The 98,763-nt window shown below is 70.9% G+C and carries 72 protein-coding genes; 46 read left to right on the top strand and 26 right to left on the bottom strand.

Annotated elements, in window-relative coordinates:
• Nucleotides 1-90: 90 nt before the first annotated feature.
• From JGU66_04430 to JGU66_04415, 4 genes are all read right to left on the bottom strand, one after another.
• The gene (locus tag JGU66_04430) at nt 91-531 is read right to left on the bottom strand and encodes a biopolymer transporter ExbD (protein MBJ6759998.1); all 441 of its coding nucleotides are present in this window, start codon (nt 529-531) and stop codon (nt 91-93) included.
• A 3-nt stretch (nt 532-534) separates the two neighbouring features.
• Nucleotides 535-1,248: a MotA/TolQ/ExbB proton channel family protein gene (locus JGU66_04425; GenBank protein ID MBJ6759997.1), complete on the bottom strand. Its 714-nt coding sequence runs from the start codon at nt 1,246-1,248 to the stop codon at nt 535-537.
• Nucleotides 1,249-1,429: 181 nt separating this feature from the next.
• Nucleotides 1,430-2,254 (bottom strand): helix-turn-helix transcriptional regulator, encoded by an 825-nt coding sequence (locus tag JGU66_04420; GenBank protein ID MBJ6759996.1) that lies wholly within the window; start codon nt 2,252-2,254, stop codon nt 1,430-1,432.
• Nucleotides 2,255-2,263: 9 nt separating this feature from the next.
• Nucleotides 2,264-3,238 carry an aldo/keto reductase family protein gene (locus JGU66_04415; protein ID MBJ6759995.1) on the bottom strand — a complete coding sequence of 325 codons (975 nt, stop codon included), beginning with the start codon at nt 3,236-3,238 and terminating at the stop codon, nt 2,264-2,266.
• A 148-nt stretch (nt 3,239-3,386) separates the two neighbouring features.
• Between JGU66_04415 and JGU66_04410 the strand changes: the two genes are divergently transcribed.
• The 9 genes from JGU66_04410 to JGU66_04370 are packed head-to-tail and all read left to right on the top strand — an operon-like array spanning nt 3,387 to nt 17,375.
• Entirely contained in the window at nt 3,387-5,012 is a 1,626-nt protein-coding gene (locus JGU66_04410) for a hypothetical protein (GenBank protein MBJ6759994.1), read from the top strand.
• An 18-nt stretch (nt 5,013-5,030) separates the two neighbouring features.
• Complete coding sequence (locus tag JGU66_04405; GenBank protein MBJ6759993.1) at nt 5,031-6,029, top strand: AAA family ATPase; 999 nt, start codon at nt 5,031-5,033, stop codon at nt 6,027-6,029.
• On the top strand, nt 6,022-7,803 hold the full coding sequence (locus JGU66_04400; protein ID MBJ6759992.1) for a hypothetical protein: 1,782 nt from the start codon (nt 6,022-6,024) through the stop codon (nt 7,801-7,803). The genes JGU66_04405 and JGU66_04400 overlap by 8 nt, the downstream gene beginning before the upstream one ends.
• The gene (locus JGU66_04395) at nt 7,800-8,783 is read left to right on the top strand and encodes an ABC transporter ATP-binding protein (protein MBJ6759991.1); all 984 of its coding nucleotides are present in this window, start codon (nt 7,800-7,802) and stop codon (nt 8,781-8,783) included. The genes JGU66_04400 and JGU66_04395 overlap by 4 nt, the downstream gene beginning before the upstream one ends.
• 26 nt (nt 8,784-8,809) lie before the next feature.
• Complete coding sequence (locus JGU66_04390; GenBank protein MBJ6759990.1) at nt 8,810-10,288, top strand: ABC transporter permease; 1,479 nt, start codon at nt 8,810-8,812, stop codon at nt 10,286-10,288.
• An 8-nt stretch (nt 10,289-10,296) separates the two neighbouring features.
• Entirely contained in the window at nt 10,297-11,145 is an 849-nt protein-coding gene (locus tag JGU66_04385; protein ID MBJ6759989.1) for a DUF58 domain-containing protein, read from the top strand.
• On the top strand, nt 11,142-12,872 hold the full coding sequence (locus tag JGU66_04380) for a VWA domain-containing protein (GenBank protein MBJ6759988.1): 1,731 nt from the start codon (nt 11,142-11,144) through the stop codon (nt 12,870-12,872). The genes JGU66_04385 and JGU66_04380 overlap by 4 nt, the downstream gene beginning before the upstream one ends.
• Nucleotides 12,873-12,885: 13 nt before the next feature.
• The gene (locus JGU66_04375) at nt 12,886-15,642 is read left to right on the top strand and encodes a VWA domain-containing protein (protein ID MBJ6759987.1); all 2,757 of its coding nucleotides are present in this window, start codon (nt 12,886-12,888) and stop codon (nt 15,640-15,642) included.
• Nucleotides 15,643-15,662: 20 nt separating this feature from the next.
• Nucleotides 15,663-17,375: a hypothetical protein gene (locus JGU66_04370; GenBank protein ID MBJ6759986.1), complete on the top strand. Its 1,713-nt coding sequence runs from the start codon at nt 15,663-15,665 to the stop codon at nt 17,373-17,375.
• 8 nt (nt 17,376-17,383) lie between these two features.
• Here JGU66_04370 and JGU66_04365 read toward each other — a convergent pair whose 3' ends face one another.
• From JGU66_04365 to JGU66_04355, 3 genes are all read right to left on the bottom strand, one after another.
• On the bottom strand, nt 17,384-18,694 hold the full coding sequence (locus tag JGU66_04365) for a hypothetical protein (GenBank protein MBJ6759985.1): 1,311 nt from the start codon (nt 18,692-18,694) through the stop codon (nt 17,384-17,386).
• A gap of 183 nt (nt 18,695-18,877) precedes the next feature.
• Nucleotides 18,878-23,482 carry a translocation/assembly module TamB gene (locus JGU66_04360; protein MBJ6759984.1) on the bottom strand — a complete coding sequence of 1,535 codons (4,605 nt, stop codon included), beginning with the start codon at nt 23,480-23,482 and terminating at the stop codon, nt 18,878-18,880.
• Nucleotides 23,479-25,695, bottom strand: coding sequence for a BamA/TamA family outer membrane protein (locus tag JGU66_04355; GenBank protein MBJ6759983.1), 2,217 nt, complete (start codon nt 25,693-25,695; stop codon nt 23,479-23,481). Before JGU66_04355 ends, JGU66_04360 begins: the two co-directional genes overlap by 4 nt.
• A 96-nt stretch (nt 25,696-25,791) precedes the next feature.
• Here JGU66_04355 and JGU66_04350 point away from each other — a divergent pair, with 96 nt between their 5' ends.
• Nucleotides 25,792-26,094: a hypothetical protein gene (locus JGU66_04350; protein MBJ6759982.1), complete on the top strand. Its 303-nt coding sequence runs from the start codon at nt 25,792-25,794 to the stop codon at nt 26,092-26,094.
• A gap of 37 nt (nt 26,095-26,131) precedes the next feature.
• Here the strand turns inward: JGU66_04350 and JGU66_04345 are convergent, their stop codons facing one another.
• Nucleotides 26,132-27,682 (bottom strand): 4-alpha-glucanotransferase, encoded by a 1,551-nt coding sequence (locus tag JGU66_04345; GenBank protein ID MBJ6759981.1) that lies wholly within the window; start codon nt 27,680-27,682, stop codon nt 26,132-26,134.
• Between the two features lie 87 nt (nt 27,683-27,769).
• Between JGU66_04345 and JGU66_04340 the strand changes: the two genes are divergently transcribed.
• The 4 genes from JGU66_04340 to JGU66_04325 all read left to right on the top strand — a co-directional run bounded on the left by JGU66_04340 (nt 27,770) and on the right by JGU66_04325 (nt 30,365).
• A complete protein-coding gene (locus tag JGU66_04340; protein ID MBJ6759980.1) occupies nt 27,770-28,342 on the top strand; it encodes a DNA-3-methyladenine glycosylase in 573 nt (190 codons plus the stop codon).
• A 47-nt stretch (nt 28,343-28,389) separates the two neighbouring features.
• A complete protein-coding gene (locus tag JGU66_04335) occupies nt 28,390-28,992 on the top strand; it encodes a sigma-70 family RNA polymerase sigma factor (GenBank protein MBJ6759979.1) in 603 nt (200 codons plus the stop codon).
• An 81-nt stretch (nt 28,993-29,073) separates the two neighbouring features.
• The gene (locus JGU66_04330; protein MBJ6759978.1) at nt 29,074-29,313 is read left to right on the top strand and encodes a zf-HC2 domain-containing protein; all 240 of its coding nucleotides are present in this window, start codon (nt 29,074-29,076) and stop codon (nt 29,311-29,313) included.
• Complete coding sequence (locus tag JGU66_04325) at nt 29,310-30,365, top strand: radical SAM protein (protein ID MBJ6759977.1); 1,056 nt, start codon at nt 29,310-29,312, stop codon at nt 30,363-30,365. The genes JGU66_04330 and JGU66_04325 overlap by 4 nt, the downstream gene beginning before the upstream one ends.
• 9 nt (nt 30,366-30,374) lie before the next feature.
• On the opposite strand, the gene JGU66_04320 is transcribed toward JGU66_04325, so the two are convergent.
• The gene (locus JGU66_04320) at nt 30,375-31,544 is read right to left on the bottom strand and encodes a lanthionine synthetase C family protein (protein MBJ6759976.1); all 1,170 of its coding nucleotides are present in this window, start codon (nt 31,542-31,544) and stop codon (nt 30,375-30,377) included.
• A 30-nt stretch (nt 31,545-31,574) separates the two neighbouring features.
• Entirely contained in the window at nt 31,575-33,089 is a 1,515-nt protein-coding gene (locus tag JGU66_04315; GenBank protein ID MBJ6759975.1) for a hypothetical protein, read from the bottom strand.
• A 557-nt stretch (nt 33,090-33,646) separates the two neighbouring features.
• Here JGU66_04315 and JGU66_04310 point away from each other — a divergent pair.
• Nucleotides 33,647-34,267: a DedA family protein gene (locus JGU66_04310; protein ID MBJ6759974.1), complete on the top strand. Its 621-nt coding sequence runs from the start codon at nt 33,647-33,649 to the stop codon at nt 34,265-34,267.
• Between the two features lie 93 nt (nt 34,268-34,360).
• The gene (locus tag JGU66_04305) at nt 34,361-36,505 is read left to right on the top strand and encodes a hypothetical protein (protein MBJ6759973.1); all 2,145 of its coding nucleotides are present in this window, start codon (nt 34,361-34,363) and stop codon (nt 36,503-36,505) included.
• A 9-nt stretch (nt 36,506-36,514) separates the two neighbouring features.
• On the opposite strand, the gene JGU66_04300 is transcribed toward JGU66_04305, so the two are convergent.
• Nucleotides 36,515-39,661 carry an ABC transporter substrate-binding protein gene (locus JGU66_04300; protein MBJ6759972.1) on the bottom strand — a complete coding sequence of 1,049 codons (3,147 nt, stop codon included), beginning with the start codon at nt 39,659-39,661 and terminating at the stop codon, nt 36,515-36,517.
• A 63-nt stretch (nt 39,662-39,724) separates the two neighbouring features.
• Here JGU66_04300 and JGU66_04295 point away from each other — a divergent pair, with 63 nt between their 5' ends.
• Nucleotides 39,725-40,744 (top strand): lasso peptide biosynthesis protein, encoded by a 1,020-nt coding sequence (locus JGU66_04295; protein MBJ6759971.1) that lies wholly within the window; start codon nt 39,725-39,727, stop codon nt 40,742-40,744.
• Here the strand turns inward: JGU66_04295 and JGU66_04290 are convergent.
• A complete protein-coding gene (locus JGU66_04290) occupies nt 40,728-41,753 on the bottom strand; it encodes an arginine N-succinyltransferase (GenBank protein MBJ6759970.1) in 1,026 nt (341 codons plus the stop codon). The two genes, JGU66_04295 and JGU66_04290, sit on opposite strands and share 17 nt — an antisense overlap.
• Before the next feature lie 342 nt (nt 41,754-42,095).
• Between JGU66_04290 and JGU66_04285 the strand changes: the two genes are divergently transcribed.
• The 3 genes from JGU66_04285 (at nt 42,096) to JGU66_04275 (ending at nt 44,913) form a co-directional block, all read left to right on the top strand.
• On the top strand, nt 42,096-43,118 hold the full coding sequence (locus JGU66_04285) for a heparin lyase I family protein (GenBank protein ID MBJ6759969.1): 1,023 nt from the start codon (nt 42,096-42,098) through the stop codon (nt 43,116-43,118).
• A gap of 143 nt (nt 43,119-43,261) precedes the next feature.
• Nucleotides 43,262-44,545 (top strand): TIGR04013 family B12-binding domain/radical SAM domain-containing protein, encoded by a 1,284-nt coding sequence (locus tag JGU66_04280; protein MBJ6759968.1) that lies wholly within the window; start codon nt 43,262-43,264, stop codon nt 44,543-44,545.
• A 23-nt stretch (nt 44,546-44,568) separates the two neighbouring features.
• On the top strand, nt 44,569-44,913 hold the full coding sequence (locus tag JGU66_04275) for a hypothetical protein (GenBank protein ID MBJ6759967.1): 345 nt from the start codon (nt 44,569-44,571) through the stop codon (nt 44,911-44,913).
• A 93-nt stretch (nt 44,914-45,006) separates the two neighbouring features.
• On the opposite strand, the gene JGU66_04270 is transcribed toward JGU66_04275, so the two are convergent.
• The 3 genes from JGU66_04270 to aceB all read right to left on the bottom strand — a co-directional run bounded on the left by JGU66_04270 (nt 45,007) and on the right by aceB (nt 48,520).
• Nucleotides 45,007-45,393 (bottom strand): hypothetical protein, encoded by a 387-nt coding sequence (locus JGU66_04270; protein ID MBJ6759966.1) that lies wholly within the window; start codon nt 45,391-45,393, stop codon nt 45,007-45,009.
• 171 nt (nt 45,394-45,564) lie between these two features.
• Nucleotides 45,565-46,851 (bottom strand): isocitrate lyase, encoded by a 1,287-nt coding sequence (aceA, locus tag JGU66_04265; GenBank protein ID MBJ6759965.1) that lies wholly within the window; start codon nt 46,849-46,851, stop codon nt 45,565-45,567.
• Nucleotides 46,852-46,894: 43 nt separating this feature from the next.
• Nucleotides 46,895-48,520, bottom strand: coding sequence for a malate synthase A (aceB, locus tag JGU66_04260; protein MBJ6759964.1), 1,626 nt, complete (start codon nt 48,518-48,520; stop codon nt 46,895-46,897).
• Between the two features lie 231 nt (nt 48,521-48,751).
• On the opposite strand from aceB, the gene JGU66_04255 reads away from it, so the two are divergent.
• On the top strand, nt 48,752-49,108 hold the full coding sequence (locus tag JGU66_04255; protein ID MBJ6759963.1) for a PspC domain-containing protein: 357 nt from the start codon (nt 48,752-48,754) through the stop codon (nt 49,106-49,108).
• On the opposite strand, the gene JGU66_04250 is transcribed toward JGU66_04255, so the two are convergent.
• Both JGU66_04250 and JGU66_04245 read right to left on the bottom strand, forming a co-directional pair.
• A complete protein-coding gene (locus tag JGU66_04250) occupies nt 49,109-51,001 on the bottom strand; it encodes a methyl-accepting chemotaxis protein (GenBank protein ID MBJ6759962.1) in 1,893 nt (630 codons plus the stop codon).
• A gap of 12 nt (nt 51,002-51,013) precedes the next feature.
• Nucleotides 51,014-51,556 carry a PDC sensor domain-containing protein gene (locus tag JGU66_04245; GenBank protein MBJ6759961.1) on the bottom strand — a complete coding sequence of 181 codons (543 nt, stop codon included), beginning with the start codon at nt 51,554-51,556 and terminating at the stop codon, nt 51,014-51,016.
• A 307-nt stretch (nt 51,557-51,863) separates the two neighbouring features.
• Between JGU66_04245 and fumC the strand changes: the two genes are divergently transcribed.
• The 6 genes from fumC to JGU66_04215 all read left to right on the top strand — a co-directional run bounded on the left by fumC (nt 51,864) and on the right by JGU66_04215 (nt 57,109).
• Complete coding sequence (fumC, locus tag JGU66_04240) at nt 51,864-53,261, top strand: class II fumarate hydratase (protein ID MBJ6759960.1); 1,398 nt, start codon at nt 51,864-51,866, stop codon at nt 53,259-53,261.
• Between the two features lie 56 nt (nt 53,262-53,317).
• Nucleotides 53,318-53,689 (top strand): hypothetical protein, encoded by a 372-nt coding sequence (locus tag JGU66_04235; GenBank protein ID MBJ6759959.1) that lies wholly within the window; start codon nt 53,318-53,320, stop codon nt 53,687-53,689.
• A gap of 54 nt (nt 53,690-53,743) precedes the next feature.
• Entirely contained in the window at nt 53,744-54,937 is a 1,194-nt protein-coding gene (locus tag JGU66_04230) for an SMP-30/gluconolactonase/LRE family protein (protein ID MBJ6759958.1), read from the top strand.
• Between the two features lie 83 nt (nt 54,938-55,020).
• The gene (gene clpP / locus JGU66_04225) at nt 55,021-55,620 is read left to right on the top strand and encodes an ATP-dependent Clp endopeptidase proteolytic subunit ClpP (protein ID MBJ6759957.1); all 600 of its coding nucleotides are present in this window, start codon (nt 55,021-55,023) and stop codon (nt 55,618-55,620) included.
• 221 nt (nt 55,621-55,841) lie between these two features.
• Nucleotides 55,842-56,237 carry a hypothetical protein gene (locus JGU66_04220; protein ID MBJ6759956.1) on the top strand — a complete coding sequence of 132 codons (396 nt, stop codon included), beginning with the start codon at nt 55,842-55,844 and terminating at the stop codon, nt 56,235-56,237.
• Between the two features lie 245 nt (nt 56,238-56,482).
• Nucleotides 56,483-57,109: a hypothetical protein gene (locus JGU66_04215; GenBank protein MBJ6759955.1), complete on the top strand. Its 627-nt coding sequence runs from the start codon at nt 56,483-56,485 to the stop codon at nt 57,107-57,109.
• A gap of 3 nt (nt 57,110-57,112) precedes the next feature.
• On the opposite strand, the gene JGU66_04210 is transcribed toward JGU66_04215, so the two are convergent.
• From JGU66_04210 to JGU66_04200, 3 genes are all read right to left on the bottom strand, one after another.
• On the bottom strand, nt 57,113-57,628 hold the full coding sequence (locus JGU66_04210; GenBank protein MBJ6759954.1) for an ester cyclase: 516 nt from the start codon (nt 57,626-57,628) through the stop codon (nt 57,113-57,115).
• A gap of 63 nt (nt 57,629-57,691) precedes the next feature.
• Complete coding sequence (locus JGU66_04205) at nt 57,692-60,025, bottom strand: acyl-CoA dehydrogenase family protein (GenBank protein MBJ6759953.1); 2,334 nt, start codon at nt 60,023-60,025, stop codon at nt 57,692-57,694.
• Between the two features lie 97 nt (nt 60,026-60,122).
• Nucleotides 60,123-60,818 carry an endonuclease III gene (locus JGU66_04200; GenBank protein MBJ6759952.1) on the bottom strand — a complete coding sequence of 232 codons (696 nt, stop codon included), beginning with the start codon at nt 60,816-60,818 and terminating at the stop codon, nt 60,123-60,125.
• A 307-nt stretch (nt 60,819-61,125) separates the two neighbouring features.
• Between JGU66_04200 and JGU66_04195 the strand changes: the two genes are divergently transcribed.
• From JGU66_04195 to JGU66_04185, 3 genes are all read left to right on the top strand, one after another.
• Nucleotides 61,126-66,903 (top strand): hypothetical protein, encoded by a 5,778-nt coding sequence (locus JGU66_04195; protein ID MBJ6759951.1) that lies wholly within the window; start codon nt 61,126-61,128, stop codon nt 66,901-66,903.
• Between the two features lie 57 nt (nt 66,904-66,960).
• Complete coding sequence (locus tag JGU66_04190) at nt 66,961-67,860, top strand: CHAP domain-containing protein (GenBank protein ID MBJ6759950.1); 900 nt, start codon at nt 66,961-66,963, stop codon at nt 67,858-67,860.
• A 72-nt stretch (nt 67,861-67,932) separates the two neighbouring features.
• Nucleotides 67,933-68,361, top strand: a complete 429-nt coding sequence (locus JGU66_04185; protein MBJ6759949.1) for a hypothetical protein — start codon at nt 67,933-67,935, stop codon at nt 68,359-68,361.
• A gap of 9 nt (nt 68,362-68,370) precedes the next feature.
• On the opposite strand, the gene bla is transcribed toward JGU66_04185, so the two are convergent.
• Together bla and JGU66_04175 are read right to left on the bottom strand one after the other, a co-directional pair.
• A complete protein-coding gene (gene bla / locus JGU66_04180) occupies nt 68,371-69,147 on the bottom strand; it encodes a subclass B1 metallo-beta-lactamase (protein MBJ6759948.1) in 777 nt (258 codons plus the stop codon).
• Nucleotides 69,148-69,255: 108 nt separating this feature from the next.
• Nucleotides 69,256-71,787, bottom strand: coding sequence for a protein kinase (locus JGU66_04175; protein MBJ6759947.1), 2,532 nt, complete (start codon nt 71,785-71,787; stop codon nt 69,256-69,258).
• A gap of 153 nt (nt 71,788-71,940) precedes the next feature.
• On the opposite strand from JGU66_04175, the gene JGU66_04170 reads away from it, so the two are divergent.
• The 5 genes from JGU66_04170 to ddpX are packed head-to-tail and all read left to right on the top strand — an operon-like array spanning nt 71,941 to nt 84,769.
• The gene (locus tag JGU66_04170; GenBank protein ID MBJ6759946.1) at nt 71,941-81,486 is read left to right on the top strand and encodes a flagellar hook-length control protein FliK; all 9,546 of its coding nucleotides are present in this window, start codon (nt 71,941-71,943) and stop codon (nt 81,484-81,486) included.
• 13 nt (nt 81,487-81,499) lie between these two features.
• Nucleotides 81,500-82,108: a hypothetical protein gene (locus tag JGU66_04165; GenBank protein ID MBJ6759945.1), complete on the top strand. Its 609-nt coding sequence runs from the start codon at nt 81,500-81,502 to the stop codon at nt 82,106-82,108.
• 3 nt (nt 82,109-82,111) lie between these two features.
• Nucleotides 82,112-83,356 (top strand): acyltransferase, encoded by a 1,245-nt coding sequence (locus tag JGU66_04160; GenBank protein ID MBJ6759944.1) that lies wholly within the window; start codon nt 82,112-82,114, stop codon nt 83,354-83,356.
• A 46-nt stretch (nt 83,357-83,402) separates the two neighbouring features.
• On the top strand, nt 83,403-84,095 hold the full coding sequence (gene queC, locus JGU66_04155; protein ID MBJ6759943.1) for a 7-cyano-7-deazaguanine synthase QueC: 693 nt from the start codon (nt 83,403-83,405) through the stop codon (nt 84,093-84,095).
• A gap of 2 nt (nt 84,096-84,097) precedes the next feature.
• Nucleotides 84,098-84,769, top strand: coding sequence for a D-alanyl-D-alanine dipeptidase (gene ddpX / locus JGU66_04150; protein ID MBJ6759942.1), 672 nt, complete (start codon nt 84,098-84,100; stop codon nt 84,767-84,769).
• On the opposite strand, the gene JGU66_04145 is transcribed toward ddpX, so the two are convergent.
• A complete protein-coding gene (locus JGU66_04145) occupies nt 84,759-85,541 on the bottom strand; it encodes an alpha/beta hydrolase (protein ID MBJ6759941.1) in 783 nt (260 codons plus the stop codon). The two genes, ddpX and JGU66_04145, sit on opposite strands and share 11 nt — an antisense overlap.
• A 686-nt stretch (nt 85,542-86,227) precedes the next feature.
• Nucleotides 86,228-86,800, bottom strand: a complete 573-nt coding sequence (locus JGU66_04140; GenBank protein MBJ6759940.1) for a class I SAM-dependent methyltransferase — start codon at nt 86,798-86,800, stop codon at nt 86,228-86,230.
• A gap of 60 nt (nt 86,801-86,860) precedes the next feature.
• Here JGU66_04140 and JGU66_04135 point away from each other — a divergent pair, with 60 nt between their 5' ends.
• The 5 genes from JGU66_04135 (at nt 86,861) to JGU66_04115 (ending at nt 93,595) form a co-directional block, all read left to right on the top strand.
• Nucleotides 86,861-87,319 carry a MarR family transcriptional regulator gene (locus JGU66_04135; protein ID MBJ6759939.1) on the top strand — a complete coding sequence of 153 codons (459 nt, stop codon included), beginning with the start codon at nt 86,861-86,863 and terminating at the stop codon, nt 87,317-87,319.
• A gap of 197 nt (nt 87,320-87,516) precedes the next feature.
• On the top strand, nt 87,517-89,721 hold the full coding sequence (locus JGU66_04130; GenBank protein ID MBJ6759938.1) for a von Willebrand factor type A domain-containing protein: 2,205 nt from the start codon (nt 87,517-87,519) through the stop codon (nt 89,719-89,721).
• A 12-nt stretch (nt 89,722-89,733) separates the two neighbouring features.
• Nucleotides 89,734-91,557, top strand: coding sequence for a HAMP domain-containing histidine kinase (locus JGU66_04125; protein ID MBJ6759937.1), 1,824 nt, complete (start codon nt 89,734-89,736; stop codon nt 91,555-91,557).
• Nucleotide 91,558: 1 nt separating this feature from the next.
• Nucleotides 91,559-92,275: a response regulator transcription factor gene (locus tag JGU66_04120; GenBank protein MBJ6759936.1), complete on the top strand. Its 717-nt coding sequence runs from the start codon at nt 91,559-91,561 to the stop codon at nt 92,273-92,275.
• Nucleotides 92,276-92,326: 51 nt separating this feature from the next.
• Nucleotides 92,327-93,595, top strand: a complete 1,269-nt coding sequence (locus JGU66_04115; protein MBJ6759935.1) for a serine/threonine protein kinase — start codon at nt 92,327-92,329, stop codon at nt 93,593-93,595.
• Nucleotides 93,596-93,647: 52 nt separating this feature from the next.
• On the opposite strand, the gene JGU66_04110 is transcribed toward JGU66_04115, so the two are convergent.
• Entirely contained in the window at nt 93,648-93,905 is a 258-nt protein-coding gene (locus JGU66_04110) for a hypothetical protein (protein MBJ6759934.1), read from the bottom strand.
• A gap of 138 nt (nt 93,906-94,043) precedes the next feature.
• Nucleotides 94,044-94,484, bottom strand: a complete 441-nt coding sequence (locus JGU66_04105) for a CBS domain-containing protein (protein MBJ6759933.1) — start codon at nt 94,482-94,484, stop codon at nt 94,044-94,046.
• A gap of 170 nt (nt 94,485-94,654) precedes the next feature.
• Between JGU66_04105 and JGU66_04100 the strand changes: the two genes are divergently transcribed.
• From JGU66_04100 to JGU66_04075, 6 genes are all read left to right on the top strand, one after another.
• Nucleotides 94,655-95,008, top strand: a complete 354-nt coding sequence (locus tag JGU66_04100) for a cupin domain-containing protein (GenBank protein ID MBJ6759932.1) — start codon at nt 94,655-94,657, stop codon at nt 95,006-95,008.
• A 139-nt stretch (nt 95,009-95,147) separates the two neighbouring features.
• A complete protein-coding gene (locus JGU66_04095) occupies nt 95,148-95,777 on the top strand; it encodes a methylthioribulose 1-phosphate dehydratase (protein MBJ6759931.1) in 630 nt (209 codons plus the stop codon).
• On the top strand, nt 95,774-96,316 hold the full coding sequence (locus JGU66_04090; GenBank protein ID MBJ6759930.1) for an acireductone dioxygenase: 543 nt from the start codon (nt 95,774-95,776) through the stop codon (nt 96,314-96,316). The genes JGU66_04095 and JGU66_04090 overlap by 4 nt, the downstream gene beginning before the upstream one ends.
• The gene (gene mtnC, locus JGU66_04085) at nt 96,313-97,011 is read left to right on the top strand and encodes an acireductone synthase (protein ID MBJ6759929.1); all 699 of its coding nucleotides are present in this window, start codon (nt 96,313-96,315) and stop codon (nt 97,009-97,011) included. The genes JGU66_04090 and mtnC overlap by 4 nt, the downstream gene beginning before the upstream one ends.
• Nucleotides 97,012-97,045: 34 nt before the next feature.
• Complete coding sequence (locus JGU66_04080; GenBank protein ID MBJ6759928.1) at nt 97,046-97,930, top strand: S-methyl-5'-thioadenosine phosphorylase; 885 nt, start codon at nt 97,046-97,048, stop codon at nt 97,928-97,930.
• 68 nt (nt 97,931-97,998) lie between these two features.
• Nucleotides 97,999-98,520, top strand: a complete 522-nt coding sequence (locus JGU66_04075; GenBank protein ID MBJ6759927.1) for a DUF1993 domain-containing protein — start codon at nt 97,999-98,001, stop codon at nt 98,518-98,520.
• Nucleotides 98,521-98,763: the final 243 nt, after the last annotated feature.

Below are 98,763 nucleotides of genomic sequence, written 5' to 3'. Positions count from 1 at the left end.
GAGATGAGCAGGAACGCGACGACCCCGCGCGTGGCGCGGTCGCGGGGCTGCAGGGGAGCGTCGAGGACCGCCTGACTCATGACGTGCGCCTCAGGGCGTGGCGGGCGCGGCCGCGGGGACGGGGGCCACGTCCTTCTCGATGTTGAGGGCGAACTTGGCGATGCCCTGGCCCTTCACCACGTCGATGAGCCGCATCACCCGGCCGTACGGGATGGACTGATCCGCGCTGATGATGGCGCGCGTCTCCTTGTCCTTCGCCACCGCCTCGGCCACCTTGCGAGACAGGTCCGCCTCGTTCACCTCGGCGCCGTCGAAGAAGAACTTCCCGTCCTTGTCGAGCACCACGTTGACCAGGCCCTGCACCGTCTCGCCGCCGTTGGCCGCGCGGGGCAGGTCCACCTCCACCGTCTCGCGGACGATGAAGTTGGCGGTCACCATGAAGATGATGAGCAGCACCAGCACCACGTCCACCAGCGGGGTGACGTTGATGCCCGTGATTTCCTCGTCGTTGTCAGACGCTCCGCCGGCCATGGGCTACCGACCTTCCGCGGCGCGAGCGGGGGCGGAGGCGGACTTGCCTCCCTCGGCGCGCAGGGCCCCGACGAGCGCGTGGCCCAGGGCGTTGGTGCGGCTGGTGAGCGTCTTGAGCTGACGGTTGAAGACGTTGAAGGCGACCACCGCGGGGATGGCCACCGCGAGGCCCACGGCCGTGGCGACGAGCGCCTCGGAGATGCCGGCCATCACGGTCTGCTGGATGGCGGCGCCCTTCACGTTGATGGCGCCCAGGTCGTGGAAGGCCTTGATGATGCCGAGCACCGTGCCGAACAGACCGATGAACGGCGCGTTGTTGCCCAGCGTGCCCAGGAGCGACAGGAAGCGCTCGTACTGGGGCCGCTCGCGCGCCACGGTGGACGCGATGACCTGCTCCACGGTGTCCGCGCCCCGGTCCGAGGAGGCGAGGCCCTCGCGGATGACGGCGGCCTCCATGCCACTCTTGCCCGCGATGGCGGTGCGCACGGCCTCGAACTCGCCGCGCGCCAGCCGCAGGGCCAGCTCCTCCGAGTTGGGCAGCCGGTGCCGCGCGAAGAAGACGGCGCGCTCCAGCATCACCGCGATGGACATCACCGACAGGACGACGAGCAGCCAGAGGACCCACTCTGCGCTGGTGAGGGTGACGCCGAGCAGCTTGCTGCTGAGCCAGCCGACCTGGGGTTGGCCCGCCTGGGCCAGGATGAAGAGGGACGTCATGGAGGCCTGTGTGAGGGTGGGGTTGCCCAACGCGCGCGCGAATCTCTTGTTCCTGAGAGACCAAAAGTCAAATGGAACGGCGCTGGGGGAGCGGGTCCTTCCGCGGCGCGGGGCGGACGGGGAGGCGGATGTCGGATGGACCACGTCCGGACGTGCCTGGAGTCCAGGGTAGGGCGGAACGTCAGGGGTCGGGCAGGGCCTGCACCTGGACGCGGGGGCTGCGCTCGCGGAGCACCGAGGGTGGGGTGCCATACATGCGCTGGAAGGTACGCGTCAGGTGGGCCGCGTCCGAGAACCCCGCCGCGTGCGCCGCGACGCTGGGAGGCTGGCCCGCGGCGATGGCGCCCGCCGCGCGCTGGAGCCGAAGCCACAGCAGATAGGGGCGCGGAGGGACGCCCACGGACTCGGTGAAGGCGTGCATCAGCCGCCCTGGGGACAGGCCCGCGATGCGGGCGAGTGCCTCCAGGGAGGTGTCCTCGGGCGCGGGCTCTCGGCGCAGGTAGCGCAGCAGGCGGCGCACGCGCGGATGCATGCGCCGGGGCGAGGCGTGGGGTTGCGTCGCGAGCGCGTCCACCGTCGCCCGCATCCAGCGGGACACGGCATCGGGAGCGAGCGGTCCCGGCGCGGCCAGCTCGCCGAGCAGGGCATCGCGCTGGGCGGCATCGAAGGTGCGCACGGGGTGGCCCGCGAGCACGCCGAGGAGTCGCTCGCCATCCTGGCTCTCGGGCTCCACGAAGAAGAGGAGCATTTCGGTGCCGCGCGCGTCGAGCGCGTGTGTCACGTCTGGACCCACGAGCACCGCCGCCGCGCGCTCCGGCGTCGCTGCGCCCTCTCGTTGGATCGCGAGCGTGCCCTCGCGGCACACCGCCAGGTGCAGGGCATGGTGCGCGTGCGCGTGCGACTGCTCACCCGGCCCCCACATCGTGAGCGCGGCGGGCCAGAGCACCAGGGGCAGGTTCGCGAGTCCGGCGCGGGACTCGGGGGGCGACGCGTGGGGAAGCAGCATGGCGCGCGGCTACTGCGGGGGGGCGGTGCGCACGATGGCGGGGCCGAGCACCGTGTCGATGCGCTGGCGCACCTCCGCGTCCAGCTTCACGCCGCTGGCCTTCACGTTGTCGTGCACCTGCTCGGGGCGCGACGCGCCGATGATGGCCGAACTCACGCTCGGGTTCTGGAGCACCCACGCGACCGCGAGCTGCGCCATGGTGAGGCCCGCATCCTTCGCGATGGGCTGGAGCTGCTGCACGCGGGTGAGCACGTCGTCGGTGAGGAAGTGCCCGATGAAGCCCGCGCCCTTCGAGTCGCGCGCGCGGCTGCCCGCGGGAGGCGGCTGGCCCGGGCGGTACTTGCCCGTGAGCACGCCCTGCGCGAGCGGGGACCAGACAATCTGCCCCATCCCCTCCGCGTCCGAGACGGGGATGACCTGCGACTCAATCACCCGCCAGAGCATGGAGTACTGCGGCTGATTGGAGATGAAGGGGATGCGCAGCTCGCGGGCCAGCTTCGCGCCGGCGTGGATCTGCTCCGCGGTCCACTCCGAGACGCCGATGTAGAGCGCCTTGCCCTGGCGCACGATGTCCGCGAAGGCGAGCATCGTCTCCTCCAGCGGCGTGGTCGGGTCATAGCGGTGGGCCTGATAGAGGTCCACGTAGTCCGTCTGGAGCCGGCGCAGCGAGCCATCGATGGACTCGAGGACGTGCTTGCGGGACAGGCCCCGGTCATTCTTCCCCGGGCCCGTGGGCCAGAAGACCTTGGTGAACAGCTCGTAGCCGGCGCGGCGCTCGCCCTTGAGCGCGCGGCCGAGCACCGACTCCGCCTTCGTGTCCGCGTACACGTCCGCCGTGTCGAACGTGGTGATGCCCACGTCGAGGGCCGCGCGCACGCACGCGAGGGCGGCGTCCTCCTCGACCTGGTTCCCATGGGTCAACCAGTTGCCGAAGGAGATCTCGCTGACGACGAGCCCACTGCGTCCAAGGTGGCGGAAGTTCATGGGGGCACGTTAGCGACGGGCACGAGAAGACGCACGGGTCTGTCGGACCTCTCGGCATCGCGAGCGACCGCTCCAGGGCCACCTTCGACCGCTCCCCCTCCCATCGCTTGTCGCGCCCGGGCGAGTGTCCGACACTGCCGGCCCACGCATGGCAGCCAGCGAAGAACGTCGACTTCAGGCCTTGGTGCTCGCGCCCGTGCGGCGCGTGCGGCGGCGACTCAACGCGGAAGTCTGGCTGGAGCGGGGCGTGGCTCCCGCGTGGGCCGTGGCCACCGCGTGCGTGCTCGTCCGGATGGGGTTTCCCCGCGCGCCCGGGTGGGCGGTGCTTCCGCTGGCGGCGGTGGGGCTGTGGGCCTGGGTCGTGCGGGCCCGCTCTCAAAGCGTCTCGCTGGAGCACGCGGCGGTGCTCGCGGACCGCTCGGCGGGGGCCTCGGGGTTGTTGCTCACGCGACTGGAGCGCTCCGTGGGGGAGTGGGAGCTGGCGGCCAACCAGCTGGCCCGCGCGGTGAAACTCCCGCCGATTCGCTGGCGGCGGCCCGTGGCCGCGCTGCTCGGGGCGGTGCTGTTCGCCGGGGTGGGGCACCTGCTGCCTCGGCCCGTGGCGAAGGAGACGCGCATCAACGCCGCCGCCGCGACCCAGGTGGCCGCCGTGCAGGCTCAGGCCGAGGCGCTGGCCCGCGAGGAGCCGCTGGGCGCGAACGTGGAAGAGGAGCTGCGTCGGCTCTCGGAGGAGGTTTCGGAGGGGCGCTTCGACGCCGCCGATTGGGAGGCCACCGATGCGCTGTCGCAGCGACTGGCCGAGCGCGCCGCCGAGGCCGCCGCCCAGCTCGCCCGCGCCGCGGAGGCGGCTCGTGAGCTGGAGGATGCGCTGGGGCCGGCGGGAAACGCCGAGGCCGTGACCCGAGAGCGGGAGGCCTTGGAGCAGGCCCTGATGGAGCTCGACCGGAACGCGCAGGGGCAGGGCGACTCGAAGAACGGCGCGCAGTCGGGAACGGAGCAAGCCGCGGAGGCGTCGAACGCGGGGGCTCAGGGCTCGGAGCAGGGCGCGTCGGGAACGCAGCAGGGCGCCGAGGCGTCGAACTCGGGAGCGCGGGGCTCGGAGCAGGGCGCGAACTCGGGGGCTCAGGGGGCGGAGCAACAGGAGGGGCGACCCTCGGAATCTGGGGAGGCGGGGTCGCACTCGGCGCAGGCGCGTGCGAAGGCCGCGGGGAACCCCACGCAGATTTCGGACCTGCGTCGTGCGTTGGCTCAGCGTCAGGCTTCGCTGGAGCGCCAGTTCGGAAACTCGCCGTCGGAGCGCCCGGAAGGCGCTTCGTCCGAGGCCCAGCGCGAGGCTCGCGCGGCGTCGGGACAAGGGTCGCGGTCGCAGTCGTCGTCCTCGGCGAATGGCTCGCCTCAACAGGGGGCGGGTCACTCTCAGAACGGGCAGGGACGGCCCATCACCGACGGCGACCATCTGAGTCGTCATGTGCGGTCGGGGAACGGGGGCGCCTCGTCGGAGGATGGGACCGGCGAGACACCCTTGGCCTTCGGCGGTTCGGCGGAGATGGACCCGAGGCGCCTGGCTTTCGAGCCCCTGCCTGCGGGTCACGGCGGCGAGGCCGGTGAGGTATGGGGGCTGCGCTCAGGAGATGCGCGTCCTCGTGAGGGCGCGGCGGCAGCAGGGGGCTCGCGGGGGACGGGCGCGCGGGGCGAGGCGACGGCCGGACCCGGCGCGACGCCGCTCCTGCCGCGCAACCGCGAGCTGGTGAAGCGGTACTTTGGTGGCGAGTAGTCCAAAAGGGGAGATGACGTGGCAGCCGAGCTACTCAGTCCAGGCGAAGTCCAAGAGGCGGTGGGGGCCGTGGCTCGCCTTCAGGAGGGCCTCAATCAGGTGATGCTCGACCAGCCGGCGGTCGTCGAGCAGGTGGTGGTGGCGGTGCTCGCGCGCGGCCACGTGCTGCTGGAGGGTCTGCCGGGCCTGGGCAAGACGGAGCTGTGCAAGGCGTTGGCGCGGCTGCTCGCGCTGCCCTTCCGCCGCATCCAGTTCACCCCGGACCTCTTGCCCGGCGACATCACCGGCACGTACGTGCTGGAGGGCGAGTCACGCCGCGAGCTGGTCTTCCGCGAAGGCCCGCTGTTCGCCAGCCTCGTGTTGGCGGATGAGATCAACCGCTCCAGTCCCAAGACGCAGTCCGCGCTGCTGGAGGCGATGCAGGAGCGTCGCGTGACGGTGCTCGGCCAGACGCGCCCGCTGCCCGAGCCCTTCTTCGTGCTCGCCACGCAGAACCCTATCGAGTTGGAGGGCACCTATCCCCTGCCAGAGGCCCAGCTCGACCGCTTCCTGTTCCGCATCCAGGTTCCCTCCGTGGGCGCGAAGACGCTGCGCGCGCTGCTCACCACGCGCGTGCGCGGCGCGCCGCCCGAGCTGTCTCCCGTGCTGGATGGACCGGGCCTGGAGCGGCTGTTCGCGGCGGTGGACCGCGTGCATCTGCCGGGGCCGGTGGCGGACTTCATCGGGCGATTGGTGGAGGCGAGCGACCCTCGGCAGCCGAGCGCTCCCGAGCCGGTGCGGCGCTTCGTGCGCTATGGCGCGAGCCCGCGCGCCGCGCTGGCCATGGCCGCGGCGGGACGCGCGCTCGCGCTGCTCAATGGGCGGCCCAACGTGGGCTTCGATGACGTGGTGGCCGCGGCCCCCGCCGTGCTCAACCACCGGCTGGTGCTCGCGTATGAGGCCTCGCTGGAGAAGGTGTCCTCACAGGACGTGGTGAGCGCGCTGCTCCAGGCGATCCCCGAGGTCCCGCGTGACTAGCGTGCTGACGGCGCTGGCGCTGGCGACGCTCCTGACGGCGAACGCAGCCCCGGCGGTCGACGACGTGGCCGCCCCGGCGGTCGAGGCGGTCGACGCGGCTGCTGAGGCGGCCGACGTGGCCGACGTGGCCGCTGACGACGAGGCAACGGGGCCCGGCGGCTATCGCGACGTGTCCGAGTCCATGCTCGTGCTCATGGACGAGGCGGTCCATGCGAGCGTGCAGAGCGGCGCGCTGATGGCGCGGTTCGGGTGCACGCCGTTGCAGGTCTCGCTGGAGAACCACTCGTCGGTGGCGCGCTCGCTTCAGCTCTCCTTCGAGTCGAGCGAGGCCGGGGGCCGTGTCGCCACGATGGCGTTGAGTCTGGCGCCTCGACAGCGACTGGTGACCCACCTGCTCATCCCCGCGGGGATCCAGTCGGGCTCGGTGCTGCTGGAGGGGGAGGGCCTCAACATCGGGCGGCAAGGCATCTACCTGGACAATTCCGGCTCGACGCTGGGCGTCCTCGTGTTGGGCTCGCAGAAGGAGTTCGAGCTCACCACCGCGCTGGCCCGCTCGGGGTCGAGCCAGTCTCCGTTGATGGAGGTCCGGTTCATGGACCCCACGATCGCGCCCCATCCGCTCGCCGCCTATCTGGGGTACGGCACCGTGATGGTCGCCGCGCCGCCCGACAAGGTGAGTGGCGAGGTGTGGACCGCGCTGGAGACCTACGCCGCCGCGGGCGGCAACCTGGTCATCGCTCAGGCTCCGCGAGACGTGGCGACGCGATTCCCCATGGACCGGCTGTCCAACGCGGAGCCGCTCTATGCCTTCGGGCAGGTCCACGTCTGCAACACCACGGCGAAGGACTGCGCCCATGCTCTCCAGATGGGCTCGCATGAGCTGGACGGACCGGTGATGCCCGTGGGGCTCGCGCAGCGCTGGGAGCGCGACCGGCAGATGCTCAGCAACGGTGAGCGCCCCTTGCTGTCGAGCGCGCGGGCTCCGGTGGGGCACTTCCTGTTCTTGATGGTCCTCTTCACCGCGGTGGTCGGGCCGGGCTCGCTGCTGCTGGCCCGGCGCAAGGGGCCGGTCGCGGTGTTGATCGCCGTGCCCTCGGTGGCGCTCGTCACGTGTGTGGCCCTGGTCATCTGGTCCGTGCTGGTGGAGGGCTTCTCCGTGCACGCGGCGCGCTACAGCCTCACCTGGTTGGACCGGGAGCGCTCGCGCGCCATCACCGTGGGCCTGGGCGCCTGGTACGCGAACCTGCCCCTGGATTCGTTCGAGCTGCCCGCCACGAGCGTGCTGATCGCACCGGATGATGGCGAGCGCTCGGGGTTGGAGCTGGATTGGTCGCACGGCCTCGCGGTTCGCTCGGGCTTCCTTCCCTCGCGCACCTATCGCGAGTGGGGCGAGGTGGCGGTCGTGCCCTCGCGGGCGCGGCTGCGAGTCCGTCGTGAAGGCTCGGACCTCATCGTCCAGAACGCGCTGGGTGGACCCTTGATGGGTGGGGCGGTGCGGATGGCGGGCGCGCTCTGGACGTTGCCGACGCTCGCGGAGGGCGCGGAGGGCAAGGCCACGCCTCGGGACGAGCGGGCGCAGATGGACTGGGGCTTCCCCGAGGCCGCCGGAAACCGCTTCCCGCGGAGCCTGTTGCTGTTCAGTGATCCACCCGTTGACGGGGAGTTCGTGGCGCGGCTGAGCGGCTTGGGGCCCGCGCCCACCGCGACGCTGAACGTGGCGTTGGAGTCCTCGGGCCATGTCGTCCGGGGCAAGGTGGACGAGGGGCGGCCATGAGCTTGCTGGAAGTCAGAAACCTGTGCCGCGACTACGGGACGCTGCGCGCGGTGGACGACGTGTCCTTCCGCCTGGAGGCGGGCAGCATCCTCGGGTTCATCGGACCGAACGGCGCGGGAAAGAGCACGACCCTGCGCATCCTGGCGACGCTGGACGTGCCGTCCTCGGGCGAGGTGCTGCTGGATGGCACGTCGCTGGTGGATGCGCCGGACAAGGCCCGGCCGCTCATCGGCTACATGCCGGACCGGTACGGCACCTATGACGACGTCACCGTGGCCGAGTTCCTCGACTTCTTCGCACGGGCCTACGGCCTGAAGGGCGCGCAGCGCACGGCGCGAGTGTCCTCGGTGATGGAGTTCACCGGGCTCACGCCGCTGGCGGGCAAGCTGACCACGGCCCTGTCCAAGGGCATGCGTCAGCGCGTGGCGTTGGGGCGCACGCTGCTCCACGACCCGAGGCTCTTGCTCCTCGACGAGCCCGCGGATGGGTTGGATCCGCGCGCCCGCATCGAGCTGCGCGAGCTGCTGCGCGCGCTGGCGGACCAAGGCAAGGCGGTCATCATCTCCAGCCACATCCTCACGGAGCTGGCGGAGATCTGCGACACCTGCGCCATCATCGAGCAAGGGCGCCTGCTGACCACGGGCAAGGTGCAGGACCTGCTGCACCCGGCGACGGAGGCGGCGGCCTCGGTGGAGTTGTCGCTGCGGCTGGCGGTGGAGCGAGACGCGGATGCGGAGTGGGCGCGAGCCGAGCGGTTGCTCCTGGAGCAGCCGCGCGTGACGAAGGTGGTCCGCGACGGTCAGGCGCTGCGCGTCCGCGTGGAGCTGGCGGCACAATCGAGTCCCGCTGAACTCGACGCGGCCTGCGCGGTGCTGCTCTCCGCGCTGATCTCCGCGGGGCTGCCGGTGTGCGCGTTCAGCCCGCGCGAGCGCAACCTGGAAGATGCCTTCATGACAGTGACGAAGGGGAGGGTCGCGTGAGCGCGCCCGTGATTCCCGCCGCGGAGCTGACACCCTCGGCGCCGGCAACCGCGTCCGTGCCGAGCGAGCCCTGGTGGGTGCGTTGGGGCGATCGCCTCAACCCCCTGGTGGTGAAGGAGGTTCGCCAGGGCCTGCGCACGCGGGTCTTCTGGGTGTGCTTCGCCCTGATGTTGCTGGCGTGCTTGTGCCTGTCGCTGGCGGCGTACCTGCAGCTGCGCGACTCCGCGGTGTCTCAGCAGGGACGCACGTTCTTCTACGCGTTCTTCTTCTGCCTCGCGGTGGCGCACTTCTTCATCATCCCGTACAGCGCCTACCGCTCGTTGGCGCGGGAGCGTGAGGACGAGACGTGGGTGCTCCTGGTGCTGACGGGGCTGGGCCCGCGCCGGATTCTCCGGGGCAAGGTGGCCTCGTATCTGGTGCAGGCGGGGCTGTACGCCTCGGCGGCGGGGCCGTTCCTGCTCTTCAGCTACTACCTCAACGGCATCGACCTCCTCACCATCCTGTTCGTGCTCGGGCTGGCCGCAACGTGGCTCGTGTTCCTCACGGTGGTGTCCGTCTGCGCCGCGACGTTGGCGGACAGCCGAGTGGGGCGCGCCTTCATGCACTTCGCGCTGCTGGGGGGGCTGGGCGCTTCGCTCGTGACGGCGCTGACGTCCGCCTACGGGATGATCGAGCACACCGGCCGATGGATGGGCGACACGGAGTTCCTCGTCGTCGTGGGCATCTGTCTGTGGGTGATGATGTCGTACGGCTGGCTGTTGTTCGAGGCGTCCGCGGCGAGGCTGTCGTTGCCCACGGAGAACTACACGCTCGGGCCGCGCCGGGCGGTGGTGCTTCAGAGCGCCTTGTCCCTGCTGTGCGTCACCTGTGGGTGGCTCTGGAAGGACCAGTCATTCCATGCCGCCGCCTTCGCGGGGGTGATGGGGATGGTCCACCTCGCGGGCATGGGGGTCATCCTCTCCTCCGACGCGGAGGGGCAGGCTCGCGCGCTCCGCGCGGCGACGCGCCCATGGTCTCTCTTCCGACCCGGCGCGGTGCGAGGGTTCCGTCTCTCGCTCGCGCTGCAGGTGGGCTGGACCGCGGTCTGCTTCGTGCTGACGCAATCCTCCTCGGGCTCGGAGTCGCGCATCGTGGAGTTCAGCCGCGCGCTGGGGGCCATGCTGTCGTACAGCGTGCTCTATCTCTCCGTGGCCCTCTTGCTCAGTCGCTGGGTGTCGCCGGAGCGCTTCAGCAGGTCGGCCGCGGTGCGACTGGTCTTCTTCTGCGTGGTGGCGCTGGGGGGCGCGGTGCCGCCCGTCGTGGCCTCGCTGATGGACCTGTCCTCGGACGACCCGATGTTCAACCTGCTCAACCCCTTCATCGGAGCGAAGAACTTCTCGGAGTACTCGAACATCGATGTGCTGCCCAACTCCATGCTCGCGTGCGTGGGGCTCTTGGCGGTGCTGGCCGCATTCTGCGCGGACCGGATGCTGGTGGATCGTGAGCGGCGGGTCCACGCGTCGTGAGCATTCGGATGGACGAAGCCGAGGTGGCGACGCTCGGCCCGGGGTTGACCCTGGCGCTGCCTCGGGGACCTCACCGGGGTCGCGTGGGTGAGGTGCGGGCCGCGTCGGCGGGCAGCTCGCTGGAGCTGCATGACTTCCGTGCGTACCAGCCCGGAGATGACCTGCGTCAGGTGGACTGGAACGCGGTGGCGCGCACCGGAGATTTGATTCTGCGCGTGCGCCAGGACGAGGTGTCGCCGCGTCTGGAAGTGGTGGTGGACGGCTCGCGCAGCATGGCGCTGTCCGCGTCCAAGGAGGCGCGAGCGCGCGAGGTGGCGCTGCTGACCACGGACGTGGGCGCTCGGCAGGGTCTCTCTCCCACGCTGTGGGTGGCGGGCGCCCGGGCGGAGCGAGTGCAGGGCGGGGCCTGTCGCAGCGCGCTGCGGACCTCGGAGTTCGATGCGCGAGATGACCTGTCCGCCGCGCTGGCGCGACTGCCGCCGCTTCGGCCGTGTGGCGTGCGCGTGGTGGTGAGCGACTTCCTCGTCGAGGTGGACCTGGGCGCGCTGTGCTCGCGATTCGCGCGGGGCGCATCGGCGCTGTTCCTGGTTCAGGTGTTGGACGCGGAGGATCTGGATCCTTCGGGTGGTGAGGGCGCGCGGCTGGTGGACGCGGAGAGCGGTGCGGCGCTGGAGGAGCTGCTGACCGAGTCGGTGCTCGCGGCCTATGCCCGTCGCTTCGCTGCGCATCAGCGAGCCCTGCGGGCCGCGGCTCAACGCGCGCGCGCGACGCTGCTGACCGTGAGCGCGGCGGATCCGTTGGGTGCATCGGTGGCGGGACCGTTGCGCGCGCTGTTCGTGCCCGGAGGTGGCGCGTGAACTTCGGCGCGCCGTGGGGCTTGTTGGCGCTCGGGGCGCTCGCGCCGCTGGTGGCGGCGTACTTCCTGCGTCGTCGGCAGAAGCCCGTGGTGGTGAGCGCGCTCTTCTTGTGGCGCACGCCGCGTCCGCGCGCGGAGGCGGGTCCGAGGTGGGAGCGCTTCACGCGCGAACTCTCGCTGCTGCTGGAGGTGCTGGCGGTGGTGGCCGCGGCGCTGTTCCTGTCGGACGTGCAGCTGGGCGAGTCCGCGCGGAAGCGGCACGTCGTGCTCGTGGTGGATGGCAGCCTGTCCATGTCGGCGAGGGGTGCGCAGGGCGACTCGGTGATGGAGCGCGTGCGCCGGGAAGCGGCGAAGCGCGTGGAGTCCGAGTCGGCCACCCACGTGACGGTGCTCGCCAGTGGCGCATCGCCGCGCGTGCTCGCTGGTCCGGAGGTGGAGCCGTCCCGTGCGTTGTCCGCACTGGAGTCCTTCCAGCCGCAGAGCGCGGACCACGATGTTCTGCCCACGCTGCGGTGGGCGCAGGAGCTGGCCGGGCCGGGTGCGCCCGTGCATTTCCTCACGGATGCGGCGCCGGTGGAGGGCTTCGGGGTTCCGGCGACGGTGCGGTGGACGGCGCTGGGTGGGCCTCGGGACAACGTGGCGCTCGTCTCGGCGCAGCGGCGGGATGAGGGGAACACGGCGACGGTGACGCTGCGGGTGGCGCGGTTTGGCGCGGGGCCTTCGACGGTGGACCTGCGGCTGCGCGCGGCGCCTGGGCCTGGGGCTCGCGAGGGCACGGAGCGCGTGGAGCACGTGGCGCTGCCCGAAGAGGGTGCGACCACCGTGCGCCTCACCTTCCAGGGCGCGGGGGACGTGGAGGTGACGCTGCCCGACGACGCGCTGCCCGAGGACGGACACGTCCTCTTGCCGCCCGCCCCCATGGCGCCGCTGGTCGTGGGGCTCGTGCCAGGGCTGGGGCCCGCCGAGCGCGCGGCGTTGGATCGCTTCCTGGCGGTGTCTCCCGACGTGGCGCGCGGGAGCTCGGGCCTTGGGATTGCCGACGTGGACGTGGGGCCGCACGGCACGAACGCGAAGGTGACGGTGGGCGCGAGTGGCCCGCTGCGAACGTTCGTCGGTCCCTTCTTCTCCCAGAAGGGGGATGCGCTGCTCGACGACGTGCAGCTCGCGGGCGTGCGCTGGACGGCGGGAGAGAATCCGCCGGGCCGACCGCTCATCGCCGCGGGTGACGCGGTGCTGGTGTCCGAGGAGGAGGGCCGGCTGCACCTCAACCTGGACGTGTCGCGCTCCAACGTGCAGCGCACCACCGCGTGGCCCGTGCTGTGGAGCAACGTGCTGCGCGAAGCAAGGCGAAGGCGCGAAGGCTTCCCGCGTCACCAACTCGCCTTGGGTGAGCCGCTGCCGGTGGTGACGAACCCAGGCCAGCGCTACGCACTGCGCGGACCGTTGGGCACGAAGCCTGTGTTCGGCGCCGGGCCGCTGACCCTGCCTGCTCCCGCCGCGCCGGGCCGCTACGTGCTGGAGCGCGACGGCGACGCGGTGGACGCGACCGAGGTCCTGGCGCTGGATGCCCGTGAGTCCGACTTGCGCGGTCGCGGCAGCGTGGACCTCGCCGCGAAAGAGACGCGCGGTTCCTCGGACACGGGGGCGACTTCGGGGCGCGCGCGCTGGCCGCTGTGGTTGCTGTTGGCGGCGCTGCTGGCGGACTTCTACGTCACGAGGCGCACGTGAGGCGGGCGGGCCGATGACCTTCACTCTTCCCCAAGCGTGGATCCTGCTGCTGCCGCTCGGACTCTTCCTGTGGCGCTACGGTCGCCGTCCGGGAGCGCCCCAATGGCTGCGGGCCGTGTTGCTGGTGCTCGCGGTGGGCGCCCTGTCTGGGCCCGAGCTGCGCTTCGCGGACGCGGGCAGCGACGTGGTGGTCGTGGTGGACCGCTCGCGCTCCATGCCGTCCGACGTGGACCGGACCGCGCAGGAACTCGTGTCGCTGGTCGAGTCCCAGCGCCGTCCGGGGGACCGCCTGGGCGTGGTCACCTTCGGTCGCGAGGCGCACGTGGAGAAGGCGCTCACGGACCCTGGGCACCTCGGCGGATTCTTGCGGCCCGTGGACGCGGAGGCCTCGGACCTGTCCGCCGCGCTCGATGCCGCGGGCGGGTTGATTCCGGAGGAGCGGGCGGGGCGCGTGCTCGTCATCTCGGATGGGCGGGCCACCGGCGCGGATGCGCGAGGCGCGGCACGGCGGCTCGCCGCGCGTGGCATCGCGGTGGACTACCGTCAGGTCTCTCGGCCCGAGGCGCCGTTGGATGTCGCGGTCGTCTCGCTGGATGTTCCGCCCTCGGTCTCCGTGCGCGAGCCGTTCCAGTTCTCCGCCGTCGTGCACGCCACCGCCGCGGTCACCGCCACCGTGCGGTTGGAGCGCGATGGTCGGCCGTTGGTGAAGGGACCATTCTCCCTCGTGCCAGGGGCGAACGTGTTGTCCTTGCGCGACCTCGTCGAGGAGCCAGGGCTCGCGCGCTATCGGCTCGTGGTGGAGGCCCCTGGCGACACGGTGGTGGAGAACGATCGGGGCCTCGGTGTGGTTCGCGTGGAGGGACCTCCGCGCGTGTTGCTGCTCACGCACCAGCCCGGCGGCACGCTGGCGCGCGCGCTCACCGCGTCAGGGATGAACGTGAGCGTGCGGACGCCGTTCGTCGTGTCGCTCGATGACCTGGATGGCGTGGGCTCGGTGGTGCTGGAGAACGTGGACGCGAACGCGCTGGGGGAGCGCGGGCTGAACGCGCTCGCGACGTTCGTGGATCAGCTCGGGGGCGGGCTGGTGATGACGGGCGGGCGTGAGAGCTTCGGCGAGGGCGGCTACCGGAAGTCACCCGTCGAGCCCCTATTGCCCGTGTCGCTGGAGCTGCGCGAGGAGCAGCGCCGGGCCGCCGTGGCGCTGAGCGTACTCATGGATTGCAGTTGCTCCATGGGCGCCACCGTCCCGGATGGGCGCACGAAGATGGAGGTGGCCGCGGAGGGCGTGGTCGGCGCGCTGACGTTGCTCAACAAGCAGGACGAGGCCTCCGTGCTGATGGTCGACACGGAGCCCCACGTCATCTTTCCGATGAAGCGCGTGGAAGAGGGGCTGCCCGTGGGCAAGGTCGCGCGCGGCTTCAGCGGGGGCGGCGGCATCTACGTGGGCGAGGCCCTGCGCGCGGGCAAGGAGCAGATATTGAGCAGCGACAAGGCGACGCGGCACGTGCTGCTCTTCGCGGACGCCTCGGACTCGACCAACCCCGAGGACTACCAGCGCGTCCTCTCGGACCTGCGCTCGCGCAACGTCACCGTGTCCGTCATCGGGCTGGGGACGGCGAAGGACTCGGACGCGGCGCTGCTGCGCGAAGTGGCTCAGCGCGGAGGTGGACGCATCTACTTCGCCGAGGACGCGCTCAGCCTTCCGCGCATCTTCAGTCAGGAGACCATCGCGGTCGCGCGCGCCACCTTCATGGACGAGCCCACGTCGATGGAGGCGGCTCCGGACCTGTCCTTGCTGGGCCCGCTGCCCACGCAAGGGCTGCCGCAGTTGGGGGGCTACAACCTCACGTACTTGAAGCCGCGCGCGAACGTGGCGCTGCGCACGCTCGATGACAGCAGCGCGCCCGTGCTGGCGCTCTGGTCGCGAGGCGCGGGTCGCGTGGTGGCGTTCACCGCGGAGGTGGATGGTCCGTACACCGGCGAGCTGCGCGAGTGGAGTTCCCTGCGCCCCACGCTGGAGGCGATGGTGCGCTGGACGCTGGGCGGTGGTGCTCCCGCGAGCCAGTCCGTGGTGCGCTCCGAGCGGCGCGGCAACCTGCTGCGCGTCACGCTGGACTTGCCCGAGGGAGAGCCGATGCCCGGAGCGAGCCCCACCATGATGCTGGTGTCGGGGGATGGGCGGAGCGCGCCCGTCGAGCAGACCCTGCACTGGGAGGACGAGGACCGCCTCGTCGTCGAAGTCCCGCTGAGCGGCAGTGGCACCTGGTTCCCGTTGGTGAAGCTGGGCGCGCGGGTGCTCCGCGCGCCGCCCGTGGTGCTGCCCTACGCGCCGGAGTTCGAGCCCGGCGGCGTGAAGGAGGGACGCGAGCTGCTGGTCGCGCTGGCGGCCGTGGGCAGTGGCGTGGAGCGTCTGTCCATGACGGGGCTCTTCCAGGATGCCCCCGCGTCGGCGGGGCTCGTCTCGCTGGCGCCGTGGCTGGTGGGGTTGGCGATTGCGGTGCTGCTGGCGGAGGTGACCGTGCGTCGTTTCCTCTCCGGACCACGGCTGCGCAAGGCCGTCCGCGCCACGCCGCCGCGCACCCCGGCCTCGTCTCCAGCGGCAGTGTGGCAAGTGGCCGCGCCGGAGCGCGCGAAGACCCCGGCCGTGCCGAGCGAAGCGCCTACGTCGTCCGAGAAGCCCGCCGCGAGCGAGGCGAAGGCCGCACCGGCCGGCGTGGACTCCGCGCTGGAAGCGGCACGGGCGCGTGCCCGCCGACGCCTGGGACAGTGAGGCCCAAGGAGATTCAAGGTATGACGCCGCCGATGACGGAGTCCCGCTGGACGCGAGTGGCGTGGGGTTGGTTGGGCGGAGCGTTGGTCCTGCTCGCGTTCGAGGCCGCGCGGCTCGCGCTGCACAAGTCCTTCAGCATCGACGAGTTCCAGTACGCGCACTCGGCATGGCTGATGGCGCATGGGCAGGTGCCGTACCGCGACTTCTTCGAGGTGCACCTCCCGCTCGTCTACCAACTCCTCGCGCCGCTGTTCTGGGTGTGGGGGGATGCACCGAGCACGATGCTCGTCCTGCGCGCGGCCATGCTCGTGCCACTGGCGGGCGCGGCGCTGGCCGTCTGGGGCATCAACCGGCGTGAGGGCTCGGTCGCGGCGCTGCTCGCGCCCGTGCTGTTGCTGTCGCTGCCGTCCTACGTCCGGTTCGCCACCGAGGTGCGGCCGGATGCGCTCTCCACCGCGCTGTTTCTCGGCGCGCTGGCGGCGCTGTCGTCGCGCACGCTCGGCAAGGGCGCCTGTTTCTCGTCCGGGGCGCTGCTGGTCGCGGCGGCGTGGGCCTCGCAGAAGGTGCTGTTCCACGGTGGCCTCGTGGGCCTTGTTTCATGGGGGGATGCCGCGTGGCGACGGGGACGTCCTCCGGCGCGGTTGGGCTCGCCTCGGGCCTTCCTCGCGGGCGCGGGGAGTGTGCTGGCGCTGGTCGCCGTGTATCTCACGCTGACGGCGTCCTGGGGCGCGACGTGGCGGTGGTGCTTCGCGTGGGCCGCCGAGCATCAACGCCACTACCCGGGCTTCTCGTGGCGCGACTTCTTCGTGCCGGCCGTGCGCGAGCAGCCGGTGTTCTTCATCTTGGCGGCGCTGGGGTTCGCGCGTGTCGTCTGGACGCTCGTGCGTGAGGGGCCGGCGCGCTGGAGTCATCCGGACGCGGTGCTGGTGCTCGCCGTGCCCGCGACGTTTGGCGCGTACGCGCTCCAGCGCGCGCCGTTCCCGTACAGCCTGTTGCCCTTCCTCGGGGTGTTGGCGCCGTTGGCCGCGCGTGGCGCGATGCTGGCGCTGATGTGGCCGCGCACGCTCGGGCCTCGCATCGAGGCGGCGGTGGGGTTGGGCGCGCTGCTCGCGCTCCAGGCGACGGGCTTGGAGCACTTGCTGGACGGTGGGGACAACGCCCGGCAGCGCGAGGTGCTCGCGCGCATCGGGACGCTCACGAATCCCGAGGACGTCGTCTACGACAACGCGGGCGGCGCGGTGAGTCGTCCGCACGCGCACTTCTATTTCTACACGGACGCGTACCTGCGCGGCTCCATCGCGGAGCAGCTCGCGCGCGAGGTGCCCGAGGCCCTGGTGTCTCGCGGCTGCGTGCTGCGCGTGGACGACCTGCGCACCCCGGGCCTGCCGCCCACGCTGCGTGCCTTCCTGGACGCGCACTACCAGCCGCTCGATGGCGACCTGTACCTCTGGGGCCAGCGCTACGACGCGTCGGGCGCCGAACCCCTGGAGGACCGCTTCCTCGCCGTGCGTGAGGACCGGTACTTCGTGGAGCCGGCCCAGGTGCTCGCACACGGCACGCTCGTCATCGACGGCGCGCGCGTGACGACCCCGGAGTTCTCGCTGTCCCGGGGCGAGCACACGGTGCGCTACGAGGGGCCCGCCGGACGCTTCCACCTGCTCTGGCTGCCTCGCGACGGCCAGCGCTGGCATCCGCGTCCCGGCGTGCCCGCGACCTTCTCACGCCTCTTCTGAGTCGTTCCTCACGGGCACGGGCGCTGTCCGCCCGCGACCTTGTAGGCGTTCATCTTCTTCGCGAGGTTGCCGTTGTCCGTCTCGGGCGTCGTCTGGCCCAGGGCGCCCGCGCCGAACGCGAAGCCGACCCCGTGCGCGGCGGCCACCTCGTCCGCGTGCGCGAAGAAGTAGTCCACGCGGTTGTCCTTCCAGTGGTTGTCCGTGTTGTTGAGGGACATGTTTCCCAACGGGAGCTGCCACCAGAAGTTCGGCTTGTTGAGGCGCTCGGACACGGCCTTGGCCCACGTGAAGGCCTGACGGAAGTGGGGGAGCTTGGTGTTGTTGGTGTCCCACCACGTGGCCTTGCCTTGCTGCTTCTCGTACCAGCCTGCGTCGCGGTCGGACGCCTCCACGGTGACGAAGTCCATCTCCGTGGCGCCGAGCTGCGAGAGGAAGTCCGCCACCTTGTTCGCCTCGCCCGCCACGTTGAAGGACGCGTTGGTGTTGATGGACACGTCCACCTTGGTGGCCCACGCGCTGGCGTGCAGACCCACCTTCGCGTTCGGCGCGTACTTGCGCGCCATGGCGATCATGCACTTGCTCAGGCCCGCGGCGTTGTTCTCGTGCGAGGCGCAGTCGGTGGGGTTGGCGGCGGCCACCGCCGCGGGCATGGCGCGCGGCGTCCCGTCCGGAGAGAAGAACTGGAGATAGGCCCAGAGGTCCGGCTCGATTTGCAGCAGCACCTGCTCACTGCCCACCTGCTTCAACAGGAAGCGCCAGTCGGCCAGGTAGCGGCGCAGGAAGTTCACGTCGTTGAGCGCGGCGAGCTGGGCCTGGCCCTCGGTGTAGCCGCTGGCCTGGAACTCCTCGTAGTAGGTGATGAAGGGAATCTGGTGGTTGCCGCGCGCGGTCTTGATGAAGTCGCGCACGTAGGCGCCTGGAGGGTCCTGGTCCCACTGCCAGCAGCCCCACCAACCGCACGCCCCGCCCGCGCACGAGGTGCCCGCCGCGGTGCAGCCGGACGCGCACGACGTGCAGGCGTCCTTCGAGTCGAAGATGCCCGCCGCGACGTACAGGTAGCGCAGGTCGAAGGGCGCCGCCTTCGCGGTGGCGTCCTCCATCTGCGCGCCCACAATCAACCGGTCCTTGCCGAGCTGCGAGAGGAAGCGCGACTCCATGCAGCCCGAGGGCTGCGTGCCACCGTCCGTCGGGTTCTCCGTGCCACCGTCGGTATTGGGATTGGGCTCCGTCGGTCCCGGGTCGGAGCAGCCGGCCAGCACCACCAGCCCGAGCACGAGACACAGCCACGGCTTCTGTCGAGAGATTGAGGAGGTCCGCATGGTTGCCGTGCACGCTACCCCGGCTTTGTGACGCCGACGCGGCAATGGCACCCAAGGGCAGCGAGTGTTCGCCGCGCTCCGTCTCATGAGCAGACATTTCGTCTGTGGAGCCCCGGTCAGTTTCCACTCTCTCGAAAGATGGGATGTCTGCCTTTGGGGCGGGTGTGGGCTGACCTGGGTGCTTCAGTATTCGTTGGTCCAGATGAGGTCCAGGCCGCCGTGGCGCGCATCGCCATACTGGCCTTCCACGCTCCACCGAGGGCCGAACTGGTATTCGAAGCGCACGGCGTTGGCGTTCTCGCCTTGTTGCAGGTTGGCGCCGACGCGGCCGGTGTAGCCCACGTAGATTTTGTCCGTGACGTAGGTGCCCACCTCCAGCTTCGTGCCCGCGAGCCCCGCGCCACCGGCCTCGATGGAGAGCACGTCCAAGGGCAGCTTGGAGGCCAGCGTCTTGCGCGCCTGGTTGGCGATGTACGAGCCCACCACCGAGGCGGCCTGCGCGCCCGCCGTCATGGACGCGCCGGAGTTGCGCTCCAGCGTGCGGCGACCCGTGGCGAGCAGCGTGTAGATTTCGGACTCGGGCAGGGGCGGCTCGCTGCTCGTCTTCAGGGTGATGTCCTTGCCCTGGCCGCGGATGGTGACGAACACCGTGACCTGCGCCGAGTCGTTGCGGTGCTCGGCCGTGACGTTGATGTACGGCGCGAGGGCCGGGCCGGTGAAGCGCACCTGGCTGTCCTTCTGCACGTCGAAGCGGCGGCCCAGCACGTCCACGCGGCCGAAGAGCACGGTGACCTCGCCGAACATGCGGGCCTCGTCCGTGTACTCCAGCCGGAAGTCATCCGAGAGGCCGAGCTGGAGGTTCAAGTCGGAGCCCTTCACCCAGATGTTCCGGGGCGCGTGCACGTTGACCCAGTACGCGCGGCGCGCCGGTTCGGGCTCGGGAGTCGGGGTCGCGCCCTCGGGCGTCGCGGTGCCGGGGGCTGGCGACTGCGTGGCGGTCTTGCGCTTGCGCCGCTCCACCGGGACGCCGTTGCGCACCATCACCACGTCGGTGGGACGGTCGAGCGACTGGAGGTCCTTGCGCTTGATTTCGGGCAACTCGACGTGGGCCTCGGGGATGGACAGGTCGGTGAGGTGCACGAGCTGATCCGACAGGCTCCCGCGCATCGTCATGTTCATGCTCAAGAGCGCGAGCAGCTGGTCGTCCACCACGATGGGGAAGTTCTTCGTGGTGCCCTTGCCTTCGAGCGCGTACTCGTCGCCCTGGGCGCGCTGGGCCTGCGCGGTGAGCTCCAGCGAGCCGTTGCCCGCCTGCGCCGAGAGCCGCTTGAGCTGGATGTTCTCGCGCGTCGCATCCAGGTCGAGCTGGATGCCGCGGTACTCGCCGAACCCTTGAAGCCCCAGCTTGCCGTCCGTCCACTGCAGCGTGCCCTGGAACGTGGGCGCGCCCACGGTGCCGCCCAGCCGAGCCTGGGCCTGGAGGATGCCGCCCAACGTGCGCACGGCCTGCGAGGCGCCGGAGAGGAACGACGGGTCGAAGTCGTTCGCGCGCAGGTTCACCTCCAGCGGCGCGCTGGCGATGGGCAGCGATGGGGCCTGGAGCGCCGGGAGTGACAGGTCCAACGTCAGGCCGCCGTTCACCTGGAGCGTGCCGCCACTGGCGCCGGAGAACATCGCGTCCACCGTGGAGCGCTGCGACGCATAGGTGTAGTGCGCGCGCGCCTGCCCGAGCGCGAGCGAGCCCACGCCCAGCTTCTGCACGGTGGTGGTGAGGTCCACCTGCGGCGCCTCCAGCGTGCCGTGGGCGAGCATCTCCAGGGCGAGCAGGCCTTGCAGCCCGCGCGCTTCGCCGCCCGGGTGCGGATGCAGCTCGTGCAGAGGCACGGGGCCCGCGTGGCCCTTCAGCTCGAAGGGCACGTGGGCGAACACGTCGCGGTCCTGCAGCGCGGCGAGGGGCGCCTTGAGCACGAGCGTCAGCTCCGCGAGCGCCTCCTGCTGCCGTTGCGCGTTCAGCGTCAGCTTCACGTCCTCGGTGCTGGCGACGATGGCGAGCTGTCCGTCCATGGGCGGCGCGCCGTTGAGCGTGGCGTTCTTGGCCAGCACGTCCACCCGGCCCACGGGCGTCACCAGGGAACCCGAGGCCGCCACCTGCACGGACACCGTGCCCCCGGGCGCCTCCACACCCGGCATGCCCTGGAGCAGCGCCAGCGACAGGTCCGCCAGCCGTGCCTCCACTTGCACGGGGGTGTCCAAGGCCTGCGCCACGGTGGGCGGACGCGAGAGCATGCCGTTCAGCGTGAAGGGCGTGCGCAGCACCGCGTAGGTCTGCGAGCCCAGGCCCTGCACGTCCACGCGCGCGTCCAGCGTCTGGTCTTCTGGATCCGAGCCCGCGCGCAGCTCGAAGGAGAGCGGATGCGCGAAGAGTTCCTCGGGGCGGCCGGTGTAGCGCAGCTCGCGCCCGCGCAAGGTGAGCGCCACGCGCGGATCCTTCGCGGTGCCGGTGACCTCCAGCAGGCCCGCGAGGTGTCCGGTGGGGCTCGGGGCTGGTGGCGCGTCGGACTCGGACTCCGGCGCGGGGGGGCGGACGAGCGCCATGGCGCCCGCGATGTCGACATCCTCCAGGTTGACTCGCAGGGACACGGGCTCGCGCCGACGCCGCAGGAGGCCCTGGATGGGGACGTCGAAGTCCGCGGTGGCGTGCGCCGCAGGGAGCCCCGCGCTCAGCGTGCCGGTGGCGCGGTCTCCGGACGAGCGAGCCTTCAGCCCGAGCGCGAGGTGCTCGTATCCCTTCGCGCGACCGTCCTTCCACGCGAGGTCCGCATCCGCGTCGGGGCGAGACAGCGCGCCGCGCGTGGCCACGTGGCCCGTGACGGTGCCGCCCAGGCCCAGCGACTCTGGCACGAAGAGGCGCGGCAGCTTCGCGAGGTCCACCGCGCCCAGCTCCACGCGCGCGTCCAAGCGCGAGCCCACCTTCGACATGCCCACCGAGAGCGACTGCGACTCGGAGGCCAGCGCGAGCGGCGGCTCCACGGCCACGCGACCACCGCCGAAGCGCACGTGCGTGGGGTGCCGCAGCGTCCAGGTGGCCTCGGGCCAGGACAGCGACAGCGTGCGCACGTCCAGCCCGTCGCCGCTTGGGTCCACCTGTCCGCGCAGCCCGAGCGCGAACTGCGCGTCGCCGGCGAGGTTGATGTGCGCCTCCAGGTCCTGGTTCTGCGTGGCGATGACGGCGGAGAGGTCGCGGAAGGCGCGGCCCCCGGTGCGCAGCTCGGCCACGGCCAGATTGGCGTCGGTGGTGAGGGGGCGCGTCACGTCGGGGATGTCCACGTGCAGGCGCAGGCCCTTCATGGCGAAGTCGCCGTAGGTGAGCGCGGCGAAGTCTCCGTCCGCTTTCAAGTGAGGCGTGCGAGGCGGGCCATCCAGCTTCAGGTCCAGCGCGCCGCCGCCCGCGAGGGGTGGCACCACGCCGCCCGGCACCAGCCGATTCAGTGCGCGCGAGAGCTGCTCCAGGTTCGTCGCCTGCAGCGTGCCCGTGGCGCGCAGGGCCTTGGTCGTGCCCTCGCCCGTGGCCACGAGTGACGCTCCAGGCACGAGCACCCGCAGCTTCGCGAGCTGATAGCGTCCTTCCTTCGCGCTCGCGCGCACCTCCACGGGGCCCACCGACTGGCCGCGGTACTCGGATGGGGACACGGTGAGGACCGCGTCGCCGTCCAGGGTCTCCAGGCTCGTGCCGCCGCCCTTCGCGACGAGGTCCGCGGACAGGTCCGTGGCGATGCCTTCGTCCATCAGCTCCGCGAGATTCACCGCGCGCGCCTTCACGGTGAGCCCGCTCGAGCGCAGGCGCTCCAGGTCGAAGTCACCGTCCACGTCCAGCGTGGCCTTCGCCGCGCCCGCGGCGAGCTTCGCCTTCACCGTGTCGCCGTCCAGGCCCGCCGTCCCGCGCACCGTCACCGGCACCCTCAGCGGCCAGGAGGAGAGCAGCCCCTGCGCCAGGGCTGGCGCCACCGTGAGCCGCCGCAGGTCCAGCGCGAGCGTCTTGGGCCCCGACTGTTTCGCGGCCGCGTCCAGCTCCAGTCCCGCCACGGTGAGCTGGAGATCCACCTCGCGCGCGTCCTCCTGTCCCGAGCCCTTCACCGTCAGCTTCACCGGGCCCGCGGTGGGACGACTGAGCGCGCCCGCCGCGTCCAACATCACGGTGAACGCCTGGTTCGCCAGCGCGTAGGTGCCCGAGCCCGTCGCGGAGAACTCCTCCAAGCGCGCCTGCCGCTGGCCACCGTCCGGCAGCTCCTGCTGGAAGTCGACGTACGCGTGGGTGAGCTGGAGCGCGCTCAGCGACAGCCGCAGGCGGTTGGGTGTGGGGGAGGGCGGCTCCTCGGGCTTGGGGTGTCGCGGCGCCACCGCGCGCGAGAGGTTCAGCCCCCGCTCGTCCTGCGCGAGATAGAGGCGAGGCGTGTCGAGCTTCACGGAGGTGAGGTCGACGGAGTGCTTCAGCAGCCTGGAGAGCCGCACGTGGGCCTCCACGCGGGCGACCTCCGCGACCAGCTCGCCCTCGGGCGTGTACAGCTTCACGTCCGTGAGGGCCACGTGGCCCAGACCCACGTCCAGACTGCCCACTTCCAGGCGCCCCGCGAGCTGCTCACCCGCAATCCCGAGTCCCTGGCGCAGGAGCCACGCCTCTCCCGGACGGCTGGTCGCGAAGAGCAGGGCGCCCGCGACGAGCAGCACGAGCAGGGCCACCAGGCCGCCCAGTCCCCATGCCAGTCGTCGTCGCCAGCGCGCGCGCTTCAAAACGCCTCTCCAATGGAAATCTGCAGGGCGCACATCCCCTCGGGCGAGCCCGCGAAGGTGCCTTCTGGAGACGTGGGGCCGGACAGGGGCGCCTTCACGACCTTCCGTCCGATGCCGAAGCAACCTCCGGCGGTGGGATAGGTGTAGCCGTCGGTCGCGACGGGCAATCCCCGCCCGATGTTCAACCGTCGCGCGATGTCCAGGCGGATGGGGCCGACCACGGTGAGGTAGCGCATGCCCAAGCCCACCGCGTGGTAGTGGTCGGGGCCGAACAGCTTGGGCGAGTCCTTGCTCAAGAAGCCGTTCACGCCCACCAAGCCCGAGTCATAGAAGCTGGCGAGCACGAAGCTCTCGGAGATCTGATAGCGCAGCTCCAGCGAGCTTTCGAACAGGCTGTTGCCGCCCACGGGGACGGTCTGCAACTCGCCGTTGTCCGGAGAGCCCACGGCCACCATGGGGGACAGCCGGTTGCCGTTGAAGCCGCGCATGAAGTTGGCGCCGCCGGAGAAGAAGCGCGTGACGATGGAGCTTTGACTGCCACCCAGCGTGTTGAGCGTGCCCATGCGCAGCTTGGCCGCCATCGTGACGCGGCGGCGCTCACCGAAGGACTCGTAGAAGCGCAGGTCCGGCAAGAGGCGCACGTAGTTGAAGTCCCCGAAGAGCGGCCCGCCGCCGCGCTGCACGCTCAGGCCCAGGTAGTAGCCGTCGCGCGGCTCCACGGGGTCGTCTCGCCGGTCCCAGGCGAACGCCACCTCCAGGAAGCTCAGCGCTTGGGTGCACTTGCTGGAGGCGCTCGCAGCGCAGCCGAGGACGATGGGCGGCACGGTCGCGTCCGCCGCGACGCTGCCGTTGAGCCGGTACACCTGGAGGTTGTACGAGGGGAAGACGCTGAAGCTGGGGTGCGGCTGCCAGATGACGCCCGCCTGGAGGCGCCCGCCCAGGTAGTCATACGCCTGCTCCACGCCCTTCTCGCCCGTGAGCGAGGACTGCAAGCGCAGGTCGCGCAGGAGGAAGCGCGGCTGCTCGAACTCGGCGGTGAGGTTGAAGATGGTGCCGCTCTTGGCGCTGGAGTTGTCCGAGCTCTTGAGCGCGGCGATGACGTTGGGGATGAACGCGTAGCCCGCGCGTCCCCGCAGCGTCAGTCGGCGCAGGCCGCCGTGGAAGTTGCGGTGCGTCCACTCGCCCAGCAGGCGCACCTCCTGTCGCGCGGCATCCACGCCGATACCACCGCCCAGCCGGATGGACCGGAAGGGCGCCTCGCGCACGTCCACCACGATGGGCACCGTGGCGTTCGTCCGGTCCGGCGCGCCGCGGTTCACCTTGGCCGCGCCGAACACGCCCATGCGGAACACGCGGGCCTGCGCCTCGGCCAGCGCGGACTCGCTGTAGTACGCGCCCTTGTGCACCGCGCCCTGGGCCTGCTCGATGATGCGCTTGGGCGGCACCTGCGGGTTGGCGTCCGTGGCGACGAAGATGTTGCCGAAGCGATAGCGCAGGCCCGGCTTCGCCTGGAGGTGGATGGTGGCTTCTTGCGTCGCCACGTCCACCTGCACCTCGCCCGTCACCTCCGCCTCCGCGTAGCCCAGCTCGCGCAGGCGCTGCTTGAGGTCCTCCTTCGTCGTGGCCCAGGCCTCCTCGCGGAAGATGTCGCCCTCGCGCACGGGCAGGTTCGCCAGCAGCCGCTCGCGCTGCAGCGGGGTGGGCGCGGACTCTCCTTGGGACAGGGACTCCAGCCCTTCGATGCGGATCGCGGCGATGCGGGTGGGCTTCCCCTCCTGGACGCTCACCTCCAGCCGGACCGTGTCCTTGCCAACCTCCTGCACTTCGTTGGCGACGACCTCGGCCTGGTAGAAGCCCTCGGCCGCGTAGTACCGCTCGATGCGGCGCAGGTCCGCCTGCCACGCGTTGGGGTCGAAGTAGTGCGGCTTGCCGAACGGCCAGAAGGCGTACCAGGGCGTGGCCGAGGTGAGGATGCGGTCCTTGAGGGCCCCCTCGGAGACCTGCTTCGTGCCCTCGATGTCCAGGGCCTCCACCTTGGGGCCCGGCGGGGGCTCGGACACGGTGGCGCAGGCCGTCACCAGCGCCAGGAGGGCGGTGGCGAACAGAAGGCGAAGGGAGCGGAGCGGGACGACGGCGGCCACGGGGCCGTTTCTAGCCGGAAGTCCGCGCGCTGAGCTGTTTCCCTTCGTTTCGGCCACGAGACTCTGTCGCATTGCGCCCCTGAAAACTCCTTGCTCAGTGTCGGGTGTCTCTCGCTCGGGCGCCAGAGGACGTGCAACCCGGCTCGGGGTGCGCCAGATTGGGGCTCTATGTCATGGCGAATCACGCTGCTGCTGTCGGCCTCCCTGGCGCTGCTCGGCACCGCCTGCGGGGTCAGCGAGGACGAGGTGGTGATCCTCAAGGAGGGCGAGAGCCTGCGCGATGCGCCCTACTGCGGCTCCCTCGGCTGCGAGGACCCCTACAAGTTCTGCGCGGAGCTGTTCTTCGACTTCGGCCGCTCGCCCCCCATCTGCGTGGGGGATGACATCTGCGCGCGACTCCAGTGCGCCAACGACGGCCGGCGCTGCGCCGTGTTCGACGGCTTCCCGGGCCAGGTGAAGTGCATCAAGTGAGCACTTCCCCGGTGAGCACTTCCCCGGGGCGTGTGGCTCAGCGCCGAGCGGACGCGGTGAGCCACGCCAGCCGCTCGGCGGCCTCTTTCGTCTGAGGGTTCGTCAAGAGCTCGGATGCATCCTGGGCCATGCGGTACGCCCAGTTGGCGTCGCTCATCGAGCCCGGCAGGTTGATGCGATCGCGCGTGCCCAGCACGTCCTGCCACGGCAGCACGCACAGGTCGCTCCCCGCGTTGAGCGTGGCGGCCAGCGTGGCGCGGTGGATGTCCGGGGTGAACTCGCGCGTCAGCGGGACGCCGTGGAACTCCGGCCACGCGCGCGCGGCGGCGTGACGCTCGTCGTCGCGGGCGCCTTCCCACCACTCGGCCACGGTGTCGGTGTCATGGGTGCCGGTGGTGACCAGCGACACGGCGGGGAACTGGTGCGGGTCGCGGTACGTGTGGTCGTCGCGCTCCCAGCGCATCACCCGGTAGCCGGGCAGCTGGAGGTTCGCGAGGATGTGGCGCACGAAGGGCGGGATGACGCCCAGGTCCTCGGCGACGATGCCGGCGCCCTCGGACAGGAGCCGGAAGTTCCGCTCGCCCAGGCGCCGCTGGCTGTCCTCGTCCGGGGGCGTGAAGCGGCCCGTGGGCGTGTGCCCGTCGCGGATCCACTGCCGGAAGTAGCCCACCGCGTGGTCCACCCGGCGCAGGTCGTAGTAGCTGGCGGCCTTGGCGGCGCGCTGCTTGAGCCAGCGGTAGTCCTCGCGCTCCATGGCCGCGAAGTCGAAGTAGGGCAGACCCCAGTCCTGGCCCGTGGCGGAGAAGTCATCCGGCGGCACGCCCAGCCGCGCGTCGCGGCGGAGGATGGCCGGGTGGGCCCAGCAGTCCGAGCTGTCCTGCCCGATGATGAAGGGCTCGTCGCCGCACAAGAGCACGTCATGCGCGCGCGCCTGGGTCCGCATCGCGTTCCACTGCGCCTCGGCCAGCCACTGGAGCCACGCGTGGTAGCGCACGCGGCGCTCCAGCTCCTGGGCCTTGCCGCGCAGGGCCTCCGGGTGGCGCGCGCGCAGCCCCTCGGGCCACTCCCACCACGCGCGGCGGGACTCCTGCTCGCTGATGGCGGTGAAGAGGGCGTAGTCCTCCAGCCACTCGCCCTGCGCCTCGCGCCACTGCTGGAACTGGCGGGCGCGCTCGGTGCGAGGGGCCCACGCCTGGGCCTCGAAGTGCTCGAACGCGCGCGCGAAGGCGGCGTCCTTCAGCGGGAACACCAGGTCGTAGCGGATGCGCGGCGCGGCGCGGGCCTCCCGCAGCTGATGGCGCTCGGCCTCGGAGAGCGCGCCCTCGCCGCCAGTGGCCTGGTACTCGGGCACCTGGGACAGGTCGATGAAGAGCGGGTTGAGTCCGAACGCCGAGCGCGTGGCATAGGGGCTGGAGTCGCCCGGGGCCGTGGGCAACAGCGGCAGCACCATCAGCAGCCGCTGCCTCGCGGCGCGCATCCACCCGAAGAGTCCGGGGAGGGCGCCGAAGTCGCCGATGCCGAAGTCCGTCTGGGAGCGCAGCGAGAAAAGAGGAAGGAGAAGACCGGAGAGCCGGCCAGGCGTGGACATGCCGCGCAATCTGCCCCAGCCCCGCGCCGGTGTGAACTGCCTCGCCGCGGTTGACGTTCCCTGGTGGGCGGGAGACAGAAGGTGTCCATGGACCCGCTCGATGAGGCCTTCTATGCCCGCCCCGCGCTGGTGGTCGCGCGCGAGCTGCTGGGCGCGCTTCTCGTCGTGGAGGAGGGCGGCTGGCGGCGGGTGGGGCGCATCGTGGAGACGGAGGCCTACGTGGGGCCGCACGACCTGGCGAGCCACTCGTCCAAGGGCCTCACCCCGCGCACCGAGGTGATGTTCGGCCCCGCGGGCCGCGCGTACGTCTACCTCATCTACGGCATGCACCACTGCTTCAACGTCACCACGGACACGCCGGGCCACGGGGCCGCGGTGCTGGTGCGCGCGGTGGAGCCGGTGGAGGGCCTGCCCCCGGAGGCTCGCACGGATGGCCCGGGGCGGCTGTGCAAGGCGCTGGGGCTGACCATGGCGCACAACCGCACGCCGCTGTTCTCCCCGGCGCTCCACTTGCTGCCCGGCGCGCCGGTGCCCGAGTCCCAGGTGTCCCGGGGGCCGCGCATCGGCGTGGACTACGCGGGGGCCTGGGCCGCCGAGCCCTTCCGGCTCTGGGTTCGCGACAGCCGACATGTCAGCCGGGCTCCGGCCAAGCGGGCATGAGGTCGGCCTTGACGCGGAGCGCGGCGACTGGTTGGGTGCGCCCTCCCATGTCCGACCAGGTCGACACAGGAGACGACCGCCGACTGCTGGCGCGGGCGCAGGACGGCGAAATCGCCGCCTTCGAGGCGCTGGTGGAGGCCCACCAGGACAAGGTGTACGGCCTGGCGCTGCGGATGACCCGCTCCGAGGCGGACGCCGCCGAAATCACGCAGGACACCTTCCTGTCCGCCTATCAACACCTGAAGGACTTCCGGGGAGAGGCCGCCTTCGGCTCGTGGGTGCATCGCATCGCGGCCAACCACGCGCTCATGCGCCTGCGCCACCGGCGGGTGGCCCAGGCCGTCGAGTCCGAGCTTCAGGGCCCCGAGTTCACCGAGCGGGGCACCCTGGCGGACTACCCCCTCTCCGACTGGGGCCAGAACGCCGAGGAAAAGGCCCTGGACGCCGAGCTGGGCGTGGCCATCCAGCAGGCGACCGACCGGCTGCCCGAGGGCTACAGGGAGGTCTTCCTCTTGAAAGACGTGGACGGCCTCAGTTACGAACAGATTTCAGAGGCAACGGGGGATTCCATCCCTGCTATCAAGAGTCGTCTGCACCGGGCCCGGCTTGCGCTTCGCGAGGCCATCGAGCAGTTCTACCAGCCGGGATGATCGCGGGATTTGAAACCCGCCGGGGGGCTCGGCATCTTCGTAGAAAGAGGATGATGCGCGCCGCAGCCAGCCGAGGTTCGGATGTATACGTGTAAAGATTCCATCAACCTCCTGCTGGAGTACCTCGACGGCGAGATGACGCCGGAGGAAGCGCGCCATTTGAAGGAGCACTTCGCGGGCTGCAGGCCGTGCGAGGAGTTCCTGAGCACCTACCGGGCCACGTCCGGGATGTGCAAACGGGCGTTGGCTCAGCGGATTCCCCAGGAAGTCTCGGCCAAGCTGACCGAGTTCCTGCGGTCGAAGATCAAGCCCGCGTCTTGAACCTGAAGCAATTGTCCCTGCCGGAGCTGCACGAGGCGCTGGCTCCGCTCGCCCCCACGCCGGTGGCCGTCCGCAAGGTGTTCGCGGCGGTGTTCGCCCATGGCCTGCCCTCGGTGGAGGCCATCTGCCGGGCGCCCCAGGTGCCGCGCCGCGTCGCGGACCACCTGCGCGCGCACGCCGAGATGCCGAGCCTCCGGGTGGTGGAGCGGCGCAAGGCGGACGACGGCTTCGTGAAGTACCTCTTCGAGTCGCCGCTGGGCGGACAGATTGAAGCGGTGCGCATCCCCATCTTCGACGAGAAGTACGTCGTCTGCGTCTCCAGCCAGGTGGGCTGTGCGCTGGCGTGCGACTTCTGCATGACGGGGAAGCTGGGCTTCAAGCGCAACCTCCAGACCTGGGAGATTCTGGACCAGGTGCTCCAGGTGCGCGCCGAGGCGGACCGGCCCGTGCGCGGCGTCGTGTTCATGGGGATGGGCGAGCCGCTGCTCAACTACAAGGAGACGCTCCGGGCGGCGCAGATCCTGTCCAACCCGGCGGGCTTCTCCATCTCCGGGCAGTCCATCACCTTCTCCACCGCGGGGCATGTGCCGGCCATCCGGCGCTACACGCGCGAGGGGCACCCGTACCGGCTGGCCTTCTCGGTGACGAGCGCCATCGCGGAGAAGCGCGCGCAGGTGCTGCCCATCGAGAAGACGCACCCGTTGCCGGAGCTCATCGAGGCCATCCGCGAGTACAGCGAGGCGCGGCGCGAGCGGGCGATGATTGCCTACGTGGCCATCCAGGGCTTCAACCTGGGGCGCGAGGACGCCGAGGCGCTGAAGGTGGCCTTCGAGGGCATCCCCATCAAGGTGGACCTCATCGACGTGACGGACCCCACGGGGAAGTACCTGCCGCCCACGGCCGAGGAGCTGAGCGCGTTTCGCGACCACCTCCAGATTCTCAAGGCGCCCATCGCGCGGCGGTACTCGGGCGGCAAGGAGATTGGCGCGGCCTGCGGCACGCTGGCGGCCAGCCAGTACGGCGGCACGGTGCTCGCTCCGCCCGGTGAGTGACACGCCGCCTCAGTGCGGCGGTGTGAGCCCGGGCAGGTCGTGGAAGCGCCGGGGTGAGTTCTTCAGAAGGCGGTGGAGGAACATCCCGATTCCCGCGCCGCCCATGCCGTAGTCGTGGCTGACGCGCAGCAGGTAGCGCCCCGGGAAGGCGAGTCCCGTGGGGCGCTCGATGCGGAACAGCAGCGTCTGCCGGGCCTTCTGTCGGGCCAGCTCCAGGTACTGCGGCTCGCCCGTCACCTGGTACATGTCCAGGAGCGTCTCGCCCATGGCGGTCAGCCCCTCGAAGAGGTGGGGCGCCGCGGAGAAGAACACGCCGCAGCCGCGCGCCGCCCGGCGGGCCACCTGGAGGTAGCGCTCGTCCTGGAGGACGGCGAAGAAGCGGATGAGGGTGGACGCCACGCCCGCGCCGCCGCGCAGCCAGTAGGGGCGGTGGCCGGTGGCGCCCGCGGTGACACCCCACACGAGCGCGGCCCCTCGCTCTTGCGCGTGGGCGATCTCGAAGTCCAGCGCGCCGCGGGCCGCGGCGAGGTAGCGCGCCTCGCCGGTGGCGCGCCCGAGGTAGAGCAGGAACAGCGCCGCGCCGCTGCCGCCGAGCGCGAAGCCGAGCCGCGCCACGGACTCCCCTTCGTTGCGCCACCAGAGGCCGTGCTCGTGGGACTGGGCGTTGGCGAGCAGGTGGTCCGCGGCGCGGCCCGCGAGCGCGAGGTACCGGTCATCCCGGGTTCGCTGGTGGAAGGCGAGCGCCGTCAGCCCCCAGCCCGCGACGCCATCGAAGATGTCCACGGCGCGAAAGGCGAGCGGTGAGGTGGAGACCTTCTCGAAGAGCGCCTGGGCGTGCTCGAGCAAGCCCAGCTCCGCGAAGGTCCAGGCCACTCCCGCGATGCCGGAGTAGAGGCCCGGAGGATACGCGGAGGGCTCCACGGGCTGCGCGAGGAGCCACTCCCTCGCGACCTGGGGAAGCTCTCCCAGCACGTCGTGGAGGAAGAGCGCGGGCCCGCAGGCGCCATAGGCCAGGTTCAGCGCGTTCGTCTGGAACGCCATGGCGTCCGGAGGGAAGAGGCGGTCCGCGCGGCTCGGGTCCATGGTGCCGACCATGTGCCGGGCCAGCTCGCGGAGCGTTTCCTGGAACGAGTCCGCCTCTGGCAGGGCCGGGGCGGAGGCGAAAGGAGCGTGCGACATGGGAAGGTCCTGGTTCGTTCGCGAGGGGACTCAGCCGAGAGGACGAGGACTGGCCGCTCCGGCTCCGAGGGGATCCCACGCTCGGGCCTGGGCGCGTGCCGTGTCCGGGTGGCCCTCCAGCAGGGACTGGATGATGTCCTTGATGGGCGAGGGCAGGCCGCCTTCGATGAAGTGGTCCAACACGCGGAAGACGGGCTGGGCCTTGTCCAACTCGAAGAGGTTCTGGATGGGGCAGACCAGGTTGTAGAGGAGCATTCCGCACGCGTAGAAGTCGTCGGACGACTCCAGCGCATGGGCCTGTCGCCGCGAGGGATTGCGGAACCCGGGGTTGAACCACTGCGCGGAGAAGGGGGACGTGCCGCCCTGGGCGAGCGCGGCCTCGAAGTCGATGAGGCCCAGCGCGCCCGTGTCCCGGTCGAGCAGGACGTTGCCCGGGGAGATGTCGCCCACGAGGATGCCGCGCGCGTGGATGGCGTCCACCGCGTCGAGGAGTTGGAGCGCGAGGGTGCGCCACGTGACGCAGAAGCGGAGGACGCGCTCGGGGTCGTCCATGTCCGTCATGACGATGAAGTCATCGTTGGCGCGCAGCGTGGCGAGCGGCGTTCCGCCCACGTGCGAGATGACCAGGAACGTGTGCTCCCACTCCTGGAACATGTCGAGGGCGCGAGGGACGAAAGGCAGTCCGTCCAGGCGCTGGAGGATGTCGTGCTCGTGGCGGAGCGCGACGGTGGCGTCCACGGACAGCTCGGCGCCCATCCACGCTTCGGTGTAGGGCCGGGCCTCCTTGATGACCACGGTGGCCCCGGTGGTCCGGTCCACTGCCTTGTACACCCCTCCGGTGTTGGTGAAGGCGAGCGCCTCTCGGACCTCGTAGCGCCCGTGGAGCAGGCCGGAGTCGTCATCCCCTTCCGGCTCGGGGTCCGGCAGCGGATCCTTCACCCAGTCTGGGAGCTGGAAGTAAGGCAGACGGTCGTCCTGGACATAGGTGCCGTCCGGCTTGCGAACCATGAGGTTGCGCATGCCATCCACGCGCAGGTCATACATGCGCTGAAAACCGCCGTAGCGGTAGAAGACCACCTTGCTGTCCCGATAGCGCTTGTCCGACAGGATGTAAGGGCCCGTGAGGTCTCGGGTCGCCTGATAGAGCTGCTCGATGAGCGCGAGGAAGGTGGGCTCATCCTTCGGGTACAGGGTGATGAACTTGCCGGAGCCGTTGCGCGAGTAGCGCTTGGAATTGAGGAAGCGCAGCAGCATGGGCGCGGCGATGATCTTGAACATCACCTCGGCGCGCGCGCACAGGGGCGCCACCCGTTGGAGCAGCGTCGCCGCTTCCGCCACGGGCGCGGACAGGTGAATCTTGAAGCCTTGTGGCTTCAGGATGGTTCGCTCGGAGCCCGCCTGGAGGAAGATGTCGAAGCGGTTGACGCTCCAGTCCGGCGGGAGCAGGGACTTCAGCAACTCCGCGTAGCCCGAGGTGGCCGGAAAGCGGCTCAGCGTCTCGAAGTATTCGGGGTCGCACAGCGTATAGAACGAGAACTCCTCCATGAGGCGCTCCGGCTCCGGGTGGGGGCTTGTCTGAGAAACCACGGCCACCCGTTCAGGCGGAAAGCTTGAACAGACCGGAAGGGGTGGCCGTGCACTTCACATCACGCGTGTGTCCATGGGGTCGCCAGGGGCACACGGGCAATGACTAGCTGCCGCAGCCGACGCTGCAGCCGCTGTTGCCACCACTCACCACGATACACATCACGCTGCTGCCGCTCGCGGCAACTGCGGTGGTCTCCTCGGTCGGAAGCTTCTGAAGGTCGAGAATCTTCTTCATGGCTGACTCCTCGGTTGTAGGTGAAGTACGGCGGGTGAAGCGTTGAAAAGTCTATGTTGTTGAGTTTCTAAGAATCAACAGATGGCAGTGAATTATTGAAATACGTGAATGGGTAGCGATTGACACGGTCTGGGTCTCGTTTGTCTGTCTTTGTGCGTCATGCGCTGCCCGAGGGCGGGCGGGTGTTGTGAAGCCAACAGTTTCCGCGGTGCGCGAAAGCCTTTTGTGGCGGGCCCGGGCGACTTATGTCTGGTCCGAGCGGAAGGAAGGACGCGCCATGGTGGTGGCATTCATCGACAAGCTCATCGGGACGCTGGGGCCGTTCGGGCTGCTCGTGCTCGGGATGGCGGCGACGCTGGAGTACGTGGTGCCGCCCTTTCCGGGGGACACCATCACCTTGTTGGGCGGGGTGTACGCGGTGCGCGGTGCTCAGCCGTGGCCGCTGGTGTTCCTGGTGGTGACGGTGGGCAGCGTGGTGGGCGCGGCCATCGACTATTCCGTGGGCCGGTGGCTGGCCCGCCGGTTCGATGCCCATCCCGAGTGGAGCTTCTTCGGCCTCACCCACGCCCGACTGGTGCAGGTGCAGGCGCGGATGCGGACCACCGGGCCGTGGCTGCTCATCATCAATCGCTTCCTGCCCGGTATCCGCGGCGTCATCTTCATCGCCGCGGGCGCCGCGGAGATGCCGCGCTTCAACGCGCTCCTGCTCGGCGCGGTGTCCGCGATGGCGCACACCGCGCTGGTGCTGGGGTTGGGCATGGCGGTGGGAGGCAACCTGGAGCGGCTGACCTTCCTCATGAGCCGCTACCAGTACGCCGTCATGGGGCTGGTGGTCGTCGCGGTGGTGGCGCTGACGGTGCGCGCGCTGGCCCGGCGCCGCGCGGCGCCCACGGGGCCGTGACGAGGCGCCCGTGGGACGCAGGGGCGCGTCGGCTCGCGGACGCCCAGGTGGGCGATGATTGCGCGTCTCCAGGTTGCGCGCTTGAGTCCCGCCATGGTTCGTGCCCGCTCCTGGTGGCTGCTCCTCGTGGCGCTCGTGTTCGCTGGCGGATGTCACTGCGGTGACGGAGGCGTGAGCGGCTCGCGCGGCGGCTTCCGCGTGCGCGACGAGGGCGAGGTGGACTTCGGCCGCGTGCTGGAGGGCACCCAGGAGCGCCGCTCCGTGACGCTGGTGGCCACCGGGCGCGCCAGCGCGTCCGTGACGGCCTCGGTGGAGGGCGGGCCCTTTTCAGTGGTGACCGCGAGCGTGATGGTGCCGGGGGCCGGGGAGACGGCGGTGGACGTGGTGTTCACCGCGGGCGGCAGCGCCGAGACGGGCACGCTGGTGCTCACCTCGGGTTCCACGTCGGTGTCCGTGCGCTTGAAGGGCCTGGGCGTGCATCCGCTGACGTGTCTGCCTTCGGCCGAGTGCCGTGAGTCCCGCTTCGACCTGGCGACGGGCACCTGCATCGAGACGTCGCAGGAGGACGGCGCGTCGTGCAATCCCTCCAGTCGCTGTCAGGAGCACGGGCGCTGCCTGGCGGGCGTCTGCGTGGGCACGCCGCGCTCGTGCAACGACGACAACCCCTGCACCGTGGACTCGTGCTCGCCCACGCGCGGGTGCGTGAACACGGACGTGGTGTGCCCCGCGTCGAGCAACCCCTGCAAGGTGGGCGTGTGCAATCGCAACCGAGGCTGCGTCGAGTCGGATGCCGAGGACTTCCAGCCCTGCGGCTCGGTGGACTGCAAGCACGCCAACGTGTGCTTCTCCGGCGCGTGCAAGAGCGTCCCCACGCCGGAGGGCTTTCTTTGCGCGCCCGCCACCGCCTGTCAGGGCGAGGGGCACTGCGCCAGCGGCGAGTGTGCCCGTCCCGACGCGGGTGACCTGACGCCCACGTTCAGTCAGGTGCTGGGCGGTGCCCCCGTGGCGGAGGGCGGCGGCCCGGTGCTGCTGTCCCAGGGAGGCGCGCTGCTGGCCTCGGTCTGCGATGCGGACGCGGGCTGCCGCCTGGTCTCGTACACGTCTCAGGGACTCCTGCGCTTCGAGTCGCCCTATCCCGATGGCGGCCCGCGCACGCTCGTGGCCAGCTCGGATGGCGGAGTGCTGCTGCGCGCGCCGGAGGCGCTGGAGTCCTATGCGCTCTCGGCGGGTGGGGCGCGGCAGTGGGCCGCGTCGCTGGGCGCGATGTCGCCGGAGGACGCGGGCCTGGAGGGGTGGCGCGCGGAGACGGGCGCGGGCCAGGTGGCGCTCACTTCCGAGGGGGACATCCTCGCGTACGTCACGTGGACGGCTCCCGAGGCGGACGGGGGTGTCTCCACCTCGCCCCGCGCCGCGCGACTGGTGAAGCTGAGCGCGGATGGCGGAACGGTGCTGCGCGCGGGGCCGCTGGAGCCGGGGCTCGGCGCGGGGCGGCTCGCGGTGGACGCCACCGGTCGTGCCTATCTCTTCACGCCCGAGGGCCGGCTGGTGCTGGCCGAAGCGGAGGACTCGGATGCGGGGGCCGCGGCGCTGCGGCTCGTCACGCTGGGCGACGGGGTGCCCGACGCGGGCCTGTCCTTGTCGGTGGCGGCGGGGCGGTTGTGGCTGGGCGCGAGCGCCTTCACCGACACGGATGGTGGCGTGCGAGGACGCGCGGACTGGACGGAGCCGAGCCAGCAGCTCTCGCCGTGGAGCGAGCCCGCGCTGATGTCCCCGACGTCCACGGGCTATGCCTTCGCGCTGGCGTGTGGGCGCCCGCCCGGCGTGCCCTGTCCTCCCGAGGAGGTGCGCGTCGTCCTCCGCGCGTTCGACTCGGATGACGGGCGCCGCTTGTGGGACGTGGACGTGCGCCCCTTCGACACCTCGCCCGGCGCGCTCCTGGAGGCGGCGCTCCTCGATGGCGGTCGGGTGGGCGTGCTCGCGGACTCGGAGGTGTCGGGAGGCCGCCGCACGTGGCTGGAGATGTTCGCCGCGGGCAAGCGCGTGTCGATGTGTCCGCTGCCGGGCCTGCCGCACGTGGCGGGCGCGGTGTTCGCGGGCGGCGCGCTGAGCGTGGTGCTGGAGCGCGATGGGGTCTGGCGCCTGGAGTCCTATGCGCTCGACCACGGGGCCGTCGCGGAGACGCGCGGCTGGCCGCAGCGCCACGGCGGTGCGTCTGGGGCACGCCGCGCGGGGCCGTAGCGGTTCGCCTCAGAAGCCCGCGTTGGGGTCCACCCACAGGTCCTCGAAGCGGACCTGGGGCGGCGTCTGGTGCAGGCGCAGTCCCTGGATGGCGGGCGAGGCGGCCGCGTGGATGCGGTCGTGGAACAGCGGGATGAGCGGGCAGTCGTCGTGGAAGATGCGCTCGGCGCGGCGGTAGAGCTGGTCGCGCAGCTCCGGGTCGATGGAGACGCGCGCCTCGGCGGTGATGCGGTCCAGCTCCGGGTTGCGGTAGCCCACCGGGTAGACCGTCTGCGCGCCCGAGTTGAGCAGGAAGTGGAGGAAGGAGTCCGGGTCCGCGAAGTCCGCCAGCCACAGCGTGCGGAAGGCCGGAATCTTCCCCTCGCGCAGCCGCGCCGTGTACTCGAGCGACGGCATCTCCAGGTGCCGCAGCTCCAGCAGGCCCGCCTGCACCAGCGGGCGGAACAGCACGGCGTCCTCGGCGGACGTGTCGCGGCCCGCGGGATGGTGGATGGTGAGCTGGAGTCGGCGCACCCCGGCGTCGCGCAAGAGCTGCTCCGCGAGCGTCACGTCGGGCCCAGGCGCGGGGCCCAGGTCGCCCGTGTCGAGCAGCTCCGGCGGGGTGAGCGTGCGGGCCACGCGCGCGCCCGGGTGGAACTGCTCGACCATGCCGGGGACGTCCATGCCGGCCCGGAGCGCGCGGCGCACGCGCACGTCGTCGTAGGGCGGCTCGCGCAGGTTGAGGCCCACGAACGCGGTGGACGGCGTGGTGCTGGCCACGACCTGGAAGGCCTCCAGCCGAGGCTCCTCGGTGTGCTCGGTGGGCAGGAAGGACACCAGGTCCACGTCGCCGGTCAGCAGCCGCGTGATGCCCGCCTGACGCGAGTCCACGAGCTGGAACTCCAGCCGGTCCAGCATGGGCGAGCCGCCGCGCCAGTAGGTGGGGTTGCGCTCCAGCACCACGCGGTCGGGCTCGAGCGCGATGAGGCGGAAGGGCCCGGTGCCCACCAGCCGTCCCGTGGTGTCCACGCGGGCCACGCTGGTGGCGGTCAGCGCCATGAGCTGGAGGAAGAAGGCCTTGGGCTCGCGCAGGCGAATCTCCAGCGTGCCCTCGTCCAGCACCTCGATGCCTGTCACCTCGCGCGCCAGCCCCTGGCCGTACTCGAGCGCGCCCTCCACGTCCTCCAGGAGGCTGCGGTCCGGCGAGCGCACCGCGGGGTCCATCAAGCGCTCCAGGTGTCGCTTCACGTCCTGGGCGGTGAGCAGCGTGCCGTCATGGAAGGTGACGCCGCGGCGCAGATAGAAGCGGTAGCGGCGCGCGGAGGGGTCCGCGTCCCAGCGCTCGGCGAGGTCCGGCACGAGCAGGCCGTCCTCCAGCCGCAAGAGCCCGGAGAACACGCAGGCGGTGAGCTCCGCCATCTGGTTCTCCACCGTGAACAGCGGATCCACCGCCTGCCGGTTGCGCAGCGAGGCCGTCTGGTGCAGCGCCACGCGCAGCCTGCCGCCCACGCGCGGGCTGGGGAGCTGGAAGCGGAACACCTCGGCCTCCAGGCTGCGCGCCTCGTGGCCCAGCTGCTCCACCGTGCGGTCCAACCCATCGCCGATGCGGATGACCCGGCGCGCGTCCTCACGCACCTGGGCGACCTCCTCGCGGATGGCGGCGTCACCTCGGGTGAGGACCGCGTGCGCCATGCGCAGCTCGTCGATGGCCGCGCTCAGCCGCATGACGGCCTCGGACAGCTCGCGGCCAGTGTGGGCCTGGGCCTCGGCCTTCTGCGCGGCGCCCTGGCCCACGCGCGCCATCTCTTGCGTCTGGCGCACCAGCTCGCGGGCATGGCCGGACTGCTCGATGGCCATGCGCGTGACGTCCTCCACGCGCGTCGCCACGCGGCGGCTCGCCTCCACCACGGTGGAGCCCTGCGCCTCCAATCGCTGCGTCTCGGCCACCGTGGCCTCGACGGCGGCGAAGGTGCGCTGGGTGATGGTGCGAATCTCGGCCAGCGCCTCGGAGGCCCGGTCTCCCAGCTGCACGCCCGCGGTGGCCTGCTCGCGGCCCTCCTGCACCAGCGTCACGGCGGTCTGCACCGCGTCGCGGATGCCCGTCACCATGGCGCCAATCTCGCGCGTGGAGCGCGTGGTGCGCTCGGCGAGGCTGCGAATCTCGTTGGCCACCACGCCAAAGGGGCGGCCGTGCTCGCCGGCCTGCGCGGCGATGATGGCGGCGTTGAGGGCCAGCAGGTTCGTCTGGTCGGCGATCTCCTGGATGACGTCCACGATGCGGCCGATGGCGGTGGAGCGCGCGCCGAGCGTGCCCATCAGCTCGGCCGCCTTGCGCACCGTCTCTTCCACCCGGTACATGCCCTGGACGCTGTCGCCCACCAGCAGCTCACCGTGCTCGGCGGTGGCCGTCACCGCGTGGGCCAGCTGGTTCGTCTCGTTGGCGCGGCGGCGCACGGCGTCGATGCCGCCCTCCACCATGGCCACGAAGTCCTCGGCCTCGCTGGCGAAGCGGCCCAGCTCGTCGCCGGACGCGGCGATGTGCGCCAGCCGCTCGCTCATCGCCTCCATGAGCGAGCTGGTGCTCTGGCCGAAGTCGTTGACGGTGGCCATGCCCGCCACCACCTGGTGCAGCCGCTCGGTCATCTCCAGCAGCGCGCCCGTCGTCTCATGGGCGAAGGTCTCCAGGTGCTGCACGCGCTTGACCGCGGTCTGGAGGCTGTCCCCGCTGCTGCCCACCGCGGTGAGCGTGCGCTCCACCGCGCTGCCTTGCCGCCGCGCCGCCTCGAGCAGCTGCGTGGCCTGCTCGCCCACGCCGTTGCAGGTGCGGTGCAGGTTCGCCGTCACGCGCTGCACCTGGGACAGCGCGCGCCGCAGCGACAGCACCAGCCGGCGCACGTCCTCCTGTCCCTCGAACTCCTGCCGGATGGGCGTGGCGAGGTCTCCCTCCGCCAGCCGGCCCATCACCGCGCGCCGGGCATGGCGCCGCAAGGCCGCCCACCGGAACCACGCCAGGTAGCCGCCCACCAACCAGAGCGCGGGCACGCCCAGCAGCAGCACGGCCCACCCTTCCACGCCGTGCGGCTCTCCCGTCACGGCCCGCAGGAGCAGGCCCAGCACGAGGGCGGACGGGAGGCCCGCCGCGACCCCGAACGCGAAGAGGTACCGTTTGGCTCCCATGGGCCCCTCCACGCTATCCCGCCTTCTGGCTCCGGTCCTCAAATCGACACACACTCTCCGCCCGTGAACGCCCTCCTGGTCGCTCTGCTCCTCGCTCTCCCAGATAAGCCTGTAAACACGGAGCCTCCTGCGCGCTCGGACCGCTATGTCTTCGCGTGGCGCGGGGTTCCGGTGGGCACGGTGAGCCTGCGCTGGGAGGCGGGGCGCTTCACGTACGAGAGCCGTCACCTGCACACGCGTGAGGGGCAGGTGGGCGAGCGGGTTCGCGAGGTGCCGCTGCGGGTGGATGCCGCGGGGCGCGTGGAGGGGACGGACGCGGTGCCGCAAGCGCTGTGGCTGTGGCACGGGCCGCCGCCGGTGGGGTGCGTGACGGGGCGCGAGGAGCTGTCGGGCCAGGAGGGGCCGCACTGCGTGACGGTGGTGCGCGGGGCGCAGGTGGAGGGCACGCTGCTGGGGGCGGCGTTCCGCGCGCGTTACGGCGAGGACGGGGGACTGGTGGCGCTGGAGGTGGGGGACTCGCGCTTCACCCGGGCGGCGCCGGGAGAGCGGCTGCGCGCGCCGCCGGAGCTGTTCTCCGCCGGACTCCAGGTGGAGGGGCAGGGGAGCGGGCCGCTGCGGTTGGAGCCCGCGCTGGAGGTGCCGGAGCGGCTGCCGGACATGACGGCGTGGACCGCCGGGCCCGCGCGGGCGCTGGCGGCGCGGGTGCACGCCGCGTTTCCGAGCAAGGGGCCGTCCGCGGCGGACTGGCGCGTGGGCGCGGACGCGGAGGCGGGCGGGTGCCTGGCGCACGCGCTGCGCTTCGCGACGCTGGCGGCGCGGCAGGGGAAGCGGGTGGGCGTGGTGCACGGCCTGCTGGTGGTGGATGGCGGCCCGGCGCGCCCGCACGCGTGGGTGCGGGTGGCGCTCGCGGGAGGCGGTACGCTGGACCTGGACCCCACCTCGCTGGACGCCGTGTCGCCGGCCACGCACGTGGCGGTGGCGTTGGTGTCCGCGGAGGGGCCCGGCCTGGAGGCGGGGGAGCGCTGGCTGGCGCTCCTGCGCGGGGCGCACCGGGTGGTGCGGGGCGCTACTCGAAGGGAATGATGGACAGCCGGGCGCCGGGCTCCACGTCGAGCACTTCCTTGGCGCGAGCGGGGAGGTAGACGACCTGGTTGTCCAGGCGCGCCTGGCAGCGCACGGCGCGGAAGCGGTTGCGGCCCGAGTCGTTCTCGATGGCGACGAGCACGTCATCGCCCTCCATCTCGAAGTCCTCCTCCGCGAGCTTCACGGTGCGGTAGCGGCGCACGAGCGAGACGTCGCCGGTGTTCGCCTCGAAGTGGGGGCCGCCGTCGAACGGGTCGATGCGCTCCACGTAGCGGAAGCCGATGCGCTCCAGCATGCGCTGCACGCCGCGCGTGGCCGGGCCCACCTCGCCCAGCACCTTCTGCACGCGGTCCGGGAACAGCGACGCGTAGATGTCCGAGGAGGGGAACAGCTCCTTGATGAACTCCTTGTTCTGCCGGCTCAGGCGGTCCGCCTCCAGGTACGTCAGGCCGGTGAACTTCTTGCCGCACGCCTCCCACAGGAGGCTGCGCCCGTCCGGCAACAGCGGCGGCAAGAGCTCCGCGAGCACGCGCGGGCGGAACAGCCGCCGGTGCATGGCGATGAAGAGGAAGCGCACGAAGGACAGCTGCTTGCCGGGCTTGTCCGGCGTGGCGCGATAGGGCGGGTCCACCACCAGGCCGCCAATCTCCGTGGGGCCCTCGTAGTTGTAGGCGATGGACAGCACCTTGTGCCGCAGGTGGCGCTCGAGCGACGCCGAGTAGTGCTCGCGCTCGCTCACCTCGTAATAGATGTGCGGGGCCTCGTACGTGCCGTGCTGCGCGATGATCATCGACGTGCCGATGATGAGGTTGTTCCGCACGTCCTCGAGCACGAAGAGGTACTCGCGTCCGAAGGGGTCCTTCACCTTGCCCGCGAAGCTCTTCACCGACTTGTCGATGATGGCTTCGAGCGTCTCTTCATTGTTCGGCAGGTTCACGGTGTTGAGCACCGCGGCCAGCCGCTTCAGGCCAGCAAGGTCGGTCTTCTGGACGTCACGCAGGACGAGCATGGGGCACCCGGGACGGCCCCGGAGTGGGGCCGCCGGTAGGGGTGTGGACCATACACCACGCCTGCGGGCCGCCAGCCACCTGGATGCATGTCCGCCATGACGCACCGCGTTGGTGGTGGCCTGGACGCCCGGACGGAGGGTGTGGGCTCGCCGCGCGCCGCCCTGTGAAACATGCTGAAGACAGACATCCGCCCGGCTGAGTGGATGCCCTGTTGTCAGACAACCGGGATGACTTCTCAAGAGGAATGAAGGCTGGAATGCATTGCGATAGGGTTTGTCAATCGTTGGCTGTCAAACCTTCGCAAGGATGTGTCATTGAGAGTTCTGCCCCTTTGGCTTGCGATGTCGGTGGTACCGGCTCTGGCGTCCGCGGAGATCGTCTGGAAAGGCGACTTCGAGACGGGGGACCGGTCGCAGTACAGCAGCACCCAGATGGTCAGCGCGGATCGCCTCCAGGTGGTGACGTCACCGGTGGCCGAGGGCAAATACGCGCTCAAGGCCACGGTGAAGCAAGGGGACGACCCCATCGGGTCCAGCGGGAATCGCAATGAGCTGGTCTACATGGGGGACGAGGCGGTGGGCTCGGAGTACTACTACCGCTGGAAGGTGATGTTCGCTCCGGACTTCCCGAGCGAGGAAACCTGGCAGCTCTTCACGCAGTGGCACCATGACGGCTGCTGTGGCTCGCCGCCGGTGGAGTTCTTCGTCTATGGCGAGGAGATTCGTCTGTCATTGAATGACAGCGAGACGCCGTGGACCACCAAGCTGACCCGTGGCGTGTGGCACGAGTTCATCTTCCACGTGAAGTGGTCGTCGGACCCGAAGGTGGGCTTCGTGGAGCTGTGGCACAACGGCCAGCTCGTCCTGCCCAAGCGCAACGTCGGGACGATGTACTCGGGCATGAAGAACTACCTGAAGCTGGGCCTGTATCGGAACGAGACCGTGTCCCAGACAGGCGTCGTCTACCATGACGGGTTCATCCAGGCGACGCGCGCCGAGGATGTCTTCCCCTCGACGCCGACGCCCACGCCGGATGCGGGCACGCCCACGCCGGTGGACGCGGGCACGCCCCCCACCGTGACGCCGGATGCGGGGACGACTCCGCCCACCGTGACGCCGGATGCGGGCACGCCCCCCACGACGGATGCGGGGACGACTCCGCCCACCGTGACGCCGGATGCGGGCACGCCGCCCACCGCGACGCCGGATGCGGGGACGACTCCGCCCACGGTCACGCCGGATGCGGGCGTGACGACCCCGCAGCCCGTGGCTGCGCCGGATGGCTGCTCCTCCACGGGAGGTTCGCTCGCGGCACTGTCCCTCTTGGGCTTGCTGGGGCTGGCGCGCGCGCGCCGTCGCGCCTGAGGTCCCCGGGCCCCCGGTGTTCCCAGCCATGGGGCATCGGGGGCCGCTTCGTTGGGGAACCCGCCCTCTCTGCGGACGAGGGGGCGATGCCCGCGAGGAAGCGGCGGAGCGCGTGAGGGGCTGTGGCATCATCGCGGCCCCGCATGTCCTCGCGCCCTCAGGTCTCGCTCGTCCTCAGCTATCAGTACCCCGGCAAGTACGCGTTCACCGTGCTGGCTGGGGCCGTGGAGGCGGACCCGGCGCTCGCGGACGTGTCGCTGCACTTCCCGCGCGACCGCGAGTCCCTGCTGACCACCGTGCGCGAGCGGGTGGACGCGGGCGACGTGGTGGTGGTCGCCTGGTCGTTCTACTCGGCCAGCTTCGGCCCCGCCGCCGAGGAGCTGGCCTGGGTTCGCGCACGGCTGGAGGGTCGTCAGGCGCTGTGCATCGCGGGCGGGGTGCACGCCACGGCCGAGCCGCTCCAGACGCTCCAGGCCGGCTTCGACCTCATCGCCGTGGGCGAGGGTGAGCACACGCTGCGCGCCCTGCTCCTGCGCGTGCTCCGCGGCGAGGACCCGCGCGGGACGCATGGCGTGGCGTATCTGGACGCGGGCAAGCTGGTGCAGCGAGGCCATGGCGAGGGCGTGCGGCTGGATGACTTCCCGCCCTTCGCCGCGCGGCACGCGAAGTTCGGCGCGGTGGAAATCACCCGAGGCTGCATCTACGCCTGCCGCTTCTGTCAGACGCCCTTCATGAGCAAGGCGCGCTTCCGTCATCGCTCGGTGGCCAACGTGGCGCGGTGGGCGGGAGAGCTCCGACGCGCGGGTCGGCGGGACATCCGCTTCATCACGCCCACGTCCATGTCCTACGGCACGGCGGACGAGACGATGAACCTGGCCGCGGTGGAGGAGCTGCTCGTCGCGGTGCGCGAGGCCATGGGGCCGGACGGGCGCATCTTCTACGGCACCTTTCCCTCGGAGGTCCGCCCGGAGCATGTGACGCCCGAGGCCCTGGCGCTGCTCAAGCGCCACGTGCACAACGACAACCTCATCATCGGAGGCCAGTCCGGCTCCGAGCGCATGCTCCAGGCCACGCGTCGGGGACACGACGTGGAGACGGTGGTGCGGGCGGCACGCCTCGCGGTGGAGGGTGGCTTCGTGCCCAACGTGGACTTCATCCTCGGGCTGCCGGGCGAGGAGCCGGAGGACGTGGACGCCACGCTGGACTTGATGCAGCGGCTGGCGGAGCTGGGCGCGCGGGTGCATGGGCACACGTTCATGCCCTTGCCCGGGACGCCTTATCGAGACGCGCCCCCGGGACGGGTGGATGCGCGAGCCCAGCAGCGACTGGATTGGCTCGCGTCACAGGGGCGCTTGTACGGACACTGGAAGCAGCAGGGCGCGCTCGCCGAGCAGATTGCCGCCCGAAGACAGCCACGCGCGCGGTAGCGGGCGCCGTTAGGATGGATGCGATGGCAGACCAGACGCCGCCCTATTGGGTCCTCATCTCCGTGCTGTTCAGCTCCCAGCCGCTGACGCCGGCGCTGGCGATGACGCTGCACGAGGCCGCCTATGAGCTGCATCAGCGCGGCGAGGGCTCGCGCGAGGTGTCCGGCGACCTGCTCAGCGGGCGGGTGCGCAACCTGCGCAAGGACGTGTCGCTCGGAGGCGTGGCGGGACCGGCCTTCGAGGCGGAGATCGAGACGGAGCGAGGCTCGGGCATGGTGCGCTTCGTCCTCACGCAGCAGGGGTTGGAGCTGATGCGCCAGTCCGAGCCCCAGCCGCGCGTCCCCGCCCGCCCCAAGTACCTCAACTGAAGCTTCTGAAATGAAGCCTCGGAAATGAAACGGGGCGGGCCCACCCGCGAAAGTGGAGCCGCCCCTCGAGACTCGCGTCGTGCGCCGCGTGCGCTACTCGCGCTCGAGGTCGATCTTCATGTCGTTGCCCATGCCGAGGATGGCCTGGGACATGGACACGGAGGACATGATGGCCAGGTCGTTGAGCGCCTTGGTGTCATCCGCGGAGGGCGCCGCGCCCGCCTTGCCACCCTGGCCGCCCTTCACCGCGTTCATCATGTAGGAGCCGAGCAGCGCGCCGTGCGGGGACGCGCCCACCTGGGATAGCGCCGACGCCACCACGGAGCTGCCGGACAGCGGGTCCCCCGGGCGCGGAGCCTGGGCGCTGGAGCCCTGCACGAGCGCGCCGAAGCGGGCACCGGACGTTCCGCCCACCGAGCTGCCCGTGTTGGTGGTGGGGGCCTGCACCCGAGGACCACCGAGGGACGTGATGCTGTTCATGGCTGCTCCCGTCACGACCCCGTGGGCACACCACGCGCTTTTGGGGCGTCTGATCCCCATTATCGCCCGGCCGGGCCCGAAGTTGCGCGCCCCGACTGAAAAGCCGAAGGCCGCGAACCCACTGGGGATTTCCCCACACGGGCCGCGGCCTCGGGCGTCAAACGGGCCGGCCTAGAACTGATGGGCCTCGGTGGATTCGTGCAGGGCCAGGGTGCTGGCGCTGCCGCCGGAGATGATCTCCGCCACCTGGTCGAAGTAGCCGGTGCCCACCTCGCGCTGGTGACGCGTGGCGGTGTAGCCGTCCTTCTCCGCGCCGAACTCGGCCTGCTGCAGCTCGCTGTAGGCCGCCATGCCGCGGTCCTTGTACTGGCGCGCCAGCTGGTACATCGAGTGGTTTAGCGAGTGGAAGCCGGCCAGGGTGACGAACTGGAACTTGTAGCCCATGGCGCCCAGCTCGCGCTGGAACTTGGCGATGGTCGCGTCGTCCAGGTTCTTCTTCCAGTTGAAGGACGGCGAGCAGTTGTACGCCAGGAGCTTGCCCGGGTGCTTCGCGTGAATGCCCTCGGCGAACTCGCGCGCCTGCTGGAGGTCCGGGGTGCTCGTCTCGCACCAGATGAGGTCCGCGAAGGGCGCGTACGCCAGGCCGCGCGCGATGGCGCACGCCAGGCCACCCTTGAGCCGGTGGAAGCCCTCGTGCGTGCGGCCCGCCTTGTGGTCGATGAACGCGTGGTCGTACTCGTCCGCGTCGCTCATCAGCAGCTTGGCGCTGTCCGCGTCCGTGCGCGCCACCAAGAGCGTGGGCACGCCCATGACGTCCGCCGCCAGCCGCGCCGCCGTCAGCGTGCGGACGAAGTGGCTGGTGGGCACCAGCACCTTGCCGCCCATGTGGCCACACTTCTTCTCGCTGGCGAGCTGATCCTCGAAGTGCACGCCCGCGGCGCCCGCCTCAATCATCGACTTCATCAGCTCGTAGGCGTTGAGCGGACCGCCGAAGCCGGCCTCCGCGTCCGCCAGGATGGGCGCGAACCAGTAGCGGTCGCTCTTCCCCTCGGCGTGGTCGATCTGATCCGCGCGGCGCAGCGAGTTGTTGATCTTCTTCACCACGGACGGGACGCTGTCCACCGGGTACAGGCTCTGGTCCGGGTACATCTGCCCGGCCGAGTTCGCGTCCGCCGCCACCTGCCAGCCGGACAGGTAGATGGCCTTCAGGCCCGCGCGCACCATCTGCACGGCCTGGTTGCCCGTGAGCGCGCCGAGCGCGTTGATGTACGGGTCCGTGTGGAGCAGCTCCCACAGGCGCTTGGAGCCCATCTCGGCCAGCGTGTACTGGATGCGGATGGAGCCGCGCAGCTTCTCCACGTCCTTGTGGGAGTAGTTGCGCTGGATGCCCTCGAACCGCCGGGCATGGAGCTTCGCGTGGGGGGAGGCTTCGGAAGGGGTCTGCGTCGCGTCGTACATGCCGGGACTCCTCGCTGCAGGTCAGTCAGGTTGGGGTGGAACTTCAGGAAGCGGTGTCGAGGGCCTCGTAGGCCGGGAGGGTGAGGAAGTCCTCGAAGGTGTCGGCGGTGGACAGCTGCTCGAAGAGGCCGCGCGCGCGCTCCAGGTGCGCGGCGCCGTAGCGCTCCTTCGCGCCTTCCTTCTCGATGCGGGCCATCTCCTGCGCGAGCAGCTCGCGGAACAGCGCGGGCGTCACCTTGCGGCCGTCCTCGAGCGTGGCGCCGTGGTGGATCCACTGCCACACCTGCGCGCGGGAAATCTCCGCGGTGGCCGCGTCCTCCATGAGGTTGTAGAGCGGCACGCAGCCCAGTCCGCCGAGCCACGCGGCCATGTACTGGATGCCCACGCGGATGTTGTGGCGCAGCCCTTCCTCGGTGCGCGTGCCGGAGGGGACCTTGAGCAGCTCGGCCTCGGTGATGCGCACGTCGGCGCGCGCATTGTCGAGCTGGTGGGGGCCCTTCATGTTCGCGTCGAAGATGTCGCGCGCCAGGGGCACGAGGCCGGGGTGCGCCACCCAGGTGCCGTCGTGGCCGTTCTTCACCTCGCGCAGCTTGTCGACGCGGACCTTCTCCATCACCGCGTCGTTGGCGGCGGCGTCACCCTTGATGGGGATGAAGGCGGCCATGCCGCCCATGGCGTGCACGCGGCGGCGGTGGCACGTCTGGATGAGCAGCTGCGAGTAGGCGTTGAGGAACGCCTTGTCCATGGTGACCTGCCCGCGGTCCGGCAGCACCACGGACGCGTCCGACTGGAGCGTCTTGATGAAGCTGAAGATGTAGTCCCACCGACCGCAGTTGAGCCCCGCCGAGTGCTCGCGCAGCTCGTGCAGGATTTCGTGCATCTCGAACGCGGCGGGCAGCGTCTCGATGAGCACCGTGGCCTTGATGGTGCCGCGCGGGATGCCCAGCGCGCCCTGCGCCTCCAGGAACACGTCGTTCCAGAGGCGCGCCTCCAGGTGGCTCTGCATCTTCGGCAGGTAGAAGTACGGGCCCGTGCCGCGCTCCAACTGCGCGCGCGCGTTGTGGAAGAAGAAGAGCCCGAAGTCGAAGAGCGAGCCGGACACCGGCTGGCCATCCACCGTCAGGTGCCGCTCCAGCAGGTGCCAGCCGCGGGGCCGCACGAAGAGCACCGCCGTCTTCGGCTGGAGCGCGTAGTGCTTGCCGCCCTCGGCCGTGAAGTCGATGGTGCGGCGCACGGCGTCGCGCAGGTTGAGCTGCCCGCGCACCACGTTGTCCCAGGTGGGGCTGTTGGCGTCCTCGAAGTCCGCCATGAACACGTTCGCGCCCGAGTTCAGCGCGTTGATGATCATCTTCCGGTCCACCGGGCCGGTGATTTCCACCCGCCGGTCCTGGAGGTCCGCCGGCAGCGGGGCCACCGTCCAGTCGCCCTCCCGGATGGCCTGCGTCTCCGGCAGGAAGTGCGGGCGCTCACCCCGGCGCCAGGCCGCCGCCTTCTCCTGGCGCCGCGCCATCAGCGCCTCGCGCCGCGCCCCGAAGGCCCGGACGAGCCGCGCCACGAAGGCCACCGCCTCGGGCGTCAGGACCTCCGCGTAATCCGGCTGCCACGGGCCCTGGAGGCTCACGCCCGGACCGAAGGTCGGGCTCTTCTGCGTCGGGACGGTCGCGCTCATCCGTGCTCCTGACATGCCGCGTTGTAAATGCGCTCTGCCGGGTCCGAAAATGCTTCGCCAGAGTGCGAATTGGAAGCCTTGGTGAATTAGAAGCCGCTTGGCTGTAAGGTTGTCAACACCTAGTGGATTAAATCTGTAAATCAACAGACTTGCGCAATGGGGTCGCGGCGGGCCCGTAAGCCAGGATGAGGCTCGGCTCCACGCGGAAGCCGGCCCTCGGAGGGTCACGCCATGGAGGGAACGAAGCGCTGCACGGCTTGCTCGAAGGAACTCGGCGCGCGGGTCGTGCGCTGCCCGGAGTGCCACGAGCGCCTGATTCCGATGCACCGAGGCGAAGGCCGCACGTTGCTGGGCGCCTGCGCGGCGCTCGCGCGGGAGCTGAACGTGGACCCCGCGCTCGTGCGGGTGGCCTTCATGGTGACGCTGGCCGTCTCGGGCGGGACGGCCCTGCTCGTGTACCTGCTCTTGTGCGGCTTCACGCCGGCGGCGCAGGGCGGCACGGCCCCGCTGCAGCGGTTGGTGGACTGGCTGGCCCGCGTGGGCAACGCCCCGGTGGACGAGGCGCCGCGCTACGAGCGGCGCGTCTAGCTACACGCGCCAGGCGCGGGCCACGGCCTCCATGCGGCCGGCCACGTCACGCAGCTGCTGAGTCATCTGCTGCGTGACGCGGAGGCCCTGCATCGTCTCTTCCATCACCCGGGACAGGTCCGTCACCGAGGTGAAAATCTGGGCGATGCCGGCGTTCTGCTGGGTCACCGCGGCGGCAATCTGGTGCGCCGCGGAGGCGTTGTCCTGGATGATGCCCGCCAGCTCGCGCAGGCTGTCTCCGCTGGCGCGCACCTGGGCCAGGCCCGTCTCGGTGCGGCGCTGCCCCTCCTCGGACAGCGCCACCGTGGCGTGGATGCCGCCGCGGATGTCGTCGAGGATTTCCCGCACCCGGCCGGTCGCCTGGATGGACTGGTCCGCGAGGCTGCGAATCTCGCGCGCCACCACGTTGAAGCCCTTGCCGTGCTCGCCCGAGCGCACCGCCTCGATGGCCGCGTTGAGCGCGAGCATGTTGGACTGGTCCGCCAGGTCCTTCACCGTCTGGGTGATGCCGCCAATCTGCTGCGTGCGGTCGTTGAGCTGGGCGATGCTGGAGGCCATGCGCGTCACCTGCTCGCGCAGCTGCTCGAAGCCCTGGAGGCTCTCGCCGACGGTGCTCTCGCCGGACTGGCCCACCTCGCGGGCGCGCGTGGCCACGCCGAGCACCGCCTGTGAGCGCTCGGCGGCCATCATCGACGTCTGCTTGATTTCCTGCGCCGTCACCTGGGTCTCCTGGATGGCGGCGGACTGCTGCGCCAGGGTGCGCTCCTGCTGGGCCGCGGCGGAGGTGAGCGCCTCCACGGTTTCTCCGAGCACGCGCGTGCCCTGCTGGAGGCTCGTGGTGGACTCGCGCAGGTGCGCGAGCAAGCGGGAGAAGGCGGTGGCCAGCTCGCCCACCTCGTCCTGTCGGCTGTGGAACTCGACCTTCTGCGTGAGGTCTCCCTCGCGCACGATGCGGCCCACCACGTCGCTCAGCGTGGCGATGGGGCGGGTGATGCCGCGCGCGAGCCACGAGGACGCGAGCGCGCCCAGCGTCAGGCAGATGACGACCATGAGGGAGGCCACCTGGATGGAGTTCGCCACCACCGCGTAGGCCTCGGCGGAGTCCACGGTGGCCACGAAGCGCCAGCCGTCTCCCACGTCGTGCAGGTGGGAGTCGTTGGCGGCCTCCTCGCGGATGGGGGAGGTGGGGCGCGCGGTGGCGGCGTCACGCGAGTCGTAGAGCGACGTACCGTCCGCGGCGAGCACCTCCAGGGCGAAGCTCTCCTGGCCGCGCGCGTGGGCGCGCTGGATGACGGTGGACACCACGTCGCCCACCTGGGCCCAGTCATACGCGGCCAGCAACAGGCCGATGCGCTCGCCGGTGATGGGGCTGACCACGGGTACGGCCAGGGACAGCACGCGCTTGCCGAAGAAGGGGTCCACCTGGGTGAGGGTGTGCGCGTCGAAGTGGCCCTCGCGCGTCGCCTGGAACCAGGGGGCGGCGAGCACCTCGCGCTGGTGTCCGGCGAAGGCGTCACGCAGCGCGGGCGTGCTGAAGGACACCGCTCTGCCGTCCGGAGTGAAGAGCGCCAGGCCGGCGAAGGACGGGTGCCGGCGGTGGAGCGAGGCGAGCACCGCGTCGCTCTTCGCGTAGGTGTCGAAGAGGAGCGAGCCTCGCATCACGGAGTCCTCGGCCCAGCTCTGGACGCTCGCTTCGCGCTCGGCGAGCGTCCCCTCCACCACGTCGCGCAGGCCCTCGGCCTCCACCTGGAGCGTGGCGTGGATCTGCTTCTGGAGGTCGCGCCGGGAGAAGGACACGCCCAGCGTGACGAGGGGGACGATGGCCACGAGCAGCAGCAGCGAGACGGACAGCGTGAGGCGGCCGCGCAGTTTCATTCCAGCCAGCAGGCGCATGGGAGGGGGGCTTCAGAGGTCGAGGAGGGAGATGCCGAACGTGACCGCGCCAATGACCTGCGCACCGTCGCGGATGGGGAGCGAGACCTGGACGACGAAGGCCTGGGTGGACTCGTCGAAGACGACCTCCGAGCGATGCTCTCCGCCTCGGCCGCCCGCGTACGCCCGTTGCCACGCGGGCTCGTCGCCTTGCCAGTAATCCGATGTGCGGCCCGTGGCGCCCACCAGCGCGCCCTGATCATCCATGGCGAAGGACTCCGCCACCTTCAAGCCCCAGGGCTGACGCAGCCGCCGCAGCGCGCGCGAGCAGGTGTTGTCCAGCAGCGCCTGTTGGAAGGGCGTCAGCGCGGTGGCGGCGGTCCACTCGCCATCCCGTTGGAGCACCGTGGCCCTCGGCACGTGTCGCGCGTTCTGCGCCCGCACGGCCTTCACCACCTCCGGATCCGCGGCCAGCTTCCGCAGCTCCGGCACCAGCGCATCCACCTTCTTCACCTGCGCGACGCCCTCCGGAGGCATCTGCGCCAGGACCGCCACCGCCAGACTCAGCCACACCATCGACATGCACGCGCACCCCGACGCGCCTCGGTGGCGGGACTCGGCCTGCCGGGCGTCCCACGGAGTGTGACACATGAAACATTTCCCCTTCCAACCCGATGCGCCTGCCTGCTCTCCGCCGCGCGTCGCCCGAGGGAAACGCAGGGGCCCGGGTGCCTCCGGACTCGCATGGGGATGTGTCATGTTTCACGGGAATTAAATGTTTCGCACGGTCGTGCTGCCGGGGCGCAGGGGGCGTGTTAACTCGGGCGGACAGGCCGAGGCTCGCCCGCTGGGAGGAGGGGTGGGCTCGGGAAGAAGGGATGCCATGAGCACGAAGAACGTTCGCATCGAGAAAGACACCTTTGGTCCCATCGAGGTCCCCGCGGACCGGCTCTGGGGCGCGCAGACGCAGCGCAGCCGCCAGAACTTCGCCATCTCCACGGAGCGCATGCCCCTGGCGCTCATCCAGGCGCTGGTGTTGGTGAAGAAGGCGGCGGCGCTCGTCAATCAGGAGAACGGCTCGCTCGGGGGCGACAAGGCGGAGGCCATCGTGCGCGCGGCGGACGAGGTGCTCGCGGGCGGGCACGACGAGGAGTTCCCGCTGCTCGTGTGGCAGACGGGCAGCGGCACCCAGACGAACATGAACTGCAACGAGGTGCTGGCCAACCGCGCCTCGGAGTTGATGGGCGGCGAGCGCGGCGAGAGCCGACGCGTGCACCCCAACGACGACGTGAACAAGGGGCAGAGCTCCAACGACGTCTTCCCCACCGCGATGAGCGTGGCCGCGGTGGAGGCGCTGACGCGGCAGGTGCTGCCCGAGCTGGAGTCGCTGCGCGACGTGCTCGCCGAGAAGGCCGAGGCGTTCAAGGACATCGTCAAGATTGGCCGCACGCACCTCCAGGACGCCACGCCGCTCACGCTGGGCCAGGAGTTCAGCGGCTACGTGGCGCAGCTGGAGCACGCGCGCGCGCACGTGGAGGCGTCGCTGCCGCACCTGTCCGAGCTGGCGCTGGGCGGCACCGCGGTGGGCACGGGCCTCAACGCCCCGCCGGGCTACGCGGAGCGCGTGGCGCGAGAGATTGGTCGGCTGACCGGACACGTGTTCCGCACCGCGCCCAACAAGTTCGAGGCGCTGGCCGCCAACGACGCGCTGGTGCACGCGCACGGCACGCTCAAGGGGCTCGCGGCGGTGCTGTTCAAGCTGGCCAACGACGTACGGTGGCTGGCGTCCGGGCCGCGCTCGGGCATTGGGGAGCTGACCATCCCGGAGAACGAGCCGGGCAGCTCCATCATGCCGGGCAAGGTGAACCCCACGCAGAGCGAGGCGCTCACCATGTTGTGCGCGCAGGTGATGGGCAACGACGTGGCCATCTCGCTGGGCGGGGCCTCGGGCAACTTCGAGCTCAACGTCTACAAGCCGCTGCTCATCCACAACTTCCTGCAGAGCTGCCGGCTGCTCGCGGATGGCATGCGCAGCTTCCGGCTCCACTGCGCCGTGGGCATCGAGCCGAACCTGCCGCGCCTGAAGGAGAACCTGGAGCGCAGCCTCATGCTGGTGACGGCCCTCAATCCGCACATCGGCTACGACAACGCCGCGCGCATCGCGAAGAAGGCGCACAAGGACGGCACCACGCTCAAGGAGGCCGCGGTCGCGCTGGGGCTCGTCACGCCCGAGCAGTTCGACCAGTGGGTGCGCCCCGAGCAGATGACCGGGCCTCGGTAGCGCCCCGCGCGTGAGGTAGGCTGCGGCCCCTCGAGTCGAGCCCCGGGGGGCCCCGCGTGAGCGCGAAGCAGGCGAAGCCGGTTCCGCAGGAGTCGTCGTCGACGGGTGCGTCGAAGTCCTTTGGCGCGCTCATCTCCCAGTTCGCGGACGACCCGCGCGTGCAGGCGCCTCAGCCCTCGCGGCGCGCGTTCGGGTCCACGGCCCTCAAGGTGGAGGGCCGCATCTTCGCCATGCTCGTGAAGGAGCGGCTGGTGGTGAAGCTGCCGAAGGCGCGCGTCGAGGCGATGCTCGGGGCTGGCAAGGGCGAGGCGTTCACCGCGGGCGGTGGGCGCGTGATGAAGGAGTGGGTGGTCGTGGTGAGTCCGGCGCGGAGCTGGCCCGCGCTCGCTCGCGAGGCCTTGGACTTCGTGGCCGGTGAGGAGGCTTGAGATGACGCGGACCTTGTGGGTCGGTCGGCTGTTCGCGCTGGCGTTGCTCGCGGGATGCCGGACGGTGGCGTCGGGCGATCCGATTCTCCAGGCGCTTCATCGACAGGCGGCGGCCACGCCGGACGATGTCGCGGTGCTCTACTCGCTCGCCGCGGTGGAGGCGGGAATGGCGCGCTGGCGCAGTCGCGGCGGACGCTGGAGCGGCTCGATGCGCTGGGCTGGGGCCATGCGCTGGAGCCGCTCGACTTCGGCCCGTGGAGCGCGAGCGCGGAGTTCCAAGCGGTCGCGAAGCGCATCGCCGCTCGCGAGGTCGTCGTGGCCCGCAGCCAGCCCCTGTTCACCCTCGCCGAGCGCGACTTCCTCCCCGAGGGCATCGCCTGGGACGCGCGCACGGGGACGTTCTTCGTGGGCAGCCTCCGTCATCGCAAGGTGGTGGCGTTCGGGGCGGACGGCGTCGCGCGGGACTTCATCTCCGAGGCGCGTGACGGACTCTGGAGCGTGCTCGGCATCAAGGTGGACACCGCGCGCCGCCACCTGTGGCTGGCCAGCCGGGCCGGCACGATGGGCAAGGACATCCCCGAGGCGCAGCGCGGCCACACGGGCATCTTCCAGTACGACCTGGACTCGGGCGCGCTCCTTCGCAAGGTGACGTGGACAGGGAAGCTCGGTGAGCACCTCTTCAACGACCTGGCGCTGCATCCCAACGGCGACGTGTACGTCTCCGACACCGACGCGGGGCAGGTCCACGTGCTGCGCGCGGGCAGTGACGCCCTCGTGCCGCTGGTTCCGCCGGGGACGGTGGTGGGGGCCAACGGCCTCGCGCTCTCCGAGGATGGCGCGAGGCTGTACGTGGCGGACTACCGGGGCCTGTGGTGGGTGGACCTCGCGAGCGGTCGAGCGAGTCCGGTGCAGTCGCCTCCGGGCACCACGCTGGGCGGCATCGACGGGCTCATTCCCCAAGGGGAGGGCGGGGCGCTCGTGGCGATCCAGAACGGCCTGGGGCGAGGGCGCGTCCTCCGCCTGATGCTGGGCTCGGACCCGGCGCGGGTGGAGCGCGTGGAGGTGCTGGAGACGGGCAATGCCCTCTTCGAGACACCCACCACGGGCGTGGTGGCCCAGGGGCGGTTCGTCTACATCGCCAACAGCCATGTCCGGGAGTGGGTGGCGGAGGGCCATCCGCCCCGCGAGCCACTCTCCGCGTCCCAGGTGCTGAGCCTGCCCCTGGGCGGCGTGGACGCGGCGCGGTAGGGCCGGCGCAACCGTGGGGCAGCGCACGCTCCGTGCCAAAGAGACGGGCACGACGCCGCGAGGACGATTAGGGTAGGGACGCCATGAACGTCCCCTTCGTCATTGAAACCACGCACCGCGGCGAGCGGGCGTACGACCTCTACAGCCGGCTCCTCAAGGACCGCATCATCCTCCTGGGCACGCCCATCAACGACGACGTCGCGAACGTCATCGTCGCCCAGCTCCTCTTCCTGGAGTCCGAGGACCCCGACAAGGGCATCAACCTCTACATCAACTCGCCGGGCGGCTCGGTCACCGCGGCGCTCGCGATGTACGACACGATGCAGTACGTCAAGTGTCCGGTGTCGACCATCTGCATCGGACAGGCCGCCTCCGCGGGCGCGCTGTTGTTGCTGGCGGGCTCGAAGGGCAAGCGCGCCGCGCTCCCCAACAGCCGCATCATGATTCATCAGCCGCTGGGCGGCGCGCAGGGCCAGGCCTCCGACATCGCCATCCAGGCGAAGGAGATCCTCCGGCTGCGCAGCTACATCAACGGCCTCATCGTGAAGCACACCGGCCACAGCCTGGAGCGCATCGAGAAGGACACCGAGCGCGACTACTACATGAGCGCCGAGGAGGCCCGGCAGTACGGCCTCATCGACGAGGTGGTGGAGAAGCAGGGCGTTCCGCTGCCCACCCGCTAGGTACCCGCCGGGGCGACTTGCCTCGCGAACGGGAATGCAGAGACAGGGCCACTGCTCCGGGACGGGCGGTGGCCCTTCTGTTTCGTGCGAAGCCCGGGGCATTCCGCACGCCCAACGGTGGCGCGGTCCCGTGCTGGTGCAGTGGGCAGGCGCAGTGGCCTCGGGCGAGGCGGGCCGCTCGGGCTCCTGCGAGGGGCGCGGCGCGTGGCCAACGTGCGGATATGGCGCCTCGCACCCTGGCATTCCTTCTCGCCGCGTCCTCGCTGCTGGGCTCCGCGTGCATCGGTCCCACTGGACGTCCTCCCGAGCCACCCAACTCCGCGCGAGTCCAGGAGGAGCTGGGCGAGCGGGACGTCATCCAAGCGGGGCAGGCCTATGCCCAGCAGAACAGCCTGGTGCTGTCGCAGCCGGGCGAGGCCGTGCAGATTCGGCCCAACTACTGGCGTGTCCGCTTCGGCCTGCCGGAGAAGGGCTCCGGCAAGGTGCTGGAGCTGGAGTTCGACTCGTTGGCCCGGCACGTGACGCGCGTGCAGGAGATCGACGTCGTCTCCGGCGAGGCCATTCCGGTCAACCCCTCCAGCGCGGCCGGGGGCCCCACGACCCAGCCTCCGCCTTGAGCGGGGCGCCTCGGCCTGCGTGGCGAGCTGGCGGCGAGCCAGCGCACGAGGGCTGCGTCACGAGGTGGGCGGACCGGGGCGTTGCTCGGCGGGGCCTTCCACTCCGCGCCTCCAACCGTTGAAAGGCGTCCGCGCGCATCAGACTGGCGTAGCGGGGACGCGGTGGGAGGTCCAGGATGCTGCCGTGGACGCGCGCTCGGCGCCGTCTTCCGCTAGCGTTCCTGGGTTGGCAGGAGGTCTTCGCGATGGAGTCGCACGAGACGCGGTTGGAGCGGCTGGAGCAGCGCTACCGGCGGTTGCAGGGAGTCACGCTCACGGCGCTCGTGCTGGCGGGGCTGGGGATGGGCGCGACGGTGCTGCGCGAGGAGTCGATGCCGAGCGGTGAGCTGGTCGCGTCGCGCTTCGTGCTCACCGATGCCCAGGGCCGCGCGCGCGCCACGTGGGGCGTGGAGGAGAACGGCGCCACCCAGCTCGTCTTGCGGGACAACGCGGGGCGGCCTCGCGCGCTCCTGGGCGTGGATGGGGATGGCTCGCCGCGGCTGCGCTTCTCCGCGCAGGGCGGCGAGATGCTGGCGGAGCTGACCGTGTACTCCGACGAGGCGCCGCGGCTGACGCTGGCCAAGCCCGGCGGCGTGGAGTTGTTCGCGGTGGGCCTCCAGGTGGATGGCTCGTCGCGGCTGGAGCTGTCGGATCCCGATGGTCGGCCGCGCGTCATCCTCGGCGCGGATGAGCAGGGCTCTCCGGGGCTGCTGCTGGTGGACCGCAAGGGCCAGGCCCGGGTGAACCTGCGCGTGTCTCCCTCCGACAACGCGAGCCTCATCCTCGAGGGCAATGACGGCGAGGTGTTCCGCGCGCCAGTGCCCGTGCAGTGAGCCTCACGGCGTGGGCGGGACCACCGAGTAACCGCGTTGCAACAAGGGCGCGAGCCGGTCGCTGACGTCCCACGCCTCCACCACCTGTCCGTCGCGCATGCGCCAGAGGGACTGCCCTTGCAGCGTCACGCGCCGGAGCTGGCCGTGGGGGTCTCGCGGGCCCTTCGCGTCCGTCCCCGTGGCGCGCCAGTGCAAGGAGACCAGGTCTCCATCCGCCATCACGTGCAGCAGGTCGAAGCGCAGGTCCGGGAACGCGGCGAAGCTGGCCTCGGCCTGCTGGCGCAGCAGCGCGGGCCCCTGTTTGTTCGGGGGTGAATCCAGGGTGCGGTCCATGAAGTCGGCCGCGATGTACTCGGGGATTCGGTCCAGGCGCTTCTGGTTGTAGACCTCCTCGGTGAACTGCCGCGCGCGCAGCTTGTTCTGCTCGCCGGGCGAGGCGGTCCGCTCGGCGGGCGCGGTGGTGGCGCACCCAGCGAGGCAGGCCGCGAGCAGGAGGGACAGCGTCAGGCGTTTCGTCATGGCGCCCGGAGTCTGCGTCCGGGCACCTGGCGCGGCAGGGGTCGCTCGGGCGAATCGTTCAGCTCATGGCGCAAGGCGCCCCAGACCAATGGGCGCGGCCAGACAGGTGTCCGGAATCCCGAAGCTGTCCACCAGCGCGACCGCATCCGGGCGCAGCTCCGCGCACAGGCGAACGACCTCCTTGCGGATGGCGCGCGCCTTGGTGCCCTCCAGGTGGCCGTGCTCCAGGAACCAGCCACTGGCAGCTTCCAGACAGGACAAGCCGTGGAGGTCGCACAGGCGCTCCAGCACGTGCCGGAGCGCGACCTGCTTCACGGCGGACACGGCGATGCGGAAGCGCTCCAGCACCACGCGCTCGACATGCGCGTGGGCCAGCGCGAGCAGGTGCGCCTGACATTGGTTGAACGCCTCGAAGGCCTCCACTCCCGAGGCGAGCCGCTTGCGCAGGCGCCGCGCCACCGAGGTGAGCAGCTCTTCCTCGCGGAAGCGCAGGGCGCGGAGCTGGAAGTCGTCATCGCGCAGGTGCCCGCTGTCGGTGCGCCGCGTGGTGAACGGATTGCGGTCCGTCACCGCTCCCGCGGCCCGGTCCAGGATGAGCTTGAGCAAGGTGTGGACGCGGTCGTCCTCGAAGCGCTGGCGGTAGCCCGTCATGAGGCTCTTGGCCACCAACTGCATGAGCACGGTGTTGTCGCCCTCGAAGGTGGTGAAGACATCCGTGTCCGCCTTCAGCGTGGGCAGGCGGTTCTGCTCCAGGTAGCCCTGGCCACCGCACGCCTCTCGCGCCACCTGGAGCGCGTGCGTGGTGTGCCAGGACGCGTGGGCCTTGAGGCCGGCCGCGAGCGCCTCGACCTCCTGCGCATCCTCCTCTGTGCGGTGGACGTAGCGGTCCACCAGGTACTTCAGCGCGAAGTCGAGCGCGTAGGTCTTCGCGAGCAGGGGCACGAGGCGCAGTTGGTGGGCCTGGTGGTCCAGGAGGCGAATCTCGTGCGCTCCAGCGGGGCCGAACTGACGGCGCAGGTCTCCGTAGCGCACCGCGATGGTCAGCCCGCTCTTGGCCGCGCTGAGCGCCGCGCAGGCCACGCTCACGCGCCCCGCCACGAGCGTGCCCAGCATGGTGAAGAAGCGCTTGGAGTCTCCGGGAATGGCGCTGGTGTACTCGCCCGACTCGCTCACCCGGCCGAAGCGGTCCAACAGGTTCGCGCGCGGGATGCGGACGCCGTCGAACCACAGCCGCCCGTTGTCCACGCCGTTGAGGCCCATCTTCTCGCCGCAGTCCTCGATGTGGACGCCGGGCAGCACCTGGCCCTGCTCATCTCGGAGCGGCACGAGGAGCGCGTGGACGCCCATGCGCTCACCGCCGACCTCCAGTTGCGCGAACACGGTGGCCATCCGCGCGTGGCATGCGGCGTTGCCGATCCACTCCTTGCGCGCGGCCTCGGAGGGCGTGTCCACCACGAACTCCTGGGTCGCGGCGTCGTAGCGCGCCACTGTCTCCACGTCGCGCACGTTGGAGCCGTGGCCCAGCTCGCTCATGGCGAAGCAGCCGGGCAGCTCCAGCGAGGCCACGCGCGCCAGATAGTCCCGGTGATGCGGGCGCGTGCCGAGGAAGAGGATGCTCGAGCCGAACAGGCCGAAGTGCACGCCTGCCTTCACGACGAGGCTCAGGTCGAAGAAGGCCAGCGTCTCAAAGGCGGCGATGAAGCCTCCCAGGTCCGCGCCGGCCTCGCGTCCCTCGGGATACGCGATGCGGCCGAGTCCCTGGTCCGCCAGTCGCTTCAGCCACGCGAAGACCTGCTCGCGATAGGTCGTCGTGCTGCGCGTGTCCGTGTAGCGGAAGGCCGGGTCCTTCAGCCACTCGCGCACTTGGGCTCGGATGTGGGGGTACGTGGCGTCCAGCAGCGCGTTCATCGCGACGGGCTCGAAGGACGCGCTGACGGAGCTGGGCGGGAGCGTCGTGTCGGGCACCAGCGCGCGCACCGCTTCCCGGCCGGAGACTCCGAGCGACTCCTCCAGCCCGAGGAGGGCGTGGGTCAGCTCGGGCATGGGCGCGGGGAGGGCCTCGTCTCCCGAGATGACCTGCGCGAGCTGTGCGCCCAGCTCCGCGAGGTTCTGCTGCTGGCTGTGGGTGAGGCGCTCGGCGGTGCGGCGGATGTGCTCACGGAGCAGGGCCAGCTCGCGCGCGGAAGGGGGCATGAGCGGATCCACCCACTTCGCGAGGACCGCGGTGGAGCGCAGGTCCAACCAGCGCTGGGCGCGGGCCGCGGCGCCGAGCGTGCGCAACTCGTCGGCGGTCAGCTCGCCATCCGTCCACGCCATGTACAGCATGGGGACCAGCGGCATGAGGCGGGGGAGGGACAGCAGCTCCTGCGCGGACGGGCGGGCGGCGTCATCCTTCATGGCGTCTCTCCAGGTGGCGAGGTCCGCGCAGTCTGGCCAGCGCGGCGGGCCACCGCAATGGCGGAAGCCGGGGGGGCTGTCCACGGTGATGACGTACTCACCGCGCCGAGGTGACGCCGACCTGCTGGCAATACTCGCGCACGGGACACGTGGAGCAGCGGGGGCGCGAGCCCGTGCAGACATGCTTGCCGAAGGGCACGAGCAGCCGGTTCAGCTCGACCCAGTATGCGCGAGGCAAGCGGGACTCGAGGGCCCTGAGCGTGGCCTCGGGCGTTCGCGTCTCCACGTAGCCCCAGCGATTCGTCACGCGATGCACATGGACATCCACGCTGATGGCTTCGTGGCCGCACGCGATTCCCAGCGCGAGGTGCGCGCACTTGGGGCCGACGCCCTGGAAGGACTGGAGCACGTCCGCGTCGCAGGGGAGCACGCCGCCGAACTCATCGCGCGTGCGCACGGCGAGCGCGTGGAGTTGTCGGGCCTTGGCTTCATGAAACGTGACGGGTTGGATGAGGGCGTCGAGGTCCGGGGTGGAGAGGCGCGCGAGTGCCTCCGGCGTCGAGGCTCGGGAGAGCAGCGCGAGGGAGGCGGGCAGGCTCACTTCGTCCGGCGTCCGGATGGAGAGGATGCAGCCCACGAGCTGTTCGAAGAGGGTGGCGTGGCCTCGCTCGGCCAGCGCGAACATGGCTGCGTCCGCGAAGGCGCGGACCTGTTCGCGGATGCGGGCGAGCACGGTGTCGATGTCGAACGGGCGCTTCGAGGTGTGCGCGCGTGGCTCGGGGGTGGTGGGCATGTCCGGCTCCGTGGGCTCGGGCTGCCTCGAAGGTGGCGATGCGGGTGGGGTGATGCCCGCGCTGATGCTGGCTTGATGGGCGGGCGATGTGGCGAGGGCTGGGCGGGTTGTGCAGGTCCTTGCACAGGTGCCACCGGTGCGATGCGGTCGGGTTGTGCAGGCGAGGCGGGGCGCAAGTTTCAATCCCTTGTGGTTTCAAGGCATTCTTCCTGGCACGTCCGTTGTAGGAGGGGGGCCCATGTACTGTTCCGCATGTCGCCAGGAGCGGCTCGGGAGTGCGAAGTCGTGCGTGATGTGTGGCTCACGCATGGGCTCGCGAACCCGGCCGGTGCTGGAGGCCGAACTGGCCCACGTCCACTTCCTGCTCGACGAACTCCAGCGCTGGGAGCCCTCCGAGGTCCCCGCTCACGTCCGTCGCTTCCTGTCGGAGCGCTACGAGCGGCAAGCGCGCATCCTGCTGTCCGTGATCAGTGAGCTGCCTCCGGAGCCGGTGGCCGCGGGCGCGACGGGGCACGAGGCCGGCTCGCTGAGCGTGGCCGCGCGAGTGGCGGCGCACGAGGTTCGCGCGGGCTTGGCCGACTCCGTGACCGCGGCCGATGCGGCGGTGGTTGCGCGAGCGGACGCGGACATGTCGGGCGCAGCGGGGGCTGCGCAGACGGGCACGGTTGAAGGACGTGTTGCTGAGTCTTCGGGTGAGTCCGCGCGGGCAGGGTGGGACGCGGCGGAAGGTCGTGTTTCTGAGTCTTCGGATGTGTCCGCGCCGGGAACGTTGAGCGCGGCGGATGGGGTTGTTGCTGGCGCTTCGGATGTGGCCGCGCGGAGTGCGGCGGATGAGGTGGACACCGCGTCGCCGGGTGAGTCGGTCGGGGCCGTGAGTGATACGGCGTCGATGCGCGATGTCGCGCAGCAGGGTGACGCTGCTTCGGCAGGGAGGGCGTCCGCGGCCACGACGGGAGCGAACGCCACCGCGCGGGGACTCGGGCAATCCGCTGGAGCGGAAGGCTCGGCTTCGCCGAACGCGCCAGCGTCGAAGTCGGCCTCGGTCGGTGCGGGACAGCAGGTGCCGCGTCCTGGGACTCCTCCGGGGAAGGGCTTGCCGCCTCGGGGCAAGCCGCCGGCTCGGGGAGCAGGGCGCCCGTCCTCGCTGCCCATGCGGCCTGGAGACCCGTTCAGCGAGCCTCCGCAGCCCAAGGGAAAGACGGTCCGCATCGTCGAGGAGGCCTCCTCGTGGAATCGGATGTGGCGGCCGTTCCTCTACGAGAGCATCGCGTGGTTCCTCGGCGCGTTCCTCATCCTCTCGGGCACGCTCTATCTCGTCTTCGAGTCGTGGGCGGGGATGACGTCCGTCACCCGCTCGCTCGTCGTGTTCTTGATGACGGCGGGGTACTCGGCGGGCTTCTCCATCTGGGGCAACTTCCTGTCTCGCCGCGAGGCGCTGCGTCAGCCGGGAAAAATCCTGGGGTTGATCGGCTCGGCGGTGGCTCCGCTGGTGGGGATTGCCCTGGGGCCCATGGGGTTCGGGGATTCGCTCCAGCTCGATGGCGTATCGCCTGTCCTCCTCGTCCCGTTGCTGTTCGGCTGGGCGGGTGTTGCCGCGGTGTTCGCGCGCAAGCCCCTCGAGGCCTTCGACGCGCCATCTCGCCTCCATGTGCAGGTGGCCCTGGTCGCCACCACGCTGATGATGGGCCTGGCGCCGCTGGTGGCTCGGCTGGGTTCGTTCGCTGTCTGGCTCAATGTCCTGCCCTGCGCCCTCTTCTTCCTCCTGTCGCGCAAGGCGCCTCCGACTCCGCGCGAGAGCGGCGCGCTCGCCTTCGTCATCGCGGCTCCGCTGTTCCTCACGGTGGTCTTCGCCGTGCGCCTGCACGTGGCGCTCGCGTCGGCGGAGGTTGCTCCCTCGGTGGGCACCTACGCGCCGTTCGCTGCGTTCGTGCTTGCGACCTGCTTGCGCTTCCGCGATGAAGACGAAGCGAGCGTGGCGGATCCGCTGTCCCTGATCGTGGTGGCCCTTCAGGTGGCGTGTCTCGCGGCGGGTGCCGCGGGGGCCGCGCCGGCCTTGTTCCTCACCGCCGGGGTTGTCACGTGGACGCTGTGGACCCTGGCTCGTGGTCCCATCGAGCGGTTGCCGTGGCTCTATCCCGCGTATGGCGCGGCGTACCTCGCGTATGCCTCGACCGTTGAGTTGGTCCCGGGGCCCGCGCGCTCGCTGCTGGCGGCCATCAAGCAGCGCATGGGCTACGCGCCCGAGAACGTGTTGCCGTTCCAGTACGGCGCCCTCTCCGCGGTGCCCTTCATCCTCGCGGGCCTCGTGCTGGCGGCCCGGGCTCGGTGGCGAGGCGAGCGCACGAAGGAGGCGCGAGACCTGGGGCTCTCGGAGGTGTTGCTGCGCGCCACCGCGGTGGCCATCCCGAGCTTCGTCCTCTACGGACATCTGGGCACGGATGCGCGCCCCGCGTTCTGGGCGGCGCTGAGCCTGTCCCTGGTGGGCCTGGGCGCGGGCCTCTTGCTGGAGCGCTTCTACCTGGTGGTGGTGGGCGCGGCGGTGTTCTTCCTCCTGCCCTTCTCCGCGGTGGGGGCCTACGGGACGGGAGTCGCGTCGGTGGTGTGCGGCGCGGTTGCGCTGGCGCTCGCGGGCGTGAGCACGCTGTGCACGAAGCGCACGCGCACCTTCCTCGCGTCGACCGTGGGGGTGGTGTCGACCATCGTCTTCTTGCTGGGCGGGTTCGCGGGCTCGGGCGTCGCCGAGGTCGTGGGCATGGGCCTGGGTGGCACGGCCGCGCTCGTGGCGGCGTGGACGGTCCGCAGCGAGCCGGCCTTCGCGTTCGCGGCGTTCCTGCTGGCCGCCACGTTGCCGAAGCTGGCCTTCATGCACGGCCATCGCACGGTGGCTCCGGTGATGGCGGCCGTGGCGCTGGGGCTCGCGGTGCTGGGCGAGCGCGGTGGCCTCCTCAAGCGGCTCGGTGTTCCGGCGGTCGTGTATGCCGTCGTGGCGTTCATCTGGGGCATGACCGCGCAGGTGACGCTCCTGGGCGCGGTGGTGCTCGTGTGCGCCGCGGCCGTGGCGGTGGCGTCGCGCAGCTTCCCGGCGATTCGGCCGCTCGCGGTGGTGATGGCCGCGTTCGCGCTGTTGCCTGACATGCCCTCGCTGTATCGCCCATGGCATGGCTGGATGACGCCGTGGATGTCTCAGGCGCTGTTCGCCGTGTGGGCCCTGGGCAGCTCGGTCCTCTCCGCACGCCGGGGCCGCAGTCCGAGCACCATCGCCGCGGGGCTCGTGGCCTTGGTGTTCCCGCTCTGCGCTGTCGCGGTGGGTGCCACGGCTCGGATGGAGTGGCACCTGCTGGCCGCCGCGTTCGTGGCGCTGCTCACGTCGCGCAGCCTGCATCCGTCGCTCAGCCTCGGCATGGCCACCGTGTACGCGGTGGCGGGCCTGACGGCTTCGGGCCCCGTGGCGCTGCTGGGGTTGGCCACGGTGCTGGCGGTGCTCGCGGTGCTGGAGGAGGTGCCCGCCGTGCTGCGCGTCGCCGCGGGTGGTCAGCGCTTCGCGTGGGTGGGGACGCTGGGCTCGGTGGGCGTGCTCGCGCTCGCCACGGTGCGCTGGAGCGACTCCCGGCTGACCCTGTTGATGGTGGGGACCAGCCTGTTGCCTCTCCTGTGGACCCGCGCGACGCGGCAGCCGTTCTTCGCGAGCCTGATGGTGGTGTTCTCGCTCGCGGGCATCATGGTGGTGGGGCACCCGCTCGAGTGGGCCTCGGGCTTGTCGTTGTTCGTGCTCCTGCTCGTGCGCGCCGTGGAGCATGTGCCCGCGGCGTCTCGCGCCCTGCTGCGGTCCACCGATGAGGCGCCGCGGCGCGCGTTGTCCTTGTGGATGCAGGTGCAGCTCGGCCTGCTGGGCGCGGTGCTGTGGATGGTGCCCTGGTCGTCTCCCCTGGCGCTCATCCTGGTCGCGGTGTCGCTCGCGCTGCTGCCCGGACCGCTCCCGTCGCTGCGGGTGTCCGGTGCGGCGCTGCTCGTGCTCACCGTTCCTTCGGCGCGGCCGTTCGCCACGGTCCTGCTCCTGGGGCTGGCGTTGGCGGAGCACCATGTGTCCGCCGCGCTGCATCGCTTCTTCCGCGCGCCTCGGGATGGCGCCTTGCGGCCCGCGGCCGTGGGCATGGCGTTCGTGCTGACCGTGCTGCCGGCGGCCGAGTCGAGCACGCCTTGGGCCATCGCGTCGGTCGCGGGCGTGCTGCTCGCGGCGGCCTTCCTGCTCTCGCAGCGGTGGTTGTTGGCGGCGGCGGTGGTGGTGCTCGCCTGCGCGCCGCTGGGAGAGACGGCTGACTTCGCGCGCGGGGTGTGGCGTCCCGAGGCGGGCCCGTGGGTGTTGGGTGTGGCGCTGTTCGCCGCGTTGCTCGCCGCCGTGTGCCAGTCCGAGTCCGTGCAGGGCGCGCTCTCGCGGTGGTCCGAGCGGCTGACGCCGGGCTTGGAAGACACCTGGAGTGAGCCGCTGTGGGTGGGTGGAGCGCTCGTGCTGGCCGGGGTGGTGGTCACGCGGCTCCTGGCCGAGGGGCCGGGCGCGCTGACGCCGATGATGGCGGGGATGGCGGCGCTCACGGCGCTCGTCCTGATGGTGACGCGCACGCGGTGGATGGCGGGCGTGGCGCAGGGGTTGTTGGCCGCGTCGATTGTCGCGGCGGTGCCGCTGCTCTGGGCTCCCGCCGTGCTCGGGGGCGCGGGGTTGGTGTTGTGCATCGCGGGGCTGTTGCTGGACGCGCGCGACATGGAGGTGGGCGAGGTGCTCCACCACGGCGGGTGGGTGCTGGCGCTGCTGGCCTTCGGTGGGCTGAGGGACCCTCGCCACTCGAGCCTCCCGCTGTGCCTGGCGTTCGGTCTGGGCTGTGCGTGGACGGTGGTGGTGCGGCGCCGGGAGCGGGAGTGGGTGGGGTGGCTGGCCTCGCTCGTGGCCGCGCATGGCGCGTGGGTGCACCTGGGCGCGGTGTACTCCACGGGCCGAGGCCCGGAGTTCATCCTCCCGTACTTCGGCGCGTCGAGCGCGGTGCTGGCCACGGTGGCGTTGCTCGTGGCGAGCGAGCGTGAGCGCGGTCGGATGGGCCAGCTGTTCACGCTGGTGTCGCTCACCGAGCTGGGGCTGGGGCTGATGTGGATGGAGGTCGCGGGCGGCGCGGTGCGCGAGGCGCTGGTGGCCTCGGGCTCGCTCGCGGTGCTGCTGTTCGCGCTGGTGCACCGGGCCGTGACGAAGCGTGACGAGGTCTTCGCGTGGCTGGCGCAAGCCGCCCTCACGGTGGGCTACCTGTGCGTGCGGCGCATGGGGCAGGGCGCGGTGCCGGGCATGGAGGACAGCCTCGCGGCGCTGGTGGGAGGCGCGCTCTTCAACGGGCTGCACGCCTTCGCGATGCGCGAGGGCGCGGACCTCCCGGCCTTCCGGCGGCCCGCGTTGGTGGGCGCGTACCTCTTCCCCGTCCTGGGGTTGCTCGCGGTGCCGTGGGCGTCGTCGCCGCTGGTGGCCGCGGCGCTGCTCGTGGGGCATGCCGCCCACTTCGCGGCGCTGGCCACGCATCCGGAGCGTCGAGGACTCGCGTCGCTGGCGTCCGTGGTGGCCTTCAACGCGGCGCTGGTGTTGGTGTGGTTCGGGACTGGCGTGGGCCAGCTCCAGTACTACGCCATCCCCGCGGGCCTCTCGCTGCTCGCGCTCCTGCGCGTGTTCCGCGATGAAGTGGAGGAGGACACCTACGCTCGCCTGCGCGCGGTGGCGGCGTCCGTCATCTACATGGCCGGCGCTTGGGAGCCGCTCCAGTTCAGCAATGGGAGCGCGATGATTCTGTGCGTCTTCCTGTGTCTGGTGGGCGTGGGCGCGGGCATCGCGCTGCGGATCCGCTCCTACGTGTACCTGGGCACCGGCTTCCTGGTGACGTGCGTGGCCGCGAACCTGGTGCGCTTCGGCATGCGCGACCACCGCGTGGGCGCGGCGTTCCTGTCCTTGCTCGGTTTGCTGGTGGTGGGCTTCATGGTGCTGCTCAGCGCGCACCGCGCGGCTTTGCTCCAGCGGTACGAGCGGGTGAAGGACTTGCTGTCCACCTGGGAAGGTTGAGCAAAGTTGGACGTGCAACGGTCCTAGGAGGTGAGGTTGAATGCGCCCGCCTCACCCCTGGGAGGAAGTCTGTTGAGCCGTCCGAGCCTGCTGGTCCTCATCCCGCTCTGTGCCCTCGTCGGCTGCGCCACCGTGCGGCCGGTTCCTTCGCCCGAGGTCGCGCTCCAGGTCCCACCGCCCGTGCAGGCTCCCTCTCCCGCGGAGACGCCTGTGTCGACCGTGGGCGAGCTGGGCGCCAAGGTGGAAGAGGCACCGCCTGCTGAGCCCGCTCGCCCGGTGGCGACGCACGCGGAGGCCGTGGCGTCCGACACGCAGGCGCTGCTCCAGCCCGTGGCCGGCGTCATCTCCGCCGCGCTGGAGGCCGCCACGCTGTTGACGGGGCCCGCGAGCGGCACCGGCCGGTTCTGGGATGAGCTGCTGACGCACACGGCGCCCGGGCTGCAAATCGTGAAGCGCGCGACGCAGCTCGTGGGCGTGCGCAACCTGGGCCGCGTCAGCCGCGGAGTGCCCAATGACTGCTCGGGCTTCGTGCGACTGGCGTATCTCCAGGTGGGCATCGACCTGGTGGCGCACGGCTTCCTCGCGGGCGAGAACGCGGTCTCCGGCATCTTCCGCCGCGCGTTGGAAGTGGGCTCGGTCCACCGCCAGAACCCGAACCCCGGCGACCTCGTCTTCTTCCGCGAGACGTATGACCGCAACCGCGATGGCAAGCGCAACGACGGGATGACGCACATCGCTGTCGTCGAGGGCGTGGATGCCGACGGCACCGTCACCTTCATCCACCGCGGCAGCAAGGGCGTGGCGCGCGGTCGGATGAATCTGTCCTTCCCCACCACGCATCGGCTCGCGTCCAACGGCACGGTGCTCAACGACTTCATCCGTCCCGCCGCCAAGGGCAGTCGCGCCTACCTCGCGGGCGAGCTGTTCGCGGCCTTCGCGTCGCCGGGCGGCCTGTAACCTTCCAGCCTGTCTGTGTCTGCACTCGTGGTGCGTTTGAAGAGGCAGGGCCTGACACCGTAATGAGGTGTCATGCGAATCCCCCTGCTTCTCGGTGTGCTGCTGGTGGGTGGCTCCGGCTGCATCGTGGCCCGGCCCGGTGGTCCCGTGGTCGTCCATCGTCCGGGCCCCTCGCGGCCACCGCCTCCGCCGCCCTCCCGTCCCTCGGCGATGTCGTACGACGAAGCCGTCAACCTGGGGTGGGGGCAGTGCCGCTCGCGCGGCTATGACTGCCAGCTCCAGGAAGCGCACCTGACGGGCAACAACGTGTGGAAGGTGAAGTTCCGCGCCTTCGCGCAGGGCGGCAAGGGCCACCTGCACCTGGACTACGACGCGTACTCTCGCAACCTGCTCCGGGTGGACGACAAGGTGAAGGGGCGCGGCGACTGGGACGACGACGACGATGACGACCACGGACGTGGCCGCGGCAAGAAGCGCGGCCACGCGAAGTGGGACGACTGAGTCGCGCGCTCAGGGCATCGCGGTGCGCAGCAGCGTATCGGTGTGCGTGAGCAGCTCGGGTCCGCCGGGCTGCCCATGGCCTGGCACCACGGTGCGCATCGCGGGGAAGCGCTCGCGCAGCGCGGTGAGGCTCGCGGGCCACGCGGCCAGGTTCGCGTCCTTCGTGTTGCCCAGGTCCTGGGCACTCGCGTCCTTCACCGCGCAGCCCCCGAACAGGATGCCGCTGGCCGGATGCCACACGACGAGGTTGTCGGCCGTGTGCGCGGCGCCCGGGTGGAACAGCTCCACGGGCGCCAGGCTCAGCGCATGAGCGAACGTGGTGGTGGGGATCGGCTGCTCATGTGAAGCGGCGAGCCGCGCCGTCTCCTCCAAGCCGTAGACGGGAATCCCCCGCGCCGTGAGCGCGGGGATGCCCGAGGTTCGATCCAGGTGGAAGTGTGTCACCACGGCCGCGCGCACGGGGCGGTGCAGCGTGTCCCGAGCCCACGTGAGCAGGTGCTCCGCCTGGGACACGTCCCAGCCTGTGTCCACCAGCACGGAGGTGGCGCCCTCTTCGATGAGCAGACCGTTGGCGGGTGCGTCCGGGAACGCGGGCGTGAGCGTGACGTGCAGCCAGACGCCCGGAGCGATGCGGCGCACGCGCACGTCCGGAGCCAGCACGATGTCTTCGGCCGCGACGGGCTCGGTCGCGGTGGAGGAGGGCGCCGCGGTGGGGACGGACGCGCAGGCCCAACTCAGCGCGAGCAGGGGCCAGACGCAGAGCGAGCGAAGGGACAACGAGGACATGGAGGCTCCGGGACCAAGGCGCGCGGGCAGCGCGCGGTGCTCGGCCGTGTGCAATGCGCGTACCTCGTGAATGCGCCGCGAGGTGTGGCGCAGGAGCCGCGCGGGCGCTCAGCCGGACTTCTTGCGGAGCTGGCGCAGCGCGTCCTCGGCCTCGTCGTGGCCACAGCTCTTCAGGCCCAGCAGGCCCTTGTCGCGCGGCTGCTCCGTGAGGCGGGTGAGGGCGGGGATGGCGTCCGCGTCTCCCAGGGCCGCGAGTCGCCGTGCGGCCCGCGCGCGCACGCCGCAGTCGCGGGACTCCAGCGAAGCCGAGTACATCTTCACGAGGTTGAGCCCCTCGGTGTGCTGCGAGGCTTCCAGGTAGCGCAGCGCGCCCCACTGGCGAGCGGAGTACTTCTCCGCGGCCAGGTCCTCGAAGCGCGCCAGGACATGCTTCTCGGGGAGCGAGTCGAGCAGTCGGCGCAGGCCGCGATCGCTCTCGGACTCACCGAAGTCCTCGGCCAGCCCGTCCAGCACCCAGTCGCGCACGTCGGTCCGGTCCGCTTCGCCCAGCGTGGCGAGCAGGTCGTGCTCCGGATCATGCTTCCCCAGGGCGTGCATGGCCGCCGCGCGCGCCTGCTTCACGGAGGGGCTGGACTTCTCGGGCTCGGCCAGCGCGTTGAGGCGCTTGAGGGCCTCGGCGGGCTTGCCCTCCGCGAGCAGTGCGCGCGACTGGACCACCGCGTCGCGCGAGTGCACCACCCACGCGATGCCGCCGACGAGGAGCACCGCCGCGCCCGCCACCGCGCCGAGCTGTCGAGGTTGGCGGCGCAAGTGGACGGCGAGTTCACGCAGGCGCCCAGGCAAGGTGCGCAGCAGCTCTTTGAAGGGCACCGCGCGAGCGCGCGCCACGCCAGCGGAGAGCACCGCGAGGGCCTGTTCGCGAATCGCGATGAGCGGTGAGGGCCGGGGCTTGGAGGCGAAGCGCTCGCCGAAGGGGGCTCCCTCCGCGGCGCGCACGCAGCGATACAACTGGAGCTGCTCCTCGCGGCCGGGCAGGGGGATGGTGCCGCACGGGTCGGCGGGAGCCTCCACGCGGTTGCGGGCCAGGTTCACCGCCTCGGTGAAGGTGACCTCGCCCGCGGAGGCCACGTGCTCCACGGCCTTCACGACCTCCATGGGCTCGCCCATCACCGAGTCCTGGGTGACGAGCACCTCGCCCGCGTGGAGGCAGACGCGCACGTGGAGCTGCTGCTCGGCGGGCACGGTCTGGTTGTGGCGCCACAGCGCATCCTGCATCGCCATGCCGCACAGCACGGAGGCGGTGGGCGAGCGGAACACGACGAGCAGCGCATCGCCGCGCTTCTGGATGAGCCGGCCGTCATGCTCGCGCACGAGCGGCAGCAGCAGCCGGTCATGCGTCTCCAGCATCCGCGCGTTCTCTTCGTGCGTCTGCCGGCTGGTGCGCTCGGTGAAGCCCTGCAGGTCGGTGAGCATCACCGTGAGGTTCTGCGGCTTCGCCACCAGGGCGGATCCGCCCGTCACCGCGGCGTTGCTTCCCGAGGGGCGCGTGCCGAACGCCGCGGTCCCCGAGCGTCCCGAGGGCGCGGGGGCCTGCGAAGCGGCGGGGGCGGGCGTGGTGCCGAACACGGCCGTCCCCGAGCCCGGCGTTATCGGCATCGAGCCGGCGCCACCGAACATGGCCGTGCCGCTCGGAGGTGAAGGCACGGCCGCGCCCGCGCCGAACATGGACGTGCTGGACGCCGGCGTGTGGCTGCCCGAGGGCGGTGACGCGGTCGCGGGCGACAGGGACAGCAGCGCCTGATGCGCGGCGGTGAGCGCGTCCGCCAGCTCATGCGCGGACTGCACGCGGCGGGAGGGGTCCTTCTCCAGCAGGCGCATCACCAAGGCCAAGAGGCCCACGGCGCGAGACAGCCCGGGCGCGGCGCGGTCCAGCGGAAGGGGCGCGGCGGAGGCGTGCTGCGCCAGATAGTGGCGCGGCGCGGGGCCATCGAAGGGGAGGCGCCCGGACAGGACGCGGTAGCACAGCACGCCGAAGGAGTAGAGGTCGCTGCGCGTGTCCACCCGCGCGCCCACGGCCTGCTCCGGCGAGAGGTACTCGGGCGTCCCGAGCACGACGCCAATCTGGCTCAGGTTGCTGGCGGCGTCCGGCTCCACCAGCCGCGCGATGCCGAAGTCGAGCAGTCGGGCCTGTTCGCCGCGCCCGCCCTGGGAGACGAAGACGTTCTCCGGCTTGAGGTCGCGGTGGATGATGCCCTTGTCGTGGATGGCGGCCAGTCCCTCCGCGAGCTGCTGCAGCAGCGGCAGCGCGCGCATCGGAGCGAGCGGCCCCGCATTGAGCATGTCGTGGAGGCTGGTGCCCTCGACGAACTCCATCACCAGACACGCGGCGTCGCCGGACTCGCCGAAGTCGACGATGCGCACCACGGCGGGATGCTCCACCGCGGACAGCAGGCGCGCCTCGCGCTTGAACCGCTCGGCCATGCCCGCCTGCGCGTGCAGGTCGTGGTGCAGCACCTTGATGGCGACCTTGCGGCCCAGGGAGACTTGCTCCCCCAGGTAGACTTCGCCCATGCCGCCGGAGCCCAGTGGACGGAGCACCCGGAAGCGACCGTCGAGCACGAGGGAGTCGTTGGCCAGCACGGTGCGACATCTTGCACGGCTTCGGTTCGTTGCGCACCGCGTTCTATGGGGGCCGTGAAAGGGGTCTCCCTCGCCCCGCCGCCTGCCCGACAAGCGGGGGATTGGCAAAAATTTCGAGGGCTTAGCCTGCGTGGTACCCTCCACGCCTCCGCGATGGCCACCGAAAGCGACTCCTCCAAGCCCGCCGCGTCCTCGGCGGGTGCCGCCGCACCCGAGCTGCGTCTGCTGGACCGGCGCGCCTTCGTGGGCTTCCCGGCGCTGGAGGTGCAGCCCGGCCTGCGCATCTCCGACTTCGCGCTCCAGATTCCGGACGTCAGCTTCCCGTTCAACGTCAGCGCGGGCGCCACGCGCTACCAGCGCAAGAAGCTGCTGTTCGGCTTCCTGGAGCTGTCCGTCGACGCGGACCTCGTGGGCCGCAAGGTGGCGGAGCTGGCCGGACGACTGGCGGGCATCGAGGACCTGCGGCTCCACTTCCGCCCGGGTTACCTGGAGGGCCAGGGGCGGCTGCCCGCGCCGGAGCGCACGCCGTTCACGTTCAAGGTCGCCTTCGACGCGGATGGGGACAAGCTCGCCGTCTACCTCTACGACGTGCGGCTGTATGGCTTCTGCGCCACGCCGTCGGTGCAGGTGCCGGGGCTCTTGTCCACGGCGGTGGGCGCGCTGGCGCTGCTGCCCGACGTGGAGGTGCGCGGCGCCACGGGTTTCTCCACGCGCGTGTTGCCGGCGCTGTGTCAGCTCGCGGCGCTGAGCCGGGGCTACAAGATGCCCACGCTGGACACCGCGCGCCTGTCCGCCGCCGAGGTGTCTCCCAGCGGGCTCCGGTTGCGCTTCTCGGCGGGAGGCTTGCCGCCGCCGTCCCCTCCGGACGAGGAGCTGATGCTCACGCTGGAGGGCGCGCGGGCCTTCGCGGATGCGGAGGCGCTCGTCGCGCAGGGGCGACTGGCCGAGGCGCGTCAGGCCTATCTCCAAGCAGGGGACGCGCAGGACGCGCACCCCTTCGCCGCGGAGCGACTGCTGTCCCTGTTGGTGGCGGATCCGCAGGCGCATGACCTCGCGCTGGACGTGGCGGCCACGCTCCTGCGCCGACGCGACCGCAGCCCGGCGGCGCTGTGGGGCGAGGCGGTGGTGCGCGAGCGACGCGGCGAGGGGGCTCGCGCGGCGGAGCGCTATCTGGCGCTGTGCGCGCAGGCTCGGCGCGTGTCGGAGGACGCCGCGGCCTTCTTCGCCGCCGAGGCCGCTGCCCGCTCGTCGCGCGACACGGCGCCTCAGGTCGCGGTGAAGGCGCTGCATGAGCTGCTCGGCCTGAAGCCGGACCACCTGCCGTCGCTCAAGGCCCTGGCGCGCGCGTCGGATCAGGCGCGGGACCGGGCGGGCGCGGTGCGGGCCTATCGCCGATTGGCGGCCCTGGCGCGCGACCCCATCGAGGCGGCCGATGCGCACGTGCACCTCGCGCGGCTGTGCGCCCAGACGGATGACGACGTGGCCGGCGCGCGGCTGCACTGCGAGGCCGCGCTGCGGCTGTCGCCCGATCAGCCCGATGCGCTGCTGCTGTTGGGCGAGCTGTGCCACCGAGGCGGCGAGCACCTGCGCGCGCTCAAGGCGCTGGACCGCCTGCGCGACGTGGCGCTGGCGCGGCACGAACTGGACCGGGTGGGGCAGTCCAACCTGCTCGCGGGCCGCGTGTGGGAAGAGGGCCTGCGCCAGCCCGAGAACGCGCTCTTGCGCTACCGCGAGGCGGTGTCGCTGCTGCCCGGCGAGCCCGAGCCGCTCTTCGCCGCCGCGCGCGTCGCCGAGGGACTGGGGCGGCTCCAAGAGGCGCTCTCCGGTTACCAGCAGGCGCTGGAGCTGGCGGGCCCGGCGCCGCGCTCGGAAGGGGTGCGCAAGGCCGCGCATGAGAGTCACCACGCGTTGGCTCGGCTGTACCGCTCGCGGCTGGGTGACCCGGCGCGCGCGCGTGAGCACCTGGAATCCGCGCTGGCGTTGGATCCGCGCGACGGCGTGGCGCTGGACGAGCTGATTCCGTACTTCCGGGGCACGGGCCGCGGGCAGGAGCTGGCCGAGGCGCTGGAGAAGGCCGCCGCGCTGAAGGAGGAGCCCAAGGCGCGCGCCGCGCTGTGGGCCGAGGCCGGCGAGCTGTATCGCGGTCGGCTCCAGCAGCCAGAGAAAGCAGAGCGACTGCTCACGCTCGCGCTGGAGGCCGAGGGTGACCACCGCCCCGCGCTGGAGTCCTTGCTGTCGCTGGCGGAGGCGCGGCGGGATGGCGCGCTCTTGACGCGGTGCCTGGCCTCGTTGGCGCGGCTGACGACGGAGCCCAAGGAGCGAGCGCAGCGCTATCGGCGATTGTCGGTGGCCGCGCGCGACCTCGCGTTCGACCTGGACCTCGCGGCGCACGCGCTGCAAGAGGTGCTGCGCGCGGAGCCGGATGACCTGCCCTCGCTGGGCGAGCTGTGCGCGTTGCAGCGCAAGCGCTCGGACATGGCGGGGCTGGCCACGGCGCTGGAGGAGCGCGCGCGGGTGGCCGAGGCGCAGGGCGACAAGCGGCTCGGGGCGGCGGCCCTGCGCGAGCTGGCCAACGTGTTGGAGGCCCGCCTGGGTCGCGTGGGCGAGGCGCTGGTGGCGCTGGAGAAGGCGGCGCGGCTGGCCCCCGACTCGGCGGTGCTGCTGGACCTGGCGGACCTGTCCCTGCGCTGCGAGCGGCCCGAGCATGCCCGGCGCGCGCTGGAGGGACTGCTCGCGATGATGCCGCGCACGGCCGCGCCCGAGAAGCTGGCGGACGTGCGCTCCCGGTTGGGTCGCGCGTGCGAGATGCTCGGCGACCGCGAGGGGGCCATCGCCGCCTACGCGCAGGCCTTCCCGCTGCGTCGGTTGGATGACGCCCTGGCCGCGCGGCTCGAAGCCCTCTACACCGAGGCGGGTGAGGCGCAGGCGCTCGCGGAGCTGTGGGCCACGCGTGCCCAGGCCCTGGTGGGCGCGAGCCGTGCGGAAGAAGCCGCGCCGCTCTATCTCCAGAGCGCTCGGGTCCTGCTGGAGCGAGGAGAGCGCCCCGCGGCGCTGCTGCGCCTGACGGCCTCGCTGGAGGCCAGCCCCAAGGGGCCGCTGGCCGCCGAAGTGCTGGAGCTGCTGGCCGAGCTGGAGCTGGAGCGCGGCGAGAAGCTGGAGGCCGCGCGCCTGTACGCGCGCCGCGCCCTGTTGGTGCCGGAAGCGCGAGAGGGCGCGAAGCTCCTCTTCCGTGCCTCGCTCCTGGCCGCGGGAACGAGCCGCGAGGAGTCGTTCCTCGCCGAGGCGCTGGAGCGCGACGCCACCTACGCGCCGGCCCGGGTGCACCGGGGCGAGCTGCGCCTCGTCACCGACGCGCGCGCCGCGTTGGAGGACTTCGAGGCCGTGCTGGCCCTGCCGCCTTCGGACGCGGACGCGCCCCGAGAGACGGAGCGGGTGGCCCTCACGCGCAAGGCCGCCACCGCCGCGGTGCGGGCGTCACGCACGGACGCCGCGCGACGACTGCTCGCGGAGTACTGCGCGCGCGCGCCGGAGGACCTGGACGCGCGCCTGGAGCTGGCCGCGCTGCACCGCAAGGCGGGCGCACGCGAGGCCCTGGCGGACCTGCTGGTGGAGCTGTGGCCGCGCCTCACGGGAGAAGCCCGGCGTCAGGTGCGGCGCGAGCTGGCGGAGCTGAGCCTCGCCCTGGGGCGGACCACCACGTCGGCGGACTCGCTGCGCGGGCTCCTGCGCGACGAGCCCGAGGACACCTGGGCCGCGCAGGCCCTGCTGGAGCTGCTGCCGCCCGCCGGCACCGGGACGCCCGACGAGGAGGCCGAGCGCCTGGAGTTGCTGGGCACGCTGGTGTCCGCGTCCACGGGTGAGGCCCGCGCGGAGTTGCTGGCCCGTCGCGCGGCGCTGCATCGAAGCGCGGGGCGCTTGGATGTCGCCCGCGAGGACTACGCCGAGGCCGCGTCGCTGTCGCACCGCCCCGCGCCGCTGTGGCTCGCGCTGGCTGAGCTGGCGCACGAGGCGCAGGAGGAGTCCTCTGAGCTGGAGGCGTGGCGCCGCGCCGTGGCCGCCGATGCCTCCCTGGGCGCGAGGGCGCGTGAGCGGATGATGGCGCTGGCCGCCGTGCTGCTGCGCAAGGACTCGCGAGGCCCCGCGCGTGAGGCGCTGCGGGCGGCCATCGACCTGGAGCCGCCGGCCGAGGAGCGCTGCGACGCCTTCTTCGCGCTCGCGGAGCTGGCCCGCCGAGATGGCCAGACCGACGAAGAGGCCTCCGCCTTGGCCGAGGCCGCGCGCCAGGGGCCCGTGCCTCGACGTGTGGAGGCGTTGCTGACGCGCGCCGCGCTGCTCGAGGCGGCGGGTGGGTTGCGCGAGGCCGCTCGGGACCTGGAGTCCGCGCTGGCGCTCGCTCCGCGCCACGCGCGCGCCATCGACGGGCTGCACCGCGTGCTGCGCGGGCTGGAGGACTGGAAGGGGCTGACCGCGCTGTTGGCCGAAGAGGCGCCGCATGCGCCCACGGGCTCAGGCGCGGCGCTGTACGCGGAGCTGGCCGGCCTGTACCTGGACCGACTGGGTCAGCCGGGGCCCGCCGAGGCCGCGCTGCGCCAGTCCCTGCGCCTGGAGCCAACGGACTCGGCGGTGCGTCGCCGGCTCGTGTCGTTGGTGGCGGGGCGGGGCGAGCCGCTGGAGGCCGCATTGCTCCTGGAGGCCGCGGCAGAAGGTGCGTTGCCGGAGGAGGCTGCGTCGCTCTTGCGCGAAGGCGTGGCGCATGCGCGCCGGGCCGAGGACGTGGACCGGGCGCTGCGGCTGGCGCGTCGAGCGCATGCCCTGATGGCCGCGCAGGGCGAAGACCTCGCCATCCTCGCGGAGCTGCTCTACCAGCGCGGCGCGGTGCGCGAGGCGCTCCCGCTGCAAGAGTCGCTCGCCGCCGCGGCGGACTTCCACGATGCTCCGGACCAGGCCGAGGACGTGTTCCTGCGGCTGGGCGAACTGGCCGAGCAGTCCGGGGACGTCCGGCGCGCGGTGACGGCCTACCGGACCCTGCTCGCCGAGCGACCGCTGTGCGAGCCCGCGGTGGGGCGACTCTCCGCGCTGCTGGAGCGGGATGATCCGCGGGGCGCGTTCGAGGTGCTCGTCACGCACGCGCGCGCGCTGGCGCCTTCGGAGCGCACGGCGCAGCGGCTGGTCGCGCTGGCGGACCGCGCGCGGGCAGCCCTGTCCGACGCGGGCGTGGCGGCCTCGCTGCTGTCGCGCGCTGCGAGCATGTCCGAGGCGCCGCTGCCGCTGCACCGTCGGCTCGTGTCGCTCTACCGCGAGACGGGCCGCGTGGTGGACCTCCTCGTCGAGCTGCGACAGGTGGCCGGGCTGAGCCTCGCCGCGGACGACCTCGCCTCCGCGCTCGCCGCTTACGAAGAAGAGGCCCGGCTCGCGGAGGACACGGGCCGCGCGGACGAAGCGCTGCGCGCGCTGGTGGACCTCCGGGAACTGCTGACCGAGCAGGGCCGGCCCGCCGAAGCCGCGACGCACGAGCGTCGTCGCGCGGAGCTGCTGCGCGACGTGAAGCTGGACCTCTCCGCCGCGGAGGAAGCGCTGGAGAGCGCCTTCGCGCTGGCGGCGGACTTGGGGACGGCGCGGCTGGGCGCGGCGCTGGCGGAGCGCCGGGACGATGCCTCGGCCGAGGCGCGCTGGTTGGAGCGCGGGCTCCCGCTGCTCATCGAGACGCCCGCGCGAGCGCCCGTGCTGCTCCGGCTGGCTCGGCTGAACCTGGGCGTCCTGGCCGACTCGACCAAGGCCGAGGGTTTCCTGCGTGAGGCGCTCCGTCAGGACCGCGCGCTCGCGGAGGCGGAGACGCTGCTCGCGGGGCTCCTGGAGAAAGAAGACCGGTTGGGCGAGCTGGCCGCCTGGTACGAGGAGTGCGCCGGAGACGCGCCCGACGCGGCTCGCCGAGCGGACCTCTTCTACCGGGCCGCGCTGCTGTACCGGGACCGTGCCCACAAGCCCGAGGCCGCCGCCGCGGCCCTCATCGCCGCGCGCTCCGCGAGGCCGGACGACCTGGAGCTGACCGCGCAGGCGGCGGAGTTGCTGCACCAGGTGCGTCGCCCCGCCGATGCCGCTGAGTTCGACGCGGTGTTGCTGGAGGCGGATCCGTTCCGCGAGCCCGTCTTCACCCGGCACCACGCCTTCCTCGTGTCCACCGAGGACTGGCAGGCCCTGGCCGAGCTGATGCTCCGCCGCGCCGGACGACAGTCGCCCACCGAGGCCGCCGCCAGCTACCTCTCGGCGGCCCGGGCCTTCCGTGACGCAGGCGCTCACGAGCGCGCGTTGCTGTGTGAGAACCAGGCCTTCGAGCTGAGCCCCGCGAGCGAGGAGGCCTTCGAGCGCGTGCGCGAGCGCGCGGCCGGAGACGTGCGCCGGTTGGCGGAGTTGCTCGCCCAGCGCGCGGCGGCGGTGACGCCGGACGAAGCCCTGCCGCTCTTGCGCGAGCGCGCGACGACGCTGCTCGACGCGGGCGAGGCGCTGCTGGCCGCCGAGGCCTTCGACGACTATCTGGCCCGCGCGAGCACCGACGTGGACGCCCTGTCTGCACGCGCGGAGCTGGCCGCGAGAGACGGCGGCCCCACCGCTGCGCGGCCGTATGACCGCAAGCTCCTGTCCGCGGGCGGTGACGCGCTGCCGGTGCCGCTGCGCGCGCGCACGCATCTGCGACTGGGCCATGCCTCGCTCGCGGCGGGCGCCTTCCACGACGCGGCGGAGTCCTTCGACGCGGTGGTCGCGTTGGAGCCAGAGGGCGAGCGCGGTCACGAAGCGCTCTCGCTGCTCGCGGAAGTGCACGCGCGCACGAACAACGCGTCGGGGCTCTACCGGGCCTCACTGTTGCTCGCGCAGCGCACCGACGATGGCGCCACCCGCGAGGCGATGTACCGCCGCGCGGCGGAGCTCTTCGAGGATCCGCGCGAGGCCATCGACGCGCTGCTGCCCCTCGTTCGGCTGCGGCCCTCGGACGCGACGGTCATCGACCGAGCGGTGCGAGGCCTGCGCGCGCTGGGGCGCCACGGCGACCTGCTGGCGGTGTACGAGGCGGGAGCGGAGGCCGCAGGAGGCGCCCGCGCCGCCGAGCTGCTCCTGGCCGCCGCCTCGGTCGCCGCCGAGTCGATGGCGGACCCCGAGGCGGCCTGGGCGCTCACCCAGCGCGCCGCCGAGGCGGATCCATCGGACGTGCCGGCGCTGCGAGCGCTCGTGGAGGGACTGCGCGCAAGAGCGCAGACGGCGCTCCTGGTCGACGCGCTGGAGCGGCTCATCCCGCTGACGGTGGACGCGGACGAGGCCTCCACGCTGCGGCTGGAGTTCGCGACGCTCGCGCGTGAAGCGGGGCGCGAGGACGTTGCCCGCGAGGCGCTGGAACTCGTGGTGGCACGCGGCCCGTCCGGCGCGGGCTACGCCGAGGCGCTCGAGGTGCTGGAGCCGCTGCTCGGAGAGTCGCACGCGCGACGCGCCGAGGTGCGCGTGGCGCGAGCCGAGCTGGTGACGGGAGCGCAGCGCGTGACGCTGCTCGTCGCCGCCGCGCGCGCGTTCGAGAAGGCCGAGCGGCTGGAGGACGCGCTCAAGGCCGCGAAGGCCGCGGCCTCCACCGAGCCGGACCTGCGCGCCGCGCTGCTGGTAGCGCACCTGCATCGAGCCTCGGGAGACGCGCCGCGCGCGGCCCAGTCACTGTTGCAGGCCGCGAAGCTGGCCGCTCCCGACGAGCGCCCCCCGCTGCTGCTGGAGGCGGCCGACCTCTGGGAGAAGGCGAACGAGTCGGGTGAAGCGCTGGAGGTCATCGAGCGCATCGCCTCCGAGGCCCCAGACACGCTGACCCCCGCCGAGCTGGCCGAGCGCTTCGGACGACTCGGCGCCTTCGCGCGAGCCGTGGCCGTGGGCTTCGCGCCCGCCATGGCCGCCGGCGAGTACACCGACGCGCTGGCGATGGCCGCGCAGGCGGGCGACACGGCCCGTTCGCGCGAGGCGCTGTGGGCGCTCGTCGCGTTGCCAGACGCGGATGCCGCCCACGCGGGAGCCCTGGCGGATGGCCTCCGCGCGGAGGGCGAGTGGGAAGGACTGCTCGAACTGGCGGGCCTGTCCGCCGAGCGCGACGCTGCCTTCGCCGTGGCGCTGCGAGATGAGGTGGCGCGCGGCGCGGCCGCGTCCGTGCGGGCTCGCCTGCGCGCACTGGACGAGCTGTCCACCACGCCGGGCTTCGCGGCCCGACTGACGCTCCTGCTCCCCGACGCGGGAGGACTGCCCGAGCCCGTGGCGGAGGCCGTGCTGACGCACGTGCGCGCACAGCCCGAGCCCGCGCGCATCGAAGCCCTGACGATGCTCGCCGACGGCTGGCCCGAGCGGCGCGCATCCCTGCTGCGCGAGCGCTACACGCTGGAGCGAGCCCTGGAGCGGTTGGAGCCCGCCGAGCGCACGCTGGCACGGCTCGCCGAGGGCGACGCGGATCCGAAGTCGCGCGCGGCGCTGCACCTGGAGCGCGGCGAGCTGCTCCAAGGCCCGCTGGCGCAGCCCGCGGAGGCGCGTCAGGCCTTCGAGTCGGCGCTCGCGGACGATGACGCGTGCCTGCCCGCGGTCCGCTTCCTGCTCGCCCTGGTGGACGAGTCGCGCGAGCCCGCGGTCTTCCTCTCCCTGGCGGAGCGCCTGTCTGCAGAGGAGGGCCCGGACGCGTGGGCGCCGCATCGCGAGCGGCTCGCGGATGCCTTCGAGGCCCTCGGGCGTCCCGGCGACGCCGCCGCGCAGTTGGAGCAGCTCCCGGAGACGGATGAGCGGCTGGCCCGTCGCGCGCGGCTGGCGGAGGAGCGAGGCCATACGGGAGAAGCGCTCCAGCTTCGCGAGCGGCTCACGGACGAGCCGGCGATGCTGGAGTCCATCCTGCGCGGCTACCTGGAGGCGCAGCTCGTGGCCCCGGCGACGCGACTGGCCGAGCGACTGGCGGACTCAGGCGTGCTCTCCCCCGAGGCCACGCGCCTCGTCGCCGAGCGGCTCGCGCCGACCGCCGAGGGTGCCTCGCTGGCGATCCGCCTCTGGCCGGCGCTGCTGCGCGAGCGCACGGTGGACGTGGACGGCTGGACGCTCTTCGCGGAGGCCCTGCGTGCCGTGGGCCGCAAGGACGTGGTCGAGCGAGTGGACGGCATCGCGGCGGCGCTCGCGTCGAGCAAGACGCCCGCCCCGCGCCCGCCCGTGTCCGCGCTGCCTGCGCGCGAGGGAACCTTCGAGCACGTGCTGCCCGCGAACGCCGTACCGGTGACGACGGAGAGCCTCCCGCGGCTGCACTCCGCGCTGAGCCCCATGCTCGCGTCGCTGGGCGCGGCGGACGTGCGCATCCGCGTGGCCCCCACGGGAGGCGTGGAGGCGTACCTGCTGACGCCGGACACGCTGGTGCTGGGCGCGGCGTCGCTGGCGTGCTTCGGGCCCGTGGAGCTGGGCTGGCTGTGCGCGCTGGCGCTGGTGCTGGGCGAGGACGGCGCGCGGCTGACGCGTCCTGGACCCGTGCCGGGGCTGGACGCGGCGGCGGTGACGGCCTGGCGCGCGATGCCTGCGTCGCTCGCGGCGGGCCGGGTGTTGGCGCTGCTGGACGCGAGCGTGCGTGGCGGGGATCCGATGCGGGTGGAGGTGGGTGCGGTGCTGGCGAACAGCGAGGCCTTCCGCGCGGTGGCCCTCGCGGCGCTGGACGTCTAACCTCGCGGGCCTCATGCCCTTGAAGCGACTCGCGCTGCTCCTGGTCCCCGTCACCGCGGTGCTGGTGGCGATGGCCTGCTATTCGGACCCCGTGTACCCGGGCAACCAGGTGGTGGGCTCGTTCCGCTTCGAGGCGAAGCTGGATCCGGGCCGCACCACCTGCGACGCGGGCTCGCCAGACTTCGCGCAGATTGACGACGCGGGGACGTTCCGCTTCGAGGGCACGTTCTCGCGCGACACGGACGCGGGCACGGGCTTCTTCACGGTGCAGGGTTTCACGCGCGACGCGGGCTTCGAGGGGCAACTCGCCATGTCCACGCACCGCGCCTCCGCGCCCCGCGCGTCATGTGGCACGGGCTGCGAGGACTCGCAGATTGAAGAGGCGCTCAACGTGATGTTGCTGAGCGACAGCCAGACGCGTGGCATCGAGGGCGACTGTGCCCGCCTGGATGGAGGCACGCCCACGGGCACGCCCCCAGGGCCCAGGGAAGGCGGCTACGACGCGACGCTCGCGTGCGGCACGTTGCGAGACGTCTTCCTTCCGGGCTCGGGCCCCAAGTGCAACTGCCAGCCCTCCACCTGCACCACCGTCTACACGATCCGGGGCGAGCGAACGTACTGAGCCATGGCCCAGCCCCTGCCCGCAGCGCCGTCCCCCGACGAGCGGCAGTCCGCTGAGCCCACCGCGCGAATCCCCGGCGCGGAGTCTCCCGCTCCAGCCTCATTGCGCCTGCCCTTCCTGGAGGGGCTGCGCGGTCTCGCCGCGCTCTACGTGCTGAACCACCACATGCTCCAGACCGTGGGCTGGACACCGCCCACCCCCGGCGTGAGCGCGCCGTGGCGGCACGTCGTGGACCTGTTCGTCCGAGGCCACTCGGCGGTCGTCGTCTTCATCGTCCTGTCGGGCTACTGCTTGATGTTGCCGGTGGTGCGCTCGCGGCGACGCGAACTCTCGGGAGGGTGGCGCACGTACCTGCGCCGTCGCGCGCATCGCATCCTGCCGCCGTACTACGCGGCCTTCGTGTTCTCGCTCTTGTGCGTGCTGCCCTCGTTCCTGCTGGGGCGGGAGAGCGGGCGGCACAGCTTCTCGCCGGGCAACGTGGCCTCGCACCTGGCGCTCGTGCACAACCTGTTTCCCGAGTGGGTCTACGCGACCAACGGCCCCCTGTGGAGCATCGCCACGGAGTGGCAGATCTACTTCTTCTTCCCCTTCCTCCTGTTGCCTGCGTGGCGGAGATGGGGCGGAGCGGCGGCCATCGGCGCGGGCACGGCGGTAGGCTGCGCGCTGACGTGGGCCTTCCCGAGCATCCACTCAGCGGCGCCTTGGTTCATCGGCCTGTTCGCGCTCGGCATGGTGGCCGCGTCCATCAACTTCGCTGAGCACGAGTCGCCGACTTGGGAGCGCGTGCCGTGGGTCTGGCTCGCGGTCGGGTTCGGGGTGGGCGCCGAGGTGCTTGTCTACGTCTATCCCCCGCTCAACTGGTACGCCCCCTCCGGCGTGGAGCGCAGCCCGTTCCATTGGGTGAGCGACTTCATCCTCGCGTTGGGAACGGCCTGCCTCGTGGTGCACTGCACTCGGGTGACGACGCGCGGCGAGGAGGCGACGAGCCGCTGGGTGCGCGGGCTCACACCGAGGTGGCTGGTGGCCCTGGGGGGCTTTTCGTACAGCCTGTATCTGGTGCACGTGCCGCTGCTGATTCGAGTGGAGCAGGTGGGGCGTGCGCTCGGTCTGTCGTCCGGTGGGCTGTATGCGTTCCTGGCGCTCGTGGGGGCACCGCTCATCGTGGTCGCCAGCCGGATGTTTCACCGGTACTTCGAGCAGCCCTTCCTGGGGCCGGGCCCGGTGGCTTCATCCAGTCGGGCGAGCTGAAGCGCGCGTCGTGTAACGTGCGCCGCGACGAAGCACGGAGGAACTGATGACGAAGCGCGCGGTGGTGCTCCTGTCCGGGGGCCTGGATTCGACGACGTGTCTGGCGATGGCGAAGGCGGCGGGTTTCGAGCCCGTATGTCTGGGCATCGCGTATGGACAGCGTCACTCGGTGGAGCTGGAGCGGGCCCGCAAGGTGGCTCAGGTGATGGGCGTGACGGACGTCCGAATCGTGACGGTGGACCTGCGCCAGATTGGTGGCTCGGCGCTCACGGCGGACATCCCGGTGCCCAAGGACCGCTCGGACGGCGAGATGTCGCACGAGATTCCCGTGACGTACGTGCCGGCGCGCAACGCGCTGTTCCTCTCCATGGCGCTGGGCCTGGCGGAGGTGGTGGGCGCCACGGACATCTACATCGGCGTCAACGCGGTGGACTACAGCGGCTATCCGGACTGCCGCCCCGAGTTCATCCGCTCCTTCGAGTCCATGGCGAACCTGGCCACCAAGGCGGGCGTGGAGGGCGCGCGCTTCACGGTGCACGCGCCGCTGTCGGGCCTGACGAAGGCGCAGATCATCCAGGAGGGCGTGCGGCTGGGCGTGGACTACGGCCTGACCCACTCCTGCTACGACCCGGACGCGAAGGGCCGCGCGTGTGGCCGGTGTGACAGCTGCCTGCTGCGCAAGAAGGGCTTCGAGGAGGCCGGAGTCCCGGACCCTACGCCGTACACGGACGGAGTCTGAGCATGCGCGTCGCATTGGGATGGCTGGTGGCGGTAGGGCTGGGGCTGGGAAGCGGAGCGCTCGCGCAAGCGCCCCAGCGAGCAGCGAGCCCCCCGGCGCCGGATGCGAAGAACGCGGGCATCGCGCCGCTGGTGGACGCGACGACGGTGGTGGAGGACCTGGTGCTGGACCTCCGCTATGCGACGCCCGACAACTTCCTGAATCGCAAGGTGTATCCCGACGGCGCGCGGTGTCTGTTGTTGCCAGACGCCGCGCGCCGGCTGAAGCAAGCGGCGGACGCGCTGCGGCCGAAAGGCTATCGGCTGAAAGTCTATGATTGCTATCGGCCGCGCGCGGTACAGTGGGAGATGTGGAAGATCATGCCCAAGCCTGGGTATGTGGCGGACCCGCGCAAGGGCTCCAATCACAACCGAGGCGCGGCGGTGGATCTGACGCTGGTGACGCGGGAGGGGGGCGAGGTGGAGATGCCCACCCCGTTCGACAGCTTCAGCCCAGCGGCGCACCAGGGCTATGCGGGAGGAACGCCCGCGTCCCGAGAGCACCGGGCCATCCTCCTCGAGGCGATGACGGCGACGGGCTTCACGCCGAACAAGATGGAGTGGTGGCACTTCGACTTGCCCGGCGCCACGAAGCTCCCGGTTCAGGACGTGCCGTTCACGCCGCCTACGCCCTGAGGTCGTTGGGGGAAGTCGCGAGGAAGGCCAGTGCGGCGCGAGCGAAGGGTTCGCGCTGCTCCCCGAAGATGGGGCAATGGCCACCACCCGGAACGACCCACAGGCGGGACGCCGGAAGCGCGCGGTACAGCTCGACCGAAAGCTCCACGGGATAGAGCGGATCCCGGTCTCCCTGGACGACCAGGGTCGGCGCGCGCACCGTGCCCAGCAAGGGCGAGGTGAAGTTCATGTCGTCGAAGCTGTTCGCGAAGCCGCGCGCGTGGCGCCAGAGCGCGCGAATCTGCGCGTCACCCTGCATGTGCTTGGAGCGCATCTCCGCCCACTCCGCTTCGGAGCGCGACTCCTCCGTGAAGGTGGCCATGAGCCGGCGCGCCTGCGCGGGGTAGTACGGCGTGCTGGACACGAGCACCATGCTCTCGATGCGTCCAGGGGCGCGAGTCGCGACATGGAGCAGCGTGTTGCCGCCCAGGCTCATTCCCAGGGCGCGACACCGCTCGACTCCCAGCGAGTCCAGCAGCGTCAGGACATCCACCGCGCACTGGCGCATGGTGAAGTCCTCCGAGGGATTGTCGCTGCGGCCATGGCCGCGCAGGTCCGGGATGATCAGCCGGTACTGGCGGCTCAGCGCCTCCAAATCAAAGACATGGGCCCAATCCGCGCCCACGCCGGTGAAGCCATGGAGCAACAGCAGGGGAGGGCCCTCGCCCATCACCGTGTAGTGCATGCGCAGTCCGTCGAGCACGGCGGTCCGCGAGTCTCTCGTTGCATTCATTGCGGATGTCTCCTGGATGGACCGGAAGAACCCCGGTCACACGCGGAAGTACGGAAGACACGCGCAAGTTGATAGCTTCGTTCTTTTCTGCAAGGCTGCCACGCGGCATCACGGCATGGAAGATTCGCCGAGCCACAGCCCAAAGACAGACACTGAGTAGAGCGCGCTGGGAAGTCGCGAGAGTCCGCGGCAGCACAGCGGCGAGACGCGTCCATGCTGCGGACGCTCACTCCCGGACGTCCGGTTCACGTATGACGAAACGATGATGAAGCGAGGATGTTCTCGTGAGGCACGGAGACGGCCGGCCTGCCAATGATGCGACATCACCTGCTCCGAGGCGGTCGTCATGAGGCTCCCCTGTGCATTCGTTGGAGCTGTCTGGAGGAATGGCGAGTGCCGCGGGGACGGTGAGCAGTGACGAGCTGAAGCAGTCGCTCGTTGGGGCTCCGTGAGCGTGTTCTCCCAGTCCTTGGAGGGGAGCGGCGCACGGAGGCGAATGCGAAGCGGGAGGACGTCATCACGGAGTCGCCGAGGGGGCGATCACTCCGAGAGGGAGAGGCGAGGGGCTTCAAGTCATTCGTGAGGGCGGCGGGGCTGAGGCCCAACTGGGTGCGGCGCTTTGACGTGGCGCTGTCCCCAGTTGGGTCTCGCATGGGGGCCCATGGCTGGAAAGACAGTCTTGCCGCTCAGCGGCCGGCGTGGACCAGCCAGTACCAATGGGACGCGACGACGCGGCGTCGGCTCGACCGAGCACGCCGCAGCTCGAAGCTCGGGGCGAAGATTCTCTGCACGACATCGGGCGAAAGCTTCAGGTCGCTCGGCGTGGAGTCCAGCGCCCAGATGAGATGCGTGGCTCCTGGCTTGAGCAGGCGCGCCACCTCCGCGACATAGGCCCGCTGACCCTCAGGGTTGAAGCAGTGGAAGCACCCGACATCCACGGCCATGTCGAACGGTCCCTGGAGAGAATCCAGGCGCGTCACGTCTCCGACGAGGTACTCGGGGCGGACGGCATCCTGCGCGACCCGGGCCTTCGCGTGGGAGATGGCGACGGGAGAGAAGTCGACCCCCGTGGCGCGCAGGCCTTGGTGGGCCAGGTAGCGGGAGATCCTCCCGACTCCACACCCCAGCTCCAGAGAGGTCCTGGGTGATTCCTGCCGGACCAGGTCCTTCACTTCGGAGGGGATGCGCAGGTCGCCCCAGAGGGTGAAGGGGGCGAGGTAGGCACGGTCGAAATCGGCGCTCGACGAGGGGACGGACATGGAACCTCCAGAAGTGCTGCGGGCTGGTCTTGGACCGCGAAACAATGTAGATAGCATGCTATGAATATCAAGCGAGGCCCCCGCTGGGACCCCGAATCGGCGCCGACCTTTTGGATCAACCACGCGTCCCGGTTGTTGATGCGGCACTTCGAGCAGCGGCTCCGGCCGCTCGACTTCGGGATGGCGTACTTGCCGGTCGTGTTCGCGCTCGAGGAGAACGGCTCGCTCTTGCAGCGGCAGCTCGCCGAGCTGGCCCATGTCGAGCAACCCACGATGGCGGCGCTGCTGACGCGGATGGAGCGCGACGGACTCATCACCCGAGAGCCGCACCCGAGCGACAAGCGGGCGAGTCAAATCGTTCTCTCGGCGAAGGCGAAGGCGCGCGTGCCGGCGGCGAAGGAGCAACTGTGGGAGGTGGCCGAGCAGGCAACCGCGGGCTTCACCGCGCGCGAGCGCGCGACGCTCATCTCGCTCATGCGCCGGATGGTGGAGAACCTGGACGCGACGCCCGAGGACTGAGGACGCGGTGCGCGGACCGGGTGGGATGACCCCGCTCGCCTGCCTTGGTGGGGCGAGATATCTGGGGCTACCCACCTCATCGCGGGCCACGCATGATGAAACGATGATGAAGTGACGAGCAGCACATGCGGTTTGCTGTGGGCGTGCTCGGGATGATGTCCTCCTCCCGTCGCGCTGAGGTCGCCCCGATGAGGTTCGTGTTTCGAAGTGCCCTGTGCGCGTGGATCCTGCTCTTCGTCTCGCCCGCCTGGGCGCAAGGCGAGGCGGGGAAGGCCGCGGCCGGCGTCCTACTGGGCCGGGTCACCAGCGCGCGGAATCCGAACGGGGAGTCGGCTGTCGTCGTGGTCGCGACGTCGCCCATGGGCGCTCAGACCGTGATGACGAATGCCACGGGTGACTATCGAGTCCCCCAGTTGCTGCCGGGGACCTACTCCCTCCGATTCGAGAAGGCAGGCTTCGCCGTGGTGGAGCGAACGGGCGTCCGGCTCCGAGCGGGCCGAGTCGTCCGAATCAACATCGCGCTGAAGCTCGTGTCCGAGGTGTTCGAGAGTGCGGATGCGCCCACGGAGGATGTTCGCTCCACGGTTCCGGGAGCGACGGTAGACCAGGAACTCATCCACCGAATCGCTAGCGAGCCGGAGGGCAAGGAGGGGCAGCAGGACGATGCGCTGCTTGAGAAGATAGTTGAAGGACTGAGCCCGGACGATGTGTCCTACCCGATGCATGGCAGTCCTCTGCTGCCGGGACCTCTCTCTCAACCGACCTCCCAGAAGCGCAATCGCGAGTTCGATGGCCTCGCCGAAATCGAGCGGCTCACGGATGGAGGCAGCAACAGCAGTCGTGACGCCGCGCCCGACTGGGCCGTGCCGCTCATGCCGGTGGTGATTCCGGATGGCACGCCTCAGACGGTGTTCCGCGCACCGCGTCCCAGCGAGCCCGTGCCCGGTCACTCCGAACCGGTGGCCACAGCCCCGCCCTTGAGTGACATGTACTTCAAGGGCTACGGCGTGAATCCCACCGTGGACACGGAGGAGCAGCGCTTCTCCACGTTCTCCGTGGACACCGATACGGCCTCGTACTCGCTCACCCGTGCCTATCTCGAACGGTCCGCGCTCCCAGACGAGCGCGCCGTGCGAGTCGAGGAGTTCATCAACGCGTTCGAGTATGGCTACGTCAACGGGGGCGATGCCCCGTTCACCGTGAGCGTGGAGGGCTTTCCGTCCCCCGCGCGCTTTGGCTACCGGGTCCTGCGCATCGGCGTGAAGGCGCCGGAGGTCCGCGCCGCGGAGCGCAAGCCGAGCCATCTGGTCTTCGTCATCGATGTCTCGGGGTCCATGGACGGAAGCGAGCGACTGGGGCTCGTGAAGCGCGCGCTGCACCTGCTGGTGGATGCGCTCGACGCGCGCGATCGGATCTCCATCGTCGCGTATGGCAGTGAAGCGCGAGAGGTCCTCGCGCCCACGGTCGCCACCGAGAAACAGACGCTGCACGCCGCCATCGACTCCGTGTCCATCGGTGGCTCCACCAACGCGCAGGCGGGTCTGGAATTGGGCTATGCCCTGGCGGCGCGCAACCGGGTGGAGGGTGGCATCAACCGCGTCATCCTCTGCTCGGACGGCGTGGCGAACAACGGCGTCACCGATGCGGATGGCATCTGGGCTCGGGTGAAGGATCAGGCGGCCCAGGGCATCACCCTGTCCACGGTGGGCTTTGGCATGGGCCATTACAACGACGTCCTGATGGAGCGTCTGGCCCAGGTTGGGGAGGGCAACTACGCCTACGTGGACCGGCTGGAGGAGGCGCGGCGCATCTTCGTGCAGAACCTCACGGGCCTGCTCCAGGTCGTGGCCAAGGATGTGAAGTTCCAGGTGGAGTTCGACCGCGCGGTCGTGTCTCGCTATCGCCTCATCGGCTACGAGAACCGGGCCCTGACGCGGCAGGAGTTCGCGGACGACAAGGTGGATGCGGGGGAGGTGGGCGCGGGCCACGAAGTGACCGCGCTCTACGAGGTGAAGCTCCGCGCGCCCAACTTGCCCCTGGGGATGTTCCGCGTTCGCTTCAAGGCACCGGAGGGAGGCGCCTCGAAGCCGTTGGAGGTTCCGCTCCCCTCCGAGGCCATGCGGTCCTCGTTTGAGGCTGCTGCTCCCACCACGCGTCTGGCCTATGTGGCGGCGGCGTTCGCCGAGAAGCTGCGCGGCTCGTATTGGATTCGCCCGCTGACCTATGACCGCCTCATCGGACTGTGGGAGGGATTGGGGCCCGCGCTGAAGGACCGGCCCGACGTGAAGACGCTGGGGGCGCTCATCCGGACCACCCGCTCGCTCGACAAGCGCGACGACCGCTTCGAGTCCATCGTCCCCGTTCGCGGAATGGACTTCGACCGCGCGCCCCGCATCAAGTAGGTCTCCCTCCGAATGACTCGCCGGCTGTTGCCCACCCTGATTGCCCTCGTGCTCGGCCTCGCCGGGCTCGGGGTGGGTTTGTGGAGCCTCCAGAGCATCTTCATCGACGAGCGCGACGACGCGCGCGCGGCGCTGCGCTCCCAGCGCGAGGCCCTGGAGCAATATGCCCGGGCCTCACTGCGGCAGTCCTTGCGGCGGGAGCTGGAGGGCGTTCGTCACTCGCTGGAGGCCGCTCGGTGGGAGCCGCTGCTGCCCGCCACCGGGCTCTACCTGCGCGAACATGATGAGCAACTCCTCCCTCGGCTCGCGCGCTTCAGCCCGGCCAAGGGGGCGCCAGCGCAGGACCGCTACGCGCGGCTGCGCGCTGGCACGGAGGTGACGAAGGCCGGCGAGGGGCCCTGGGCCGAGCGCCTCGCGCTCATGAAGAGCGTGGAGCGCGCGCTGGCGGTGAAGGGCCGGACCGCGGCGACGATGCAGGCCCTGGGCGCGCTCTTCTTTCACCGAACGCACTACATGCTGGCCTCCTCTCGGGACCTGCCTTCGCTCCTGCTCGTGGTGGAGCGCGTGGCCGCCCAGGGGGGCCTGCTGCCTGACGTGATGCGGGCGATGGTGCGAGAGGGCTGGCGCGGCGGGCCGGGCTCGGTGGGGATGGAGGGGTTGCAGCGCTTGTTGTTGCTCAAGCGCTCGAAGCTCACCGCGGCGGACTTCCAGTTCCTCCGCGAGCGCATCACCACGTTGTCGATGCGCCTGGGCATTCCAGCTGATGACTTCGAGGCGCGCGCCCAGGAACTCGCGACCGCGCCCCTGGACCTGCCGGAGCACATCGACGGGCCCGTCCTGGCGCGGTCCGGCTGGTACCTGGAGCCGGACCGAGGCGCCATCGTGCGAGGCGTCACGGTGAACGTGCCCGCCCATTTGGAAGCGCTCACCCGCGAGATGCGGGAGCGAGGGCTCTTGAGCGAGGACGGGACGGTGACGCTGCCCGGGGATGAGCCCGTGCTCCTGCTTGCGTCGTTGCCGGTCTCCGTCGAGTCACCCCTGTGGGCGCGGGGTGAGGCGGCCCTTGCTCGGCGTCATGCCTTGAAGTCCTTCATGGTGGGGATGTGCGCGGTGCTCGCGTTCGTCATCGCGGGCCTGGCATTCCTGGCGCAGCACCGGAAGCACCGCTTCCTTGAACTCAAGAGCGACTTCGTCGCCACGGTCTCCCACGAGCTGCGCACGCCGCTCGCCTCCATTCGCCTGCTCGCGGAGACGCTGGAGTGGCGGGTGGCGGAGGGCGCGGGCGCCAGGGATTACCCCGCGCGAATCATTCGCGAGGCGGACGGTCTGGGCTTCCTGGTGGAGAACCTGCTGTCCTTCAATCGCATCGACAAGGGGCGCTGGACGCCCAAGCTCGCGCCGGTGCGCTGGGACGAACTGCTCGCGGGGCTGCGCCAGGACCTGGAGGGCTGGACCCAGGTGCCGGTGTCCCTGTCCGCGGACGTGGGCGACCATGGGCTGAATGGCGACGCGCAGTTGCTGCGCCTGCTCCTGGCGAACCTGGGGCGCAATGCCTGTCTGTACAACACGCGCGACCCCGTGTGCCTGCGCGTGGAAGTGTTTCCGGGCGGTCGCCTGCGTTTCTCGGACAATGGCGTGGGCATCCCCGAGTCCGAGTGGGAGCACGTCTTCGACGAGTTCCGTCGCTTGCCTTCCGTGGGCAGGCGAGACGTTCCAGGCAGTGGCCTGGGGCTCTCGCTCTGTCGACGCATCGCCGCGCTGCACGGCGGCTCGCTGCGGGTCGCCGCATCGAGCCCCGAGGGCACCACCTTCGAGCTGAGTTTTCCGGAGCGCTGACATGACTGCTTCATCCCCCGCCATCCTCGTCGTCGAGGATGATCCGAACCTGCGGCTCGCGCTGCGCGACAACCTGGAGCACCAGGGTGGCTATGTCGTGGAGGAGGCGACCTCGGTGCGCGAGGCCCGCGAGCATCTGTCCCGGCGCGGATTCCAGCTCATCCTCCTGGACGTGATGCTCCCGGACGGGGACGGCTACTCGCTGTGCCGGGCCATGCGGGACGAGGGCGCCACGGTGCCGGTGATGATGCTCACCGCGCGGACGCTGGAGGACGACGTGGTGCGCGGCTTCGAGTCCGGTGCGCAGGACTACCTGGGCAAGCCCTATCGTCTGCGCGAGCTGTTGGCGCGCGTGGGCGCGCTGGTGCGCCGCGCGGGAGGCGTGCAGGCGAAGACGGTCCGCTTCGCGGGCTACACCCTGGACCTCGCCGGGCGCCGGGTGGAGCACCCGTCTGGCGAGGCCATCGAGCTGACGCGCAAGGAGTTCGACCTGCTGGCCTTCTTCATCCGCGAGCGGGAGCGCGCGCTGCGGCGCGACGAAATCCTCGACGCGGTGTGGGGGACGGACGTGGTGGTGGATCCTCACACCGTGGACAACTTCGTCTCCAGCCTGAAGCGCAAGCTGCGATGGAACAGCGCGTCGCGCTTCTGTCTTCAGACGGTGCGAGGCGTGGGCTATCGGCTGGAGGTGGAGGGCGAAGGCGCCGCGCCGGCGTGAAAACCCGGGTGCGGGATGCGTGCCGCGAGACGGCCTGCTATTTCAGGGGCCATGGCCGACACGCTCCTGGAGCACCCTGCCACCGACGTGGGTCACGAGGACACGCTGCTGTCCTCGGGCTCCTCCCATGAAGCACCGCTGGGCACGCCGTCCGCGGCGCCGCGCAACACCGTGTTGCCGCGTGTGGAGTGGAAGGGCGCGCAGCCCGCCGTGGTCCCCTTCGCGCGCGAGCGCTTCGAGGAGGTCCGTCCCCTGGGCCAGGGAGGCATGGGCGAGGTCGTGCTGCTCCAGGACCACGACATCGACCGTCAGGTGGCCCTCAAGCGCATGCACCCGGGCGCGGACATGGACCGGGTGCTGCGCTTCGTGGAGGAGATTCGCATCGTCGGCCAGCTCGACCATCCGAACATCGTCCCGTTGCACGACGTGGGCGTGGATGAGCGCGGCCGGTACTTCTTCGTGATGAAGCACCTGGAGGGCGAGACGCTCGAGTCCATCATCGCGAGGCTGCGCCGAGGCGACCCGGAGGCTCACGCGCGCTTCCCGTACACGATGCGGATGCAAATCTTCCTCGGCGTGCTCAACGCCGTCTCCTACGCGCACCGCAAGGGCTTCATCCACCGGGACCTCAAGCCCGCGAACATCATGGTGGGCCCGTTCGGTGAAGTGACGGTGCTGGACTGGGGTCTCGCGAGGCGCGTGCGCTCCGGTCCCGAGTCCGTGCCCCCGCCGCTTCCGGTGGCCATGCGCCATGGCTCCCCGCCGGCCTTGCCCCTGCCGGAGACCACGTCGCCGCACACGCAGCAGGGCACGGTGATGGGGACGCCGCTGTACATGTCCCCCGAGCAGGCGCGCGGAAGTCACGCCACGCTGGACGTGCGCAGCGACATCTACAGCCTCAGCGTCGTGTTCCACGAGTTCCTCTGCCTGCGCCACTACCTGGAGGGCCGCAAGTCATTGGAGGACATCTTCAAGGGCGTGGAGACGGTGCTGCCCTCGATGCAGGACCTGCACCGCACGACGAACCAACCGCCCGTGCCGGCCGAGCTGGCGTGGTTCGTGGTGAAGGGCTTCTACAAGGACCCCGCGCAGCGCTACGGCTCGGTGGAGGAGATGGTGACGTCGCTCCAGGGCGTGCTGGATGGGCGCATCCAGGTGCACTGTCAGCGCACGCTCCTCAAGAACGGCTTGCATCGCATGCTGCGCGTGGTGGATGCGCACCCGGTGCTCGTGGTCCTCGTCACCGGCGCGCTGTTCTCGCTGGGGCTGGCCTCAGCGGTGAGCCTGGGCATGTCGCTGTTCACCGCGATGTTCCGCTGAAGCGCCCCGCGAGGCGGGTGAGCCCTGGCGACGCCAGGGCTCGGGGCTCCGACTAGCAGTTGTTCCCGCTCGGGCACTTGCACGAGCCAGACTTCACCTGCGACGAGCGGACCTTCTCCGCGTCCGTGCGGTTGCTGAAGTGACCCAGACACTGGTCCGTGCCACGCTGGTCCTTCATCTTCGAGTGGTCGCGCGTGTCGATTTCACACTCGCCATTGGACGTCTTGTAGACGTGATAGCTGTCATTGGCCAGGGCGGGAGTCGCCATCAGGAACAGCGCACCCAGGAACGCCTTCGTCATCGTCTTCATCGCGTGTGTCCTCCCTCGTTGCGAGACAGCCCCGGGGGCACACCGACTCCCCGGGACTCGCGCAATGAAGCCCGTTTGCGTATTTGTTTCAAGTAGGAGCCATCAATCACACGCACCGGGTGGGAACGCCTCGCGATGTCAGCCTGTCTGCGAGGCGCTGGAGGTCCCCAGCGAGACTTCTCGCAACAACGTCGCGGTCTGCTCGGGCCGGGCGCTGCGCGCGATGTCCGCCAGCGCCACCATGCCGCACACCGTGCCGTCATCATCCAGCACCACCATGCGCCGCACCTGCGCCGCTTCCATCAACTCCAGACATTGCGCCACGGTCGTGTCTCCGAACACCGTGGCGGCGTTGGGCGTCATGGCGTCGTTCACGGTCAGCGCCGCCGGGTCTCTTCCCTGCGCCACCACGCGGCAGGTGATGTCCCGGTCGGTGATGACGCCCACGGGCAGCCCGTCGCTGTCCACCACGGGCAGCGCGCCGCAGTCGCCCTCGACCATCCACTTCGCGGCCTGTCGCATGCTCGTGTCCGGCATGCAGGTGACAGGATTCCGGGTCATGATGTCCTCGACCTTCATGGGACGCCTCCGGGCGTGAGTGGGCACGGTTCGCCTCACCCAACGTGGGGTGCCAGGACTCGCTCCCCCAGACGCATCGCTGCGAGCGACAGCGCTCTCGCCTGGAGAGCAGGGGAGGGGACGGGCCTGTGTGCCCTGGATGCGGGCGTGTCGGTGCGCACGCTTGGGGCATGCACATCCGGAACGTGACGGAAGAGTCCTCGTGGTTCGACGTCTTGCTGACGGGCAAGCGCTCGCAGGCCGCCGTGATGCGGCTGGACCCAGGTGGCGCCAGCAGCCCCGCTCCGCTGTCCAACGAGGGCAGCGACCAGGTGCTCCTCGTACTCGAAGGACTGGTGGAGGTGGAGCTGCAGGGAGAGACCCGCCTGATGCGGCGCGGCGACATGCTCCTCGTCCCCGACGGAACACCCGTGCGCGTCGTCAACGCAGGGGATGTCGAGGCGGTGACGTTCAACGTGTACGGTCCACCGGCCTACCCCACGACCGAGCAGGTCGAGTCGCTCGCCACCTCGCCGTCACACTAGCCACGTCGTGAGAACGTGAGACGCCGTAACATCGCGATTTCTCGCGTCTTCATGCGTGCTTGGTGCACCCGTCAACACCGGACTATGCTCCCCGCGGTCCCGCGACCTCGCGTCGCGTCATGGTTTTCCCGAGGGGATGATGAGCGCCGAACCGGCAGTCGCCGCCACCCTGTCCGAAGCCGCCCGCGAGATCGTGGACGTGGGGCGCTTCCTCAGCGTGCGGAACTTCGTACCCGCCACAAGTGGCAACTTCTCGCGCCGCCTGGATGCACGCACCGCGGCCGTCACGCGCTCTGGAGTGGACAAGGGGGAGCTGACCGAGTCGGACGTGCTGGTGGCGGACATCCACGCCCCGCCGCCCAAGGGCTCCTCGGCGGAGACGCCGCTGCACCTGCAAATCTATCGCGAGCGGCCCGAGGCCCAGGCGGTGCTCCACACCCACTCCGTGATGTCCGCGCTGCTGTCCTCGATGCTGGAGGGCGAGGGTGAAATCAAGCTGAGCAACTTCGAGCTGCTCAAGGCCCTGGGCAACACGCGCACCCACGAGACGACGGTCTGCATTCCCATCTTTCCGAACGACCAGGACATCCCTCGGCTCGCGGACAAGGTGACCGCGGTGCTGGCCCAGCGCGCGGACCTGGTGGCGTATCTCATCGCGGGACATGGCCTGTATGCCTGGGGCCGCGACATGGCCGAGGCGCGCCGCCACACGGTGGCGCTGGAACATCTGCTGACCTACGAACTCGAAAAGATGAAGGTGCGTCGATGAGCAGCCTGACCATCTACCAGGAGTCCTCCCCCAAGCCGCTGGGCGTCTTCACCGAGACGCAGGACATCGGGCGCGAGCTGAAGTCCATTGGCGTCCGCTTCCGTCGCGTCGACGCCTCCATCGCGCTGCCGGACGGCGCGGGCCAGGACGAGGTGCTCGCGGCCTATCGGAACGTCGTGGACGCGGAGAAGGCGGAGCACGGCTACAACACGGTGGACGTGGTGCGCATCAAGCCGGACGCGGCCAACGTGGCGCAGGCGCGCCAGAAGTTCCTCTCCGAGCACACCCACACCGAGGACGAGTCCCGCATCATGGTGGAGGGCAGCGGCTGCTTCTACCTGCACGCGGCGGACAAGGTGTTCCAGGTGGTGTGCACGCGCGGGGACCTCATCAGCGTCCCCGAGGGCATGCGCCACTGGTTCGACATGGGGTCGCAGCCCCTGTTCGCGGCCATCCGCTTCTTCATCCGTCCGGATGGCTGGGTGGGGAACTTCACGGGCAACGCCATCGCGGACCTCTTCCCCAAGTACGAGCCGTGAGCGACCTGCGAGCGATTGTCACGGACATCGAGGGGACGACCAGCTCCATCTCCTTCGTGAAGGATGTGCTGTTCCCTCACGCGCGGCGCCACCTGGCGGCCTATGTGGCCGCGCACCGGAGCGACCCCGAGGTCCGCCAGTGTCTGGACTCGGCGCGAGCGCTGGTGGGCGGCGCTCCGAGCGATGACGCCGTGGTGGCGTCGCTGCTGCAATGGCTGGACGAGGACCGCAAGGTCACCCCGCTCAAGACGTTGCAGGGCCTCATCTGGGCGGCGGGCTACGCGAGCGGCGAGCTGCACGGCCACGTCTACGCCGACGCGGCGGCGGGGCTGCGCCAGTGGCACCAGCGCGGACTGCACCTGTATGTCTATTCCTCGGGCAGCGTGGCCGCGCAGAAGCTCATCTATGGCTACAGCACGCAGGGGGACCTGACGCCGCTGTTCTCCGGCTACTTCGACACCACCACCGGCCCGAAGCAGGAGGCTCCCTCGTACACGCGCATCGCGCAGGCGGTGGGGCTGCCTCCCGGGGAGATCCTCTTCCTGTCGGACAACGTGGCGGAGCTGGATGCCGCGAAGACAGCGGGCATGCGCACCGCGTGTCTGGACCGGGGCGAGGTGGTGATTCGGCCCGGCCACGGCCACCCGGCCTACCCCAGTTTCGAGCAACTCGACCCCTGGGCCCTCAGGGCCTGAACTCCTCACATTCCGTACCGGAGCGCGCATCCCCATGTCGAATCCCTCCACGCCCGTCCTCGGCATCATCGGCGGCAGCGGCCTGTATCAGATTGACGGAATGACGGACGTGAGCTGGCGCCGCGTCGCCTCTCCCTTTGGAGACGCCTCGGACGAGCTGTGCTTCGGGAAGATCGCTGGGAACCCGGTGGTATTCCTGCCGCGTCACGGCCGTGGGCACCGCATCCCACCCTCGGAGCTGAACTACCGGGCGAACATCGACGCGCTCAAGCGCGCCGGGGTGACGGACGTCCTGTCCATCTCCGCGGTGGGCAGCCTGCGCGAGGACCTGCCGCCGGGGACCTTCGTGGTGGTGGACCAGTTCGTGGACCGCACCTTCGCGCGGGTGAAGAGCTTCTTCGGCACCGGGCTGGTGGCGCACGTGTCCATGGCGAAGCCGGTGTGCGCGCGCCTGGGGGACGCGGTGATGGCCGCGTGTGAGGGATTGGACCTCAAGGTCGTGCGCGGCGGCACGTACCTGGTGATGGAGGGGCCGCAGTTCTCCACGCTGGCGGAGAGCAAGCTCTACCGGAGCTGGGGCTGCGATGTGATTGGCATGACGAACATGCCGGAGGCCAAGCTCGCCCGAGAGGCGGAGCTTTGCTACGCGAGCGTCTCCATGGTCACCGACTTCGACTGCTGGCACCCGGGCCATGACGCCGTCACGGTGGACCAGGTGGTGGCGGTGCTCCTGGGGAACGCGGGCAAGGCGCGCGGGCTGGTGAAGAACGTGGCGCCGCTCTTGGGCGCGCACCAGGGGCCGTGCAAGCACGGCTGCCAGACGGCGCTGGACCACGCGCTCATCACCGCCCCGGAGGCGCGTGACCCCGCGGTGCTCCAGAAGCTGTCCGCCGTGGCGGGTCGCGTCCTCAAGCAATAGTCCATCGGTCGGTGGGGCAACGCCATACATCCTGAAGGGCCTTTCACGGACGTGAGAGGCCCCGCAGAATGGCCGGCATGAACGCCTACGAGATGTCCGTCCCGATGTTCCTCCGCATGCTGTCCCAGGTGCATGTCTGGTTGGACCGCGCCGTGGCGCTGTCCGAGCAGAAGAAGTTCAACGTCCAGGTCCTGCTGAACGCGCGGCTCGCGCCGGATCAGTTCCCCTTTGTCCGCCAGGTTCAAATCCTGAGCGACATCGCCAAGGGGGCGGCCGGGCTTCTCGCGGGGGTGCCGCCGCCTCGGTACGAGGACACCGAGACGACGGTGGACGAGCTGCACGCGCGGCTGAACAAGACGCGGGACTGGTTGCTCACGCTCAAGCCCGAGCAGTTTGAGGGCGCGGCGACGCGCTCCGCGCCGCTGAGCTTCATGCCGGGCAAGGGGATGAAGTGTATGGACTACCTGACCCAGATGTCCCTGCCGAACTTCTTCTTCCACGCCACCACGGCCTATTCCATCCTGCGCCACAACGGTGTGGACCTGGGCAAGGCGCAGTACCTCGGAGAGCTGAAGACCCACGACCTCTGAGCCGAGGCCCGCGAGGGCACGGCGGTCGACAGAACAATGGCAGTGCAGCAGCTCCGTTAAGTTTTGAACGTCGCGGTGCATGTCTTGCACTGTTGTCTTGGTGTCCTGAACGACATCATTCGATCGCCTTCTCTTGGATGTCTGCAATTTCTGGAAATTTCAAGGCAGACTGGGATGGGGTGGCTTGCGCGCTTCTCGGACGTGACGCACGCCGCCTCATCCACTACCTCGCAGCGCACTTCC

This window comes from Myxococcaceae bacterium JPH2 (genome assembly GCA_016458225.1).
In the GTDB taxonomy this organism is placed as follows: Bacteria; Myxococcota; Myxococcia; order Myxococcales; family Myxococcaceae; genus Citreicoccus.
The sequence above is the reverse complement of the archived record's forward strand: the minus strand, read 5'-3'. Positions and strand labels throughout refer to the sequence as shown.

What these genes read in the sequence shown, in the direction of transcription:
- JGU66_04340 (MBJ6759980.1), top strand. Translation starts at nt 27,770, where the DNA reads ATGGACCCGCTCGATGAGGCCTTCTATGCCCGCCCCGCGCTGGTGGTC.
- JGU66_04145 (MBJ6759941.1), bottom strand. Translation starts at nt 85,541, where the DNA reads ATGAATGCAACGAGAGACTCGCGGACCGCCGTGCTCGACGGACTGCGC.
- JGU66_04160 (MBJ6759944.1), top strand. Translation starts at nt 82,112, where the DNA reads ATGGCCCAGCCCCTGCCCGCAGCGCCGTCCCCCGACGAGCGGCAGTCC.
- JGU66_04075 (MBJ6759927.1), top strand. Translation starts at nt 97,999, where the DNA reads ATGGCCGGCATGAACGCCTACGAGATGTCCGTCCCGATGTTCCTCCGC.
- JGU66_04330 (MBJ6759978.1), top strand. Translation starts at nt 29,074, where the DNA reads ATGTATACGTGTAAAGATTCCATCAACCTCCTGCTGGAGTACCTCGAC.
- JGU66_04430 (MBJ6759998.1), bottom strand. Translation starts at nt 531, where the DNA reads ATGGCCGGCGGAGCGTCTGACAACGACGAGGAAATCACGGGCATCAAC.
- JGU66_04425 (MBJ6759997.1), bottom strand. Translation starts at nt 1,248, where the DNA reads ATGACGTCCCTCTTCATCCTGGCCCAGGCGGGCCAACCCCAGGTCGGC.
- JGU66_04105 (MBJ6759933.1), bottom strand. Translation starts at nt 94,484, where the DNA reads ATGAAGGTCGAGGACATCATGACCCGGAATCCTGTCACCTGCATGCCG.
- JGU66_04365 (MBJ6759985.1), bottom strand. Translation starts at nt 18,694, where the DNA reads ATGCGGACCTCCTCAATCTCTCGACAGAAGCCGTGGCTGTGTCTCGTG.
- JGU66_04355 (MBJ6759983.1), bottom strand. Translation starts at nt 25,695, where the DNA reads ATGCGACAGAGTCTCGTGGCCGAAACGAAGGGAAACAGCTCAGCGCGC.
- JGU66_04110 (MBJ6759934.1), bottom strand. Translation starts at nt 93,905, where the DNA reads ATGAAGACGATGACGAAGGCGTTCCTGGGTGCGCTGTTCCTGATGGCG.
- JGU66_04300 (MBJ6759972.1), bottom strand. Translation starts at nt 39,661, where the DNA reads ATGGGAGCCAAACGGTACCTCTTCGCGTTCGGGGTCGCGGCGGGCCTC.
- aceB (MBJ6759964.1), bottom strand. Translation starts at nt 48,520, where the DNA reads ATGAGCGCGACCGTCCCGACGCAGAAGAGCCCGACCTTCGGTCCGGGC.
- JGU66_04095 (MBJ6759931.1), top strand. Translation starts at nt 95,148, where the DNA reads ATGAGCGCCGAACCGGCAGTCGCCGCCACCCTGTCCGAAGCCGCCCGC.
- clpP (MBJ6759957.1), top strand. Translation starts at nt 55,021, where the DNA reads ATGAACGTCCCCTTCGTCATTGAAACCACGCACCGCGGCGAGCGGGCG.
- JGU66_04165 (MBJ6759945.1), top strand. Translation starts at nt 81,500, where the DNA reads ATGCCCTTGAAGCGACTCGCGCTGCTCCTGGTCCCCGTCACCGCGGTG.
- JGU66_04415 (MBJ6759995.1), bottom strand. Translation starts at nt 3,238, where the DNA reads ATGAACTTCCGCCACCTTGGACGCAGTGGGCTCGTCGTCAGCGAGATC.
- JGU66_04205 (MBJ6759953.1), bottom strand. Translation starts at nt 60,025, where the DNA reads ATGAAGGATGACGCCGCCCGCCCGTCCGCGCAGGAGCTGCTGTCCCTC.
- JGU66_04250 (MBJ6759962.1), bottom strand. Translation starts at nt 51,001, where the DNA reads ATGCGCCTGCTGGCTGGAATGAAACTGCGCGGCCGCCTCACGCTGTCC.
- JGU66_04140 (MBJ6759940.1), bottom strand. Translation starts at nt 86,800, where the DNA reads ATGTCCGTCCCCTCGTCGAGCGCCGATTTCGACCGTGCCTACCTCGCC.
- JGU66_04395 (MBJ6759991.1), top strand. Translation starts at nt 7,800, where the DNA reads ATGAGCTTGCTGGAAGTCAGAAACCTGTGCCGCGACTACGGGACGCTG.
- JGU66_04275 (MBJ6759967.1), top strand. Translation starts at nt 44,569, where the DNA reads ATGGCAGACCAGACGCCGCCCTATTGGGTCCTCATCTCCGTGCTGTTC.
- JGU66_04315 (MBJ6759975.1), bottom strand. Translation starts at nt 33,089, where the DNA reads ATGGAGGAGTTCTCGTTCTATACGCTGTGCGACCCCGAATACTTCGAG.
- JGU66_04185 (MBJ6759949.1), top strand. Translation starts at nt 67,933, where the DNA reads ATGCGAATCCCCCTGCTTCTCGGTGTGCTGCTGGTGGGTGGCTCCGGC.
- JGU66_04335 (MBJ6759979.1), top strand. Translation starts at nt 28,390, where the DNA reads ATGTCCGACCAGGTCGACACAGGAGACGACCGCCGACTGCTGGCGCGG.
- JGU66_04200 (MBJ6759952.1), bottom strand. Translation starts at nt 60,818, where the DNA reads ATGCCCACCACCCCCGAGCCACGCGCGCACACCTCGAAGCGCCCGTTC.
- JGU66_04350 (MBJ6759982.1), top strand. Translation starts at nt 25,792, where the DNA reads ATGTCATGGCGAATCACGCTGCTGCTGTCGGCCTCCCTGGCGCTGCTC.
- JGU66_04245 (MBJ6759961.1), bottom strand. Translation starts at nt 51,556, where the DNA reads ATGGTGTGGCTGAGTCTGGCGGTGGCGGTCCTGGCGCAGATGCCTCCG.
- JGU66_04285 (MBJ6759969.1), top strand. Translation starts at nt 42,096, where the DNA reads ATGTCGGTGGTACCGGCTCTGGCGTCCGCGGAGATCGTCTGGAAAGGC.
- JGU66_04215 (MBJ6759955.1), top strand. Translation starts at nt 56,483, where the DNA reads ATGGAGTCGCACGAGACGCGGTTGGAGCGGCTGGAGCAGCGCTACCGG.
- JGU66_04410 (MBJ6759994.1), top strand. Translation starts at nt 3,387, where the DNA reads ATGGCAGCCAGCGAAGAACGTCGACTTCAGGCCTTGGTGCTCGCGCCC.
- JGU66_04100 (MBJ6759932.1), top strand. Translation starts at nt 94,655, where the DNA reads ATGCACATCCGGAACGTGACGGAAGAGTCCTCGTGGTTCGACGTCTTG.
- ddpX (MBJ6759942.1), top strand. Translation starts at nt 84,098, where the DNA reads ATGCGCGTCGCATTGGGATGGCTGGTGGCGGTAGGGCTGGGGCTGGGA.
- bla (MBJ6759948.1), bottom strand. Translation starts at nt 69,147, where the DNA reads ATGTCCTCGTTGTCCCTTCGCTCGCTCTGCGTCTGGCCCCTGCTCGCG.
- queC (MBJ6759943.1), top strand. Translation starts at nt 83,403, where the DNA reads ATGACGAAGCGCGCGGTGGTGCTCCTGTCCGGGGGCCTGGATTCGACG.
- JGU66_04230 (MBJ6759958.1), top strand. Translation starts at nt 53,744, where the DNA reads ATGCCGGACGGTGGCGTCGGGCGATCCGATTCTCCAGGCGCTTCATCG.
- JGU66_04385 (MBJ6759989.1), top strand. Translation starts at nt 10,297, where the DNA reads ATGGACGAAGCCGAGGTGGCGACGCTCGGCCCGGGGTTGACCCTGGCG.
- fumC (MBJ6759960.1), top strand. Translation starts at nt 51,864, where the DNA reads ATGAGCACGAAGAACGTTCGCATCGAGAAAGACACCTTTGGTCCCATC.
- JGU66_04305 (MBJ6759973.1), top strand. Translation starts at nt 34,361, where the DNA reads ATGGTTCGTGCCCGCTCCTGGTGGCTGCTCCTCGTGGCGCTCGTGTTC.
- JGU66_04345 (MBJ6759981.1), bottom strand. Translation starts at nt 27,682, where the DNA reads ATGTCCACGCCTGGCCGGCTCTCCGGTCTTCTCCTTCCTCTTTTCTCG.
- JGU66_04170 (MBJ6759946.1), top strand. Translation starts at nt 71,941, where the DNA reads ATGGCCACCGAAAGCGACTCCTCCAAGCCCGCCGCGTCCTCGGCGGGT.
- JGU66_04080 (MBJ6759928.1), top strand. Translation starts at nt 97,046, where the DNA reads ATGTCGAATCCCTCCACGCCCGTCCTCGGCATCATCGGCGGCAGCGGC.
- JGU66_04375 (MBJ6759987.1), top strand. Translation starts at nt 12,886, where the DNA reads ATGACCTTCACTCTTCCCCAAGCGTGGATCCTGCTGCTGCCGCTCGGA.
- JGU66_04270 (MBJ6759966.1), bottom strand. Translation starts at nt 45,393, where the DNA reads ATGAACAGCATCACGTCCCTCGGTGGTCCTCGGGTGCAGGCCCCCACC.
- JGU66_04195 (MBJ6759951.1), top strand. Translation starts at nt 61,126, where the DNA reads ATGGGCTCGCGAACCCGGCCGGTGCTGGAGGCCGAACTGGCCCACGTC.
- JGU66_04220 (MBJ6759956.1), top strand. Translation starts at nt 55,842, where the DNA reads ATGGCGCCTCGCACCCTGGCATTCCTTCTCGCCGCGTCCTCGCTGCTG.
- JGU66_04090 (MBJ6759930.1), top strand. Translation starts at nt 95,774, where the DNA reads ATGAGCAGCCTGACCATCTACCAGGAGTCCTCCCCCAAGCCGCTGGGC.
- JGU66_04210 (MBJ6759954.1), bottom strand. Translation starts at nt 57,628, where the DNA reads ATGACGAAACGCCTGACGCTGTCCCTCCTGCTCGCGGCCTGCCTCGCT.
- JGU66_04120 (MBJ6759936.1), top strand. Translation starts at nt 91,559, where the DNA reads ATGACTGCTTCATCCCCCGCCATCCTCGTCGTCGAGGATGATCCGAAC.
- JGU66_04115 (MBJ6759935.1), top strand. Translation starts at nt 92,327, where the DNA reads ATGGCCGACACGCTCCTGGAGCACCCTGCCACCGACGTGGGTCACGAG.
- JGU66_04420 (MBJ6759996.1), bottom strand. Translation starts at nt 2,254, where the DNA reads ATGCTGCTTCCCCACGCGTCGCCCCCCGAGTCCCGCGCCGGACTCGCG.
- JGU66_04290 (MBJ6759970.1), bottom strand. Translation starts at nt 41,753, where the DNA reads ATGCTCGTCCTGCGTGACGTCCAGAAGACCGACCTTGCTGGCCTGAAG.
- JGU66_04280 (MBJ6759968.1), top strand. Translation starts at nt 43,262, where the DNA reads ATGTCCTCGCGCCCTCAGGTCTCGCTCGTCCTCAGCTATCAGTACCCC.
- JGU66_04125 (MBJ6759937.1), top strand. Translation starts at nt 89,734, where the DNA reads ATGACTCGCCGGCTGTTGCCCACCCTGATTGCCCTCGTGCTCGGCCTC.
- JGU66_04255 (MBJ6759963.1), top strand. Translation starts at nt 48,752, where the DNA reads ATGGAGGGAACGAAGCGCTGCACGGCTTGCTCGAAGGAACTCGGCGCG.
- JGU66_04320 (MBJ6759976.1), bottom strand. Translation starts at nt 31,544, where the DNA reads ATGTCGCACGCTCCTTTCGCCTCCGCCCCGGCCCTGCCAGAGGCGGAC.
- JGU66_04370 (MBJ6759986.1), top strand. Translation starts at nt 15,663, where the DNA reads ATGACGCCGCCGATGACGGAGTCCCGCTGGACGCGAGTGGCGTGGGGT.
- aceA (MBJ6759965.1), bottom strand. Translation starts at nt 46,851, where the DNA reads ATGTACGACGCGACGCAGACCCCTTCCGAAGCCTCCCCCCACGCGAAG.
- JGU66_04135 (MBJ6759939.1), top strand. Translation starts at nt 86,861, where the DNA reads ATGAATATCAAGCGAGGCCCCCGCTGGGACCCCGAATCGGCGCCGACC.